The following is a 109,797-nucleotide window of genomic DNA, read 5'->3' on the forward strand; positions in this document are numbered from 1 at the left end:
CGCCGTCATCTGCTGCTCGCCGCCTGAAGTAAGTCCAGCCGCTGTACGACGCTTTTCCTTGAGCCGGGGGAAAATGGCATAGATGCGCTCGAGGTCGGCAGCGATCTCGCGCCTGGACGATGAACGCCCGAGGCCGCCGGAGATAAGATTTTCCTCAACCGACAGGCTTTTGAAGCAATGCCGCCCTTCGAGCACCTGCACCAGGCCCGATCGCACCAGATTGGCGGGCTTCTCGCTGAGCACATCGCGGCCTTCGAAACGGATCGTGCCCGACGTCACCTGGCCTCGTTCGGCCGGCAACAGGTTCGAGATAGCCTTCAGTGCCGTCGTCTTGCCCGCGCCATTCGACCCGAGAAGGGCAAGGATTTCTCCGCGCCGTAGCTGAAAGCTCACGCCGTTCAGGGCTTTGATCGTCTTGTTGTAGACGGCGTGCACGGAGTTGATATCAAGAAGGATCGTTTCGTCGGACATGTCGTTCGTTCCAAAGCCAATCAGCGAGAGAGGCCCGGCGCAGGCAAACCGATCTGCCGCACCGGGTTATGGAATGAGGGATGGCGGCTTGCGCCATCCCTCACATCGTCAGTTCGTGGTCACGGTGCCTTCGGCATCGGCCGCTGTGCGCAGCTTGATGCCCTTTTCCTTGGCGTAGGCTTCCGAGGATTTTTCGATGATCGGACGCAGCAGCTTCCAGTCCGGCGCGATCCAGTCGGAGACGACGTTCCACTTCTTGCCGTCCCATTGCTGGAAGGTCACATAGCCATCGCCTTCGTGGTTGTCCCAGGAGACGTTGATGGAGTGGAACAGGTCATTGGCGCCCAGTGCTGCGACCTTGGCCTCATCGAGCTTCAGGTGCTCGAAGCCCCAGCGCACTTCGTCGCCGGTCAGCGTACGCTTGCCGAATTTTTCCTGTGCGGTGCGGATCGCTTCGACATTCAGGATGCCATTGACGATGCCGAGGTTGTGGTAGACCGAGCCGATGCGCTTCTTATCTTCGAGATTACCCTTGCCTTGATCGTAGAGCGTCTTCACGATCTCCTGCAGGACAGGATACTGCTGGCCTGAAGCCTGGGTGGTGATCGCGGTATAGCCGACCGCCGCCTCGCCTGCGGGGATCACGTCTTCTTCCGAATTCGACCAGACATTGCCGACGATCTTGGAGGCGGGGAAGCCGACCTTGGCCGCGGTCTTCAACGCCACCGGGTTCATCACGCCCCAGCCGCGCAGGACGACGTAATCCGGCTTGGCACGACGGATCGTCAACCACTGCGACTGCTGCTCGTTGCCGGGATGCGGCACCTCGATTTGCTGAACCGTGAAGCCATACTTCTCGGCCAACAAGTCATAGATCGGAATGGTTTCCTTGCCATAGGGCGAGCCGTGATAGAGCACGACGATCTTCTTGCCCTTGAGCTTGTCGAGACCACCTTCCCTAGAGGCAAGGTAGTTCACGATACCCGACGTTTCCGAATAGGGGTTGAGAAGCAGCGGGAAGACGTAGGGGAAGACGCGCCCGTCGGTGGAGTCGGTACGGCCATGGTTCACGGTGATCAGCGGCACCTTGTCATTGGTGATGCGGTCGATCATGGCATAGGCGATGCCGACCGAAAGCGGGTTCCAGGCTGCCGCGTTCGGATGGCTTTTCTGGCGCTCGTAGCATTCGACGCCGCGCTCGACCTCATACTGGGTTTCGCATTCGTCCCAGGTGAGCTTGACGCCGTTCACGCCGCCGTCGCGGGTGTTGATCAGATTCAGGTAGTCGATGAAGCCACCAAAGAAACCGGTGCCGCCGGCGGCATAAGGCCCGACGCGATAGCTCTGCAGCGGGAAATATTGTTCATCGGCATGGGCCGGCGCCAAGCCGACCCCACCGATGATGGCGAGCGCTGCGACCGCCGCCTTGACTGTGGTTTTCAGATTTTTCATTGGACATACTCCCTCTGTTGACCGGCTATGCCGGTGTTCCAATGCGTTCAAAGATGATGATGTGGCAGCTCAGCCGAGGGGTTCTGGCGTGCTGGGCCTGAACCGTCCGGTCAGCCGCCTTCCGAGCGCCGCGAGCCCATCGGGTTCGAGGATCAGGAAGACGATGATGAGTGTGCCGATGACGATGCGCTGGCTCATGTCGAGCACGCCTGAATCGAACAGATCGCCGAGGAGGAACGATCCGACCCGCGACAGTACGACAGGAAAGACCACCATCAACGCCGCGCCCAGGAAGGCGCCGCGGATCGTCGCCAGCCCGCCGATGATGATGATGAACAGGATCTGGAACGAACGGTCGAGATTGAAGCCGGCCGGCTCCACTGTGCGCAGATAGGCAAAGGCCCAGAGCGCGCCAGCGATCCCGATGATGAAGGAGGAAAGCGCGAAGGCGAGCAGCTTGGTGCGCAGCACCGGCACGCCGATGATCCTGGCCGCCGTCTCATTGTCGCGAATGGCGATGAAGTTGCGTCCGGTCTGGGAGGATGCGATACGCCAGGCGAAGAAAGTCAGCACCGTGACGACGATCAGCGAGAAATAGTAGCGCCCAGTCGAACTGTCGAAATCGATGCCGGCGATAGTGAGTTTCGGCGCGTCGATCACGCCCGACGGATTGTCGTTTGAGAACCAGCCGAACTTGGTCAGTGCCCACTGCACGAAGAACTGTGCTGCAAGCGTGGAAACCGCGAGATAGAAGCCGCGCAGCCGCAGGCTTGGCAGGCCGAAGACGATGCCGACCGCAGCCGTAATACCGCCGGCGAGCGCGATGGAGACGAGAAGCGGCAGGCCTTCGACACGCAGATTGAAATTGAAGGAGGCAAAGGCGCCGACGGCCATGAAGGCAGCACTGCCGAGCGATACCTGCCCGGCATAGCCGGTGAGCAGGTTGAGGCCGACGCCGGCCAGCGACAATGCCAGGAACGGCAGCAGCAGCGCTTCGATGAGATAGCTCGAGCCGATGAAGGGCACGACGGCGAAGGCGATGATGAGGATGGCAAGCGGCGCGATCCAGCCTGGAAGTTTTGCCGAAACGACGGGTTGGGAGGTGATGGCAGCCATGGCTCAGACCCTTTCCACAAGCTTCTGGCCGAACAGGCCGGAGGGGCGGATGAGCAGGAAGACCAGCGCGATCGCATAGGCGAACCAGCCCTCTATGCCGCCGCCAAAATATTCGCCGATATAGACTTCGGCGAGCTTTTCCGAGGCGCCGATCAGCAGGCCGCCGATGATGGCGCCGGCGATAGAATCGAAACCGCCGAGCACCAGCACTGGCAGAGCCTTCAGCACCACGAGCGAGAGTGAGAATTGTACCCCGCTGCGCGCGCCCCAGAGAAGGCCTGCGACCAGTGCGACGAGGCCCGAGGTTGCCCAGACGGTGGCCCAGATGCGCGGCAGGCGAAGTCCGACGGCGAGTGCCGCAAACTGGTCGTCCGCCACCGCGCGGAAGGTCAGGCCGACCCGGGTATAGCGAAAGAAGAGCGTCAGTCCGATGACCATCAAGGCTGCGACGGCCGAGGCGAAGAGATCGAACTGCGAGATGAAGACTCCGTAAAATTCGAAAGGCACATCCTCGATACCAAGCTCCAGGGCATGGACCTGCGTGCCCCAGAGAAGCTGGGCAGCACCCTCGATGATGTAGGAAAGCCCGAGCGTCGCCATGAACAGCGTGATCGGCGGCTTGTTGACGAGCGGTCGGAGCACCGCGCGTTCGATGCCGATGCCCAGCAGCACCATGATGGCGAAGGTAAGGGCAAGCGCCAGATAGAAAGGCACTCCGCGCTCGACCAGCGAGACGAAGGTGAGGGCGGCAAACAGGAGCAGCGCCCCTTGCGCGAAATTCAAGACGCCCGAGGTCTTGTAGATCAGCACGAAACCGATCGCGACGAGCGAGTACATGACGCCGGAGAGCAGTCCGCCAGTCAGCACCTCGAGGAAGAAGAGATAGTCGAAGCTTTCCATTACGCGTCCGCCTCTTCCTGGTCCTCGCGGGTAACGCCAAGATAGGCGTCGATGACGGCTTGGTCGGCGCGCACTTCGGCCGGGGTGCCGTCGGCGATCTTGCGGCCGTAGTCGAGCACGGCGATCCGGTCTGAAAGCCCCATGACCACGCCGATATCGTGTTCGATGAGGATAATCGTCGTGCCGTAACCCTCCCGCGCGGCGCGGACGAAGCCTGCCATTTCCTGCTTTTCGGTGGCGGTCATGCCGGCCATCGGCTCGTCGAGCAGCAGGATCTGCGGATCGGGCACTAGCGCCCGGGCAAGTTCGACGCGCTTCTGCAGGCCATAGGGGAGCGAGCCGGCAAGCCGGTCATGCACATGGCCGAGATGCAGGAAGTCGATGACTTGCCGTGCCCGTTCACGCGCCTCGCGCTCCTCGCGGCGCGCGCGGGGCGAGCCGAGCGCCTGGCCGATGAAGGTCGAGCGGCGCTGGAATGTCAGGCCGGTCATGACGTTTTCGAGAACCGTCAGCCCTTTGAACAGTGCAAGATTCTGGAAGGTGCGGGCGATGCCGAGCCGCGCGGCTTTCTGCGCCGGCACCTGCGCATAGGTCTTGCCATTGAGGCTGACATGGCCGACATCCGGCCGGTATTGCCCTGAAATCACGTTGATCAGCGAACTCTTGCCGGCGCCGTTAGGGCCGATGATCGCGCGGATCTCGCCCGGCTGGACCGCAAGATCGACATTCGAGATCGCCGTGACGCCGCCGAAGGAGAGCGTGATGCCCGCGAGCGCCAATATGGGCGGGTGGCTCAGCGCATTGCTGTCGGCAGTCGCCACGCTACGGCTCGATTGACCGGACACCGGCAGCGGGGAATATTCCCTCACCGTAGAAGTCTCATCGAGTGCCGTGTAATGCGCATTCACCATCGTCTGCTCCGTTATGCGCAGAAATCCGCAGGCCCAGCCTGAAGACGCACGCCGCCATCCGGCTCCCCTGGAATGGGGAGCCGTTCGCTTTTTCAGTTTGTGAAGGAAGCCGTTATTCGGCGGCTTCCAGCCGCTGGTCTTCGATCGCTTCCAGTTCGCGGACGATCGGCAGGACGTGCTTGCCGAAATATTCCACCTCTTCCTGGAAATGCAGGAAGCCGAGCAGAATGAGGTCCGCGCCCGCCCGCTTGTGACCGATGATGCGTTCGGCCACCTGCTCCGGCGTGCCGATCAGGTTCGAACGGAAACCGTCGTTGTATTGCACCAGATCCTGGAAGGTTGATTTCGCCCAGTTGCCTTCGCGCTCCGGCGAGGAATTCCCGGCATTCTGAACCTCGTGGTGGAAACCCTTGACCGCCTCGGGAATGGCCTTGTCGAGGATCTCCTGGAGGACCTCCTGCGCTTCCTTCTCCGAGGAGCGGACGATGCCGAAAGCATTCATGCCGATCTTCGTGCGCCAGGTCTTGCCGAAAGCCTTTTCCTTGGTGCGGATGTCATCCACCTGGGCCTTCAGACCTTCCGGCGTGTTGCCGTTGGTGAAGTACCAGTCGGACACGCGGGCCGCCATGTCACGAGCCGCGCGCGAGGAACCGCCCTGGAATACCTGCGGAACGCCGCCGATCGGCTTCGGCTTCATCGAATAATCCGTGAAGCGATAGAAATCGCCGCGCAGGTTATAGACGTCTTCCGTCCAGATGCCGCGGATCGCACGGATGAACTCCTCGGAGCGACGATAGCGTTCGTCATGGTCCAGCCAGGGCTCGCCGATGGCGGCGAACTCGCCGCGGAACCAGCCGGAGACGATGTTGACGTCGACGCGGCCGTTGGTGAGGTGGCTGATGGTGGCGATCTGCTTGGCAAGCAGCGCCGGGTTCCACGGTCCGGGCAAGACGGCGGCAATGACGCGAAGCTTCTCGGTGGCTGCAAGAAGTGCGTGGGAAAAGGAGACCGACTCGTGCTGGTTGTCGGCGCCATATCCGGCCGTGAAGCGAATCTGGCTCAGGGCAAACTCAAAACCCGACTGTTCGGCGATCTGGGCGAGCTTGCGGTTGTAGTCGATACCCCAATCGGTGCGTTGTTCGACCGAACTGATAACCAGGCCGCCCGACACGTTCGGCACCCAGTAGGCAAATTTCAAGGGTTCTTTCTTCGATTGTGACATCGGTCTCTCCGTGCTTATTCGTAATTTGTCAGGCGCTTAGCCGCGATTGTTCTTCGGCGCGGGCTAAGGCGAGCGTCCTGGCGTGCGGAACGATCAGTTCCAGTTCCCGCACGGCCGCTCTGATCCGTTTCTGGATGTCTGAACTTGCAATGGCGTATGAGTCGAATTCGCTCTCAAGCGCGTAGACCGATGTTGGCAGCGGCAGCGCTTTGAAGAAGCTGAACAGGGGCCGGAGCTGATGGTCGATCATCAGGCCGTGCAACGGCGTTCCGCCCGTTGCGGCGAGGATCACCGGTTTGCCGACCAGCGCCTCATAGTGAACTAGGTCGAACAGGTGCTTGAACGCCCCGCTATATGAAGCGCGATAAACCGGGGAGCCGACGATGAGGACATCCGCGCGCTCAACCGTGCGCACGATCTCCGCGCCTTCCTCACCCAGTTGGTCAGCCCGCAAGGCTCGAAACAGCACCGGTGCAGACACAGCCAGGTCAATGTGCCGTCCAGGGATGCCAAGTTCAGACTCGATGCGCCGAAGGATGGACGCGACCAGCGCCGATGTGCGGGATGGCGCCTTTACATTTCCTGATATTCCGACGATGCGCAGTTCTTGCATGGGGATCCTCCAATGCATAAAACCTATAAATTAACTAGACTATTGGCAACGAGTGGGACATCCGATTTGACCGGCGATCGGAATATCAAATTCCAAAGAACATCCATTTTTAGAAATATTTTCATCTGCCTTCGCAGGCGCTGGCACGCGGAAAGCGGTCGCCGCAACACCCGCCGGGCGAATTCGGGCCTTCGGCCAGCTGTCCTTGCCTCGGTCCCTCACGAATCTCCCGTGGAGATTTTCGCGCGGAAGGAGTTAGTCGGAGAAGGTGCGCCTCAGAGCCTGATGGGCCGGTAATACATGCCGGTCATCAAAAATCCCACGCGAAAACAGGTTCTAAAACATGATGGAGGTCGCGCCTAGTGAGGATCTCGGCAATGATGGCATCTATTCGTCACTCCGATCCCACCAGGCCATGCTGTTCATTCCGCTTCCCTTCGTCGTTGCTCTTCTGCTGCTCGTCCTCTTCGTTACCGTGCTCAAGCGCGACGAGGAGGCGGCGCCGAACCGGCCATTTCTGGCACTGATCCTCCTGAGCGTCTTGCTGTCCATCCTCTCCGGCTTGCGCTGGGGCTACGGAGTGAAGGCGGTGGGTATGATCGCGCCTGTCATCGCGGCGATGGTGCCGCCGCTTGCCTATGCCGGAGTATCCAGGCTGGTGCGGACGAGCCGCCGGTCGCTGCCGCAGCGGATTGCGCTGCATGCCGCGCCGGCCGCCGTCATCCTCTTGTTGATCACCTTCCGGCGGGAGGCGATCGATATCGCGCTGGTGCTTGTTTTCATCGGGTATGCCTTGGCCATCCTGCTTCTGATGCGGCCGGGCGCGGATGCGCTTCGGCTTGCGCCCTTTGAGGGGGCGGTGCCGGCCTATCGGGCGATCATCTTCGCGGCGGTGGCGCTGTGCCTGTCGGCGGCAGTCGATATTTTCGTGTTTCTCGACTTCACTTGGGCACATGGCGAGCATGCGGTGACGCTAATCAGCGTCAGCAATCTCGCCGTCCTCGTCATCCTCGGCATTGCGGCGGCGGCGGCCAGCCGAAGCCGGGCGCCGGCCGAGACGGTGGAGACGGCATCGAAGTCCGAAACGACCGAGGACAAGGAGACCATCGCCACGGTCGATGCGCTGATGGAAGCAAGAAAACTCTATCGCGACGCCAATCTCAATCTCGACCGGCTGGCTCGCAAGGCGGGCATTCCCGCGCGCCAGATCTCGGCGGCGATCAACCGGGCGATGGACAAGAACGTTTCGCAATATGTCAATGATTACAGGATCGGCGATGCCTGCCGGCTGCTTGCCGGCACCGAGAAATCGGTGACCGAGGTGATGTTCGAGGTGGGCTTCCAGACGAAGTCCAACTTCAACCGCGAATTCCGCCGGGTTACGGATATGACACCGCTTGCCTGGCGGCAGAGGAAGGGTGGGGTGGGAGGCTCTCCGGCCTCGTCCTGAGATACGCCACGTACACAATCGCGATCGAGGACTGCCGGAAACGTGTTCGAGGTCGCGGTTTTGCAGCCGGCGACCATTCTGTCGGCATGAACACGACATCAGAACATGACCGAAACCTTGCCGCCAAGCTGAGATCGCTTTCGATCGAACCCGCGGCCTTCAAGACAGAGCCGCCGGAGCGTGAAGCCCGGCGGCGCGTGATGCCACTTGCTATGCTTGCGCTTGCCGCGACGGCATCGCTCGCGGTGGTTCTTTTCTCTCGGCCCGAGATGCTGCAGCGCATCGAAACGGTGCTTGCAGGCCTCGCGGTTCAGCGCGGGGCGACGACACCAATAGGCGGAACGCAAGGGCCTGCCGAGGGTGCCGCTGCCGAGCGGATGCGGGCTGTTGCTGATGCACCGGCGGTTCGGGCCTTGCCGGCCCGGGAGGTCACCGGCTCCGGCTATGTCGTGGCGCCCGATGCCGCGACCGTCTTTTCCAAATATGAAGGCCGGATCGTCACCGTCGAGGTCGAGGCGGGTGACAGGGTTGCCGCGGGGCAGGTGCTGGTGCGGCTCGACGATGCGGGCGCCCGCTTTGCGCTTCGGGGGGCCGAGATCGCCCGGCAGGCGGCGGCACTGGCGCTTGATGCAAAGAATATCGATCTCGCGCAGGCGCGGTCTTCCCTGACGCGCATCGAGCGGCTGGCCGGGCGCGATGCCATGTCGGCGCAGACGCTGGAGGAGGCGAGGACTGCTTTCGACACTGCCGAGAATGCTGCCCTGCAGGCACGGCAGAATGTGGCCAAGGCGGATCTCGATATCGACAGGGCGCGCGAGCAGGTGGAGGCGCTGACCGTCCGGGCGCCGATATCGGGCACCGTCACGCGGCTTACCGCGCATGCCGGCGACACCGTGCTGTCGCGCGAGGACAGCGTGCGGGAGAATGAAAGCCTGCTTGTGATTACCGACACGGCAAACATGGCCATTGATGCCGATGTGGCGGAGACCAACATCGCGCAGATGCGACCGGGCCTATCCGGTGAGGCGGTCCTCGACGGCTTTCCCGATCGGCCCTTTGCGGTCGTAGTGTCGAAGATCGCGCCCATGATTTCGCGGGAGAAGGGAACGGTGACGCTTCGCCTGTCGCTGTCTTCGTCGCCGCCGGGCATGCGCCCTGCGATGGCCGCGCGCATCCGCCTTGTGGTGGATGAGACAACAGCTTCCGGCTCACAGGCGGGCGGAGCTGCGACCGTTCGGCCACAGGCCGCGGATATCACAGATCATCAGCAAGGAGCAGAGCGATGAACAATACGCAAGAGCCCTATATCGCGCTTCGCGGCGTCCAGAAGGCATTCAGGATCGGTGCGGAGACGATCCCGATCTTTTCCGGGCTCGACCTTTCCATTGCGCGCGGCGATTTCGTCGCCGTCATGGGACCATCGGGCTCGGGGAAATCGACGCTGCTCAACATGTTGGGCGGCCTCGACAGCCCTGATGCCGGGGAGATCAGGATCGGCCGCAGTCATCTCGAACAGATGGGCGAGGGCGCCAGAGCCGCATGGCGGGCGCATGGCATGGGCATCGTCTTCCAGTTCTACAATCTGCTGCCGATGCTGAATGCGAGCGAGAATATCGAGCTGCCGCTGCTTTTGAAGCCGCTCGGGCGAAAGGAGCGGCGCGCCCGCGTCGAGACCGTCATGGATCTCGTCGGGCTTGCGGGCCGGCAGCGGCAGTTTCCGTCGAGCATGTCCGGCGGGCAGCAGCAGCGCGTCGGCATTGCGCGCGCCATCGTCGGTGATCCCGACCTTCTGCTCTGCGATGAACCGACCGGCGATCTCGACCGGAAATCGGCCAACGATATCCTGGAGATGCTGGGCTTTCTCAATCGTGAGCTTCAGAAGACGATCATCATGGTCACGCATGATCCCGAGGCCGCCGCCTTTGCCCGGCGCACGTTGCATCTCAACAAGGGCGAATTCGTCGAGCAGCAAGGGAGGGGCCAATGACTTTCTTCCAGCTCATGCGGCGCAATGCCTGGCGCAAGCGGCTGAGGGCGACACTGCTGATGTTCTCGGTCGGCGTCGCCTTCCTGATTTACGCCCTGACCGCCAGCTTCCTCGGCGGCAGCCAAGGGGCGGCGGGCGCCAGCGACAACCTGCTCGGCGTCTTCAACAAGTCGGGCCGCGGGTTGCCGCTGCCGCTCGCCTATCTCAACCGGATCGCTGCGGACGCTGATGTCGCCGCCGTTGCCTATACCGCGCGGATGCGCGGGTTCGTCGAGGTCGAGAAGAATATCGTGATGACCAGCGCGGTCGATCCGCGCGCGGTCGCCGCTGCCAATGGCGATGAGCTTGGACTGACGCCTGATCTGATCGAAGCACTCGAAGAGGGCCGTGACCGGGTGCTCGTCGGCAAAGCGTTGGCGGAGGCTCAGGGTTGGTCGGTCGGCCAGCGCATCGGCGTCACCAGCCAGCTGATGAGGGCCGACGGCAGCCGCGACTGGCGCTTCGTGATATCAGGCATCTTCGAGGGAGCTAATGCCAGCACCGACACCTATTTCATGCTGGCCCGTTACGACACGATCAATGAGGCCCGGGCGCGAGACAAGGATACGGTCGACACCTTCGTGGTGCGCCCGCGCGAGGGCGTATCATCCGGCGTGCTGGCGGCGCGGATCGATGCGCTGTTTGCCAATTCGGCGGCACAGACGCGGACGCAATCGGAAAAGCAGTTCCTCGAAGGCTTCCTGCGGCAGTTCGCCGATGTCGGCCTGATTGTCGGCCTCGTCGTCGGCGCGGCTTTCGTGACCATACTGATGATCACGGTGAACACCATGCTCTTTGCCGTGAGGGAACGCAGCTTCGAGATCGGCGTGATGAAGGTGCTGGGCTTTTCCCAAGGCCGGATCATGACGCTGGTGCTCGGCGAGACGCTGTTCATCTTTGCCGCCGGCGGCACGGGCGGGCTCCTTCTTGCCAAGCTTGCGACACTGTTGATCGGGCCTGAATTCGGCCTCGTCTTCAGTCTGTCGGTGCTGTCGAAATCCCTCGCCATCATTGCGGGTCTCGGCCTCCTGACTGGGCTGCTGCCCGCCTGGAACGCCATGCGCATGCCCATCGTCAATGCCTTCAGATCGAGATAGTCCAATGTCATCAGTGCTCAAGCAGACCTTTCTCATGATCAGAATCAACCTCGGCAGCCTGCCGCGGCGGCTCTGGATCTCGCTGTCGATGGTGCTCTCGGTCGCTCTCGTGGTGGCGGTGCTCGCAGGATTTCTCGCCATGGCGCGGGGATTTGAAGCCGCGCTTGCCGGCGCCGGCTCGCCTGGCATCGCCGTCATTCTCGGCGGCGGGACCAACCAGGAGATCGGCTCTGACGTACCTGCCGAGGCGATCCGCAGCCTTGCCGCCATGACCGGTGATATCGGCGTGGTGCGGGATGGCGCGGGCGGGCTGGCGCTGTCGCGCGAGATCGTCGTTCCCGTCGATGTCGTCAGGCAAGTCGACGGCGCGGAGCAGACGCTGTCGCTGAGAGGCATGGACCCGCTGGGTCCCGGCTTGCGCGATCGTGCGGCGCTTTCGCAGGGGCGGCTGTTTTCCCAGGGCGCCCGCGAAATCGTCGTCGGCGCCCGTATCGCCGACGAATTCTCCGGCTTTGCGGTCGGCGACAGGGTGCGGCTCGGCCCGGTCGAATGGACTGTCGTGGGGCATTTCACCTCCGGCGGCAGCGCCTTCGAATCCGAGATCTGGGCGGATCTGGAGGCTGTGCAATCGGCTTTCGACCGGCTGGGGCAGGTGCAGAGCCTGCGCGTGCGCCTCGACGGGCGGGGCGATCCCGCTCTTCCGCTGACGACGCTGCGCGCGCGCCTTTCTGCGGTTCCCGGCGCCCCACTTACCTCAGTCTCCGAAGCCGATCTCTATGCCGGGCAGGCGGAGCGCACCGAGAGCCTCATTCGCCTGTTCGGCTGGCCGATTGCGCTATTGATGGCGGTCGGTGCCACGGCTGGGGCGCTGAACACGATGATGAGTTCGGTTTCCGACCGCACCGTCGAGATCGCCACGCTGCGTATGATCGGCTTCGCCCGCGTGCCGGCCTTCGCTGCGACCTGGGTCGAGGCGGTGCTGCTGTCGTCGGTGGGCGCGGTCGTCGGCATCCTCGCCTCGCGGCTCGCCTTCGACGGCTGGCGGGCAAGCACGATGGGCGCCAACAATACCAAGATGGCCTTCCAGCTCGACGTTACCAGCGACGTCGTACTTACCGCGGGCCTGCTGGGACTTGCGATCGGGATTGTCGGCGGAGCCTTGCCGGCGCTGGCGGCGACGCGGCTGCCGTTGAGGGGGGCTTTGCAGGCGAGGGGGTGAGGAGCGAATACGCTGCGCGTAAGCGAAGCCACGAATCGCATGTTAAACAGCTTGAGCTAACATAAGTCCCGCGCAGCAGGTCCCCGATTTATTCGCCTCGAAGTCGTTGTTTTCCAGGCCGAAGTTGCAGCTTTCGGCCATCTATGCGGCGCCCAGGCCATTGCCTGTGGAATACGGCCCGTGAACCGGCCAGTTGCCCCATTGACAACATCTTATCGCCTTCTTGCCGTGGACGGTTGCCCCCGCCGCGCTCGATCGGCCGATCCCGGTCGATCTTCGTGGCGACTTAGCGATCCGACGAACAGGGCAACATTGGCGATATGACAATCTACTATGTGAACTCAGCGACTGGCTCCGACCGCAACAACGGAACGGGCCAGAACTCGGCTTTTGCGACTTTGTCCAAAGTGGAATCCTTGAAACTGAAACCGGGCGACAGCGTTCTTCTTGCCAAGGGGAGCGTGTTCAACGAGCAGTTTGATATCAAATATTCCGGCACCGAAAGCGCGCCGATCAAGATCGGCAGTTACGGGACGGGGGCAGCGCCCGTCATCCACAGCGGCGGCGACGGCATTCACAGTCTCTATGCCTCGAACATCGTCATCGAGAACCTCAAAATATCGAATACCGGGACCGCCGGCATTTATGGCGGCAGTGTCACGAACTGGACGGTCCGCAATGTCGAGATCGCCAAGACAGGCATGTCGGAAAATGCCGGCGCCGTCACCTTCCGGAGCAGCACGAACGTCACGGTCGAAGACAGCAAGATAACGGCCGTCAAGGGCGACGGCTTCTGGATCGAAAAGGTCGCCGGCGTCAAGCTTCTCGACAACACCGTGACCAGCGCGAACGGCTCGACCGCCGATGCCGTGCAGGTGAACGACAGCAGCAATATTCTGATCAAGGGCAACCATCTTGATCAGACGAACGCCGATAGCCCCAAGGGCGTGATCGCGCTGGTGCGGGCCACCGATGCCGTGGTCGAGGACAATGTGCTCACCGGCGGCGGCTTCGGCATCAGCGCGCCGGCCGGCAAGAATGTCGCAATTCGCGACAACGACATATCGGGATTTCACGGTTACAGTTGGTCCTTCGGCGTCGGCCTCGGCGATCAGGGCAATGCGCGGGATTATGATATTTCAGGCAACCACATTCATGACGGCGCATGGGGCGTTGCCATCAGCGACGCCAGCGGCACCAGCTATACCCGCACGAATATCAAGGTGCACGACAATGTCTTCGACGACCTCTCGCAGGCGGCGCTGAAGGTCGACAGGCCGGCTTCCGGCTCCTTCACCAACAATACGATCGAGACCGGCACCACGGCCACCGCCATATCGCCGTCCATCGTCGACGCGCACACCTTCACCGTCAGCAACAACCATACGGTCGCCAATGTCGAAACGGTGCTGGCGAGCCCGGTTGCCAAGACTGCCGCAGTCACGGAGGCGTCCGCGGATCCGGCGGTTGCCGCCGTCCATGACAATTTGAAGATCTTCAGCGATACGGGCGAGGCCCATCGCGGCAATCTTCTCGAAAACGACAGCTCTGACAACGACACCTTGGTTCTGCGCCGCTTCGGCGACGAAAGCGTCGGCAAACACGGCCTCACGCTGACCGGCGACTACGGCGTCATCCACGTGGACCGGGAAGGCAACTATGCCTACACGCTCGATGAAACGAAGCTTCCCGACCATGACGGCCATGTGAGCGAGTCCTTCAGCTACGGGATCAACGACGGAAACTCGCACCATACCGACGGCGATACGCTGACCGTCTACATCCATATGGATAACTTGCTGGGCTGAGGGTGCGAGGCTGCAATGACACAAGGAGAAATCCCGGAAAGTTTCCGGGATTTCATAAGCAGCCGTCAGCCCCCGTGCGGGGCGCGGACGCGTTTTTTCAAGCTCAACCGTAAGTTTTTGCCGGCTGTTCGTTGCCACGGGATCGGATTCAGGCAACGACGGAACGGGCACAACCTTCGCCGCAGCTGCAACCCGGTCGTGCATCGGCGGAGGCAGCGCCTTCCAGGATGCGGACCTCGTCCTTGCCCGCGGAACGTCGCGGTGTCTCATAATGAACCGCAGCTGCATTCAAATGCACCGGAAAGCCTGCAAAAGGGTGTTCACTGTCAGCGCCGGTGACCATTGGTCGCGAGCTGCGATACGGTTCATTCACCTTTCGGTCGTTGTTCTGTAGATTATTTTCTTATAAGTTGTAGTCTTTAATATACCGCCACCGCCAGGCGTTTCTCGGGACCAAGGCAGGCCGCCCACAGGGTCTGCCAACCGCCGTGAAGGCAATATGAAGGCCCTCTTGATGGCCTTTAACCCCGACCGCATCCGATCCACGCGTTGCAGCCGATGCAGACGGCTGCGCGGCAATTCGAGAACAAGGCGATATGGCAATCTATTATGTGAATCCAGCGATAGGCTCCAACGGCAACAATGGAACGAGCGTGGACACGCCGTTTGCATCGTTCTGGGCGGTGGAAAACTTGAAGCTGCAGCCGGGCGACAGCGTGCTGCTCGCCGCCGGAAGCGTGTTCAACGACCAACTCGACCTGAAATATTCCGGCACCGCTAGCGCCCCGATCACCATCGGCAGCTATGGGGTCGGCGACGCGCCGGTTATCCATAGCCCCGGCGACGGCATTCACAGCCTCTATGCGTCGAATATCGTCATCGAGAACCTCAAGATCTCCGAGACAGCAGGCGCGGCCATCTATGGCGGCTATGTTTCGAACTGGACCGTCCGCAATGTCGAGGTGGAAAATACCGGAAGCTCCACCAAGTCCGGCTCCGTCACGTTCAGGACCGGCTCGAACATCACCATCGAAAACAGCACGATCACCGGCGTGAACGGTGACGGCGTCTGGATCGAGAAGGTCAACGGCGTCAATTTTCTCAACAACACCGTCACCAACGCCCACGGCACCGCGGCAGATGCCGTACAGATGAACGACAGCAGCAATATCGTGATCAGCGGCAATTACCTCGACCAGACGGGCGCCGCGACGCCGAAGGGCGTCATTGCGCTCATCCGGCCGGTGAATGCCGTGGTCGAGGATAATACGCTGATTGGTGGCGGCTTCGGGATCAGCGCCCAAGCGGGCACGAATATCGCCATCCACGACAATGATATTTCAGGCTATGGCGGGTACAGCTGGTCCTATGCCATCGGTCTCGGGGACCAGGGCAATACGCGGGACTACGATATCTCAGGCAACTATATCCATGACGGCGTATGGGGCGTGGCGGTCAGCTCTGCCGGCACCACCAGTTACGTTCGCGAAGGTATCGAGATCTACGGCAATGTCTTCGACGACCTGTCGCAGGCGGCGCTGAAGGTCGACAGGCCTGCATCCGGCTCTTTTCATGACAATGTCATCGCCAGCGATGTCACGCCCTACAGCATATCCCCGGCCATCATCGCCGCGAACACCTTTCCGGTCAGCAACAACACGACGCTCGAAGAGGCCCAGCTTGCGATTCTTGATAGTCACGTTGCGGGAGATGCAACGCATGCGGACGCAACCCCGACGATCGTCGCAACCCATGACAGCCTGAAAATCTCGGCCGACGCGGACGCCCATCATGGCAATCTCCTCGAAAATGACAGCTCGGCCAATGGGATCCTGCTGCTTCGCCGCTTTGACGGCGAGTTGGTCAACAAGAACGGTCTGACGCTGACCGGCCAATACGGCACCATCCATGTCGACGATCATGGTGACTATAGCTACACGGTCGACGCGACGAAGCTTGCCGGGCTTAGCGGTGAGGTGAGCGAGACTTTTTACTATAAGATCTCCGACGGGGCCGCGCACCATTTCGACACGGATACGCTGAGCATCTCCGTCCATGTGGATGACTTGCTGAGCTGAGAGGAATGTGGGCAGCAAACGGCGCCTTGCCCGGTCCGAGGCGCGGCGATGGAGGAGGAGAGCGCATGTCTCAGCGGTCGCTGAACAGGATCCTGGTGACGTCGATTTCGATTTCCGCGCAGATGATCTCGTATTCGGTGACGATTGCGGGATCGGCGGAGATTTCCCTGCGCATGCGGTCAAGGACGGCGCAGGCCTCGCCATAGGCGCCGCACAATTCATAAAGATGGGGGCGGCTCGCCGCGGCTGCTCTGATGGTTGCCCGCGTCGCGGGCAGCCTCATCATCAGCCTGGCCAGCCCTTGTTCGGCGGCTTGCCGGGGAATGTGTGCTATGCCTTCTTTCCTGACCATGCCATCACCCCTCGCTGCCTTCGTTTGCCTGTCCTGAGGGGTAGTACGCAGGAATGCTGCATCTGGTTTCATGCCGGATGCAGGATTAGTGCGCGCCGCTCCGATTCCTTCACGGAAAAATTGGTTATTGCATCGTGGTATCGGGGCGCAAGAATCCGACAGCCGGTCCTACCAGCGCAGAAGGCGACGACTGAAGAGGGCGCCGATTGCGCCTGTTAACAGGATGCCGAGCGAATACCAGAGGACGACGAAGGGCAGGCCGTTTTCGGTGCAGAACCAGGAATAGACCCAGGCGCCGGATGCGCCTGCTGCAATGCCGGCGACGAAGCCTGTCATCCCAAGCTTGCTTGGTGCGGCGCCGCGTAGCACCCATGTATTGGCGATCAGGATGGGCATGGCAAAGGCAAGGATCAGCAGCGGGCAATGCAGGGCGGAGGAGCCGAGCACCAGCACGGGATAGCTTGATGCCGGCGACAAAGCGAGCTGGATGACCGCCATGGCGGCCAGAGCCAGCACGATTGCAGCGCCAATGCCGAAAAAGCGGCCTTCCGAGCCATCCGGCCGGGAGAGGCGGTAAACGGCGGCGAAGGCGGCGATTGCGAGCAGGGCATTATAGCCGGATTTGATCCAGAAAACCGGCAGCGTCAGCGCCTGCGTCATGTCTGTGCGAAGGCCGACGACAACAAGCATCAGCAGCAGCGAGACTGCCAAAGCAGGCAGGACGGCGAGCACGAAACGGCGTTCCAGCGCATGTCTCGGTACCGGCTTCAGATCTCTGACAAGGATGTCGATCACGTCCTCAGTTTCTCTCACGTCCCACCTCGCAATCTTGCCGCCAGCGCCTTGATGCCTCTGTGAACACCGACCTTGACCGCCGATTCCGACTGTCCGGTGCGGCTTGCCGTATCGGCCACCGACTGCCCTTCGAGCTTGACCTGACGGATCAGTTCCTGCTGGTGCTGCGGCAGGCCGTTCAACAGCCGCTCGACATCCATGCGCGCTGCAATCGCATCCTCCCTGAAGTCGCCTTCGATCTCCTCGTTAAGCTCCATTTCCGACTTGTAGCGACCGCCATGTTTTCGGTGATGGTCGATCAGCTTGTAGCGGGCAATCGAGAAGAACCACGCGGTAAACGGCCGCTCCCTGTCATAGGTCGCCCGGCGCGCATGCAGCGCCAGCAACGTCTCCTGCACGAGATCTTCCGTGTCGGACTTCGCCGCGGTGCCAATACGCCCGCCGTAGTAGCCGACGAGCAGGGGTCGCAACGTGCCGAGCAGACGCCGATAGGCAGCCTCGTCCCCGTCGAGGGACAGAAGCATCAGCATCTTCAGGGCTTGTTCCGAATGGGCGTTCGTCATGTCGTCTGCAATGTCATTCGCGTGGATGACGCTTTGGTTACAGGCGGATTCGAAAATCTCCTGACGGGCCAGCGCTATCACATAAGCGTGAGGCTGTAACTGCCTTCGCAAGAAGATCGAATTCAGCACTGTGAGCCGTCGGCGGGTGCCGCGGACACATCAATCGATCCGAGGAGACCCTCATGACCAAGATCCTTTCCACCCTTGCCGCCTGCACCTTCGTTATCGGCCTGTCGCTTGCCGGCGCCGCCAGCGCTCAAAGCAGCGATGCCATGAAGAAAGACAGCATGAAGACCGACGCGATGTCTAAGGACGCCATGTCGAAGGATACGATGTCGAAGGACGCGATGAAGCAGGACAACATGGCGACCGGCAGCACCAAGGCCGACTGCATGCACAATGCCGGCATGGAGAAGGACTCTATGAAGAAGGACACGATGATGAAGGCCTGCGACGCGATGAAGTAATAGTGGATCGCGGCCGCTGAAACTATTTTGCCCGCGGCCGCGTCTTTTCGAGAAGACCTTTCAAGTCGATCCGGAGGACCTACGATGGCCACGACCGATGCCGGCATGGCGAGCGGAGGAACGCTCTTCTACCGCCATGGCCTGCTGGTGCGCCTGTCGCACTGGGTAAACGTGCTGTGCATGACGGTGCTGCTGTTCAGCGGCCTGCAGATATTCAACGCCCACCCGGCGCTCTATTGGGGCCAGTATGGCGCTGATGACGATCCGTCCTTCATTTCCATGGAAGCGGAGCAGGAAGGCGATGCGTTGAAAGGGGTGACACGCCTGGGCGGATTGACCTTCGACACGACGGGCGTTCTCGGGGTTTCGAATGTCGACGGCGAGGCTTCTGTGCAAGGTTTTCCGAGCTGGCTGACCATGCCGAGCTACCGGGACCTGGCGACGGGCCGGCGCTGGCATTTCTTTTTTGCCTGGCTGTTCGTCATCAACGGCTTCATCTACCTCGCCTATGGCTTTATCAGCCGGCATTTCCGCCGCGATTTGTTGCCGGCGCCCCAGGAGCTGAAGCCTTCGCATCTCGGCCATGAGATCGTCAATCACGCCCGGCTGCGCTTTCCCAAGGGGCCTGAGGCACGCCACTACAACACGCTGCAGAAACTCGCCTATATCGCGGTGATCTTCGTGCTGCTGCCGCTGATGGTTGCAACCGGTCTAACCATGTCGCCGGGCTTCAATGCGGTCGCGCCCTGGCTGCTCGACCTGTTCGGTGGCCGGCAATCGGCGCGGACGCTGCATTTTCTGACTGCTTTCTCGCTTGTCGCCTTCGTCGCGGTGCATGTGGCGATGGTGCTGGTCTCGGGCGTGTTCAACAATCTGCGCTCGATGATCACCGGTTATTACGACATCGGCCAGGGAGGGAAATCATGAGCCGCATCATTACCAGACGCCGCTTCCTGATCGGCGCGACCATGACGGCGTCGGCGCTGGGGCTTGCCGGCTGCGATGCACTCGGCGAAAGCGATCGGACGAAATCGGTGCTCAAGATCGCCGAAGGCCTCAGCATGAAGACCCAGCGCTTCCTGCTTGGCGACGACGCGCTCGCCCGCGAGTTCACGGAAGCCGATATCTCGCCGACCTTTCGCGCCAACGGCACGAGCATGCCCGACAATGCTCGCTATATCGAGTGGATGAACCAGCGGTTTTCAAGCTGGCGGCTCGAGGTCGGCGGGCTGGTCGACAAGCCGATGCAACTGTCGCTGGCGGAGTTGAAAGCCCTGCCGGCCCGTACACAGATCACCCGGCACGACTGCGTCGAGGGTTGGAGCGCCATCGGCAAATGGACCGGCGTGCCGCTCGGCGCGCTGCTACAGGCAGCCGGTCTGAAACCCGAAGCCCGCTACATTGTGTTCCACTGCGCCGACGAATACGAAAAGACGCTCGACGGCAGCGGCTGGTATTACGAAAGCATCGATCTCGTCGACGCGTTTCATCCCCAGACCATCCTCGCCCACACCATGAACGGCCGCGATCTCGAAGTCGCCCACGGCGCGCCGCTCCGGCTCCGGGTCGAGCGCCAGCTCGGCTACAAGCAGGCAAAATACCTGACCGGCATCGAAGCCGTCGCCGATCTCGGCCAGCTTTACGGCGGCAATGGCGGCTTTTGGGAAGATCGCGGTTATGAATGGTATGCGGGTATATAGGTGGCGGTCATAACGCCCGTCCCAGTTCTATCAGATTAAGAGCGAAAGCGTCTGCCTCGCGCCGCCAGTGCTCGAAATGGCAGCCGACGCGCACGACGGCGGCATTGACGTTGCCGCCATCCAGGGGGATCTCGGGTTCCAGCAAGGTCGTCATCCCCTCAAAAGATTCATTTGGACCCTGAGTTCAATATCTGCCGAACAATATCTGCATCACTGTTGGTGCTTTCGAAAAAGAACGGAGCGGAACACGGCGCCCGCAGGACAGACAGGGAAGCCGGATCCGGGTCCGGAAGAATAGTGGCGGTGGCACCTCGAAGTGGCGGTAGCGGCGAGCCTGAACTGCGCAAGGCTATAAGGTAGGAGGTAGGCGGCATAGTCTCGCTGAATGCAGTGTTATCCCAGGTGACGGTGAGGGTATGAGGCGCCGTGCCACGCAGAACTTCCTCGACCGCTATCTCCAAGCGCGCATAGTCAGTCATAAAACTGTTCGCCTTCCCGAGAAGCTCCCGGACTTTGCCACTACTGTGGGCAAGGAATTCCTGATGTCGTTTCCTCGCCTCGGGGTCGAGAACCAACGTGTATTTCGTCACGCGACCAACGACCACGACGTCTGCATATGAAACATCGTGAAGGTCCATGGGGGCAATATCGATACAGGCACTGGTCGGCCCGGCTGCCAGCATGGCTCCGAGATTGAAGAGCGCAACAAACCCAAAGCCTCGCATCCTCATCCTCCATCGCTCAACACGCTGGTCTGAACCGGGGAAGCACAGATATCCCGATTGACGCGAAGATTTTGTATCTTGTCTTAGTGAAGTTGCAATACAGGCCCTCGCGGATGGCAATCTACAGCTCCGGCCATGCATTTCCGGCGTTACCTGCGTTCAGGCAGAGAGGCCGATCGTGATGGTGGCGGAGAGCACGCCGCCATCGAGCTTCTCGAAATCGAATATGTGATCGGCGGCGTCCTCAGGGATGATGCCGTCGTCGTCATTGCGCGTATCGCGGGCCGGGCGTCCAATATAGTCCGGATGCTCGCCATAGATGATGTCGCTCAGCGCATCGTCGAAATAGATCTGGCTGACGAGAAGCTCATTGCCGTCGACGAGGATTCGGCAATGAACATGGGGTGTGCGGCCCTGGTACCATCCGGGATAGGCCGTCAGGAAGCCTGCCTGCCCCTGTGCATCCGTCAGCTGGCGACCGCGAAAGGCGAGCCCGCTGATCGCCTCGGCATCGCCAAGTGTACACATCTTCGCAGCCTCGCGGCCGGAATAGATGCCGCGGTGATCCGTATGCCAGATTTCGATATCGGCATTCTCGACCGGCCGGCAATCGGCTGCATGGACGATCCGGACGGCCAACCGCAAGGGCAGTCCAGCCTTTCCTTCCGAGACGTCCTGACGGGCGGGAATATTGTTGACGTGGCAGGGGCCAAGAGTCTGAGCGACGGTGACGACGCAATTCGGACGGCTGCGGAAGAGCGGGACGGGCAGCTTTTCCAAGGCGACCGATTTGGTGCCGCCGCTCAGGAAATCCGTCCCCTTCCAGTCGAATGTCCTGGCGGCGACCGTGATATGCCGCCGGGGCCAGATCGCTACCGCCGCGACGGACGATGCAACGATCGCCGCACCTCCAAGCACAAGGGTCCGTCTCTTCATATATCGTCCTTTGCCTCAAGACTCAGGGTGTAAGGAGGATGCGCAGGAAATTCCAATTAAATCCCGGCAATGATCGACGGCAAGCGATCATCGACATCAAATGCCTGCCGTGCAGGGCAAACCTTGCCAATGTGGCCGTCAACTCCGGTGACGCCAGGGGTCACGTCTATGTCTCGATCGCGTGGTTGACCGGCTCGGGCTATGCCGACAAGCTTTATGGCAGTACCGACTCCAACCAGCTATGGCACAAGGTGGACATTATCGCCGGTCGCCTCTGGGGCGAAGCGGTTTTCCCGGTTCGGCGGCTTTACAGCGCGGTGCGTCTTTTCAGACGCGCGAGGTCGCTGTAACTCTTTGCGTCAGGCATCCGACATCCGTTGCTGAGCAGGGGCAGAGGCAGATGGAACCAACCCACTTATTCGAGCTCGTTATCGTGATGTTTCTCGCGATCATCGCGCTGCACTATGCCGCCCACAGGCTCGGGCTGCCGCCGTCCGTCGCGCTGTTGACCGGTGGCGCCTTGCTGGCCTTTGCGCCGGGACTGCCGGCGATATCAGTCGACCCCGGACTGGTTCTGGTCATCTTCCTGCCGCCGCTGTTGATGGACGGCGCCTGGTCGATCGCGCTCGCGCGGTTGCGGCGTCATGTGATCGGCATCGCTTCACTTGCCGTCGGTGCGGTGCTCTTCACCTGTGCCGTCGTCGCCGTTGTCGCCCATCTCCTCTTTCCCTCACTTCCCTGGGCTGCCTGCGCGGCACTCGGCGCGATCGTCGCGCCGCCGGACGCGGTTTCGGCGCGCGCCGTACTGGAGCGCGTCAGGCTGCCGCGGCGGCTTCAGATTCTGCTCGAAGGCGAGAGCTTGCTCAACGATGCGAGTGGCCTGGTTCTTTTCCGTTTTGCCGTTGCCGCCGCTGCAACCGGAGCCTTCAGCACGGGGGAGGTGATCGGCAATTTCTTCGTGCTGGCGCTCGGCGGCGCCATCGTCGGCATCGTTGTGGGAACGGCGTGGTTCAAACTCGTCCGGCGTCTCGGCGACGAATATCTCATCATTGCAGCCTCGGTGCTGCTCGGCTGGATTGCCTATCTGCTCGGAGAGCAGCTGCATGTTTCCGGCGTCATCGCCACCGTTACGGCGGGGCTGATCATGAGCTGGCACCAGCACACAGTGCTTTCAGCCGCAATGCGCATGCGCGGCACCTCGTTCTGGACGGTGATGATCTTCCTGATGGAAGCTGCGGTGTTCATCTTGATCGGGCTGTCGCTCAGGGATGTCGTCGAACGCGGCGGCGGTTTTACCACTGTGATCGCGACAATGGGACTGCCGATGCTGGCGATCCTCGTCACGCTCGTGATCGCGCGTTTTGCCTGGGTCTTCGCCTCCGATTTCGTTCTCAGGTTCTGTGCTGTCCTGGGGTTCACGCGCGCCCGACCGCTCGGCGCCGGTGGTGCGACGGTTCTGAGCTGGGCGGGCGTGCGCGGGGTGGTCACGCTTGCCCTGGCGCTGAGCCTGCCCGAAGGGTTCGCAGGTCGTGACTTCATCCTCGTCACATCGTTCGCCGTCATTCTCGGAACCGTGCTCATACAGGGCACGACATTGGGGCGAGTGATCGCCTGGGCGCGGCTGGTGGAGCCGGATTCGGAAAGAGCGCGCCTGACGATGAGCCAGGCCGAAGCCGCCATGGCCCAGGCGCAGTTCGGGACCGTCCAGAGCCTGGCATATGACGCCGAGGGGAAACTCATCCATCCGCAATTGCTGGAGCGCTACCAGCGCCGGGCGACGTCGATCGTCGACTATGCCGAGAGAACCGAGCATTACATACCGGTGCTGCATGCGCATTTCGACGTCATTCTCGAAGCGGTTGCAACGGGACGCCGGGAACTCATCCGCCTCCATCGCGCCGGCGAAATCGATGACGAGACGTTGCGGGAGCTGGAACGGGATCTCGATCTGGAGGAATTGAGCGCGATCTCGGCCAAGGCATGATTTCGCGCCTCATGCCGTGACGCTTGCGACGGGAGCCACTCTTGCCTCGCTTCCATCTCTCCTGTCCCAGTCGCGACTCCCCGGCCTTCGGCATCATGTTCTAAATGGCAATCTGCTCACCGAGTTCGACGACGCGGTTTGACGGCAGGTTGAAATAGTCGGAGGGGTCGATCGCCAAGCCCTCCAGCGCCATGAATATGCGCTCCTGCCAAGCGGGCAGCCCGGTGTTCGGCGTTCTGACGAGGTTCCTGCGGCCGAGATAGAAGGAGGTCTTCATGATTTCGAACTTGAAGCCGCCCTCGCGGCAGAGCGCCAGTGCCCGGGTAACGTCGGGGTCGTCCATGAAGCCGAAGGTGATATCGAGACGTACGAAGCGTGGCGAGAGCTGGCTGAGCTTGATGCGCCTGCTGTCGGGGACGTAAGGTTCGTCTTCGGTCCAGACGGTCAGGATAACGTTCTGTTCATGGAGCACGTGGTTGTGCTTGAGATTGTGGAGCAGAACATTCGGCGTGCGATCCGGGACGCTGGTCAGGAAGACGGCCGTTCCTGGAACGGTGACCGGCGAATGGTCCGACTTTCGCTCGATCGACCGGATGAAGGAATCGAGCGGGATCTCGTTGTTGGCCCGCAGTCGCTTCAGATAGGCCTGTCCTCGGGTCCATGTCCACATCAGGATCATGATCGCCAGCGCAAGGGCGACCGGAACCCAGCCGCCATCATGGATCTTCAGCAGGTTGGCCGCCAGGAACATGACTTCGATGAAGAAGAGCGGCAGCAGCAGGAGGGCGGCAACCACGAGGGAGTAGCCCCAGACGGCCCGAAGGAACTGGAAGACCAGCATGGTCGAGATGACCATGGTTCCGGTCACCGAGATGCCATAGGCCGTCGCCAGCGACTCGGAATCGCCGAAGGAAAAGATCAGCATCAAGACGCCGACCAGCAGGAGAAGATTGACGCTCGGCACGTAGATCTGGCCGGTGTTGGTCTCCGATGTGAACTTGATGCGCAGCCTCGGCAGGAAGCCGAGGTGAACCGCCGAGCGGGCCAGTGAAAATGCGCCCGTTATCACCGCTTGGCTGGCGATGATCGTTGCCATCGTTGCCAGCAGAACCACCGGCAGCAAGGCCCAATCGGGATACATCAGAAAGAACGGATTGGTGGCTGCGTGGGGATGGGAGAGAACCAGCGCGCCCTGGCCGAGATAGTTCAAGAGCAATGCCGGAAAGACGAGCACGAACCACGCCATCTGGATCGGGCGGCGCCCGAAATGCCCGAGATCAGCATAGAGCGCCTCGGCGCCCGTCACCGTCAGAAAGACGGCGCCAAGCACAATGAGGCCGACGGTGCCGGCATGGGCGAGGAACGACAGCGCGTTGATCGGATTGAGCGCTTCGAGAATCCTCCAGTCGTCGCCGATATGGATCAGGCCGCCCGCTGCCATGGCCAGAAACCACAAGACCGTGATCGGCCCGAAAAACATCGAGACGGCGGCCGTTCCCCGGGACTGGACGGCAAAGAGAACGATCATGATCGCAGCCGACGCGAGCGGGACGTATTCGGCAAAGGCCGGCGTGACCAGCTTCAGGCCTTCGAGCGCCGACATGACGGACAGGGCCGGCGTGATCATCGCATCGCCGATGAAGAGCGCCGCTCCGATCAGGCCTGCGAAGAAGAGCACCGGCACGTTTCGCCCCATCTTCTTCATCAGCAGGGCGAGAAGCGAAAGCGTGCCGCCTTCACCGTCATTGTCCGCCCTGAGAAGGAAGAGCACATATTTGAAGGTCACGATGACCGTCAGCGTCCAGATCATCAGCGAAATGAGACCGATGACCTCGGCCTCGTGTACGCCATCGGCGGCAAAAGGCCTCAGCGCCTCACGAAGGGCATAGAGCGGGCTGGTACCGATATCGCCATAGACGACGCCGATCGCGCCGACGACCAGTCCGGCAAAGCCCTTCCGGCCGGCACCTTCACCCGTATTGTCTATATGCGTCGACGCCATGGTTCCCCGCTTATGCCCCTTGCCTATGAACACAAACATATGCCGCATTGCAGAACGGCAAGTAAATTGATGCGTGTGCGAATTTTTTGTGAGGGGCGGCGGCGTGAGCGGGAGAGGGGTGGGGCGCACGATCGGCTTGGACTTCGGCGGTCGCCTCTTGCGATTGCGCAGTCGCATGGTAATAAGGATCCATGACCTGCACCCTGAACCTTTCGAGCTTCTATTATACGCTGCTCCCATAGAGAGCGGCGTAAGGTCATATTCCTGACACCCGAGACGCCGCATGGTCGGCGGCACGCGTGTCAACAGAAGGTCTCCGGCCTCATCGGCCCCAATGGAGACCCCCGTGACACGATCCTCTCAGCCCACCGGACCCCGATCCGACTTTCTCCGCACCCTGACCGAGCGCGGTTTCCTGCATCAATGTACCGACTTGGAAGCACTCGACAGCTGGCTTTGTTCGGGAGCCGGCACAGCCTATAACGGCTTCGATCTCACCGCCGACAGCCTGCATGTCGGGCATCTCATTCCGATCATGATGCTCCGCTGGTTCCAGAAGACTGGTAACAAACCCATCGCGTTGCTGGGTGGTGCGACAAGTCGGCTGGGCGATCCGAGTTTGCGCGACACGTCACGCCCCCTTCTCAGCGAAGAGCAGATCATGAAAAACCTGCTCGGCATCCGGCGTGTCTTCGAGCGGTTCCTCGCTTTCGGGGATGGCCCGGCCGATGCGGTGATGGTCAACAATGCCGATTGGTTGGGCAGGCTCAACTACCTCGACTTCCTGCGCGATGTTGGACCGCATTTTTCAGTCAACCGGATGCTGACATCGGAGAGCGTGCGCCAACGGTTGGAGCGGGAGCAATCGCTGTCATTGCTGGAATTCAACTACATGGTCATGCAGGCCTACGACTTTCATGTGCTCGCAGAAAGCCGCGGCTGCCTGCTTCAGCTTGGTGGTTCCGACCAATGGGGCAACATCGTCAGCGGCGTCGAATTTGGGCGGCGGATCGGTGGACGCGCCTTGTTTGGATTGACCGCTCCGCTGCTGACGACATCGTCGGGCGCGAAGATGGGCAAAAGCGTTTCGGGGGCGGTCTGGCTCAACGCCGACCGGTTGTCGCCCTATGAATTCTGGCAATTCTGGAGAAACACCGGAGATGCCGATGTGGGTCGTTTTCTCAGGCTGTTCACCGAGTTGCCGTTAAGTGAAATTGCCCGCCTTGACGTGCTTCGGGATTCCGAGATCAACGAAGCGAAAAAGATACTTGCCGACGAGATCACCAGCCTGTGCCACGGGACGGATGCGGCAGCGCAAGCTTCCGAAACCTCCCGGCGTACCTTCGAAGAAGGTGAGGTGCCGGTCGGCCTCCCGACCGTCAGGTTCCCGGATAGCCTTCGCAGCACCTTTCCGCTCGCTGATGCGATGGTCATTGCCGGGCTCGCCAAGTCGAAAAGCGAAGCACGTCGATTGATCGCCGGCGGCGGTGTGCGGGTGAACGGCGGCAGCGTAAACGACGAGGCAATGCAGCTTGGTCACTCCGATGTCCAGGACGGCGTCATCCGGCTGTCCGTCGGCAAGAAGCGACACGTCCTCCTTCAATCGGCGGTGGCGCCGCCATGCTGACAGGGGCTGTCAGCATGGTGGTCGACAATGCTGAAGCCGCGGGTTTCCGAGCCAGTCGCCATTTCGTCGGAATGTCCGGCTATCCCACGGGGGATAGTTGGACTTCAATCCCGCCAATCGGAGCAGAGCCCCGAGATGAAGCCGCACCATCGTATTTTCTTCATTCAGTTTGCCGTGGCCCTTTCCGTGGGGGCGTTTCTTTCGCGGCTGCCCGACATTCAGCTCAAGTTTAGCCTGAGCGAAGGAGAGCTGGGCCTTTTGCTCGCCATCATGTCCCTCGGGGTTCTCTGCGGGTTGACGTTCTCGGCGAGGCTCATCGAGAGGCTTGGTGCGCGCACAACGGCCTTCGTCACCGTCTTCGGTGTGACGTTGTTTTATGCGCTGATCCCCTGGATGCCTGCAGTTTCCCTGGCGATGCCATTATTCTTTGTTGCCGGCATTTTCGCCGGCGCATTCGAGATCAACGCCAATCTCGAAACCGATCGCCATGAGGCGCTGCTCGGCTACCGCATCATGAGCCGGGCTCACGGCATGTGGAGCCTCGGATTCTGCATCACCGCCCTTGTTGCAGCCGGTATGCGGCAGGCCGCAGTCTCCATCGAACTGCATAGCTTCATCGTCCTCGTGACGGTCTTGATTGCCGGGTCGATCGTTTTCTCCGGGATCGAGAATGCGCCCCGGCGGCATGACGCTCACCCCGGCGATGCTCCGCTCGTCGCTTTTCCCACGATCGGGCTGCTTCCCCTTTGCCTCATAGGCGCTGCTCCGCTTCTCGCCGAGGGCGCGAGCGTCGATTGGTCGGCGATCTATATGCGCGACGTATTTGCGGTCGAACCATTTGTCGGCGGGCTCAGCGTGGCCATTTTCTCCTCGTTCATCGCCATCGGACGGCTCGGCATGGACTCTGTGATTGACCGCTTCAATCCACGCCCCGTCGCAATAACCCTCCTCGGGATCGCGGCCATCGGCCTTGTCTTGGTTGCGACGGCGGCACAGCCTGTCGTCGCCCTCGCGGGCTTTGGCCTGACGGGGATCGGCTGCTCGTCGGTCTATCCGCTTGCCATCTCGGCCGCGGCCCGGCGCACGGACCGACCCGCATCGGTCAGCGTTGCAGCGCTCGGGCAGACGACCTTTCTCGTGTTTTTCGCTGGGCCGCCATTGCTCGGTTTCGTTGCCGAACACTTCGGTATCCGCTTTTCGTACTGGGTGGTCGTCCCTGTGATCGCCGCTGCGCTCCTCGTCACCAAGGCGCTCATCGCTGCTCCTGCCCCGATCACAGGGCAGCCCGAACCGGTACAACCACACGGTTGATACGCCGCGCCGCCGGTCCGTTATCCCAAGGTCGCGCATGTTCGCAATCGGCGGGGGCTGACCACCGATTTTCGCTGTTGAATAGGGCGGGCGCAATGTATTGCCGGTGACGTCTAAGTATTACTGATGGCCGTCTCAAATATAGCTCGTATAGGTGATGGCCCAAGGCCGTGCAGGATCGTCAACTCTTGGTGAATGGTCTTGCCGCTCAAGCACTTGCGGGCGCGGTCCACCTTCTCTGCATACACCTGGCCCGGACGGCCTATGTCAGCCTTTCGAGCCTGCAAAATAAGGGTTCTACGAGTTCTTCGATCGTCGCGTTCGGCCGCAACGAGAGGCTGGTCAGCGCCGATCCGTGCCTCTCTTCGGACAAATTCCCGCCGCCAAAATGCCAGTATTAGTTGTTTCTAATTCACGCCATAATTCGCATCTACGTTGCCGCGCCTGTTTTATTCTTCGCCACATTTTGGAATTTCAGCATAATACAAACAATGGTGGGTAACTATGAAGGTTATTCTCGTCATCGTCCTCACGGCGCTTGCCGTGCCCTGTGAGGCGGATATGCTCGGCACGGCGTCCAAGTACAAAAGCATGCATGAACGCTCCATCTCCTTCCTTAGCATCAATCCGCGCAGGGTATCGTGGTGCGGGGCGTTCCTGGCCTTTGTCGCCAAACGATCTTCAAGGGAGCCGCCGCCCAACCCCAACATGGCGGCGTCCTGGAAGAAGTTCGGCAAGCCGGTCGGCGTCCGCTCCGCCAGGCGTGGGGATGTCGTGGTGATCCGCACCGGCCGGCGCTTTCATGTCAGCCTGTTCGATCACATCGACCAGCGCCGGCAATATGTCTATCTCTTCGGCGGCAACCAATCCAACCGGGTGCAGCTGTCGCGCTATCGCGCCAGTTCGGTCGTTGCCGTGCGACGATAAGCCGGTTCCAAACCTCAATGCCGGCGGGAAAACAGGTCCTATGCCTTGCGTGCCCTGATATGCAGGAAGATCGGCGCGACGCGGGTGTCGGCGACGACGGGTTCGGCCTGCGCCACCACGGCTGAGGCCATCGGCTCGCCAAAGGCCTCGATCGTAAGCCCCGCTTCGACGATCATCGATACCCAGGTCGACAGCGTGCGGTGAAAGCGCGGAACGGAAAACGGCGTCAGCGCCGCCCGTTCCGCTTGCGGTATCGAGGAAAAGATCCAACGGTCGATCCGGCCGTCGCTCTCGTCGAAATAGTCGGCGATCTCTACCGCGACGGGCTCGCCGGCCTCATTGCGGATGTTACGGCGCGTCGGCGGCACGAAGCAGGGATGCAGGATCGAAAACTGCAGGAAGCCGCCGGGCTTCAGAATGCGGTGGATGCCCTTCAGCACCTCGCGCTGATCAGCCATGTCCATCATCGACATGAAGGCGGTGACGAAATCGAAGCTCGCTTCCGGGAAATCGATGCTCTGGCCGTCGCCGAGCACATAGTCGATGCCGAGCGGCGCGTCTGCCTCGCTCTCGCGGGCATAACGAATGAAGGTCGGGGCGATGTCGAGGCCGGTCACGCGGGCGCCGAGCCGGGCGACCGCGCGGGTATTGGAGCCTTCGCCGCAGCCGAGGTCGAGACCTCTCAGGCCGCCGACCGACGGCAGCATCTCCAGAAAGGTCGGCGTGTTCAGCGCATCGCGATACTTGTCGTAGCCCGCCCTGGAATAGATCGTCCACGTCTCGGCATTGCTCTCCCAATGGGCGGCGACATCATTGGCTTTCATGGCTCTTCCTCCTTGCGCGATCGGAACGGGCGGGGAGCTATAAGCGCAGCCTGTGACAATGAGAAGACGAGCTGTCGCGCCTCAATCTGGAAGAGAAGAAGTGTGCCAATAACTGATGCGTCGTAGCATCAGTGCGTCAGGGATTGGATCCTGTCGTAGCGGACCGTGTACTCGTCGGCCGTGCCCTCGTAATAGACCTTCGCCAACGTGGCCTGGAGGTCAGGCGAATAGAGCACGCTCAAGATGTCGACCTGCTCGTCGCCTCTCTTGGTCACTTGCTTGATCCTGAACACCTTGTATTTGCATTCGCCGAGACTGAAGCTCTCCTGTCCGGCGACGGTCAATTCCAGGCTCCAGCGCGTATCCGCCCGCTCGTCCGGGCCAAGCGCTAAGAAAGCAACGTTGGTTCGAGCGCCTTTCTTCAGCGGACCGATGCGGCTCAGATCGGAGAGCGGGTGGATCGCATATTGTTCGTTTTTGCTGAAGCGGGCCAGATCGAAGAGACCTGCAAAGGAAAACACCGTCTGCTGCTGTGAGCCGCCGAAATGATTGACAGTCTTGACGATCTGCCCTTCCGCCTTGTGGAATTCGCTCCGTGCGCCGGTATTTTCCAGCACAAAACCCTTGGCGGCGGTGTCAGCAGACGGACAATCGGCTGCATGAACCGAAACAGGCAGAAGGGCGGCAATGAATAATGAAGCAAGGCGATTCTTAAACATGGTTCTCGTTTCCGATAAGACTGGACCGATCTCGTTTGATCGCCTGGAAATACTGGAACCCGCGGGGGCTGTCATGAGCTTCATTCTTGCGACAGGAACTATTCCACATTTGCGTTAATGGCCGGGGCTTCTCGCGGAAAGTTTCATTTGGGATGCGCGGCCGGCGACAGCACCATTCTGTGCGCGGGCGAACCAGGGGAGCTGATGCATCATTCTCAGCTGACACTCTTGAAGGCGGCGATGATGCTTTCTGCGGCGAGTTGCGCCTGATCTGATGTCGTCTGGAAATTGGTGACGGAGAGACGCAGGATGTCGCGGCCGCGCCATTTGGCGCCGCCTGCGAAGATCATGCCGTCCGCCTTGATCTTTTCGATGGTCTTTCGCGTCAGCGCGTCGCCTTCTTCGGAGGGCAGGTCGGTACCGAAGCGGATGACGAGCTGGTTCAGGGCCACCTCGTTCAGAATGGCGATGCCGGGCTCGCGTGCGAGCCGATCGGCGATCAGCTGCGCCGAGGCGCAGCACTGGTCGATGAGGGCGGTTACACCCTCGCGGCCGAGATGTTTCAGCATCGCCCAAGTGGCAAAGCCGCGCGCCCTTCGCGAAAGCTCGGGCACGTAATGGGAAGGATCGCGCTCGCCTTCGCCAGCGAGCGGCAGATAGCTTGCGGCGATCGTCATGGCGCGGCGATGGGCGAGTTCGTCGCGGACGATCGCATAGCCGCAATCATAGGGCGTCTGCAGCCATTTGTGGCCGTCGGTCGCCCAGCTGTCGGCCGCTTCGATGCCGCGGCTGAGGTGGCTGGTTTTCACCGACGTCTGCGCCCAGAGGCCGAAGGCGCCGTCGACATGCACCCAGGCGCCTTTCGCCTTCAACAGCGGGATGATGGCGGCGAAATCGTCGAAGGCGCCAGTATTGATCTGCCCCGCCTGGAGGATGGCGATGAGGGGACCGGAGACGGTATCGAGTGTGCCGGTCAGCGCGACCGGGTCTATCCGGCCTACTGGATCGGTGCGCACGCGCAACACGCGATCGTGCCCGAGGCCGAGAAATTGCAGTGCGGAGAAGACCGTCGTATGGGCGTCGTCGCCGATCAGCACGGTGATCTCAGGCGCGCCGAACAGGCCACTCGCATCGGCATCCCAGCCCGCCCGGCGCAGCACTTCGCCGCGGGCGGCGGCAAGGCAGGTGAAGTTCGCCACTGTCGCCCCGGTGACGAAGCCGACCGAGCTTTCGGCCGGCAGCTTCAGGAGATCGAGGAGCCATCTCGCCGCGATGGTCTCGACTGCGGCTGCGGCCGGGGCGGCGGCATGGTTTCCGGCGTTCTGGCCCCAGGCGCTGGTGAGGAAATCGGCCGCGACGCCGACCGGATGGGAGCCGCCGATGACCCAGCCGAAGAAGCGCGGGCCCGTGGTTGCGTGCAGCCCGGGTTCGGCGTCACTCGCCAACTGCCTGATGACATTGAGCATATCGCAACCGGCTGCCGGCAGCGGTTCGTCGAAGCAGGCAAGCGAGGCTGCGTAATCGTGGGCAGGCACATGGCGGGCGGGCCCTGCCTGCCGGAACCCCGCAGCAAGCCGGGCGGCTTCCTGAAACAGAGATGCAATTGCCGACATAAGTTCCCCCTGCCGCCGCCGATCCTGGAGGGACCGCCCCCGAAGGCAGGCTGCCGGCGCTATGCAATTTAGCCCATATCGCCAGCTCTGTCTTCGCCCAGGAGACTCGGGCTTGGGATCCAGAGTACTTTCTCGTCCTTGCCGAGGCTCAAGATAAATTGAGCATCCAGAGAGGGCTTCCTAAATATCTACAATACTTACTCTATTCCGTTCTGTCCATTTTTGAAATTTCATGGCTATGCTTGAAAATGATTGCCTTCGTCTCAAGTATCGTTCAATAATGCGGAAATATCGTTTGCACCATTGTCAAGTTGGTGCTGCCAACTAGCGAGGGATATGCACTGAAATATTTCCTTCTCTACGCGCTGACATGCACGTTGGTCGGGATAGTTCTTCTCGTCATCATCCATGAAGTTGTATCGTTCAAGATCGACAAGCCAACTGATGAACCAGCGGGCGAACCAACCGAACAATCGGCCGCCGGGCCAACCGGGGAACCGGTGAACGGGCCGACAACCGATCAATCCGCCGTCCAGCCAGCCGATCCGTTGATCGTCCGGTCGACGAGGCAGCCTGTCGGCGGGCCAACCGATAAACCAGCGGTCGGCCCAACCGGCGAACAGGCCGCGCCCCCAACCGATCAAACAGGGGTCGACCCACCCCGTGAACCGGCCGTCCGGAAGGGCGGCCGGCTGAGGAGTCCGGCGCAGTGATCGGCGCTTGAGACGATCGCCATAGGCTGGGGCATGAAGCTTTCAACGCCGGTTGCATCGGCTGAGCCCATCTGTATTGACTGTACCTCTCATCTCGAAGGAGGTTCCGATGGATGGAAGCGGTACGGCGATCAGGCATATCAGGGCAGACGAGGTGGAGGCTTTCCGGCGCATCCGTCTGGAAGCGCTTCGCACCGAACCGTCCCTCTTTGCAAGCCGCTACGAAGACTGGGAGGTTCTTTCTCTCGAGGAGTGGCGCAATCGCCTGAACGAGCCGGTTTTCATCGCGTTTCAGGGCGATGAACCCGTCGGCATAACCGGCCTGCTTCGCCAGCGGTCGAGCAAGATGGCCCATCGCGCAACGATCATCATGGTCTATGTGAGAAGGAGCCTGCGCGGAACGGGCCTTGCCAGCAGGCTGCTCGGTGCGGTTGCCGATCACGCGCGCGATATCGGCATCCTGCAGCTGGAACTCTTCGTCAGCGCTGAGAACCCGGCGGCAATACGGTTCTATCAGCGGGAAGGCTTCTCCGAAATCGGCAGGATTCCCGGCGGGGTTCTGGAGGAGGGCAGGGAGATCGACGACGTCATGATGGCGCGCCGTCTGGTCGATTAAGTCTCCCGCGGATATCGGTTTGCTGACCTATTGACCTCAAGCGGGGTTGGGGTTGCAGGGTGCCGGCATGAACCGGAGGTTTGGGGATGGCGAAAGTCCTGAGAGACGAAGATCTGGTCGATGGCGCGTTGATGACGGTCGCGATCGATGCGCTCGAGACCGCTTTTCTCGCGAGAGCCGGCAATCGGCTGATCTCTCCGCCCCGGCATCATGTCTCGTTTGCCGATCGCGGCGATCTCGTCTTCACCGTCGGCGGCATCCTCGGCGACAAACCGCTCGCGGGCTTTCGGGCCTATGAAACATTCGAGGGGGTGGAGCATTCGCAGATCGTGGCGGTATGGTCGGCCGACGACGCCAGGCTCAAAGGTATCGTTCTCGGAGAGCGTCTCGGCAATCTCAGGACCGGTGCGATCGGAGGTCTCGCCATCCGTCACCTCAGCGCGCCGGATGCCAGGACCGTGGGGATACTCGGCAGCGGAGCGCAAGCGCGAACCCAGCTTGCCGCAGCCGACGCGGTTCGAAAACTGGATCGCGCCCGCGTCTATAGCCGCGACGAGGAAAAGCGTACGGCTTTCGCAAGCGAGATGCAGCACGCCTTGGATATTGAGGTGGAGGTTGCCGGCAGCGCCATCGAAGCCGTCGATGATGCCGATATCGTCATCTGCGCGACAACGAGCCAAACGCCTGTCGTTCATGCTGGGGATTTGAAGCCCGGTGCGCACGTCAACACCGTCGGCCCGAAAACGTATCGGGGATACGAACTCGGCCTGGATATCGCCGATGCGGCAGCCGTGATCGCGACGGATTCTCCGGAGCAGACGCGCGCCTATGCGTCGCCGTTTTTCCTTGCCGGCTCGGGCAACGACAGTCGCATGGTCGACCTTGCCGATATCATTGCCGGGAAAGCGACGGGGCGGAGATCACCTGAGGATACGACGCTGTTTTGCTCAGTGGGACTGGCCGGAACCGAAGTGGTCGTCGCTTCGGCAATCCTCGATATGCTGTGAGCTTGTTTCCCTTATTCACGCCAGCCCCAGCGCATCCCTCATGCCGTATTCGCCGGGTGCGCGTCCCGCGATCCAGCGGGCGGCGGCAAGCGCGCCGCGGGCGAACATGCCGCGATCGAGAGCCGAATGCGAGAGCGTCACGACTTCCTCGGCGGCGGCAAACATCACGCTGTGTTCTCCGACGATCCCGCCGGCGCGCAACACGGCGAAACCGATCTCGCCGGGCGGCCGCTCGCCGGTGATGCCGTCACGGCCGCGCCGCTCGACGGATGCGAGGGAAACGCCGCGGCCCTCGGCGGCTGCTTCACCAAGCATCAGCGCCGTGCCGGAGGGCGCGTCGATCTTCCTGTTGTGATGGGCTTCGAGGATTTCGATATCCCACTCATGCGCAGGAAGGGCGCGGGCGGTTTGGGCGACCAGACCGATCAGCATGTTGACGCCGATGGAGAAATTGCCGGAGCGCAGGATCGGAATCGTGCGGGCGGCCTCGGCGATCCGTTCCAGTTCATCTGGCTCGAAACCTGTCGCCCCGATTACCAAGGCCGGTCCACCGGCCGAAGCACACAAGCCGGCAAGTTCGGCCGCAGCGCTTCCCGTCGTGAAATCCAGGATCACGTCGGCCGCTCCGATCGCGGCCGAACGATCGATCAGCCCGGCACCCATAGAGCCCTCACGGCCAATGCCGCCGACGAACGCAAAAGCCGGATCGGCCGCCAGCAGTGGCAGGATGGCACGACCCATGCGGCCCCTCGCGCCGGCGACGGCTATTTTGATTGGTGAGATCACGGTCTTTCCTTGGCTCTCGATATTCCGGCCGAACGGCTATTTACAGCCAGCATTCGCGCCGGAGAAGGGGACCCGCAACTACCGCACTTGCGCTCGCGGCGCAAAGCCGGATCTCTGGCAGGTCATGTGATGCTTACCAATTGCCTGGGTCGGCGGTGTGATCGATGCTGGCGAATTCATCGGCCTTTTCGCGGTCCAGCTTCACCTCCTTCGTGGCGTTCGTCTCGTCGGTGACCGCGTAGCGATCGGGGACCGGTCCCCTCGACAGTTCCTGATAGAGGAGCAGGGCGGCCTCCTCGGCGGTGTCAGCCTCGATCTCCCGCGTAATAGTGACAGTGAACTTGTGCATGGCTTCGAGCCTTTCGATCGTCGTGCAGGCGTATGCGTAGATAGCCCAGTCTGACACGAGTTTTGTGTCGAAGACAGAAAAAGCGCGTCGTTTAGAATTTGATTCATGCGACGGTCGCAGGTCTTTGTTTTTATGAATGTCGTGGTGCTAAGTATCGGCCGACGCGCTTACCAGACTGAACTCACCGTCGCAAAGACGATAAAACCCATCTTGGGGAACGGGCAATTCCAGCATTTCCCGCTTCGAAAGGCCGGAATATACGCCACGTACCAATCGGCCAAACAGCCCGTGAGAAATCGCAATTGTCGGTTCATATATGCCTGAGATCCAGTTCTTTGCTCGCGCACAGGCGGCATCGAGCTCTCCCCGTCTGGAGATCTGAAATACCAATCAAAAGCGTCGGACCTGTCCAGCATTCCTGGAAACTCGTTGTCGATCTCGAACTTGGTCATGCCGTCCCAAGAACCGACGGTCACCTCCATGAGCCGCGATTCCGGACGAGCGGCCAGCGGCAATACCCGTTCGATGCGAGCCGCGGTCTCCTGCGTTCTGCCGAGAGGGCTGACGTGAAGCTGGAACGATCGCTCACTGCCTGCAATTTCCTTCTTCAAAAGCTTCGCCATTTGTTCGGCCTGTTCGATACCGCGCGCTGTAAGTGGTGAATCTTTTTGGCCCTGGAACCGACCCAAGGTGTTCCAAATGGTCTCGCCGTGGCGAAGCAGGTAAATCACTTGTGTTGTCCTAAAAGAATGCCAAAAGGCTGGTTCAGCGGCCAAGTGATGCGACAGATCAATAATGACCGCAACTGCTCCGATCCATATGTGCCACGTCTTCTGCTGTCGGCCGAAGCGGGTACTTCGACCATTTTAGCAGCGCTCGGCAGTTGCCCGCGGGAAATCGCTGCCGTGGGCTGGAGAAAGACGGCTTGCCTCTTATTTCAGTTGGAAATGCGAAACGAGGAGCGAGAGAGCACACAATGGCAAAGAACACGATCTGCGTATGGTACGACAAGGATGCTGAGGCTGCCGCCCGCTTCTATGCTGCGACTTTTCCCGACAGTACCGTGGACGCCGTTATTCGTGCACCGGGAGATTATCCCGAGGGTAAGCAGGGAGATGTGCTGGTTGTCGAGTTCACCGTTGCGGGGATTCCCTGCATCGGGTTGAACGGCGGTCCCGCGATCAAACACAACGAGGCCTTCTCCTTTCAGATCGCGACCGACGATCAGGAGGAAACCGATTGCTACTGGAACGCCATCGTCGGCAATGGCGGCCAGGAAAGTGCGTGCGGCTGGTGCAAAGACAAATGGGGGGTGTCCTGGCAGATCACGCCGCGCGTCCTCTCCGAAGCGCTCTCGGCAGGCGGTGGCCAGGCAAAGCGTGCTTTTGACGCGATGATGACCATGAGGAAGATCGACATCGCAGCGATCGAGGCGGCGCGGCGCGGCTGAGAAGCCTATCGCGGAACGATCTTTCGTCAGAGCGCTGCGTCTGGTGCGACCCGGCCGGGTAGCGATTTTCGCAATCGGCCGGTCGACACGAGACAGGCTGTCAGAACCAGAGGTCGCGCACGCAGCGCCCTTTGGAAGGAAGGTCTTCAAACGTATCAAGGCCGTCGAAATGATCGATCGGCAGGTCCTGAACGAGATCGGCCGGCGCAAGCCGCATGTTGACGGCCATGCGCCGGCGGCCATCCTTTCGAAGCCGCAGGCCGCGCCAGCTCAAGACACAGGCGCAGGATGGGCAGAATAATATTTCTAGAGACGGCTCGTCCCTGTCGGCGCGGGTGTAGGAGGCGGTCTCTCCAGTGAGAGCGATACGCTCTCCTTCGTAATCATAGGCCCACAACGTGCCGTAGCGCCGGCAGAGCGTACAGTTGCACGCGGTGATTGAGCCGGGATCACCTTCGAGTGTCCAGCTCGCCTTGCCGCAATGACATGAGCCCGTCAGCATGGTCGCCGGTTCAATCCTGCTCCCTGTTTACGGACGACATCCTGCCGCAATTACGCGATGACCGCAATTGGCGCTTTCAGGCGCCACGTGCTCCTGAAACGGCTTTCACGACACCTTTTGCATCGGGCGTTTTCTGAAATTTCTAATTGAGATCGCGGCCGGAAGATGATTTTCTGCGACCCAGCGTAGCTGAGTCCACGCCTCCTCCCGATTTTTTGATCCGAGTGGCCCATGTCGATTTCAGATGCGATCTATCGTCCCTTCGAAACCTTGATCCGGCCGCTCGATATCCCCTACCGGCCGCTGCCCACGAAGGGACCTGTGGCGGTTCTTTTGCACTTCATCGCGATGTTTCGAGGCGTCATCATCGCTATGGCGGCGAGCTCGATGGCCATCGAAGCAATCAATCTTACGATCATCTGGGGGCTTTCGGTCATTGTCGACGGAGTGACGACGCAGGGTGTCGAACTCTTCGTCGACAGCAAGTTCGGGCTGCTGGCAGTCCTTGCCTTTCTGCTTTTTCCGGTGATGCCCATTCTTTTCTATATCACCAATATTCTCAACTCGCACACCATCGGCATCAGCCTGCCCGTTGCAATTCAATGGCAGGGGCACAAGGCCGTCGAGCGGCAGGATCTCGCCTTCTTCCATGATCTTTTCACCGGTCAGGTCGCATCAAGGCTCGGTCAGGTCGCCAATGCCGTTCAGCAACAGATCGTGATCGCGTTCCAGACGGCCCCCCGCTTTCTGCTTCAGATCATCGGGTCGGTGGTTCTTCTGCTCGCGCTCTCCTGGCAGCTTGCGCTGCCGGTCGTCGTCTGGGTTGCCTTCAACGTGCTCTTCACGATCAAGGTCGTTCCGGATTTTACGGAGCGCGCCCGCCGCTCGGCAAAGCAGAACAGCCTCATCTCCGGTGCCCTGACGGACATCTACGGCAACATCCAGATGGTCAAGCAGTTCGCAGCAGAAGATAGCGAGGCGGGTGCGCTGAGAAAGACCATGTCCAAGGGGGTCGACACGCTTCACCACGAACAGCGCATCTACCGGACAACGGAACTCGTCGTCATCAGCCTCAACATGGTGCTCTGGCTCGTCATGCTCAGCATTGGTTTCTGGGGTCTGTTTGACCGATTCCTGACCGTGGGCGATTTCGTTGCAACGGTGTACATCCTCCAGCGCCTTTCGGCTGGGTCCTTCACCTTCCTGCAAATGGGACAGCAGATCTTCCGCGCGCTTGGCACGATCAAGGATGCCATGCCGGTCATGACGACACCACCCACCATCACCGACCGGCCGGATGCGACCGAATTGACGGTCAGCCGTGGGGAAATCTGTTTCGAGAATGTCCGTTTCGCCTACACCTCCGGCAAGCCTGTTATCGATGACCTGTCGCTGACGGTTCGTGCCGGCGAAAAGGTGGGGCTCGTCGGCCTCTCCGGGGCCGGCAAGACGACGCTGGTGAGCTTGCTCTTACGCTTCTACGACATCGCCGACGGCGCGATCCTGATCGACGGGCAGGACATCCGCACGGTCACGCAGGCAAGCCTTCGCCGCGCCATCGGCGTCATCGCGCAGGATGTCGCACTGCTGCATCGATCGGTCGGCGACAATATCCGTTACGGCCGGCCGGAGGCGACGACGGACGAGATCGAGAGGGTGGCGAAGATGGCCAGCGCCGATGCCTTCATAGCCGATCTTTCCGATGGCGAAGGCCGCAGGGGCTATGATGCCTTCGTCGGCGACCGCGGCATCAAACTTTCCGGCGGCCAGCGCCAGCGCGTGGCCATCGCCCGCGTTCTCCTGAAGGACGCGCCGATCCTGGTGCTCGACGAGGCGACTTCCGCCCTCGACAGCGAATCCGAAGCCGCCATCCAGGAAAGGCTGAACCTCGTCATGGAGGGAAAGACGGTGATCGCGATCGCCCATCGCCTGTCGACCATTGCCAGGATGGACCGGATCGTCGTGCTCGATCACGGGCGCATCGTGGAGGAGGGCAGGCCGGATGAACTGGTCGAACGGGACGGTCTGTTTGCCCGTCTATGGAAACGCCAGACCGACGGCTTCATTCCCGAAGAGATTGACGAACCCTTGCCGGCCTCGCCTGCTGCCTGACCGAGTGGCCGGCCCTCCCGCATGCCGGAATGAGGTCAGCGAGCCCAGAGCAGGCGGCCGCCGATGAGGATGAGGGCGGCGCCCATCACGCGCTCGATGCCGGCCTTGAACCGCAGGAAGCTGGCGGAAACGCGCGGGTTAGAGAAGAAAAAGGCCAGGCCGCAATACCAGAGAGCCGAGAGCAGGAAGCAGGTCAGGGCAATGACGCAATAGAGCCAGACAGGCGCATGTGCCGGGATGACAAGCGCAAAGATGCTTCCGAAGAAAGCCACTGATTTCGGATTGGTCATGCTGACGACGTAAGCACGGCGCATGGCGGAGCGCCATGTGACCTCAGTCGGTCCGGTCGTCTTCAAGGGCTTGGCCGCGCCGCGGATCATCTTCAGGCCCAGCCGGATCAGATACAGCGCGCCGACCACCTGCAACGTCATATGCAGCCAATCGAATTGGGTCAGCAGAAAGCCGAGGCCTGCCATCGCCATGACGGCCCAGGTCAGGGATGCGATCGCAAGTCCGAGACCCGCAAAGAGGCCGGCCGCGCGCGACACCGTCATGCTGGTGTTGGTGACGATGATGAAATTCGGTCCGGGGCTGACGAGGGAGACGACATAGACGCTGATGAGCAATGCGAGTGAATCGATATATTCCATCCGGCCCTTCCAATTTTGAAGTTCGGGAGCCTATGCGAAGCAGGCGGTTTTTGAAAGGCGCGTCATCCTGGACATCATGCAACAGGCATCGGACCGGCAGTGAAAGGTCGACTGACAGGATCGTCGGCCTGGTAGAAGCCGGCTTTTCCTTGCGCTACTCGACAAACCCGAAGATAGGGCCGTAGCCGCCGTGCCAGGACCAGTCGTTGTAGCCCATGTCCGGATTGTAAAGTCCGACCCCTCGTCCGCCATCGAGAAACAAGGCGTCCGGGCATTTCAGATGGTCGCGGAAGAGCCGTGCGAAATCGTGGAAATTCACCCCGTCTTTGCTGATCGCGAAACGAACCGTGCCGCGCTCGCAGGCTCCGACACCGCTGCGGCGGGTTCGGTCCGTCGAGCCGACGATGAAGATCGGGTTCAGCTTGTCGGCGATAACAAGCATCGGGCCGGACTGGGTGGCGAACCGCACCTTGGGCCGACGCTTCAGAAATTCAGCGGTCGGGAGTATCCCGGCGCCTGCTTCACTCAGAAAGAACACGCCGTTCGGCTTCTTGTAGAAATTCGGCACCTGGCCGGCGGAGCTTTCGGCTGGCGTCGTATTGGCGGAGTTCAATTCCCTGCTGTTCTCGACATAAAGTCCCATCGGCGAAAAATCGGCCCGATACATCCCGGCATTGACGGCGAAAACCAGGGTTCGCCCCTCGGCGCGAACAGCTTCGGCAAGGCTTGAAAAAGCGCGGTATGGCGCGCCATCGTCATTCTTCCAGAACAATCGCAGATCGGCTTTGCCCGGTTCCAGCGTGCAGACGACATATTTTGCTTCTTCGAAGGTTTGCTGCTCGCATGGTTGCGCATACGCCTGATGGAGGGATGTCATCGTTGCCGCCAGCGTCACGACCGCGGCGAGCACGCCATGTTTGAAGTAGGTCATCGGTGCTAACGTCCTCGAGCTGCTTACCATGTGCCTGAAAACGCCGTGCAGGCGAGCAGCACTCCCGTCAGGATATTAGCCAGGAACAAGCGATAATTCACGTCCGGGCGGGCAAGGTCGATCCGCCGGGTCTGCCAGCCAAGATGGACAGCGATCACCAGCATTCCGATCGCATAAGGCGGTGACATTTCCAACAGCCAGCCCCCGAGCGACCACGCGCCGACCGCCAAGGCATAGAACAGGCCGATCAAGATCTTGCCATGCCGGCCGAACAGGATTGCCGTTGATTTCAGGCCGAGACGGGTGTCGTCCTTCAGATCGACATAGGCATAGACGGTATCATAGCCGATCTGCCAGGCGATGGCGCCGGCCCACATGAGCATGGCACCAACCGGGATGTGGCCCGCAGCCTCGGCCCATGCCATCAGCATTCCCCAGTTGAACGCTGCACCCAGGACGGCCTGCGGCCAGTGGGTGAAACGTTTGCAGAGCGGATAGACGAAGACGAGCGGCAGCACACATATCGCAATGAGGCGTGTGTAAGGCGTCAGGAAGAACAGAAGCAAAGCCGCCAGTGCGAGTTCAACGGCCAGGAAAACAAAGGCCGGCAGCGTGGCAATCTCTCCGCTTGCCAAGGGCCGAAAGCGGGTCCGCTCGACATGGCCGTCAAACTTCCGATCGGCGATGTCGTTGATCGTGGAACCGGCGCTTCTCATCAGAAGAGCGCCGAGAGAAAAGACCGCCAATTGCCTGAGGTCGGGGAGGCCGCTCGATGCCTGAATGAGGGCGGCCCAGCATGGGAAAAGCGTCAGCCATATCCCGACCGGGCGATCCAGCCGCGCCAACCGCGTATAGGGCCGCCATGTGGCCGGCAAACGGCGATCCACCCAGTCGTCACGGTGGATATCGCTGAGATCACGGCGTTCCAAAGTCATCATGATGTGATCCAAATTTCCCGTCGCAGTCATGGGGGTACACCGAGGTTTCATCGCCATCGGCGAAGTGCAGAATAGGAGTTTTTGCGGACACGGCAATCACCGTCTGCCGCGATGATTTTTCGCAAGACTGCCCGTAGTTGTTCTTGTTATGTTCGTGTATGCGCGATATGAAACCTGCATGATCCTGCAACAGGGAAGGGAAGGTGATGAGCGTTTATGCAACCCTCGGCGCAATCGATTTCGACAAATCGAACGCCTTTTACGATGCCGCTCTGGCAACGATCGGATGGAGCAAACATAAGGAATTTCCCGGATGGCGAGCCTATTCCGAAGGCGGGAAAGGCGAAGGTTTTATTCTGTGGGTCTGCAAGCCCTTCAATGGGGAGCAGGCAAGCGCCGGAAACGGCTCGATGGTTGGTTTCATGGCCCAGTCCCGCGCCGAAGTAGACGCTTTCTACGAAGCTGCGATGAGCAATTCGGGAACGGATGAGGGCGCACCTGGTCTACGTCCGCATTACGGGCCGAACTGGTATTCCGCTTACATGCGTGACCCGGCTGGGAACAAGGTTGCTGTCGTCTACGACGGCTGAGGTCATCCCGATTTCCGCTCTCCGATGTCTCGGAGAATGTTCATATTTCCCCTAACATGGGGATCGGTACCGCAGGCGTCCGACAGGCAAGAAGCGGCGTTGCGTGTGTTCTTCGAGGCGATCCTACGGATCGCCCCTCAGGATGAGGGAGTTGGAGAATGCCGCCCCGATCCCTACCAGGCGGTACGGGCGGTGCCGAGCGCGGTCGTATGAGAGGATGAGACGTGGGCGACGTTGGCTTTGAGCGACACGACGCAATTTCCCGGAACGCTTAGCTTGTGCAACATCAAGTGTTTCAGCAATGTCTCCGGGTCGCGCTTTTCGGTCAGCGGAAATGTCACAGTCATGCGAGTTCTCCAACGAATAAACTGAGCATCCACAAAAATTAATGTCTAAATTCTTTTGCGATGCAACAAGAAAATTTTAACGATAAAATTAAAATCGATTAATTTTCGAGTTGCTGTTTTTAGATCGTTTGAAATTGGGTTCCTCGCTTCTCCGTGGTTTTGACTGCTTCGGCCCGCCGCGGGGGAAGGTGCCGTCAATGTGGGCATTGACCTATCGGCCCATCAGGCTGACGTAAGATCGAGCGGTCATCTGCCGTTGCGGGCTGCCCAGCTCTTGAGCCGCAAGCCATTGAGCCTGATGAAGCCTTCGGCATCATGGTGATCGTAAGCGACGGCGCTTTCCTCGAAGGTGACGAGGTCGGAGGAATAGAGTGAGCAAGGGGAGGTGCGAGAGATAACCGAGGCGCTTCCCTTGTAAAGCCTTACCGCCACTTCGCCGCTGACGAAGGCCTGGCTCCGGTCGATCAGGGCCTGCAGCATTTCCCGCTCGGGCGCGAACCAGAAGCCGTTATAGATCAGCTCGGCGTAGCGGGGCATGATCTCATCCTTCAGATGCGCGGCGGCGCGATCGAGCGTGATCGATTCAATGCCGCGATGCGCCGAAAGCAGGATCGTACCTCCCGGCGTCTCGTATATTCCTCTCGACTTCATGCCGATGAAGCGGTTTTCGACCAGATCGAGCCGCCCGACGCCATGCCGGCCGCCCAGTCCGTTGAGTTCGGTCAGCAATGCGGCCGGTGTCATCGCCGTGCCGTTCAGGGAAACCGGATCCCCTGCCTCGAAACCGATGGTGATGATCTCGGGGGCATCGGGAGCATCGACGGGGTCGACCGTGCGCTGATAGATATAATCGGGCGCGACTTGCGCCGGATCTTCGAGAATCTTGCCTTCGGTCGAGGTGTGCAGCAGATTGGCATCGGTCGAGAATGGCGCCTCGCCGCGTTTGTCGCTTGGCACCGGGATCTGATGATTCTCGGCATATTCGAGAAGCTGGGTGCGGGAGCGGATGTTCCATTGGCGCCAGGGAGCAATGACCTTAAGCGACGGATCGAGCGCATTGACGGCCAGTTCGAACCGGATCTGGTCGTTGCCCTTGCCTGTTGCACCGTGGGCAACGGCATCCGCGCCGACTTCCCCGGCTATGCCGACCAGATGCTTGGCGATCAGTGGCCGGGCGATGGAACTGCCGAGCAGATACTGCCCCTCATAGAGCGTGTTGGCCCGCAGCATCGGAAAGACGAAATCGCGGACGAACTCTTCACGCAGATCGAGGATGCGGATGTCCTTGACCCCCGACATCGCAGCCTTGGCTCGCGCCGGCTCGAGCTCCTCGCCCTGGCCGAGATCGGCCGTGAACGTCACGACCTCGCACTCATAGACCTCCTGCAACCATTTGAGAATGATCGATGTATCCAGCCCGCCCGAATAAGCGAGCACGATTTTCTCTATCTTTTTCACCATCAGTCCATCTCCGATTTAATGAGAAGAACGATAGGCCAGTTCGCACGCAATGAGCTTTCAAAGCTTCTTCAAAATTGCAAAAGTTTGGCATATTCTGCCATTCAGAGAATAGCTGGAGCTATGAAATGCCAGGAACGTTGGACCCGATCGATCGCCATATCCTGCGCGTGCTTCAGCGTGACGGGCGTATTTCGAACGTCGATCTGGCGAGGGAGGTCGGGCTGTCGCCTTCGCCGTGCCTGCGACGGGTGCGGCTGCTGGAAGAGGCCGGGATCATCGATCGCTACGTCGCCGTGCTGGACCCTGCCAAGATCGGGGCTGGGCTGACGGTTTTTGCCCGCGTGTGGTTCAAGACCCAGGACGCCGAGGTGACGCTCCGCTTCGGAGAAGCCGTGAGGCGCTTTCCCGAGGTGATGGAATGCTACCTGACCACAGGGGAATGCGATGCCGTGCTTCGGATCGTCACCGCCGATCTGCACAGCTACTGGCGTTTTCAGGCCGACCACCTGACTCGTATTCCGAGCGTGCTCAGCGTCAAGACCGACGTGCCGATGGAAACGCTGAAGCGGAGCTACGAACTGCCGTTGCGATAGGCGTCGTGGCTCGATCCTTATCCCGGGGCGTTCCGCTTCCTTGTCAGCCAGATGAGGCCTGTGACCAGGAGCAGGATCATTACGGCATGGGTGACGTAATCGAGCCTGGTTTGCGGGCCGACGCCGACGGCGATGGTGAAGGCGCCGACGAGAGTGCCGAGGAGGGCGAAGGACTGGGCCGAGATCGCAGCCGCGCGGCTCCACGGTCGGTCAAGGCTGAGCGCGGTCAGGCCGAGAAGGAGGACGGCTGATATCACTGCTTCGGCAATCATCGCCTGCCGGTGTTCATGGCCTTCGAGGACGAGCCCGGCGTGGGTGAGCGAGGCAACGGCATAAAGACAGGTTTCAACCAGGAAGAGGATCGCGATGGCTGGACGCATGGCATGGCTCCCTGGGGAATGTCGTCTGGGGCGGCTGCAGCGGCGATTGCCGGACTTCCTTTTATCATTGCATGGAGGGCAGACGGCGGACACCGCCGTCTGCGACTTTGTTTGCACTTATGCCTTCAGTGCCGCGGCATAATCTGCCGCGTAAGTCTTCAGCGAACGCGGCGCCTTGCCCGTCAGCGTCTCGACATCGCCGGTCACGGCGGCGGTCCAGCCCTGGCGAACCGGATAGAAGATCGAAGCGAGGAAGCTCGCATAGTCGGCCGGCACGCCAGCGCCGGTGAGAATGCCGACGAAGGCTTCGTCCGTGATGGCGTTGTAAGCAACGGGCTTGCCGATGACGTCGGAAAGGATGACGGCGGCCTCAGCGTAGGACAGGGCTTCCGGCCCAGTCAGGTTGAACGCCCTGTCGTCGAAGGCTGAGGAGGTGAGGGCGGCCACGGCGCTTGCCGCGATGTCGCGGGCGTCGATGAAGCTCGACTTGCCCTCGGCCGCCGGAAGCGCGATCTGGCCATGGTCGATGCCGGCCTTCCAGAAGGTATGAAAATTGTCGGCGAACCAGTTCGGACGCAGGATGACGTAGGGTGTTCCTGATTTCTCCAGGGCGATCTCGACTTGGCGATAGGGGATGGAGTCGTCGGCGTCGACGCCGAAAACGCTCTGGAACACGACCTTTACCTTGCGGCTGGCCGCCGCTTCGATGATGGGCAGCAGCAGACCCTTGGCATCGACATAGCCGGAAGGCAGAAGCACATGGGCGCGGTCGACGCCCTCGAAGGCCGGGCCATGGGTTTCCGGCTTGCCATGGTCGAAGACGACGCCCTCGGCGCCCGCCACGGGCTTGCCCGTGCGGGAAGCGGCCTTGACAGCCTCGCCCTTCGCCAGAAGCCCATCCACCACATGCTTGCCGACGGTACCCGTCGCGCCGAGAACGAGAATCTTGTTGCTCATGTCACTCTCCTTGGTATCTATTGGAAACTATCTTACTATTGGATAGATACAGGTAAATACGGATTGGAAAAGAGAGCACTTTTTTGTCACCTGGTTTCCTCCGGGAAACCGCTTCGGGAAGGGAAAAGCAGATGACGGCGATGCAACAGGCCTACAACGTCTATGAGGACCGCTGCCCGACGCGGCTGGTGCTGGACCGGCTGGCGGACAAATGGGCGCTGCTCATTCTCGACCGGCTGGAAGGCGGGCCGGTGCGTTTCAACCACATCCGCCGCGATATCAAGGGTATATCGCAGAAGGTTCTGGCCCAGACGCTGCGGAAGCTGGAGCGCAACGGGCTGATCTCTCGCACCATCTTTCCGACCGTGCCGGTGACCGTCGAATATGCGCTGACGCCGCTGGGGCGCACCCTGACGGATACCGTTTCCGCTCTTGCCCACTGGGCCGAGAAGAATATGGATGCCATTTTTGCGGCACAACGCGCCTATGACGAAACCCACCCCGTTTGATAGCCTGGCTGCCGCATAATTCAAAGGACGCTGTAGATGGAGTCCGCGATGGAAACGGTAAAGCTCGACCGTCGGTTTGGCCGCGAAGCGTTTGGGAATGATCCTGCCAATTATCACCGCGGGCGGCCGCCTTATCCGCAAGCGACATGGACGGCCTTGCGCGAGCGCGCCGGTCTCAAGGCCGGCATCGACATATTGGAGATCGGCGCCGGTTCAGGGTTGGCGACCAGGACGTTGCTCGGCCACCGGCCGCGCAGGCTCGTTGCCGTCGAGCCTGATGGCCGGCTTGCGGACTACCTTCGCGCCTCGATCGACGACGCGCGTCTTGATATCGTGACGGCTCCTTTCGAGACCGCGGATCTCGAGCCTGCCTCCTTCGATCTCGTCGCCGCTGCGACGGCCTTCCATTGGCTTGACCCGATCAATTCGCTGAAAAAGATCCATGATCTGCTCCGGCCGGGCGGAGCCATCGCCCTGTGGTGGAATGTCTTTGGCGATGCCGGCCGGATGCCTTCCACGACGAAACCCTTCATCTCTTCGCGAATAGCCCGTCCAGCCCGTCGAGCGGCGATGCCGAACGGCTGCCTCACGGGCTGGACGCCGAGGCCCGTGTCGGGGAACTGGCCGCCACTGGCTTCACTGCCGACGCACCGCAATTTCTCCCGTGGACGCTGACGCTCGATCCGCCAGCCGTTCGCAGGCTTTACGCGACTTTTTCCAACGTGACTGCACTGCCGTCGGTGGAGCGTGGCGCACTGCTCGATGCCCTGGAAGACATCGCCGCATCCAGGTTCGGCGGACACGTCGAACGCAATATGACGACGGCGATCTATACGGCGCGCCGGCATTCTTGACGGGTCGGCGAGAGGATCATTCGACCTGGATGTGAATATGGTCGTCGTGGCGGGCGGCGCGGCAGCCTTGAAAGCGGATATGGCTGTCGGTGAACCCAAGCGTGTTCTTGAGATGCGGCTCGATGAAGATCTTCTGCAGGCCGAAGCGCGCCACGCCTTCGCTGGTCAGCCAGGCGATCGCGGCCGATGTGCGCTGTTCCTCGATGCGATAGGCCGGAAACAGAGGCTGCAGCGCATTGAAGTCCCAACGGGTGGTGAGCCAGTCATGACGCCCTTCGCATGGCAGTTCGTCACCGGGATTCGGTTGCTCGAAGGCGAAATAGCCGATCGGCGAGCGGGTGACGCCATTCAGGAAGGCGCCGTCCGCATCCTTGTAATAATAGGCGAAGTCGAGTTTTTTCCCGTCGGAATGCGACAGATGCGGAAGCAGCGGAAAGCCATTCATGAAGGGAAAATTCGCATCTAGCGCGACGGTGACGGTGCCTGGGAATTGCTTGTCCATATGGACGGCAAGCGCCTTTGCCAGATCGCGCACGTCTGGGGTGACGTAGTTGCGGTTCAGCAGACAATAGATCGGAGAGCGGACCACGAGCCGGTCCGCGGCACTGGCGACACAGGAGAGGGGAACCCGTCCGAACATCGGTGCGGCAAGGTTCGCGGCGAATGTCGCGCCGGCATAACAAATCAGGAAAATCGCAAGCTTCGCCGGAAATCGCCGTATGTCGAAGATGCGCGATGCGGCGAGAGCGATAAGATAGGCGATGCCGCCGATCTCAGTCAGTAACGTCAGGATGAGGGCGATCAGGAGATGAAGGGCAAAACGGAACACTGAGAGGCCTTGCGGAATGTTGCATTTCCATAGGTGAGGCGATGGTGTTGCGCAAGGTGGCCGTCAGCCGGCGACCGGCCGGAAAATCTGCTCTTTGAGTGCGCAGAATTGACATGATCAATTACCTGACCTAAGTCAGATAATATGGCTTTCGATCCTGTCTCTCGTGTCCGTCGCTTCAACCGTGCCGTCACCTCGGAAGTCGGCGCTCTCGATACCTCTTTCCTCGGACGTGGCCGCCCTTTGGGCGCAGCTCGCGTTCTCAATGCGATCGGCAAGGGCCAATCGGACGTTGCGATGATCCGCGATTATCTCGGTCTCGACTCGGGTCTGATGAGCCGACTGCTGCGCAGTCTGGAAGAGGAGGGGCTCATCGAGACGGTCGCGAACTCGGAGGATGCGCGCCGCCGTATTGTCCGGCTGACCGAAAGCGGCCGTTCCGAGTTTCGGGCTTATGAAGCGCTTTCCAACACGCAGGCTCAATCTTTTCTGGCACGCCATCGCCGCCCGGAAGAGCTCCTGCGCGCCATGGATATCGTCGCTTCCTCGCTCAGGCGTGACCACATCATTCTCGAGGAGCAAGATCCTCGACACGAGGACGCCAGATATTGTCTGAGTGAATATTACGGCGAACTTGCACGCCGCTTCGAGAAGGGTTTCGATGTCTCGCTTTCTCGCGATCCCGACGCCAAGGATATGATCCGCCCGCACGGCGCGTTCCTAGTGGCCATCTCAGATGGCCTGCCGATCGGCTGTGTCGGATTGAAGGGCAGTGGCGGCGAAGTCGCGGAGATCAAAAGACTGTGGGTCGCCCCCTCCGCGCGTGGCCTCGGGCTGGCAAAACACCTGATGACGGCTGCCGAGACCATCGCCCGCGAGCTGTCCGTCAAGATCCTGCGTCTGGATACGAATAGTGCGCTGCCTGAGGCAACACAGCTTTATCGCGGAACCGGCTGGAACGAGATCGACCGTTTCAACGACGACCCGTACCCTGACACGTTCTTTGAAAAACGTCTTTAGCTAAGCAAATTCGATCGAGCTGTGCGCCTGCCTCGCGCTTCGAGACCCGTCGCAGCGTTGCTCCTTGCATCTCTCCGGGACGGGTTCGATGGATCGATAATCCTACCGGTGATCCAGCTGCTTCGACAGCTCGGTAAAAAGCCTGTTGCGGTCGCTGTTCATCTGGATGAGATCGACGGCGACGGTGATGGCGCGGTGTCCTTCGATGCTGTCGATGTCTAGTTTCCTCTCGCAGCACCATTGCCGAACAGCATCGGTGACAGTGATGATTTCATCATCGTTAAGGGAAATGAGTGACAGGAGCATTTCCGTGCCCTCCATGAAATGGCAAGAGCACGTATGATCTCTCAAGCGGTCTCGCCGATGTCCGATGGGCCGATGCCCTTTATTTTACGCTCATTCGGGAGCAATGCCACAGCTTTCTTAACACGGTTTGGTCTCGGACCTGGGAACGATTCAGGCAGGCGACCGTCAGAGCGGCGCCTGCCAGGATGGTTTCGGCTCGTTTATTTTGCCATCACGATATGGGTGGCGTGTTCGGTCGTCACATGCTCGACGACGCGGAAGCCCAGCGCCGGGAGGTCGATGCCGGTGAACATCGCTTCGCCCTTGCCGAGCACAACAGGCGAGATGGCGAAATGCAATTCGTCGATCAGGCCGGCCTGCAGATATTGGCGGACTGTGCTGACGCCGCCGCCGATTTTCACATCCTTGCCGCCAGCCGCGGCCTTCGCCTTGGCAAGCGCTTCCTCGATGCCGCCGGTGACGAAGTGAAACGTCGTCCCGCCTTCCATGACGATGGGTTCGCGGGGGTGATGTGTCAGGATAAAGGTCGGTGCGTGATAAGGCGGGTTCGGCCCCCACCAGCCTTTCCAGGCGTCATCCGGCCAATCGCCGCGGATGGGGCCGAACATGTTGCGCCCGAGAATGAAGGCGCCGAAATCGGCCATGCCGCGGGCGGCATAATTTTCATCGACGCCTTCAGAACCGCCGTCCTTTCCGATCATCGCGCGGAAGGTGCGGGTGCGGAAAAACCATTCAAACAGTTCCGTTCCCCGCTTGCCCAGCGGATCGCTCAGGCTCTGCTCCGGCCCGGCGCCGAAACCATCCACGGAAAGGGAAAACGCTGCGACACGCACTTTGGTCATGCTTTCCTCCATCTGATTGCTGTTTGAAACTGGTTGCTTTGTTGCATAAGTGATCCTATATTGCAACCAGTTTTTCGAAGGAGAGAATTGGTGGATATCGAACTGCGGTCGGGCTGCCCGATCAACCTGACGATGGAAGTGCTGGGCGATCGGTGGAGCCTCATCATCATCAGGGACATCATGTTTGGCAACCGCCGTCATTTCCGCGAGCTTCTGACCCATTCGGAGGAGGGGATCGCCTCCAACATACTGGCCGCCAGGTTGAAGCGTCTGCTCTCGCTAGGATTCATCAGCAAGCGGGACGATCCGAGCCACAGCCAGAAAGCAATCTACAGCCTGACGGAGCCGGCGATCCAGCTCGTGCCCGTCTTCGCGATGATCGGCGCCTGGGGACGCCGCCATCTGCCGGTGAGCGAGGAACTGAGCATCCGCGCGCAGCTTCTTGAAGAAGGCGGACCGCCGCTTTGGGACGCGTTCATGGAGGATCTCCGGCAGATCCATATCGTCGATCCGATCGGCGGCGCCAATGGCACCTGCACCTCACCGGTGCTGGCGAAGCTGACCGCGGCATTCCTCGAGGTCCGCGCGAGATCGTCGGCGCAGGCGTCCTGACGCCGGCTGGCCCGATCAGCCGCCGGCACCCTGATATTTGCCGGTGGCGTACCGCCAGTGAGCGATTGCCATCAAGACCCAGATCGGCCCGGCCACAAGCGACACCGGCTCGGCCCAGCCCCCGAGGATCGGGATGGGCTTGCCGAGCAGGGCGCCGACGGGAACGGAACTGGTGAGGGCCAGCGGGACTGCGGTTATGAGGATGAGCTGTATGCCGCCAGGAAAAATATTGAGCGGGTAGCGGGTCAACTCCCAAAAGCCGAAGAAGATCGAGAACAAATGGTTGGACCGCACCCAGATCAGCGCGGTGGCGCCGATCATGGTGATGAGCGCACCCGTCAGCAGCGTTGCGCTGACAAGCGCAGCAATGAAGAATGACGCGGACCAGACCGACCAAACGAAGTCGATCGACAGAACTGCCCAGGCCATCAGCGCCGCTGCGAGGATGATGTGACCGGCGTAGCCGATATTGAGGCCGGAAAAGACCAGATAGGCCCAAGGGCTGAAAGGTTTTACCAGCAGCGTGTCGTAAGTGCCGAGCCGCACCAGTTCTTCGAGCTCGCGCAACTGCACGAAGCTCATCGCAGCGCCGAGCGAATAGGCCAGCAGTTGGAAGCTGAACAACAGTGCAAGCTCCGGCCAGGTCCAGCCGCCGAGCGTGTCGAAGCGGGCAAGCAGGATTCCGATGGTGGCGAAGACGCTGCCATAGGAGAGTATCTGCGCAAGACGGTCGAGCCAGAAAGCGCCGCGATATTCCATCTTGGAGCGGACGTGCATCCGCACCAGCAGCGGCAGGACGCGCAGGTGATGCATCAGCATGATCAACCTCCCTGCACGGTGATACGGCTGGAGGCGCGGCGCCACAGCCAAAGGACGCCGGCGAGGAACAAGGCGGCCCAGCCGAGCCCCAGGCCGAGATGAAACCAGATCTCGGGCGTGGAAAGCCTGCCGAGATAGACGGCATTGGGGTAATAGACGATCCAGGCAAAGGGCAGGTGGCGGGCAATCATGGCCAGAGGTTCGGGGAAGAACCAGAAGGGCACCAGCACGCCTGAGAACAGTTGCAGCAGGGCGCCCAGGATCCAGTCCAGCGAGAAGCTGGTCATCAGCCAGAAAGCGACGAGGCCGAAAAGCGCTGATATCAGGAACAGCAGCGCAAAGGACAGCGCCCAGAAGGCGATGAACATCACGGCATGGAACGGGCTTACGGGCGGCAGCATGCCGTAAAACAAGGCGGTGAAGGCGACGGTCGGGATGACCTGCGTTGCCAGGCGGTAGAGAAAGCTGCCGCATTCGTTGGCGAAGAGGTAGAGAGGATAAGACAAGGGCTTGAGTAACCAGATCGCGACATCGCCTGTCTTGAGCGACCGGCCGATCTCGCCGATGATCCTTTCTGGGCGGGTTGCGCCCATCACGGCGCCGCCGAGCAGGGCATAGGTCACCATCTGCTGCAGGGAGACCCCCTCGACCACGATTGCGCCGACGCCGGCATAGGCCGCCTGCCAGATGGCGACACGCGCAAAGACCTGCACGAGTTTGCCGAAGATGTTGGCCCATACTTCGTTGCGGTAGGCGAGTTGCGAATGGAACGAACTGCGCGCAAAGGCGAAATAGGCGCTCATGATGCCCGGGCCTTGGCATTGCTACGCTGGTCGGCGTTGCGGCGCTGGTAGAAGGTGCGGATGACCTCTTCGATGTCGGGCTCATGCAGCGCCACGTCCTTGAGGCCGCGCCCGCTGCCGACCTCCGACAGGATTGCGACCAGCGAGATGTCTTCACGCTCGATGAGATAGTTCTTGCGCAGGCCCTCGTCGCTGACGAGGGCCGCGGTGCGCAACGGCAGCGGTCCAGGGTCGCTGGCAAATTCAAGCGTCAGCCGCCGGGCAGAGCCCAATGCCGCACGCAGGCTCCTCAACTCGCCGTCGAAGATGAGCCTGCTATGATCGACCATGATCAGCCGCGGGCAGATGGTTTCGATATCCTGAAGGTCATGGGTGGTGAGAATGATGGTGACGCCGCGCTCGCGGTTGATCTCGGCGAGGAAGCGCCGCACCGCATCCTTGGCGACCACATCAAGCCCGATTGTGGGTTCGTCGAGAAAGAGGATCTTGGGATCGTGCAGCAGCGACATGACGATCTCGGCGCGCATGCGCTGGCCGAGGCTGAGCTGGCGCACCGCGCGGTCGAGAAAGGGCGTGAGATCGAGCAATTCGCTGAATCGCCGGAGATTGTCCGCGTAGCGGGCGGCTGGGATATCATAGATGCGCTGGTGCAAGGTAAAACTGTCGACCAGCGGCAGATCCCACCACAGCTGGCTGCGCTGGCCAAAAACAACTCCGATCTCGCGCGCATTGTCCATCCGCTTGAGATGCGGCGTGCGTCCGAGCACCGAGAGCGTGCCGGCACTCGGCACCAGAATGCCGGTCATCATTTTGATCATCGTGGATTTGCCGGCACCATTGGGGCCGAGATAACCAACGGCCTCGCCTGCCGTGATGTCGAAACCAATGTCGGAAACGGCCAGAACTTCGGTATATTCGTTGGTCACCAACGTCTTCAGGGCGCCCAGCAGGCCCGGAAATCTCTTGTGCTGCCGGAAGCGTTTGCTGACGCCCCGTGCCTCGATCAAAGCCGTCATGTGTATTTCCTCGAGGGTAATTCCCGCCGATTCGGCAGCGGTACTCAGGCTAACGCGAGGCTTGGCTAGTTCAAGCAAAAGTCGCTTTTTTGGCGTTACTCAATCGATCCTAGCCTTTTGCGTTGACAGCCATGATCGATCGATTCCTGTTAGGGGCCATGAAGATTCTCGCCATATCCGGCAGCGCCCGGCGCAATTCCACCAATACATCAATGCTGCGGGCGGTGCGCGCCGTTGCGCCAGATGAGATCGAAATTGCGATCTTCGATGGCGTGGGAGGTTTGCCGGTATTTTCGCCCGATCTCGAGGGGGAATTTCTGCCGGTGGCGGTGCGGGATTTCATCGAGGCGATCGCTCAGAGCGACGGGGTGATCATTGCCAGCCCGGAATATGTGCGATCCATCCCCGGCGGGCTGAAGAATGCGATCGACTGGCTGGTATCGGGAGATGAGATCGTCCATAAGCCGATCGCGCTGCTGCACGCATCGCATCGCGGCGACGACATGCTGGCCGGTCTTCGCACGATCCTTGCGACCATCACCGACCGGTTCGCCGGCGATATTTTCCTCCGGCTTCCTCTGATGAAACTGGAGCCGGCCGATGTGCTCAGGACCGTCGAAACCGCGGAGAACCGTTCCAGGGTGCAAGCCTATCTTCAGGCGTTCTCGGCCTATTGCATGGCAGGCAGCGAGACCGCCTGAGGTTCGCTCGCTCGCACGCTCATCGCACCTCCATCAGGAGACCGCTCTCGAAGGCTGCCTTTTCGTGAAGCGTGTGCAGTATCACGAGGGGCGCTGCGAGCAGCGCGGCGAGGAGGAAGGCGGAAAGGAAGTGTCTCGTCAGGAGACGTAGGATAGGTCGGATCATCTTGATCTCCAGCTGCCGCGAATATTCTTTGTGCTGGACTTCAACAATTGCAGCAGCATGACCGGCTGCCTTGCAAGCTCCGCAATGCTGCCGCAACCCTTGTGGCGGAGAGAGGGGTGAGCGAGACAATGGACGAGCGATGCGGATACTGTTGATAGAAGACGAGAGGGAGCTGGCCGAGGCGCTGTCGGCGGCGCTCGGCAAACACGGGATCGTCACCGACCACACGATGCATCTGGCCGACGCGGTCGAGCTGACGCGGCAGAACCTCTACGATGCGATCCTGCTCGACCGGCGCCTGCCGGATGGCGAAGGGTTGCGCTTCATTCCGGAGTTGAGGCGGACGGGGAAGGAGACGCCGATCATCGTGCTGACGGCGCTGAACGAGCCGAAGGAACGGGTGGAAGGCCTCGATCTCGGTGCCGACGACTACCTCGGCAAGCCGTTTCTGGTCGAGGAGCTGATGGCGCGGCTGCGCGCCGTGCTGCGCCGGCCGCCGAACCTGTCCGATCTCAAGATCGCGGCTGGGCGCATGGTGATCGATCCGCTGCATCTGAGCGTCACGGTCGGCGATACGCCGCTCGATCTGCCCCGGCGAGAACTTCTGGTGCTGGCCGCACTCGCAAGGCGTAAGGAGAAGACCGTGCTCCGCTCGACGCTGGAGGCGGCGGTCTACAATTATGAAGAGGAAATTCAGTCGAACGCCCTCGATGCCCACATATCGCGGCTTCGCAAACGGCTTTCCGACGCAGGAGCCGAGGTTTCGATCCACAATATCCGCGGTGTCGGATATCTGATGAAGGAAGAATGATGGGAGGGGCGGGAAACACCAATCCGTCGCTCTGGTGGCGGCTCAGCTGGCAGCTCAGCCTCGTCTTCGTCGGCGTAGTGACGGCTGTGGTTATCGGGCTCTGCTTCTACGGCGCGACGATCCTTTCTCCGAACGTTGCGCTGGAGGACCATATCACCGCCGCGTTGGCCCCGGCCGTTGCGCTCGATGCCGAAGGGCGGCTTGAAATAAGAGATACACCGGAGTTGGACGCGCTCAAGCAGCAGTATGACGGGCTTTGGTATGTTGCGGCGACGACGAACGGTTCTTTCGTGTCCTACGGAACCATCCCTGCAGCCTACGGTGAGCTTGCGCACCTGACCTATCTGTTCGAAGGGGCTGATATCAGGGGGTCGGCCGGCACGGACGAGATCGCCTCGGTCGAAAGCGTGGGGACCGCGATCGGCGAGCTACGGGTGCTGTTTGGCGGCGTCGCCGACAAGGGCTGGCCCGTTCTTACCCTTATGGGCGCTGTTTATCCGATCTACGTGCCGCTATTCGCCGTCGCCTTGCCCGCGGTTTTTCTCGCCGTTCCCAGAATCGTCAGGCGCGGCCTGGCCAGTGTCAGCGAGGTTGCCCGCAAGGCGTCGGAGATCGAGCCTCGCCGCTACGATGCTCGCCTGCCTCTGGACGGCATTCCGAGGGAAGTCGCTCCGCTGGTGATCGCCTTCAACGAGGCGCTCGACCGACTGGAAAACGAGTTCCGCAAACGGCAACACTTCCTGATCGATGCGGCGCATGAACTGAGGACGCCGATCGCGATCATGCAGACCCGGATCGATGGAACGGCCGAGGGGCAGGACCGCAGGCGGTTGCTCGACGACGTCGCGCGTTTGGCCGAGACGGCGGAACAATTACTCGATTTCGAGCGCAACGACCAGGCGACCGATCTCCATGAGATCGTCGATCTGGTCGAAATCGGCCGCAGCGTCGTGGCCGATCTTGCGCCGCTGGCGATCGGCGCCGGCTATCAGATTTCGTTTCAGAGCGAGGTCGAGAGCCTGAAATGCAAAGGGAGCCCTTCGGCGCTGCCGCGGGCCGTCAGCAACCTCGTGCGCAACGCCATCGACCATGGCGGCGGGAGCGGCATGATCACCGTTTCGGTCTCGGCTGCCGGCCGTGGACGGATCAGCGTCGCCGACGAGGGGCCTGGCATCCCGGCCGAGCACCGCGAGCTGGTGTTCGAACCTTTCTACCGCGTCACCCCGAAGAGCAGGGGGGCAGGGCTCGGCCTCAGCCTCGTCAAGCAGATCTGTTTGAACCATGGCGGCGAGGTCAGCATCGAAAGCAGTTCCGCCGGCACCGAGGTGACGATCCAGCTCGGATAGACCGGCTCTTCCGGCAGCCCATGCTGCCGGAGACGATGTAATGTTGCGGCAATTCTTGGACGCCACTTTCGCCTGAGTTCATCGGCGACGGAGGCCAGACAGCGTGCGCAGCAATCCATTCCTATTTTTCTTCCCGCAGGCCTCGAGAGGCTTGTCCCTCGCTCTGCCGCTGGCGCTCGCCATGGCCGCGACCGGGTGCAGCTCGGTGCCACTGAAAGAGGCAGGCACGCTCTCCTCCTACGGCAATCTCGGCGCGCCGAAGGGGAAGCTGTCGAAATCGCGCGTCTATGTCGATGGGACGCGCCTTGCCCCGGCAAAGACGGTGAGCATCGTGCCGACGACCTTCGCCTTCAGCGCTGCGACCCGCGTCAAATCGGACGCCGACCGGACGATGGTGGCGAATGCGCTGGACCGGGCGCTCTGCATTTCGCTCAGCGACAAATATCAACTGGTCTCTGCCGGCCAGCCGGCGGATCTGACGGTCCGCTCCGTCGTCACCGACATCGTGCCGACCAACAAGGCGATGGCGGGTGTTTCGACGGTCGTGACCGTCGGCACCGGTTTCGTGCTGCCCGTCGGCGTGCCGCGGCTGCCGGCGGGCCTCGGCGGACTGGCGGTCGAGGCGGAAGCTGTCGACAGCGGTGGCGTGCAGCGGGCCGCGATCGTTTGGTCGCGCGGGGCAAACTCGCTGCAGAACAACCCTCGCGTTTCTGAGGTCGGCGACGCCTATAGCCTGGCTTCGAAATTCAGCGGCGAGTTTTCCCGGATGCTGATCAAAGGCAAGGAGCCGAAGGGATTGGATATCTCGCTGCCATCGGGGCAACGGATGAAATCCTGGCTCGGCGGCAAACCGAAATACGCCGCCTGCGACGCCTTCGGCCGGCCGCCCGGATTGATGGGGGCGGTCGCCGCCAAATACGGCGCCCCGCCGCAATGGACCGAGAAGAAGCCGAAACCGGCCGCGACCTACTGAGACAATGCGCGGCGGCGCCGACAGCCGCCGCGACCAGCACTCAGCCCGCCCCAGGCTGATGGGACGGACGGAGCATAGGCGGGCAAGGCTTGTGCTCCGTCCGTCTGGAAATCAGTTGCGCATGTCATGTCAGCTGGCGGTTCCGGGCTTCAGCCAGAAATACAGTTTGATCTGATCGGCCCTGTCGGAGGAATGGGGGCCGCGCGTGAACAATTCGCCGCCATTGCGCTCGATCACGCGCCGCGAGGCGTCATTGTCCTCGTTGCAGAGGATGGTGAGGCGGTCGAGGCCTTCCTTTGCTGCGACCGGCCAGCAGAAGGGTGAGGGCGGTCGTCGCGTGGCCGTTGCGCTGTTTCCACGGCACGACGGAATATCCGACATGGCCCGATACGTCGGGTGGCAGTTCCTCGGTGCCGGCTTGAAAGCGCAGGCTGATGCTGCCGCAGAATTCGCCATCCCAGATCCAGAACAGGCGGGTGATCAGCGGCCGCGGCGGCGAGCGCCGCTTCGAAACCCGACAGGTTTTCCAGATCCGGCGGTAGCAGGACGACGGCGTGCTTTGCTGTATCTCCAGATGGCATTTCGCACCTAAAGCGCGTCGCGATCTTTCAGATTCGCTCCTGACGCTTTAGCCTTTTAATCCGACGCATGTCGTTGTCGCAAAACCGCTGCACACTTTTGCGCGACATGCTTTAGGTTCCTATCGCCTAACCAATCAAGCTTGGCCGCGCAGGCAAGCACGACCGACCGGCAATTGGAAGCCGTACAACGGGATTTCGGCCATCAAAAAAGCCCCGCATCTTCATGCGAGGCTTGTACTGATGGATAGACCGGACTAGCGGCACTGGCGGCGCGGGCCGTAATTCGGCTGGTAGGTATTGTCATAGGCGCGGTAGGACCGGTAGCGGCTATAGCAATACTCGGCATGCGAACTATAGCCGCTCGTGCGCGGCTGCGAAGCGATGATGCCGCCGAGGAGGGCGCCGGCTGCCAGGCCGCCGATGATGGCGCCGCTGTTGTCGTGGCGGCGATACCGCCGATCATAGCGGCGATCCCAGCGATCATCGCGGCGATTCCAGCCATAACGGTCATCACGGTCGTAGCGGCGGTCGCGGTAGCTGCGCCGGTCCCGGTCGCCATCGTTATCGCGGTCACGGTTGCGGTAGGATCTGCGGTTATCGCCGTCGCCCGAGCAGACGATGGAGTATGGGTTGCAGGCGACGGTCATGATCCGGGCATCGGTATTTTGAGGCGCCGGCTGCGCCGATTGCACCAAGCTCGGCACAAAAGCCGGGCCTGCCGAGGCCGGCATTCCGGAGAAAGCCGTCGCTATCGACAGAGCAATGATGCCGAATTTGTTCATTTCACTCACCTTGGGTTAATGGATGTATCGAGGGGATAACGCAGGGGAAGGGATTAAGTTTCATTTTGGCGTGAGGAGGGATTAGGTATGTGCGTATCTGCTAACCTATGGCGCGCCTTTCACACATATAGAGTTGTGGGTGATAGGGAGCAAGGCGATTTGTGGCCGGGCGTGAGGTGAGAGTGGAGAGGGCCGCGAGGGATTCGGTTTTGGAGGACCGTTGCGCTGGACATTGCCATTAGACTGCGACGATTATCAGAACAGCCTAACGATGTCTCTGGCAAGCCGCGCAACGGGCTTTCGGCCATCAATAAAGCCCCGCATCTTCATTGCGAGGCTTGTTCTGATAGATGGACCGGACTAGCGGCACTGGCGGCGCGGGCCGTAATTCGGCTGGTAGGTGTTGTCATAGGCGCGGTAGGACCGGTAGCGGCTATAGCAATAGTCGGCATGCGAACTATAGCCACTCGTGCGCGGCTGCGAAGCGATGATGCCGCCGAGGAGGGCGCCGGCTGCCAGGCCGCCGATGATGGCGCCGGTATTGTCATATCGATTGTCATATCGGCGATACCGGCGATCGTAGCGGCGATCCCAGCCATAGCGGTCGTCGCGGTAGTAGCGCCCGTCGCGATAGTGGTGGCGGTTGCGATACCACTTGCGACCATTGTTGAACTGACCCGGGCAGTTCGTGAAGTTGTTACAGCCGATGGTCATGACGCGGGCGTCAGTGTTTTGAGGCGCCGACTGCGCCGACTGCACCGGGCTCGGCACGAAAACCGGACCTGCCGAGGCCGGCGTTCCGGAGAAGGCCGTCGCTATCGACAGGGCAATGATGGCGAATCTGTTCATTTCACTCACCTTGGGTCAACGGATGTATCGAAGGGATAACGTAGGGGAAGGGATTAAGTTTCATTTGGGGATGGACGGGAGGACATGTGTGCGTCGGCGCTAACGCAGCAGGGCTGTTCGGCCACATCGCGACGATCGAATGCCAGGAGAGTTCCGTGGGGTTTACTGGAGGGCTTCCCGTCACATGCCCTAGCGGATGCCGGACATAAGCAAGACGCAAAACGTCATAAAGACGGTAAATAGGTTTGTGTAAGGGACCCACGGAAATATGCGCTTTGGCTCGTGGTATTTTGGAATTCGCGATTTGGGCGGTGGCGGACCATAGGGCCCTTCGCCTTTCGCCGAGAAGTATAATTTACCAACGCCCATATGGATGAGAAGCGCGAGCGCTGGGGCGCCGACCAGTATAAAGAGCCATTTGGCGATCGGAGCCACTTCGAAAGGCTGAGTCAAAACGGCGATAGCTGCGGTTGAGAGCGCCCCGACCAGTATGCCAAATATTGTGAGCACACGAACTCGAAAATCCTCACCCACCGCGGACACCCTTCTATTCAACAAAATTACCTGAGCGTCATGGTGACGCTTCCCAAAGAGTGACACACTAGCCGCCGCGTCATTTCTCGAAGCTTCATCCCAAGCTGAGCAAAAACCGCGACTGCGTCCGCAGATCAAAACCAAGTCCGGGACGATCCAGGAAAACGCATCTTTCACCCCGCAGAGGGAAGGGGAGGTCGCGACTAGCTTGACGTCTGGCGCTGTCAGGCTCCCCTTCCGCCGGCCAGCAATCGAAGCTGGCTTTCGTCATGCACCCCCTGGCGATAGAGTTCGATGATGAGCGCGCCAAGACGGTCGGCTGCCTCGCCTGATCTGTCGATATTGAGCCCGCTACAGAGGGCTTCGTGGACACGCCTGCACACATCCAGATCTTCGGAGGCGAGCGGTTCGTCACGCGTGCTGAACAGCTTGTCTGACATCGCAATCTGCCCTTTTTGGATGCCGTGAATCGCTATCGAGTAAAAAAAAGATAATTTCGCGATCTTTGCTCCGCAAGATGGGCGAAGGTCCGAAATTCAAAACAATTCGGGGCGCACGCCGTAAGACGCAGGCGAGGGCGTCAGGGCATGGAGACGGACCGATCGGCGCGTCGGCTCAAGATGGTGCGAGCGCGAGATCTACTCGGTTGCGGGTGCCTTGCCGCTTTGCTGCGACAGGCGCAGCTCTTTCAGCCGCTTGGTTTTCTCCCGGCGAGCCCGCTGCTCCGCCTCGATGGTTTCCTTGGCGGCTCGCTCGGTGTTTTCGAAACGATCCTGCCGGTAAGCCTTTGATGAGGGTTCACGTTCTCTTTTCATGGCCGCTAAACGCAAATCGGCGAAAACGGTTTCATGGGAAAATGCGTAACTGGCCGTCAATCGATCGGCGTGGCCCGGCGTGAAAGCCATCATGGCAGCCGGGCGCCCTCATGGGCGCCCGGCACCATCAGGGATCAGCCTTTGATGAAGGCCAGGATGTCGGGATTGATGATGTCGGCATGGGTGGTGCACATGCCGTGCGGGAATTTCTCGTAGACCTTCAACGTGGCATTCTGCAGCAGCTTGGCCGAGAGCAGGGCGGAGTCGGCGATCGGCACGATCTGGTCGTCGTCGCCGTGCATGACGAAGGTCGGCACGGTGATGATCTTCAGGTCTTCGGTGAAGTCGGTTTCCGAAAAGGCCTTGATGCCGTCGTAATGCGCCTTGGCGCCGCCGATCATGCCCTGGCGCCACCAATTGTTGATGACCGGCTCCGACACTTTCGCACCCGGCCGGTTGAAGCTGTAGAACGGGCCGGCCGGCAGGTCGTGATAGAATTGCGAACGATTGGCGGCGAGCTGCCTGCGCAGATCGTCGAAGACCTCGATCGGCAAGCCGCCGGGATTGGCATCCGTTTTCACCATGATGGGCGGCACGGCGCCGATGATGACGAGCTTGGCGACGCGGCCCTGAGGCTGGCCATGGCGGGCGACATAATGGGTCGCTTCGCCGCCGCCGGTAGAGTGGCCGATATGGACGGCATTCCTGAGATCGAGATGTTCGACGACGGCTGCGGCATCGGCGGCGTAGTGATCCATGTCGTGACCGTCGCCGACCTGGGTGGAGCGGCCGTGGCCTCGACGGTCATGGGCAACGACGCGATAGCCCTTCTCAAGGAAGAACAGCATCTGGGCATCCCAATCGTCGGAGCACAGCGGCCAGCCATGATGGAACATGATCGGCTGGGCGGTCTTCGGCCCCCAATCCTTGTAGAAGATCTCGACGCCGTCCTTGGTGGTGACTGTGCTCATCTTTGGCTCCGTTGGTTGGGTTGGATTTGATGAATGCGGGCAGAAATTTGCGCCGTTGCCGGCGGAATTGACAAGGCCATAGGCAAGACTACCCGGGACCAGGTTGGAATATGTTGATCTCGTCATCAAGCTGTTCTTTGTATTCAATTGACATAACAGAATTTTATATTGGAGGAGGCTTCTTCGCGCCGCGGCCTGCGCGTCCCAGGATGAGGACCTTGGAGGATGCCGTAGCCCCCGACGATGAGGGCACACCGGTCGCCCGACGATAAGGGCACACCGGTCGCACGACGGCACGTCCCCCGACGCCCGCATGGCTGCCCCGCGGGCTGGGGCTCACTTGAACGCGGATCGAGGCCCAACCATCTAATCCTCATACAACAGCACAATGGCGAACCGTCGCAACCGCGACCGCATCGCCGGCGGCGGGACGATCGTTACCGCCGCTTGAGGATCACATCATGGGTTATATGGACAAGAACATAGCGCCTCAGAATGACGGGGCGCTGATCGATGCCTATTCGCAATCGATCGCAGCAGCAGTCGACATCGTCGGGCCAGCCGTCAGCCGGATCGAGAGGGTGGGTGGCCGGCAGGGGCACGGGTCGGGCTTCGCCGTCTCGCCCGACGGCCTGATCATCACCAACAGTCATGTCGTTGACGATGCCAAGGTCGTTCGCATCACCACGCCCGATGGCTTCGTCACCGAGGGCCGGGTGCTCGGCCGCGATGTCGATACGGATATCGCCCTCATTCGTGCCAATACGAGTACCGGCGCCTGGGCGAAGCTCGGAGATTCCCAGCGCCTGCGCCGGGGCCACATCGCCATCGCGATCGGAAACCCGCTCGGCTTCGAATGGACGGTTACTGCCGGTATCGTCTCGGCGCTCGGGCGGTCGATGCGGGCAGCCAGCGGCCGGCTGATGGAAGACGTCATCCAGACCGATGCGGCCCTCAATCCCGGCAACTCCGGCGGGCCGCTGGTGTCTTCGGGCGGGGAGGTCATCGGCGTCAATACCGCGGTGATCCAGGGCGCGCAGAGCATCGCCTTTGCCGTGGCATCGAATACGGCCAATTTCGTCGTTTCGGAGATTCTCCGCTACGGCCAGGTCAGGCGTGCCTTCATCGGCATTTCAGGTGACACGATCGTACTGCCGCGCCGGGTGGCGCTTGCGGCGGGCACGGTGCAGACGACCTCGGTTCGCATCCGCCGCGTCGAGCCGGAGGGCCCGGCGGCAAAAGGCGGACTGCAGGAGGGCGATTATATCCTCGCCATCGACGGCAGTCCGGTCGGCGGCGTCGACGATATCGTCCGGTTGATGGACGGCAGCAGGATCGGCAGGGAAACTTACATCCTGGTGTTTTCGGTGGCGGGACGGATCGAAAAGAAGATGCTGCTGCCGATGGCCCGATCGTGACACCACTGCGTCAGGCGCTGACCGCCTCCTGATCCGTTCCCGAAAAATCCACCGCCGCAAAGGCGGCCGCCAGCACCTCCGGCCCGGCGCCGCTTTTGGCCGCGTCGGTGGACAGGATCTGGCGGTAGCGCCTTGCGCCGGGCAGGCCGGTAAAGAGGCCGACCATGTGGCGGGCCACGTGCTGCAGCCGGCCGCCGCTGGCGATGTGGCGTTCGGCATAGGCCATCATCCGGCCGCAAAGCGCCTCCCAGTCCGGCTCGACCGCCGGCGCACCGAAGAAGCGCTGGTCGATATCGGCAAGGATCGCGGCATTCTGATAGGCGGCGCGGCCGAGCATGACGCCGTCGACATATTCGAGGTGGGCGACGGCTTCATCAAGCGTGCGGATGCCGCCATTGATGCCGATGAAGACATCGGGCCAGCGCTGTTTCATCCGGTAGACGATCTCATAATCGAGCGGCGGGATCTCGCGATTTTCCTTCGGGCTCAGGCCCTTCAGCCATGCCTTGCGGGCATGGATCCAGATCGCGTCGGCGCCGGCATCAAGGACGCGGGTGATCAACTCCGGCAGCGCCTGTTCCGGCTCCTGCTCGTCGACGCCGATCCGGCATTTCACCGTCACCGGCACGGTCGCAACCCTCTTCATCGCCGCGATGCATTCGGCCACCGTTTCCGGCGTCAGCATCAGGCAGGCGCCGAAGGTGCCGGACTGCACGCGGTCGGAGGGGCAGCCGACATTGAGGTTGATCTCGTCATAGCCATAGGGTTCGGCGATCTTCACCGCGTCGGCAAGCTTGACCGGGTCCGATCCGCCAAGCTGCAGCGCCAGCGGATGCTCGGCGGCGTCATGACCGAGCAGCCGGTCGCGCGGGCCGTGGATGATCGCATCGGCCACCACCATCTCGGTATAGAGCAGCGCTTCGCGACTGATCTGGCGGTGGAAATAACGGCAATGCCGATCCGTCCAGTCGATCATCGGGGCGACCGCAAAAATGGGCCTCTTCTGCGTCATCGACGTTCCATTGTTCGTTGTTCTCTGGGTGCCGCAATGCGGCATCGCACCGCCGCAGGGGCGGGATCATCCATAAGCGCGCATATAACACTTGCCGATGCGATCGACAAACGGCGGCCGCGCTGCAAACAAAAACGGCGCCCCCTGCGGAGCGCCGTTCATCCCGCGTGAGCGGAAGTCTGACTTACGAAGCCGAGATGTTGACAGCCTTCGGGCCCTTGCCCATGCGGTCCGGCTCGGTGTCGAAGGTAACCTGCTGGCCTTCGCGCAGCGACTGAATGCCAGAAGCCTGCAGCGCAGAGATATGGACGAAAACGTCCTTAGCGCCGCCGTCCGGCGTGATGAAACCAAAACCCTTGTCCTGGTTGAAGAATTTTACGGTGCCCTTGGTGGCCATTGGGATCGTCCTTTTCCCTTAGTCTGTGTAGTATCCGCGCCCCCGAGAGGAAGCGGACGGCTTTAGCTTTCGCCCCGATCGATTGGGACGAAGGGTCAGTCGGAGAAGTCACGTACGGGGAAAGAACGTCTACGTAGGCGGGTAGTCCCGCGCCGCCTTCCATAACGGAAGGGATTACCACATCAGTCCAGTCACCGGCATGCAAATGCCCGAGTAGGTGAATTGGTGCCAGCTTTTCGGGCAAAAAGCAAGCGGGATTATTGTGGCATGTCCCTTATCGTGACGGGAAATGCCGAAGATTCAGATACTTGACCGTGGGTTAACGGATCCTTGCACGGCTGTGCCATATCGGGATTCTGTGCCGAAACGGGATGAGCGGCGGATTCGATAGCCGGGCATGGATTTTGTCAGCAAATCGTTCTGGGCGGCTAGGCATGGCGGCGAACAGGATCTGGCGGATGCGAAGGTGATATGGTGGCCTGATGCTGGTGGCGGTGGAGCCGAATTTGGTGGAGCCGGCGGTCCCAACTCACCTTCACCATGAGGGCTCTCTTTGGCGTCTGCCGCCTTCCACTGCCGTTGGTGCCGTCGACCTCCCTCGTCTCCTTCATTCCTGTGCTCGTCACATGAATCCAGTGCGCCCACGTCCTTGGGCGCGGGCGAACGACTTCATCGCATGAGAGTCATTCACGGCGCCGACGCGCCGTGGCTGGATTCCTGTGACGAGCACAGGAATGAAGGAGAGGGTGGGATTGCCGGCGTGCGCCTCGTTGGCTTTATCCTGCCCGCCTACTGCGCCTCCCTCAGCAACGCACCGAGACTCCACGGATTATCCCCCTTCTGGTTGGCGATGTCGTCGACCTTCCAGCCGCCGTGTTCGCGTACCAGGGTGTAGAAAAGCGTCACCTCTTCGCCGTTTTCGAATTGCACCTCCACCTTGGCCTTATCATCCAGCAGGATCGGTTGGCCGATCCTGACGTCGCTGGCTGCGCCATCCTGACCTGATATGACGGGATCGAAGTCGACCGCGCCGACATCGCCTTCCGGCGTATTGTCGAGATCAGCCTGGAGGAGCTCGTTCAGATGGTCGGAGAAGAAGGCGGAATAGGGCGAGGGCGCTTCGGCGTCGCTCTTGTCGGTGTCATAGCTGTAAAGCGCCTTGAGCAGCGCCTTCGGCGTCTTGTAGGTCTGCGCTAACGCCGGCAAAGCTGCGAGCGCCGAGAAGGTGAGGGCGAGGATCAATGTGGGCAGACGCATGCGGCTCTCCTCGGATCGGCAGGAATTATAGCCGAATCGGGCGCGAAGGGGAGCGGCAATTTGGACCGGGCGGCCAACCCGAACTCGCTCTTCTTCCCAGCCGGGAGAAGAGATTGGGCGCGGCGCCCTGTTCCGCCTGATCGACACTGAGGGGCTTGCTGGCCGCAAGCCCCTCTATTTTGAAAACCATCGGCGACGCATCGCTGCGTCGCCTGCAATCCAGTCGCAACTAAATCAACGCCTCATGCGACAAGATCGAAAACGACGACTCGAAGACGTCCTTCACGGCCACCGTGAAATCGTGGCTGGTGACGTTTCCAGCCGCGTCGTAGGCTTCGGCGGTAAAGGTCAGGCTGTGTGTGCTTTCGTAGTCGATCGCCGCTTTCGTCTGGATCTTGTTGCCAACGAGCTTCAAGACGCCGTCGGCATCATCCGTCAGCCGCCACTTCACCGTGCCGCCCTCCGGATCGACCGCCGAGAGAAGGCCGACCGAAGTGCCAATCGCGACGTTCTCGGAGATCGAGCTGCGCGAGAAGGAAAGCTTGATCGGCGCCTGGTTAACCGGGGCTTCGTTGACGTCGAGGACGTTGATCGTGATGTCCTTTTCGACCGTGACCTTGCCGTCGGAGACCGCGACCTTGATCGTGTGCGACTTGGCCGTCTCGTAGTCCAGGGCCTTGGAGGTGACGATGCGGTTGCCGTTGATCCGGAAATGGTCGTTCGCCCCGTCGAGCAGCTTGTAGGTGAGGACGTCACCGTCGGCGTCCTTGGCGCTGAGCAGGCCAACCGTGGTCCAGATCGGGGTGTCCTCGGAGAGGGCGGTCTTGGAGAGCTGGATATTGGTCGGAGCGCTATTGCTGCCGTCACGCGTGAACTTTTCCGTGGCGAAATCGTAGACGCCATCGGCAAAGCGCGCGAATTCGACGTCATGCAGCGTATCCGACCCCTCCGCGGCGCTCGTCAGGATGTGATCGCCGTTGTTCAATGCGAAGGAATAATTGGCGAAATTACCTGAGAAGATCGCTGTATCGATGCCGTCGCCGCCATTGATAGTGTCGTTGCCGGCACCTCCGGTCAATTTGTCATTGCCGGCCTTGCCGTTGATGATGTCATTGCCGCCGCTGCCGTCGAAAATGTCGTTGCCGTTGGTGCCGGTAAACTCGTCGCTACCACCGCCGGTCTTGACGTCAACGCCGGAGACATAGCCGGTAATGAAAGCCCCGCGATCTCCGAGTTCGTCGGAAAGATCGAGGTGGGCGCTGTCCGTCACTGCCAATGAAGCGGGATAATTGTAGGCGGGGTTGTTCGAGTAGACGATCTTATCAAAGCTTTCGAACTGTGCGCTTGAACCCGAAACCAAATATCCCGCCGTTTCAAGGATTTCGATGTTCTTGATCGTCAAGCCCCTTAGTTCAAGGGCTTGCAGAGTATCGATCCCGGCGCCGCCGTCGATCGTTCCGGAGCCCTGACCGTTCACGCTTATGGCATCGTCACCGTCGCCTGCATTGATGTCGAAGATCTCAGGGTTACGGCCGCCGGCGTCACCATCGGAGATCATATCGTTGCCCGCGCCGCCTCTGATGACGTCATTTCCGACGTTATCTATAAGCTGGTCATTGCCGTCACCGCCATTCAGAATATCATTGCCATCTCTGCCCGCGAGCCAGTCATTGCCATCACCGCCGTTAAGCGTGTCATTGCCATCGCCGCCACGAAGCAGATCGTTTCCGGCGCCCCCATTCAGCGTGTCTGCGCCGTCGCCGCCATCGATGGTATCGTTGCCTGCGCCTGTCGTGATCACATTGTCGCCGCTCGAGCCAGTCACCTGCGCGGAGACCGAACCCAACTCGGCGGCCAGGTCGGCCATGCCGGAATCCGAGACAACCAGAGTGACAGGCGAGGAAGGATTTGCGGCGGAGTCCCGGATAACGTCGTAAGCTTCGAATGCGGCGCCTGTCTTGGTAATCGTTGCGCCGTTCGTGTCCAAAATATTCAAGGCCATATTGAAACTTTCCAAAAAGATGCGTTGCATTCTATGAAAATGAGACATCCTCAGTAGAACTGTTCTTGCAGCTTCAACGGACGACAACCCCCTGGGGATCTATGCCAATCCCCGATAAAGTTTTCAATGCAAAATTGTGTCTTTTCATTGCTTTTTAATGAAAAACTAAGGATAAAATACTGAGAGAACGAATTTTAATTTGAGAACTCAAAGCCATACTTTGGTTTTCATAATAGTATTATGTTTCATTTTCAGCCGGGATGCTCTCGGGAAAATTGTGTTTTCAGCGGGTTTTTCGGTGGTGTCGCGCCGTGCGACGGTCCTCCTGACTATCGCAGGTTGGTGCTGGCTTTGACTTGTTCCGGTTTCCCACGCGGGAGGCCTCACGCGAGCTTGATCAGTCCTGCCTTCGTCGACCTGAAACCGCAGGCGCGGTAGAAGCCGGTCAGGTGCGGTTCGAAATCGACATGCAGCCATTCGGCGCCGCGCTCGCGGGCGAGGCTCGTCGCTTGCCGAACCATGCGCGTCGCGATGCCCTGCCTTTGCATGTCGGGATGGACCGATGTGTCGAGGATGAAGGCATGGATGCCGCCGTCCCAGGCGACGTTGACGAAGCCGACGAGCCTGTCGTCGCGGTAGGCGCCGATATGGGCGAGGCTGCGGGACAGGATGGGAGTGAAGTCGCGGCTTTCAGAGGTGCCCCAGACGGCTGACCAGAGGGCGTTCAGTTCGGCGGCGGAGGGGAACGGGTCGATGCGCAGTTCTGGCATTGGCGGTTCCCTTCATTCAGCGGGCATGGAGGGTCTTCCCGATCAAAGGCAGGGGCGGGCCTGACTCATTTTGTGACGGCGAAGAGCACCTGTGGTGGCCACGTACCTAATTTCGCTTTCAAGACACGTAGAATTCGTTGATCACCGCCCCGGCCGCCCCGTCTTCCCCTTTGTCCGCCCCTTGCGCTTCTGCTCACCCGGGTCCTCATAACTCCCAACACCGGTCTTCCCGCGGACGACCGGCCGCACGTCATCGCGCTCCGGCTGGCCTTCCAGCAACGGCGAAAACCGCTTGGTGCCCTTGGCGGCTTCCGGCTTTTCCGGAACCTGGCCGATGACCGGCTTTTCCGTTCGGCCGACGGTCATTTCGTCGAGGTCGTTCTTGCGGAACAGGCTCTTCTTTGCGGGTTCGGCGATGTCCCGGCCCATCTCATCCAGATCCGGTTTCCGGAAGAGCGGGGTGCCCGGGCCCATGTCGTCGAGGCTGGGCCTGGTGAAGTAGGAGGCGGTGGCTGCCTCATCCGCTCTGCCGGGCACCGACCCGGGTCGAGCCGCTTGTCTCGACCCGTCCTCCGGACCCCCCGCGGGAAGAAGGGACTCGCGGGTCGCTTTGGCGTTCCGTCTGACGCCTTCCATCGCCTTTGACTCCTCGCGTGCCATCGGATCGTCCATGACGGCCAGTTCGGCAGCCTTGAGGCGTTTGATTTCGTCGCGGAGGCGGGCGGCTTTTTCGAAGTCGAGGTCGGCGGCGGCGTCGCGCATGCTCTTTTCGAGCGCGTTGAGATGGGTCTGCAGGTTGTTGCCGACGAGGTTGCCGCCATCGGCGAAGCCTTTGCCCGAGACGCCCGAGATATCGGCGCGGACGTGGTCGCGTTCGTAGACGCTGTCGAGGATGTCGGAGATCCTGGCCTTGACCGATTCCGGCGTGATGCCGTGTTCGGCGTTATAGGCCATCTGCTTTTCGCGGCGGCGACCGGTTTCTTCCATCGCCCGCTTCATCGAACCGGTGACCTGGTCGGCATAGAGGATGACCTTTCCGTCGACGTTACGCGCCGCACGGCCAATGGTCTGGATCAGCGATGTCTCCGAGCGCAGGAAGCCTTCCTTGTCGGCGTCGAGAATGGCGACGAAGCCGCATTCGGGAATGTCGAGGCCTTCGCGCAACAGGTTGATGCCGACGAGCACGTCGAAGGCGCCGAGGCGGAGATCGCGGAGAATCTCGATACGCTCCAGTGTGTCGATGTCGGAGTGCATGTAGCGCACGCGCACGCCCTGCTCATGCAGATATTCGGTCAGGTCCTCGGCCATGCGCTTGGTCAGCACGGTGCAGAGCGTGCGGTAACCCTTGGCGGATGTTTCGCGGATCTCGCCGAGCACGTCGTCGACCTGGCTGCGGGCCGAGCGGACCTCGACCGGCGGGTCGATCAGGCCGGTCGGGCGGATCACCTGTTCGGCGAAGACGCCGCCCGACTGCTCCATCTCCCAACTGCCCGGCGTGGCAGAGACGGCGATGGTGTCGGGGCGCATGGCGTCCCATTCCTCAAAACGTAGCGGTCGGTTGTCCATGCAGGAGGGCAGGCGGAAGCCGTATTCGGCCAGCGTCGCCTTGCGCCTGAAGTCGCCCCGATACATGCCGCCGATCTGCGGCACGGTAACATGGCTTTCGTCGATGAAGACGAGGGCGTTGTCGGGAATGTATTCGAAGAGGGTGGGCGGCGGATCGCCGGGGTTGCGGCCGGTGAGATAACGTGAATAGTTCTCGATGCCCTGGCAGGAGCCTGTGGCTTCGAGCATTTCGATATCGTAGCGCGTGCGCTGCTCCAGGCGCTGGGCTTCCAGCAGGCGGCCGGCCTTTTCCAGTTCGGCCAGGCGAAGCCTCAGCTCTTCCTTGATCGACTTAATGGCGCCGTTCAGCGTCGGGCGCGGGGTGACATAGTGCGAATTGGCGTAGATCTTCACCGATTTCAGGTCGCCGACCTTCTGGCCGGTGAGCGGGTCGAACTCGGTGATGGCGTCGATCTCGTCGCCGAACATCGAAATGCGCCAGGCGGCATCTTCCAAGTGGGCGGGGAAGAGTTCGATCGTATCGCCGCGCACCCGGAAGGAGCCACGGGTGAAATCCATGTCGCGGCGCTTATATTGCTGGGCGACGAGGTCGGCCAATAGCTGACGCTGGTCGAGCCGGTCGCCGACCGACATCTGGAAGGTCATCGCCGTATAGGTCTCGACCGAGCCGATACCGTAGATGCAGGAGACCGAGGCGACGATGATGCAGTCGTCGCGTTCGAGCAGCGAGCGCGTCGCCGAGTGGCGCATGCGGTCGATCTGCTCGTTGATCGAGGATTCCTTCTCGATATAGGTGTCGGAGCGCGGCACATAGGCTTCCGGCTGGTAATAATCATAGTAGGAAACGAAATATTCCACCGCATTGTCGGGGAAGAAGTTCTTGAATTCGGAATAGAGCTGGGCGGCCAGCGTCTTGTTCGGCGCCAGGATGACGGCCGGGCGCTGCGTCGCCTCGATCACCTTGGCCATGGTGAAGGTCTTGCCGGAGCCGGTGACGCCGAGCAGCACCTGGCTGCGGTCGCCATTCTCCAGGCCTTCGACGAGATCGCGGATGGCCGTGGGCTGGTCGCCGGCCGGCTCGTAATCCGACTGCATGCGGATGGCGATGCCGCCTTCGGATTTGTCGGGCCGGGCAGGGCGGTGCGGCGTCCAGATCTTGCCGTTCTTGTGCAGCGGATTGCCGCTCTCGATCAGCGCCGACAGCGCCTCTACGGTTGCGGTGACGGCGGTGCCGGCCTGCAGCGACGAAGCTTCCTCCAGCGTCGTATCCATACCGGAGACGGGATTGAGGCCGGCGGCCGCGCGCGTCTTCGGGTCGGTCGAGCCGCCCATGGAAGTGCCGCGCGCCGATTTCGAGGCGGCGATCTCGACCTTTTTGCGATGCTTGCCCGCCTTTGAGGCGATCTGACGCTGGGTCTCGACGCCCGAGGCCTCGGCATCAGCCTCGAGCTGCTTCACCCAGTCGGCGACAGAGCCGGAAAGCGGGGCTCCCTCAAAGGACGATTGGGCGGCTTCCTCGAAGCCATTCGGGGCGGGGGATTTCTTCGGAGATTTAGCCATGGCGCGAATATGGAGAGAGTCAGCGCGAAAGGGAAGAGGGAAAGAGTACAAAAGGGAAACGAACTGTGTGTTCGAAAGTGTGAATAGTTTGCAACGCAGGACCGCAACAGTGCTCCTTGCATTCTGTCTGCCGCCGGAGCACCCGCCTCGCCCTTCGAGGTGAGGCTCACTGCGTGTCGGCGCTCCGGCGCGGGGCACGACGGGTGCAATAAGCTCGGGCTAACAGCAGTTCACCATCGTTGTGCGGTAACCATTTGCTAACGTTAAGCATGTCCCAAGATCGTGTATTGCAAATAATATTCTCGCAATGTTTGTAGGAAATATATCGCGACTGCGCGTCGGCTTATTTGGAGATGAATTGAGTGAGAATTAAAGTCCTTGTTTGTGCCGCCCTGCTGGCGCTGGCCGGCTGCAATGCCCCGGTGTCGCAATCCGTTGCAGATTCCCAGCGTCCTCCCTCGACTGACGTCCGGCAGAACTTCGTCAACATCGTGTTCAAGAGAACCTACAGGCACGAAGCGGGAGAAGTCGTATGGGCTCGCATTTCCAGCGTGGTTCTGCTCGATCCTGAAAAAAAGATCTATGCTTACTGTGTGCGGGTGGTGCCCAAGCGCAGTTGGGGAGACTGGGCCTATCTCGGCGTCTCCTTCACGGACGGCAAAATATTAGGCGCGACGGTGAATGACGATCGCTGCCGCGACAAGCGGCTGCGCTACTACCCGTTTCCTGAGATGAACGGCATGAAAACCTGATGAAGGAGCGAGGGGCGCGCCACCGTTCGAGGCTTTGATGAGCGGCAGCGCGGCATGCCCGTCATGGGCGCGCGGCATCCTCCAACCTTCCTCATGCTGAGGTGCGTAGCCGCGCAGGCGGAGCCTCGAAGCACAGGGTGCGGCGCTGCTGCTTGCAGCCTCGGGAAACCCGATCCATCAATTTTGATTGAGAGAGCTTCAACGGAATGAAAATCAAGTTCCTTGCTTACGCTGCCCTGCTGGTATTGGCCGGCTGCCAAACCGCGGTGCCGCAATCCGTTACAGACTCCCAACGGCCGCCTTCCAGCGCAGTGCGACACGAGTACGTCGACGCTCTGCGGGGAACCATTAAACCGGGGAACTTCGTAAAGGCGGAGATTTCCAGCGTGGTTCTGCTTAATCCGGAAAAGCAGATATATGCTTATTGCACGCGCACGACGGAGCGCGGCAACCCAAACTGGTCCTATATCGGCCTGGGCTTGCAACACAACATGATATTGTACCTGAAAAGGAACGACTATCGCTGCCACGACGAACGGCTGCGTTACCATGATTTTCCGGAACTCCGGAACATGAAGTACTGAGCCAGAGGCGGGGTCTTTGCCAGCCTCGCCGGCACCCTTTCGGACGCCATCAAAACCAGAGATCTCGTCACTCAGCGCTTGACCAGCACGCTTGCCTGCACCGGCTGCTCGATACCCTTCAGGGCAAGCATGCGCGTTTCGGCGTCTGCGGTGAGAGCGGGCGCCTTCGCAGTCGTTTCGGCAGAGATCAGGATCTCGCCGGCGGCGGCCTGGGATTCGAGCCTTGCGGCCTGATTGACGACTCCGCCGATCGCGGTGAAATCGCTGCGGAAGCTTGAGAATTCGCCGATCTGGACCTCGCCGGAGTGGATGCCGACGCCGACGCCGAGGGTGCGGCCGGGTAATGCCTCGAGCGTCAGGCCGTTCAGCGCTGTGGCGCAATTTCGCTGTATTTCTAGGGCGGCCAGGATCGCAGCGCCGGCGTGATCATTCCGAACGATTGGGAAATTGAAGATCGCCATCAGTCCGTCGCCCATCTGTTTGTTGACGATGCCGTCATGCGCCCAGATCGCCTGCGCGCAGCGATCCTGGAACAGGCTGACGATCTCGCTCAGTTGCACCGCCTCGATACGCTCCGACAGATCCGTGAAACCACGGATATCGGCAAACAGGATGGTGGCGTCGACGGTGATCTGGCGCTGCTTCTTGACATATTGGAAGGAGCGCTCGCAGATCGTGCAGATATCGGGGTTCATCTTGCTGCGAGTGATGCCGAAGGCGCGGAAGGGCAAAGCGAGGGGGCCGCCGATCGGGATCGGCATATGCATCTGGTCCCAGCAGCCGCGGCAGATCCTGGCGCTGCCGTGCCTGGCCGGCTCCATGGAAGAGGTTGTCGTCATGTTTCCAAATCCGTCGCCTGATAGCCAAAAAAACAAGCTTCCAATACTTGGTTGCTTTTGACAACTCTCCCAATCATCGAAGACAATGATGGCTTGAAGTCTTTCGTCCGGCGCCATCCTGATCAGACACATCGCCGCCAAGTCGAATATCGTGTGGTGCGGCGATAGCATCGCGATAGGACCTCCTGTAGGATATTGTTCATAATACATTCGCTCTCCAGGAAAGACCGGGGATGGAGCGCCGTCTTGCAGCAATCCTGATCGCTGATGTCGTCGGTTACAGTCGATTGAGCCAGATCGACGAAGAGGGCACGCGTGCGCGTTTCCAGGCGGATCAGGACAATGTCTTCGAGCCGGCGATCGAGCGTCATCACGGCCGGCTTGTCAAAACCATGGGCGATGGTCTGCTGGTCGAATTCCAGAGTGTCGTCGATGCCTTGCGCTGCGCGGTGGAGGTTCAACAGCTGAAAGCCACGCATAATGCCGCTGTTGTCCCGGAGCATCGGCTCGAGTTCCGGATCGGCATCAATCTCGGCGATATTATCGTCGAGGGCGAGGACATCCAGGGCGACGGCGTCAATATCGCCGATCGAATGCAGGCGCTGGGGGAGCCGGGCGGCATCGCCATATCGGGCACGACATACGACCAGGTGAAATCGAAAGTCCCGGTCGGTTTCGCGTCGCTCGGCGAGCAGCGGCTGAAGAGCATCACCGAACCGGTCCGGGTCTATCGCGTCCTGCTCGATCCGACTGCTGCCGGCAAAACCGTCAAGACCCGCAGGCGCCCGCCGATGCGCCGCCTCATTGCGGGCATCGCAGCCGCCGTCATCCTCGCTCTTGCCGGTGCGGCGCTCTGGTGGTGGCAGCCGTGGATGCCGGCAAAACCCCCGGGGCTCGGCGAACGTTTTGCCTATCCGCTGCCGGACAGGCCCTCGGTTGCAGTTCTGCCCTTCATCAATGTCAGCGGCGATACCGAGCACGACCATCTCGCGGAGGGGTTGACCGACGACCTGATCACCGAACTGTCGAAAGTATCGGGTCTCTTCGTCATCGCCCGCCATTCGGTCTTCGCCATCCAGGACTCCGCCGGCAAGATCCAGGACGTGGCTGCCGAACTCGGTGTTCACTATGTGCTCGAAGGCACCTTGCAGCGCGCCGGGCCGCGGCTGCGGATCAATGTCAAACTGATCGACGCGGTCACCGGCCTGTCGCTCTGGGCCGAGCGCTACGACCGCCAGTATACCGATCTCTTCGCGGTTCAGGACGATGTGATCGGCAAGATCATTGCGGCCCTGTCGGTCAAGCTCAGCGCGCGCGAGCGCGACCAACTGGCCCGAATCCCGACCGAAAATCTCGAAGCCTATGATTATTACATGAGGGCCGAGCAGGAGGGCTTCATCTTCAGGGATGTCGATACCTATCGCCGGACGCTCTCCTTCTACCAGAAAGCGATCGATCTCGACCCGGGCTTTGCCAATGCCCATGCGGGCATTGCGCGCGTCGCCGTCGATGTCTGGCGCAACGACTACAATTATCTCTGGTCGGCGGCCGTTGCCCGCAAGATCGCCTATGACGCCGCCGGGCAGGCGCTCAAGCTCGATCCCAACAATGCCAGGGCGCACACCGTCCTTGCCCTGCTGCAATGGGTGGACGGGCGCGAGACGGAGGCCAGGAACTCCGCCAATATGGCCGTCGCGATGCAGCCGAACGATGCGGAGGCCGCCGCCAATCTCGCGCTCATCCTCGTTCACACCGGAAGCGCGGGCCAGGCCGTCGCCGAGATGGAGAAGGCCTTGCGGCTCGACCCATCGCCGGCGCCGAGCTTTCAACTGCTGGCGGGGATCGTTTTTTATACCGCCGGCGACGACCAGCGGGCGATCTCGCTGATAGAGCCGACGCTCCACAGCCTGCCGAAGGTCGAGCCGGCGCGCGAATATCTGGCGGCTGCCTATGCGGATCAGGGCAATCAAACCAGGGCCGCGGCGGAGACGGCAAAGCTGCTGGAGCTCTTCCCGGAGAGCAATCTGACCTATTACGGCTATCTCTATGATTATTGGCAGGACGGTGATCTGCAGCGCCATCTGGCCGGATTGCGAAAGGCCGGCATTCCCGAATGGCCCTTCGGTTTTACAGGCAATCAAGGCGACAGGCTCGGCGAGGCAGAGCTGCGCAATCTCGTCGACGGCAAAAGCTGGAGCGGCAAGCACAAGAACGGCACGGATTTCATGCAGTATTTCGACAAGGCCGGAAACACGGCCTATCGCAGCGCCAATACCAACATCACCGGCACGGTCGAGGTGCGAGGCGACAGAATCTGCGAAAAATTCGCCGGCTACTTCCTCGACCGGATGGTATGCGGATATGTCTACCGCAACACCACAGGCGAGCAGGGCGACCGGCCATATGTACACGTGACGCCGCGCGCCCTGACGTTCTTTTCACTTACGCCCTGACGTGCCGGCGATGGGCTTCATTTCGTCGCCGGTTGCTGCCAGACGGTGTGCATCTTCTCCGAAATCAGTGTCTGCTGAACTTCGGACCAATGCTTCTTGGAGTCGGTCACCTTGGTCGGATTCTTCTCCATGCCTTCCGCCGCCCCGGGATCATAGCTGAGATACAGTTTGCCGTCGATGATCCGCCAGGCTTTCGGATCGATATTGGTGGTCACCGTCCCCAAGGACACGCCATCGGCGCAATAGCCGCCATATTGCGGCGCATATCTGGACGGATCGCCCTTGAAGAGGTCGCGATTTCTAGCGCTGGAAAAATACCAGGTCGCGCCAAGCCAGTGATAGGAATATGTCTCGGATCCTTCGATGGCCTGATTTTCCGTGAAATAGGCGACCGGATCGTAGCCCTTGATCGCAACATTTCCGAAATAGCCGGTATTGACGAGTTCCTCGGCCCCCGCAGGCTGAAGGAAGGAGAGCAGCATGACCGTAGCGCCAACGGTTACGCCCACCCGCTTTCCGCATTTTTGCACATGATAAGACATAACAAGCTCCGTTCCCGGACGCGGTCTGTTACCTCAAGCGAAATGCTATTGCCGTTTGGTGCATTCCTTGTAGAGCGGTTCGCCTACAAGCTCGGCTTTCTGGCAAACAGCACCGGCTTCTATGAGTAATTTGGCCGTATCCCAATGCGCCCGCCACCCGGCTTGAGTGAGAGGCGTGTACCCATTTCTTTCCGTCGCTTCGACATCCGCATTCTTCGTCAACAGAAAAGCGACCACCTCAGTGCGGCCCTCTTCGGCGGCGCCGTGCAGCGGCGACATCTGATAGAAATTCTTCCTGTCGTTGACGACAGCTCCCTCTGCGACAAGCAGTTTCACCACCTCCAGATTTCCTCCATAGGCTGCCGCATGCAGTGCCGTCAGCCCACCCTTGTTGCGAATTTCGATGTCGGCGCCGCGATCCAGCAAAAGAGCGACGACATCGGCATGGCCCGCCAATGACGCGATAATCAGCGCCGGCTCGCCCGCCTCATCGACCTCCGACAGATCGGAGCCCTGATCCAGCAACTGTTTGACGCGTGCGACATCGCCATCCCCAGCCGCCTGGTGCAAAGGACCAGCCCATGATGGCAGCACGCCCATGGCAAGCGCAGCAACAGTCGCGATAAAAACATTCACGGGCACGATCTCGGCTTGATTGGGGTTCGCATGCGCCGTTTTGTCGCGTTTTAGCACGCGTGCCGGCCGTAAACAAGATTACGCTAATGGACGCGCTCGTGGTCAACACCACGCATGCGCTGCGGCTGCGACCAACGGTTCCGGGGAATACGGTCACACTTGTTACTCCCCCTGTCCGATTTCCGATGCGAAACTATCTCAGACCAATGCGCGATGAACCGGGCTTCCAAACCAGGGAATTCGCCCTGATGAGGAGATTGAACCATGACTGCTTCAGCCGAGAATGGAAAAAGCGGACAAGCCATGCACAAGCCGCCAGTCGTGTCGCCGCAGGCCTGGGAGGCGGCCCGCGAACAGCTGCTGGTCAAGGAAAAGGCCGAGACCCGGGCTCGCGATGCGCTCGCCGCCGAGCGCCGGCGCATGCCATGGGTGGCGGTCGAGAAGGCCTATGCGTTCGAAGGTCCCGGGGGCAAAGTCAGCTTGCTCGATCTGTTCGAAGGCAGACACCAACTCATCCTCTACCGCGCCTTTTACGAGCCCGGCGTGTTCGGCTGGCCCGAGCATGCCTGCCGCGGCTGCTCGATGGTGGCCGATCAGGTCGCCCATGTCGCCCATCTCAACGCCCGCGACACGACACTGGTCTTTGCCTCGCGGGCGCCGCAGGCCGACATCACCCGGCTGAAGGCGCGCATGGGCTGGACGATGCCGTGGGTTACCATCACCGACAGCTTCGACAAGGATTTCGGCGTCGACGAGTGGCACGGCACCAACGTGTTCTACCGCGACGGCGAGCGCATCTTCCGCACCTATTTCATCAACAACCGTGGCGACGAGCAGATGGGCGGCACCTGGAACTACCTCGACATCACCCCGCTCGGCCGCCAGGAAGTCTGGGAAGACTCGCCCAAGGGCTACCCCCAGACCCCGACCTACAAGTGGTGGAACTGGCACGACAGTTATGTGCCGGACGCCGAGCCCGACAAGAAGTGGGTCGAGGTGTCTGATGCAGGGGAGGCGGCGTTTCGGGCCGAGAGCGCAAACGAGAAACCGTGAGGGAGGCAGGCGGCTGCGGATCAGCGGCCTGCAGGCGCCGGTCCGTCGGGCCGCGCCGTCAAATCTTCGGCCGCCCGCCATAGAGCCGTTGCCTTGCCGGCCGCGGCCCGTGCTTTCCCGATGCCGGAGCGACCGCGCCATCGGTTGGTTTCTCCACAGGACCAGCAGCGGGGCCGGTAACGCTGCCCGCTGATCGCCAACTTATTCTTCTCAAAGTGGAAACTTTTCGGGGACGGTTGCGTTGTAGCCGCTACCGGCAGTGCGCCTGACAGGGCCGTCTATGGGGAGGCTTATGCATGAAGGTCATGATCGTTGAAGACGAGAATTTTATCGCTCTGGAACTCGAGCGCATCGCGCAAGAGGCCGGACACCAGACCATTGGGCCGGTCTCGACGGTGGAGCAGGCTCTCGCCCACGCTCAAAGAAGCGATGTCGCGCTCGTCGATCTCAGTCTCTCCGACGGGCTGAGCGGCGCCCAGCTCGCGCGCCGGCTGATCGATCGCCATAGAGTTGACGTCATCTTCGTGACTGGCAGTCCCGAGAGCGTCGGTCACGGTATCGACGGTGCGCTTGATGTGATCGCCAAGCCCTTTACCGACGAGAGGGTCGCCAGCGCGCTCTCGCGGGCGGCGGCGCGACGCAAAGACTTCGACAGCAGCAAGGCTGCGTTCTGAACAGCAAGGCTATGTTGTGATAAGAAGAAGATCGGCGTCATTCAGACCGTTGGCGCCCACCTGAGGAGACAGTCCGGATGAAGCACGCGCTCATTGCCGTTCTCTTCATTCTCAGCGCTTGCGCCAGCGCAGGGGATCCGCAGCCTCTTCCGGGCAGCCTCACCTATGGCGGAAAGGTCCTCCATTCGCCCTATCGTCCGGGAACGGTGGTCAAGAATACCTTTCTCGGCGATTTCGGTTACCGCGTCTTCGAAACCTATGTCGTTCAACCGGATGGGACGCTCAAGCTGACGTCCCAAAGCACAGGGCCGGACTTCCTTTGGCAGTGAAGGCTCCTCAATCCAGAGGGCGCAAGGTGCGCGCACCTCGAGCATTTGAGGCTGCTCGTTGACTTTTGCATTTTTCATTTCAGTGCAGTTGAATGTTGCGCTGCGGTAAAAATTTCGTCTATACCGCAGGCATTCACAACGGACCCGGTGAGACCCCGGGTGGCTCTTCTGGCCGCCGATCCGCCAGACAAAGCAAAACCTGCATGCCGTCACGCGACCGCTCGCCAGAGCGGGTCTGGCCATGCTTTGCGAGAATCTATCCCATGCTGCTTTCCTCCATCCGTCGTGATTGGTCCGCCAATCCTATGCGCGAAATGCTCGCCGGAGCGGTGGCGACCTTCGCCCTGATCCCCGAGGTGATCGCCTTTTCCTTCGTGGCGGGAGTCGATCCCGAAGTCGGTCTGTTTGCCTCTTTCGTGATCAGCATCGTCATTGCATTTACCGGTGGACGCCCGGCGATGATTTCGGCCGCCGCCGGGTCGGTGGCGCTGGTCGCAGCGCCGCTGGTGCATGCCCATGGTTTGCCCTATCTCTTTGCGGCCGGGCTGCTGGCGGGGTTAATCCAGATCGGCTTCGGCCTGCTGCGCCTTGGCGTGTTGATGCGCTTCGTGTCGAAATCCGTCCGCACCGGCTTCGTCAATGCGCTAGCTATTCTGATCTTTGCCGCGCAAATGCCGCATATTGTCGGTGCCGGCTGGATGGAATATGCCGTGCTGATCGCCGGGCTTGTTATCATTTACCTGACGCCGCGGATCACCACCGCGATCCCGTCGCCGCTGATCTGCATCCTGATCCTGACCGTCGCGTCGATGGTGCTCGGGCTTCCCGTGCTCACCGTCGCTGACCTCGGCAAGCTGCCGGAATCGCTTCCGGTGTTCGGCTGGCCGGCTGTGCCGCTGACGCTGGAAACGCTTAGCATAATCGCCGGACCCGCACTTGCCATCGCCATGGTCGGGCTGTTGGAATCGATGATGACGGCGAGTGTCGTCGACGATCTCACGGATACGCCGAGTTCGAAGAACCGCGAATGTACCGGTCTCGGTCTCGCCAATGCGGCCGCGAGCCTGTTCGGCGGCATTGCCGGCTGCGGCATGATCGGCCAGACAGTCAGCAACGTGAAATATGGCGGGCGCGGCCGGCTTTCCACGCTGTTTGCCGGCGCGTTCCTGCTGATCCTGATGGTGCTCCTGAAGCCGTGGGTGTCCGAGGTTCCCGTCGCCGCACTGGTGGCGATCATGGTCATGGTATCGATCGACACGTTCGACTGGTCGTCGCTCCGAGCCGTGGTGGTCCATCCCAGGATGTCGAGCGCCGTGATGGTGGCGACCGTCATCGTCACCGTCTTCACCGCGAACCTGGCGCTCGGGGTGACGGTCGGGGTGCTGCTCAGCGGCGTGTTCTTCACCTTCAAGGTTGCTAGCCTGCTGCGGGTGGACGTCGCGCCCGACGCAACGACCGGGCGGCTGACCTACCGCGTGTCCGGCCAGGTGTTTTTTGCCTCTGCCGATGTCTTCGTCGAGGCTTTCGACGTTCAGGACGCGATCGGCAAGACCGTGCTGATCGACGTGTCCGAAGCGCATTTCTGGGACATCACGGCCGTTGCTGCGCTCGACAAGGTCGTCCATCGTTTTAGGGCGCACGACATCGCCGTGGAGGTCGCGGGCCTTAACCAAGCCAGCGCGACTTTGATCGGAAGTCTCGACGGCAAGGTGGTGTTGAAGGAGGTCTAACGGCTAAGGTCGGATTTCATCCTAAGGCGATATGATGGCGAATTCCTCGCTCCCGCCAGTTCCTGTGGAGTTCAGCCGTGTGACGGCCAGTTCAATGAATGCTTTGACCAAAGGCGGCAGGTGTCGGCTGCTGGGATAGACGACATGGAAGCCGCCGGCCGGGGTCGTATAGCCGTCGAGAACGCGGCGAAGCCGCCCATCCTTGATGCAGGCTTCGGCAAATCGGTGTGGCAGTTGGGCGATGCCGTGGCCGGCGATTGCGGCGGCCATCACCGCCTGCATCTCGTTGGCGGCGAAGCGGCCCGAAACCGCGATCGTTTCCTGACCGCGCGGACCTTCCAGCAACCATTGCGCATGGACAGACTGGCCGGCGATGACGCAGTCGTGGCGGACGAGATCTTCAGGCGCGGCGGGCGGGCCGCAGCGGGCGAGATAATCCGGGCTTGCGCAGAGAAGGCGGTGCATCGAGCCGAGTTTGCGGGCGACCAAGGTAGAATCCTCGAGGACACCGGTGCGGAAGGCCAAGTCTATGCCGTTTTCGACGAGGTTCAGCCTGTCGTCGGTCAGGCGCAGTTCGACCCTCGTCTTCGGGTAGGTCGAAAGAAATCCAAAGATCGCATCCTGGAGGAAATGGCCACCGAAGCCGACCGGCGCCGATATGCGGATCGTGCCGGCAGGCTCCGCACGCGCTTCCGCAAGCTGCAGGTTGGCGCCTTCGATGGTGCGTAGCGCCTGGCTGCTTTCTTGGTAGTAGAGACGCCCTGAAGCCGTCAGGTTGAGGCTGCGGGTCGTGCGCTGCAGCAGCCGCACGCCGAGTTCGCGTTCCAGCTCGGCGATGCGGCGGCTGACCGTCGTCTTCGGCATGCCGAGCAAGCGCGCGGCGGCGGTGAAGCTGCCCGCTTCGACGACGCGGGCGAAGATCATGATATCGTTGAGATCGAGCATTGTAGCTCCACATGGTACGATGTTTCTCAATTATAGGCCATTATGGTTCAATGCGACAGACCCTAACTTTGCTGTATCCGTCACAACAAGGAGTAGACAGATGAGCAACACACGAAGCGTTCTGGTCACAGGCGCCACCGGCCAGCAGGGCGGCGCGGTCGTGCGCGCCCTGATCGCGCGGGGACATCGCGTCAAGGCGATTAGCCGCCGGCCGGACAGCGAAGGCGCAAAACGGCTGACCGCGGCGGGAGTCGAGGTCGTCGCCGGCGATCTTGACGACGCGGCATCCGTGGCGACGGCGGCAGAGGGCGTCGACACGATGTTTCTGATGGGCAACAGCTACGAGGCCGGAACGGACGCGGAAACCCGTCAGGGCATTGCCGTCGCCAATGCGGCAAAGGCCGCCGGCGTCGGCCACCTGATCTATTCCTCCGTCGCCGATGCCGACAAGAAGACCGGCATTCCGCATTTCGACAGCAAGTATCTGGTCGAGAAGCATATCGCCGGTCTCGGCATACCCTATACGATCAGCGCGCCCGTCGCCTTCATGGAAAACACCGTGGCACCCTGGGCGATCGACGGCCTGCGCCAGGGCGTCTACGCCGCCGCGCTGCCGCCGACGCGCGTGCTGCAACAGATCACCATTGATGACATTGGTGCTTTTGTCTCGGCATTGGCCGAGCGGCGCGAACAGGTGTTCGGCAAGCGTTTCGATATTGCCGGCGACGAGTTGTCGGGCGAGCAGCAGGTGAAGATCTTGTCCGAGGTGCTCGGCCGCCCGATTCGCTTCCAGGAATTGCCGATCGCGGCGATACGGCAGCAGAGCGAGGATACGGCGCTGATGTTCGAATGGTTCGACCGCACCGGCTACGACGCCGGTATCGCCGCCCTGCGCCGCGATTTTCCTGAGGTCGGCTGGCACAGCTACGCCGACTGGGCGCGGGGCTTCGATTGGAGTGTGCTCGGTAGGGCGGGCGGCTGAGTTGATGCGGTATCACCGGCCGGTGATATCGCCGGCTGATGACATCTGACGGAGGTGGATCGGCCGGCAATCGCCTTACGGCCACGTCGAAAGAGGGGCAACGATAGCCCAACTTCTCGGCATCCTCGGCCTCGAGCCGAGGATGCAGGCGATCGTGCCCGCTTGCACAGTCGCCGGTGAATCCTAGTATTCAATCGAAGACTTGTGTCCTTGAGAAGGAGGCTTCGATGCCGTCGAGTTTCAACGTCGAAAGTGCCGATGGTTATGAACGGCTGATGGGGCGCTGGAGCAGAAGGCTGGCGCCGATGCTGATCGATTTCACCGGTCTCGCGAATGGTAATCGCGTGCTCGATGTCGGTTGCGGGACCGGCAGCCTGGCGTTCACTTTGGCGGAAACGCCAGGCCTGCGGGAGATCGTCGCCGTCGACTATTCGCCGGTCTTCGTCGAGGCCGCAACCCGGCGGAACACCGATCCGCGAATAACGATCCAGCAGGCCGATGCCTGCGCTCTTCCTTTCGAGGACAACCGCTTCGACCGGGCGATGTCGCTGCTCGTCCTGCATTTCGTGCCGGAGGCGGGAAAGGCGGTGTCCGAGATGGTTCGCGTTGTGCGCCCGGGCGGCGTGGTCGCGGCGGCCGTCTGGGACCATTATGGCGGCATGTCCTGCATGCGAATGATGTGGGATACCGTGGTGATGCTCGACGAGAATGCGCTGCCCTTGCGCCGCAAATATTGTTTTCAGCCGATGATGCGGCCGGGGGAAATGAAGGAGAGCTTCATCGCGCAGGGCCTTGTCGATGTCGAGGAGACGTCGCTGCTGATCCGGATGGAGTATTCTTCCTTCGAGGACTACTGGGATCCAATCGCTGCCGGTGAGGGGCCGCTCGGTAAATATGTCGCAGGGCTGGATCCGGCGAAGCGAAGGGCCGTCGATGCCGCCGTCAGGGCGGCATACGAGGCGGGTGAGCCCGATGGGCCGCGGTCTTTCGCGTCGGTGGCGTGGGCGTGCCGGGGGCAGGTGCCAGCGGAAGGCTAGGCACAGCTTGCTGCGTATGGCGCAAGTCCAAGAGAGCCTCCTCCTGAGGCACCGCGCAGAGACCCCCAAGGATGGGGCGGATGCGGGGCGGCATCAAATGGACGCAGGGAGCGGCGTTGCGGCGTGTTCTTCGAGGCTTCGCCCTTCGGGCTCGGCGCATCAGGATGAGGGACGTTGGAGAATGTCGCGCCCAAAGGGCAGGGCGCTGGCCAGTCGCATTCCTGCGACAAGGAGCCGCGTGTGACCCGATCACGCCAATCGTGATGGAACAGCGGCAGGATTGATGACGTTATTGCCCGCTGTCGCCCACAGCGAACGCAATTGTCGACAGCATCACCCGCCCGTTTCGGGCACCCCTTCCGACGGCATCCGGAATTGCCCGCCTCGCCGCCGCTTTCGGACGGAGGAATTCATATGTCCGCTTTGGAAAGCCTGCGCCGGCTGACGCCGCAGCAGCGCAACACCGTCATCGCCAGTTATCTCGGCTGGACGCTCGACGCCTTCGATTTCTTCATTCTCGTCTTCGTTCTCAAATATATCGCCGAGGAATTCCACACAGACGTCCCCGCCGTCTCGGTGGCGATCTTCCTGACACTTGCCATGCGGGCGCTCGGCGCGCTGATCTTCGGGCTTGCGGCCGACCGCTACGGTCGGCGCATCACACTGATGGCCGACGTGCTGCTTTATTCGCTGTTTGAATTCCTGACCGGCTTCTCCACGGGGCTCACCATGTTTCTGGTCCTCAGGGCGCTCTATGGGATCGCCATGGGCGGCGAATGGGGCGTCGGCGCTTCGCTTGTCATGGAGACGGTGCCGGAGGAGAGCCGCGGCATCGTCTCGGGCATTCTGCAGGCGGGTTATCCCTCGGGCTATCTGATCGCCTCGATCGTATTCTTCCTGCTCTTTCCGGTCATCGGCTGGCGCGGCATGTTCTTCGTCGGCGCGGTGCCGGCGCTGCTGGTGCTCTACATCAGGCGCAATGTCGAAGAGAGCCCGGCCTTCCTGAAGCGGCAGGCCGAGGGGCGGCGGCCATTCCTGACGGTCTTGCGCGAAAACATTCCGCTGTTCATCTGGGCGGTGTTTTTGATGACGGCGTTCAACTTCTTCAGCCATGGCACGCAGGACATCTATCCGACCTTCCTTGAGACCCAACGCAACTATTCGAGCTACACGGTCGGCGCCATCGCCATCGTCTACAACATCGGGGCGATCTGCGGCGGGCTGTTCTTCGGGGCGCTGTCGCAGCGGATCGGGCGCAGGCGCGCAATCGTCATCGCCGCGCTGATCGCCGTGCCCGTGGCACCGCTCTGGGCCTATGCGCCGGGGCCGGTGCTGCTCGCCATCGGCGCCTTCCTGATGCAGTTCTTCGTCCAGGGCGCCTGGGGCATCGTGCCGGTGCATCTGAACGAGCTGTCGCCGGATGAGGTGCGCGGCACCTTTCCGGGCTTTGCCTACCAGCTCGGCAACCTGCTCGCCTCAGGCAATGCGACGCTGCAGGCGGGGTTGGCTGCCCGCTGGGACGGCGACTATGCGTACGCGCTATTAATCGTCGCCGCCGTAGTGGCGCTGGTCGTCGCGGCTCTCGCCGGCTTCGGCTACGAGAAGAAGGATGTCCGCTTCGGCACGGAGGAGGCCGAGGAGCCGCATGGCGCGATGCGAATCTAGCGCTGCCTGCGGTACGAGGGCCGGCGGCTGATGTCGCCGGCCTTTAACTCGGCGATCCGCATCGCCTCGATGGCGTGAGACGATCGGTCCATGCTCTGGGACTTGCGGCGGAACGCCAGCATGCTAGGTAAGGCCCGCCGGTATCTCGCCGGTCAACTTTCCCTTAACAGCCCCCCGAGTTTCTTCATGTCCTTTTCTCCCGCCGCCATCTGGCCCGTCGTCATGCTGTTTGCCTCGAATATCTTCATGACCTTTGCCTGGTACGGGCATCTCAAGCACAAGAGCAGCGCGATCTTCCTCGCCATTATCGTCAGCTGGGGGATCGCCTTCTTCGAATATTGCCTGGCGGTACCGGCGAACCGTATCGGCTCGGCGGTCTATACGACGGCGCAGTTGAAGACGATGCAGGAGGTGATCACGCTGATCGTCTTTTCCGGCTTCTCGATCTTCTGGCTCGGCGAGAACCTGACCTGGAACCATGCGATCGGCTTCGCCCTGATCGCAATTGGTGCATCCTTCATCTTCCGTGCATAAACTTTAGCCTTTTCAACAGATTACAAATCGTCCATGTCTCGATATCGCCGCATTTCCTACAGATTGCGGTCGCATTCGGCTGGCAGCCTGTCACCTCAAGCTTTTTGTTTTGCGCAATTCCGGGCGCAAACCGCTGTGCATTTTTGCTGGAATCGCTTCAGCATTGATCAGGAGGTGATCTGCCATGAGCCTGTCTTTCCCGACGATGGCGGCGATCCGGTTCGGCTATGGCTTGCGGCCGGGCGAGGCGCCACCTGACAGCAAGGACGAGCTCATCGGCCAGCTGCGCAATGGGGCGGCGGCGATGCCGGATTTTCCCATGGGCGGCCCGGACATGCGCCACCGGGCGATTCTCAGCCTGCAGTCGCAGCTGACGCAAATTCGGCAGGACGCCAAGACGGTGACTGACGATACGGTGCAGCGCGAGATGCGCAAGGGGGTGCAGCGCCAGGCGCAGCAGCAGTTCCAGCACGATTCGAACCTGCGGCTGATGCAGGCGGTGCTGTCGCCCTACGGTTTCTACGAGCGGCTGGCGACCTTCTGGACTGATCATTTCTCCACCAGCGCCAACAAGAGCCTGCCGATGCGCCTCATCGTGCCGCTCTACGAGGCCGAGGCGATCCGGCCGTTCATATCGGGCAGGTTCGGCGATCTGCTGCGCAGCGCCACTGCCCATCCGGCCATGCTGATCTATCTCGACCAGGCGGATTCGCTCGGGCCGGACTCGGCCGGCGGCATCAAGCGCAACAAGGGGCTGAACGAGAATCTCGGCCGCGAACTGCTGGAGCTGCACACACTCGGCGCCGGCAGCGGCTATAGTCAGGCGGATGTCACGGCGGCAGCCATGGTGCTGACGGGGCTCACCGTCGACCGCAAGGAGATGGATATCGTCTTCCGGCCGAATATATCGGAGCCCGGCGCGCATCAGGTGCTCGGCGTCAGCTATGGTGGTAACAGGCGCTCGCGCGACGATTATCTCGATTTGCTCGATGATCTCGCTGTCCATCCGAAGACGGCGGCGCATATCAGCCGCAAACTCGCAGTGCATTTCGTCTCCGACCAGCCCGACGAGGGCATGGTGTCCGACATGGTTGAAGCCTGGAAGAAGACGGATGGCGATCTGACGGCCGTCTATACCGCCATGCTCGACCATCCCGCCGCCTGGCGCGACGAGGGCACCAAGGCGCGCCAGCCCTTCGATTATGTCGTTGCGGGTCTCAGGGCGTTGAATGCGGGGCCGGTCAACGGCGTCGTCGGCAGCTTCCTGGCGGCCAACCAGCAGGGCACTGAAGAGGGCGACATGGCCGCCAATACGCCTGGCATGGCGGGATCACCGGTGACGACGGATCCCGCCGGCGAGGCAAGAGACAAGCGTCTCAAGGCCTTCCGGACGGCGCGGGCACTGGGGCAGGGCGCGTTGAAGCGCATGGGCCAGCCGATCTGGCTGCCGCCAAGCCCGGCCGGTTTCGAAGAAGGCTTCTCCGCCTGGATCACCGGCAGCCAGATTGCCGAACGGCTGGCCTGGGCAAGACGGGCCGCAGCGCAGTTCGGCCGAGACGAGGATCCGCGCGAATTCCTGAAATCGACGCTTGCCGATGCAGCCCGCGACGAGACGATCCGCGTAGTCTCCCAAGCGCCGAACAAGATCAGCGGGCTGACGTTGGTGCTGGCTTCCCCCGAATTCAATCGCCGATAGGAGCGTCTGCCCATGAGCCAGATCCTGCTTTCCCGCCGTGGCTTTCTGACGTCGGCCTGCTGTCTCGCCGCCGCCCCCGCCTTCATCCCGGTCACCTTCGCGGCGATGCCGGGTGACAACCGTTTCATCACCATCGTGCTGCGCGGCGCGATGGACGGCCTGGACCTGGTGCAGCCCTATGGCGATGCCGGTTTTGCGGCGCTCAGGCCGACCCTGGCGCTGACGCCCGACACCGGGCTTCTCGATCTCGATGGGCGTTTCGGCCTCCATCCTGCCGCCGCTGAACTGATGCCGCTCTGGAAGAGCCGGGAGCTCGCCTTCGTGCATGCGGTGTCGACGCCCTATCGCGACCAGCGCAGCCATTTCGACGGGCAGGATATGCTGGAATCCGGTGGCGAGCACGTCGCCGAGGAAAAGACCGGTTGGCTGAACCGGGCGCTCGCCATCATCCCGCGCTCGGATGCGCGCAGGGCGATCGACGTCAACACCTCGACGGAGCTGATCCTCTCCGGGCCGAACAATGTCGATGTCTGGGCGTCGGATTCCAATCTGTCGCCGGCGCGTGACGAGATGCAGTTTCTGGCGCGGCTCTATGCCGGCGATCCACCGTTTGCCGCAGCACTCGCCGAGGCGACGCGGGCTGACACCGCCGCGATGATGGTCGAGCCGGATGGCCAGCGCGGTGAAAAGACCGCCGATGTGGCCGCGCTCGCGGCCAATATGCTGAAGGGCGATTACCGCATCGCCAGCTTCTCCATCACCGGCTGGGACACGCATATCGGCCAGGCCGGCCAGTTCAAGCGGCCGGTGCAGGACCTTTCGCAGGCGATCAACACGCTGAAGACCACGCTCGGGCCTGAGATCTGGGCAAAGACGGTGGTGCTCGCCATGACCGAATTCGGCCGCACCGTCCGCCAGAACGGCTCGGCCGGCACCGACCACGGCACCGGCGGCTGCGCGGTGCTATCAGGCGGCGCCATCAACGGCGGCCGCATCCTCGGCCGCTGGCCCGGTGTCAGCGACGGCCAACTGCTCGACGACCGCGACTTGATGCCGACCGCGGACGTGCGCGAACTGGCCGCAGCGATGCTCTACCGGCAGTTCGATGTGAGTGCGGATGATCTGACGGGGAAGATCTTTCCGGGGCTGGGGTTTGATAAGGGGTCGCAGTTTCTCAAGGCGTAAGGCCTGGCCCACACCGACCAGCCTTATCCTGAGGTGCCCGCAGGGGTCTCGAAGCACGAGGCTGGAGAGAGGGCCCTTAGTGACCGGTCATCTTCAGCGCTGCCTCAGGCAGCCGCTCGCCTTGAACCTGGATTCCGGAGAGGGCCGCGTCGATTTCGGCGAGATCGTCGGCCAGAAGGTCGATGTCGACAGCCCCGAGATTCTCGTCCAGCCGATGCTGCTTCGTCGTTCCCGGGATCGGGACGATCCAGGGCTTTTGGGCCAGCAGCCAGGAGAGGGCGATCTGGGCGGGTGTTGCGCCCTTGCGGTCACCGATCCGCCTGATCAGGTCGACGAGCGCAAAATTGGCCTTGCGCGCCTCAGGTGAAAAGCGCGGCACGCTGTTGCGGAAATCACTCGCGTCGAATTTGGTGTTCTCGTCGATCTTGCCTGTGAGGAAACCGGCGCCGAGCGGGCTGAAGGGCACGAAACCGATGCCGAGCTCCTGAAGGGTGGGCAGCAGTTCCGCCTCGGGGCCGCGCCAGAAGAGCGAATATTCGCTCTGGACGGCAGTCACCTTCTGGACGGCATGGGCGCGGCGGATCGTCTGAACGCCGGCTTCGGAAAGGCCGAAATGTTTGACCTTGCCGGCTGCGATCAGCTCCTTGACGGCGCCGGCCACATCTTCGATCGGCACGGCGGGATCGACGCGGTGCTGGTAGAACAGGTCGATGCGGTCGGTCTTCAGACGGCGCAGACACGCGTCGGCAACCGCCTTGACATGTTCGGGGCGGCTGTTGGTGCCGCCGCGGCGCTCACCGGTTTGTGGGTCGATATCGAAGCCGAATTTGGTGGCGATGACCACCTGGTCGCGAATCGGCGCGAGCGCCTTGCCGACAAGCTCTTCATTGACGAAAGGGCCATAGGCTTCGGCCGTGTCGAACAAGGTTACGCCTTGCTGATGGGCGGTGCGCATCAATCTGATCATCTCGCCTTCGTCGGCGGGCGGGCCGTAAGCGGCGCTCATGCTCATGCAGCCGAGACCGAGTGCGGAGACTTCGAGATCGCCGATATTGCGTATTTTCATGGTCGTATCCGTTCGTGGCTTTGTATGGCTGGCTGCCGCCAGCATCCCAGGTGAGTTGACGTGAACTTAGTCCCCATGTCAGCTTTCGATTAGATGCTGTAATGCGCATGGACCTATAAGGCGGACTAATGAATGCCCCAGGACAACAACTTCAACGAACTCGTCGCCTTTCTCACCGTCGCCAGGGAACGCAGCTTCACCCGGGCGGCTGCCAAGCTCGGCGTGTCGCAATCGGCGTTGAGCCAGACGGTGCGCGGTCTCGAAGAGAAGCTCGGGCTTCGCCTTTTGACCCGCACGACCAGAAGCGTGTCGCCGACACAGGCAGGAGAACGCCTGCTGGAACGGGTCGGGCCGCGATTTGAAGAAATCCAGTTCGAGATCGCCGCCTTGAGCGAAATGCGCGAGCGGCCGGCCGGCACCATTCGCATCACGGCGGGCGAGCATCCGGCGATTTCCGTTCTCGCTCCTGTATTGGCGCGGTTTCTTCCTAATAATCCCGATATCAACGTCGAGGTAATCGTCGACTACGGCCTGACGGATATCGTCGCCGAGCGCTACGACGCCGGCATCCGGCTCGGCGAGCATTTGGCAAAGGACATGATCGCGGTTCGGATCGGCCCCGAGATGCGCATGGCGGTCGTTGGAGCGCCCTCCTATTTCGAGCATTATCCACGCCCTGATGTTCCTCAGGACCTGACGGCGCACAACTGCGTCAATATGCGGCTGCCGACGCATGGGACGATATATCCCTGGGAGTTCGAGAAGGACGGCCGCGAACTGCGCGTCCGTGTCGAGGGGCAGGCCGTGTTCAACAACATCGCCATGCGGATCGGCGCCGTACTGGACGGGCTGGGACTGGCCTACATGCCCGAGGACCAGGTTCAGTCCTATATCGAAGACGGGCGGCTGATCCGGGTTTTGGAGGACTGGTGCCAGCCTTTCCCAGGATACCATCTCTACTATCCGAACAGGCGTCATGCGTCTCCTGCGTTCACCCTGTTCGTCGATGCGCTCCGCTATAGAGGAAAGTAAATCCGATTTTATTCCATCACGGCTTATCAACAGCTTGTGATTAATTAGCGGTCCTAATAGACCCTAGCTGTCCGAGCCGTCTAATCCTTTCTCTGCAATGCCTCTACCTTCTCGCCATCTGAAACGGGAGAAGCCGACATGCGATATGGATTGCCCAACACTCTCGCGGCATTGCTGCTTGCCTCGGCGCAGTTTGCCGCGCCATTGGCGACGGCTACCGATGCGGCAAAGTCCGAGCCATTGGTCATCCAGGAGCAGGGCAGCTTTGCCGTCGGGGGAACCAGCACGACGGCGCCCGGACCCTTCGATCCGCTGAAACCTCTCGATCCCGCAGGCCAGACCTATCACGGCGATCATGCCTTTGCCTTTTACCAGGTGCCGGTGAACCCGCGTCAATACCCGATCGTGATGTGGCACGGTGCCGGACAATTCTCCAAGACCTGGGAGACGACGCCCGACGGCCGCGAAGGCTTCCAGAACATCTTCCTGCGTCGAGGCTTCTCCACCTATCTCGTCGACCAGCCACGCCGGGGCGGGGCCGGGCGGACCATGGTCGAGACAACAGTGAAGCCGACGCCGGATGAGCAGCTCTGGTTCAACCAGTTTCGCGTCGGCATCTGGCCGAACTATTTCGACGGCGTGCAATTCTCCCGTGATCCGGAAGCGCTGAACCAGTATTTTCGCGCGATGACGCCGAACACCGGCCCGTGCGACATGGAGGTCGTGTCGAATGCGGTGGCAAAGCTGTTCGAGAAAATCGGTCCTGGCGTTCTTTTTACTCACTCGCAGGGCGGTGGACCCGGCTGGCTGACGGCCATCAAGAGCGACAAGGTTAAAGCCATCGTCGCCTTCGAACCCGGCAGCAGCTTCGTGTTTCCGGCAGGCGAGGTCCCCGCTGATATGCCGAGCGCCTTCGACACGCTGAAGGGCGTGCCGGTGCCGATAGACGACTTTCTCAAGCTGACGAAGATCCCGATCGTCATCTGTTACGGCGACAATATTCCCGACCAGCCGACGACGATGCCGGCGCAGGATAGCTGGCGGGTGCGCCTGGCAATGGCTCGCCTGTGGCGGGACACGGTGAACAGGCATGGCGGCGATGTCACCGTCGTGCATCTTCCGGAGATCGGCATCCGCGGCAACACTCACTTTCCGTTCTCCGACCTGAACAATGTTGAGATCGCCGACCTAGTCTCGACATTCCTTCGCGAGAAAAAGCTCGACTGATCGTGCTCGCGGGGAAGTTGAGACATCTTCGCGCAGCTTCTCGCCTGATCCTGGAAACAGAAGTGAAACTCATGAAACAATTGTTGGGAAACCTGATGCTGTCGGCCAGCATGATGCTGGCCGTTCTGCCGGGCGTCGTCAGCGCTCAAACACCAACCGAAGGCGACGACAAGTCGCGGCGGTCGCGCGCCCAGCAACTGATGGGCGCGACCGCACCGAAGCTGGCTGAACTGACCGACGACGTCCTCTATGGCGACATATGGGAACGCCCGCAGCTGTCGAAGCGGGATCGCAGCCTCATCACCGTTGCGGCGCTGATCGCCATGAATCGGCCCGACCAGCTGAGATCCCATCTGGCCAGGGCCCGCCAGAACGGCGTGACCGAGGACGAACTGATCGAGACGATCACCCACCTTGCCTTCTATGCCGGCTGGCCGAGTGCTGTCTCGGCCGTTGCCATCGCGAAAGACGTCTTCGGGCGTGAATGAGGCGAGCTGCCTTCCGCTTTTGCCGGAGCCGGTCGCCCAAACGCCTTCCGCACAAAACCAGGAAAGACATCCATGCGTCATTTCATCAAACGCATTGCAATTCTCTTTGCCGTGGCCGGCGCCGTCACTCTCGTCGGCTGGAAGGTCGACGCTGAGCCGAACCGGACGACGATGCCCGAATTGGCCGGTCTCGTTCACTACACCACCGTCAGACGCGGCAACGTGACCGAGCACATCATGACGACGAAGGAAGCCATCCAGGCGGTGAAGAACGGGCAGCCTGTTCCGCCGGGCACGCATTTCGTGCTGGTCGATTACCGCGACGGGCAAGTCTATCGCACTTTCGTTATGGAAAAGGGCTCCGGCTGGGGCGGCGACTATGACGAAGACCGTCGCACCGGCGACTGGCAGTTCCAATGGTTCAAGCCTGACGGCAGCGTCAACATGGCCGAGAACACGGCGCGGTGCCAATCCTGCCATTCCTCCCGGGCCGACGAAGACTTCCTCTACACGCTTGATGATCTCAAGGCTTTCGAGGGAGCTGTCATTGACTAGAGGAGATCGAAGCCGCTGCGAGAGCGCCGCGTCATGAGCCCGCTATTCCTGATACGCTTGGTGTTGGACTTCACGGCCGCCGGGCTGCTTCTGGTCGCGCTAGCCTATTGGTGGCTCGACAACACGTCACATGAACTGATCGGAAGCGGTATGTTCGTCCTTCTCCTATCGCACAATGTCTTCAACAGGCGGTGGTGGGCGAGGCTTCCAAGGGCGGCGCGGGGCAGGCCTGGGCTCGTGACAATCGCCTCGAATATCTCGATTGCCCTGGTAATGGCCGCATTGCTGGTCACCAGTCTGCTGATGTCGCGCAGTGTGTTTGCTTTCCTTCCCGTCAGCGGTGGACCGACGGCGCGTGAAATTCACATCCTTGCTGCCTACTGGGCGTTCATCCTCGCAGCTGTCCATCTCGGCCTTCACTGGTCGATGATCACGGCGGTCGCGGGCAGGCTATTGCGGGCCGGGTCGCCAAACGCAATCCGGACTGCAGCCATTCGTGCCGTTGCGGGCGCAATTGCGGCTTACGGCATTCACAGCATGGTGGTCATGGGCATCGGAGACAGGCTCTTGGCCAGGCCATCGATCGATTTCTGGGACTTTCAGGAGTCGACCGCGGGCTTCTTTTTGCATCACGTCGCGATCCTGGGGGCGTGTGCTTGTGCTGCGCATTATGCAGCAGGATGGCTGCGATGGGCGGGTGGGGTGCGGCGGGTGACGGATGCCGGCGAGTGATGTTTGCGACGACTGTGGGGATGGAGTTTGCGGCTGCGCCTCTCCCGGCCCTTCGCTTGGGCTCAGGGCGTTCGACGTTGCAATCGATTCACTGGATCGATTGCTCCCGCTTCGCGGGACCACGTCTCACCCCAGCACATCATAGAGCCGGAAGATGAAGCTGATCTGGTAGAGCAGGTTGGCGGTGATGAAGGCGGTGTGGAAGCGGCGGTTGGGGGTCCAGGCGGCGATGGCGCAGAGGATGATGTAAATGATGTTGCGGGCGGGATATTCCCAGCCGAGCGAGAGGATGCGCTCGTGGCCTTTGATCGCCGTGTCGAGGATATCGATGGCGTAGGTGAGGCCGAGAATGCCGAAGAACCATTTCCGCCGGGAAATAAAATATTCCTCGTAGCCGCCATATTCGTCGAGTGAAGCAGGAAAGAGCAGGGCGCAAAGCAGGAAGAACAGGCTGCAGAAGCAGACGAGGAAGAGATAGATGCCGAAGCCGATCGCAGGCACGGCCTGCAGGCGATACTCCCACCACCAGATGTGGATGATGAACAGGAACATCGACAGCGCCCAGCCGAGATGGATGGGATAGACTTTGGCCTTACCAGGATGCTGGACGATGCCGGCAACGCCGGTCAGCACCCTGGCGAGCGACAGGCTGATGACCATGCCCATCACCACCTTGATGTGAAGGAAGACCTCCGGCGAGCTGACCGTTTCCATGCTTTCGATCCCGGCCTGTCACTCCACAGGGACTTGCTTCGGTTTGCCCTCTTCGTCGAGCGCGACCATGATGAAGGTGCCGGCCGTGACCTTTTCCTGCTGGTTGTAACGCGAACGATGCGCCCAGGCTTCGACGATCAGTGTGATCGAGGTACGCCCGACACGCTCGATATCGGTATAGACCGACAGCGTGTCGCCGATCTTGACCGGCAGTTCGAAGGCCATCTCCTTGACCGCGGCGGTAACGACGCGGCCTTTGGCGCGCTCGGCCGCACGGATGCCGGATGCAAGGTCCATCTGCGCCATGACCCAGCCGCCGAAGATATCGCCGGCCGGATTGGCATCGCCGGGCATGGCAAGCGTCCTGAGCGTCAGTTCGCCTCTCGGCTTGGCGGCATCGGTCATCACGTCTTCTCCATCTGGTATGGGCCATGGGCCGGCGATTCACTGCGGATCACCCTAGTGCAAAGGCCGTGGGCTGTAAAAGACGGCACGGCCGGGCGCTGAAGGCAGCCGACGGGAAAAATGTTGCAGCCTTCGCAGATCGAAATCTCATTCGATTTCAAATGGTTGATTTCGGGCGTTTCGGCCTGACCTTACGTTATTTAATCATCTTCTAATTAAGCTTTACGCTCCAGTAATTCCGGCAATTCAGAATGCGATCGATCTCACCTAAAAGAATCGCCGGGAACCTCATGCGCAACGTCAAGATTTCCACCCGCCTTTACTGCCTCGTCGGCTTCACGCTTGCCGTGCTTGCAGCGGCGATGATCTTCTTTCTGAACTACTCCTATTCCGAGCTGCAAGCGGAGCGGAAGGCGGGGCTGGAGAAGATGGAGGCGACGGCGCTCGGTATCTTCGACAAATATTACAAGATGGAACAGGCGGGCACGATGACCCGCGAACAGGCGCAAGCGGCGGCCAAGGAGGTGATCGGCGCGATGCGCTACGGCGCCGACGGTTATTTCTGGATCAACGACATGCGTCCCGCCATGGTGATGCACCCGATCAAGCCGCAGCTTGACGGTACCGATATCTCGCAGATGAAGGATCCCACGGGCAAGTTCCTCTTCGTTGAATTCGTCAACAAGGTGAAGAAGGACGGCAAGGGCTTCGTCGATTATTACTGGCCGAAGCCGGGCGCCGAAGAGCCGGTGCTGAAATATTCCTATGTCGCCGGTTTCGAGCCCTGGGGCTGGATCGTCGGCACTGGTGTTTATGCGGATGACCTTGCCGCGCTTTATCGCCAGAACGCGATCTGGGCGGCGGTGCTCTGCCTGCTCGGGGCTGCCGCCACGATGGCCATCGCCTATGCCATCGTGCGCAGCGTGACAGTGCCGATCGCCCGGCTGAAGGCGGCGATGAACGCGATCGCAGCCGAAGAGGCATCGGTGGAGATTGCCGGCAGCGACCGCCGCGACGAGATCGGCCAGATGGCCAAGGTGCTGCTGGTGCTGCGTGATTCCGTTGACGAGCGTAGCGCGCTGCGCGGCCGGGAAGACGAAAGGCAGCGGCAGATCGAGGAAGAGCGCCGCGGCAACGAGGCAAGCCTGCGTTCGGCCTCCGAACGACAGACCCAAGCGATGCAGGCGCTCGGCGTTGGCCTGGAGAAGCTCGCCGGCGGCGACCTGACGGTTTCGATCGGTGACATCGGCGAGGATTACGCCAAGCTCAGGAGCGATTTCAACGCTGCCGTCGATGCGCTGAACGGCGTCATCCATGCGATCGCCGAATCGAGCCGCGTCGTCAACGACAGCGCCTCCGACATCAGCGAGGCGACCGGCAACCTGTCGAAGCGTACCGAACAGCAGGCAGCCGCGCTCGAAGAGACGGCGGCAGCGCTCGACGAGATCACCGCGACCGTGAAGACGGCATCCGAGCGCGCGAACGAGGCGCGCGAGATGGTGGCCGAGACCAAGGCAAGCGCCGGACGCTCCGGCGATATCGTTCGCAATGCAGTGACGGCGATGGGCCGGATCGAGGAATCGTCGAGCCGTATCAACCAGATCATCTCGGTCATCGACGAAATCGCCTTCCAGACGAACCTTCTGGCATTGAATGCTGGTGTGGAGGCCGCGCGGGCAGGTGAGGCGGGTCGCGGCTTTGCCGTCGTCGCGCAGGAAGTGCGCGAGCTCGCCCAGCGTTCTGCCAATGCAGCCAAGGAAATCAAGGAACTGATCAGCCGGTCGGCAACGGAAGTCGAGGGCGGTGTGGCGCTGGTGCGCTCGACGGGCGAGGCGCTGCTGGAGATCGAGGCGTTGGTCAACCAAGTCAACGATCATGTCGCCTCGATCGCGACGGCGGCGCGCGAGCAGTCGACCGGGCTGAACGAGATCAACGGTTCCGTCAACCATATGGACCAGATGACCCAGCAAAATGCCGCGATGGTCGAGGAGACGACGGCGGCAAGCCGTACGCTCGCTGACGAGAGCACCCAGTTGAAGACGCTGCTCGCGAATTTCCGGCTGCGCGCGGAACCATCGGCGGTGGCCCGATACACACGGGCAGCGTGAGGAAGCGGAGAGATTAAAGGCCGGGAAACCGGCCTTTTTCAATTGCGTCGCGTTCAGATTGTGCCGGTAAGTTTTCATTCACCGTTTTTAACTAAAATTGAAGTGAGTTTTTTCGGTCACTGCCCAGCCAGCCTGCGGAAGCGATAAGAGTATGGCGTTTGTTTCCTTTCCTCGGCGAACCCTTTTGCCCGTTATCCTCTCGGCGGCGCTGACGACCTGTTCGATCAGTGACGGGCTGGTGCCGCCGGCCAATGTCGACAACGGCACCAGGGTCAGCTCAATCTCTCCGTCGAGAGGGGCAGCGCGCATGGCGCCTGCCGTGCGCATGGCGCCGGTGGAGAGCCAGTCCTCCTATCCGGTTTCCAGCGCGGCCGTCGGCAATACGCAAGGCTCCCTCGATTATCTTGATACGCCAAACCTCGCCGGCACCGGCCAAGCGGCACGAGCCGCACCGGCGCAGACCGCACCGGGGTCCCGGCGGCTGCCAATGATCGACAGCGACGAGGCGCTGGCGGCGGGCCAGCCGAGCGGCAATTGGGGCGGCACGCAGAACCTTGCGATCCCTTCCGGCGGCGTCAACATGGATGATGAGCTCGGCGCCCAGCCGGTCGTCGGGCTGGCGCAGGAACAACAGCAGCAGATCGCCGAAGGCAATGCTACCGAGCCGGTTGTCGACGGCATCGGCACCGACAATCCTACGCAGCTCAACCAGCCCATGCGCCAGCCCCCGCAGCAGCCAATGCCGCAGCCGGCGGCCGAGGCACAGATGAGCCGGGCGCCCGCTTGGAGCGACGGCAGCCCTGTCGTGGCGCCGACCCGCGTTCCCGAAGAGGACGAGAGCGAAGAGGTCGCGATGCTGCGGCCGAACAATCCGATGATGAGCGAACCGGCGGCACCCGTCGATCCCAGCGTCATGCCGTCCTCTGAGCTTGCCTGCCGGCGCGAGTTGAAGCGCATGGGCGTGCTCTTCGATGAAAAGCCGCCAATCTCGAACGGGCCGGCCTGTCAGGTGCCTTATCCGGTATCGCTGAAGGGGCTTTCCGGCAATATCGGCGTGAAGCCGGCCGTGACGTTGAACTGCCAGGTGACGCTCGCCTTCGCCAAATGGGTGAAGAACGAGCTGGCGCCGTCGGCGCGCTTCCGCTACTGGACCGGCATCAAGACGATCCAACCGCTCGGCGGCTATTCCTGCCGCCGCATGAACAACAGCCGGCAGAGATACAATCCGATGTCGGAACACGCCCGCGGCAATGCCATCGACGTCGGCAAGTTCGTGCTGAAGAACGGCCACGAGATCGACGTGCGCAAGAAGGGCCTGTTTTCGTTGCGCGAGGGCCGGCTGCTGAAGGCGGTGCGCACCGATAGCTGCCGCTATTTCAACACCGTGCTCGGGCCGGGCAGCAACCCGGAACACTGGAACCACTTCCACTTCGACCTGCGCTCCCGCAAGAGCGGCAAGGCCTATTGCGATTGATGTATGTCGCCGTAAGGCGTGCGGCGCGGGTGCAATTGATATCGTAGCAATCGGCCCGGCTGGCAGAAAATGGTTCATCCCCGCCGCGGCGCGCGCTATAGATCGGTCAGGCGGATTGCCTTTCGAGAGTTTGATCCATGAGCTATGATTTCCATGTCGGCCAGAAGGTCGTCTGCATCAACGATACTTTCAAGCATGTCAGCATCGACCAACTTATCCGCAAGGGCGAGATTTATACGATCCGCTGGGTGGGTGAATATACCCACTATGTCGACGGCACGTTCATCGGGGTGAAGCTCGCGGAAATCCATCGCGGCAATGATGACGGGCCGGAAGGTTACGGTGCGGCCGACATGCCTTACCGCGCAACGCGCTTCCGGCCGCTGGTCAAGGACAAGATCGCATCGCTGCGCAAGCTTCTGGCGCCGACACCGGATGCGCCGGTGGAACCGAAGGAAAAGATCAAGAAGAAAGAGAAGGTCTGAGCACCCCGGCGACACCAGCATTTTCCTGACTTCGTGCGCGGGACATCAACACCGTTATGACGCGCTTGTGCCTCTGGTCTAGTTTGCCTGTGCGACAGTCCGCGAGGGGCAGGTTTGAGGGTGCGCCATGAGACTGATTTCGAAAATCCTGGGGCTCTGCGCCGCCATCGCCATCATGATCGCGGCAACGGGAACGGCGGCCGCCGATCCGCTGGTTTTCACCTATCGCGGATGGCAGGTGGATCTCACCAATGCCAGGGACGCGGAGCCCGACCGGGAGATGGTCGCGGCCGTCAAACGGCAGCTCGATATTGTCGAGCATGTCGATCTAAAACCCGATGTCCTCACCTTTATGCGGTCGATCAGGATCTGGGCCAATCCGGCCGCCGCAAAGGCCGGGCCCGGCCACTACAGCAGCAAGACCGGCATCGACCTGCGCGTCAAGAGTCTTGCGTCCGACAAGCCGATCATCCTGCATGAACTTCTGCATGCCTATCACGACCGGATGCTTCCGGGCGGATTCGGCAATGCCGATGTCAAGCAATTCTTTGATATCGGCCGGCGGGTCTGGCCGGGCGATTCCTATATGATGAGCAATGATCACGAATTTTTCGCGGTCACGGCCAGCGTCTACCTGTTCGGCGACATCGACCGGCCGCCTTATTCACGCAGCCAGCTGCGGGAGAAACAGCCGCGATACTACCAGTGGCTGGCCACGCTGTTCGATGACGGCCGGCCGCCGCGGTCGTAGGGCCAGCAGCCCGCGATCCTGATCAGGCCGTCTTCCTGCTCAGGAACAGCGCGGTCTCTTTACGAACCTCAAGGACGCCGTCGGATTGCCTGAACGCATCGGCAATGGCTTGACGGAGCTTGGTGAGCTCGAGTTCGCCGGCGCTGTCGCCGGGCGGGTAGGAGGTCAGCGCCAGGAATACATCCTCGGGCTCGGTGATCCGCAGCTTTGCCGGATGCTGCGACATGGAGACGTTTCCAAACTGTGACCGCATCGATTGCTCGGCAGTGTCATATCCGAAGGCTTCGGCAGCCGGATCGGATGGCGCGCTGCCGAAGATGGTCGTCAGCGCGTAGATCTCGCCCATATTGCCGGCGCCGTTGGTTGTGACCGCAAGAGACCCGCCCGGCCTCAGCACTCTTGACATGTCGGCGATGCCGGCGTCCGGGTCGGGCAGGTGATAGAGCATATGCATCGCGACCACGGCATCGAAGGCGCCGTCTTCGAAGGGAAGCGCGGCGGCATCGGCTTGGCGGCCTCGAACGGAGCCAAATGGCAATGCGCTGCAGCGCGCCACCGCCTCGTCGACCATGCCAGGCGAAAGGTCGGCGAGCGTCAGGTCAAGATTCTCCGGCAGCAGACCTGCCGTTGCCGCCCAGAACCAGGCCGGCCCGCAGCCGATGTCGAGGATACGATCGCCCGGCTTCACCGGCAGCTGCGCCGCAACCCATGGAAACCATGCCGTCTCGGCGATGGTGTATTGGCTATGTAGTCGAGCCCGCGCGGCGAGCTTCCGGCTGTCGCCATATTGGTCCGCGTTGTCTTCTGTTATGGAGGACATCCCATCTCTCTGGCTCTTCATGGGGGCATCGGCTCGAGCTTGTGAGCAGAGCGTATAGAGGGCTCGGTCGCCCGACAAGACATGACTTGCAGGTCGGGCCTCTCGCATATCGCTGTTGAGGATTGTCCGGGTACGGCGAGTTTGGCTATCAAAATAAATCGTATCCGATTAAATCGGAATGGTGTTGACATCGATTTTGGTGGGGCGTATTAGAGCGTATCCGATTAAATCGGATGCGTATAAAACCCAAACCGAAAGGATATCATCATGACCGAGAAGCTTCTCTTTACCGGCAAGACCCACATCTCCGGCGGCCGCAACGGCTCTGCACGCAGTAGCGACGGCACGATCGACATCAAGCTGCCGCAACCGCATCCAGCTGCCGAAAACCTGTTCGGAATCGCCTGGTCGGCCTGCTATATCGGCGCCATCGAGCTTGCCGCATCCCAGCGGAGGATCACCCTGCCGGCCGGTCCCGAGGTCGATGCGGAGATCGATCTGAACGGCGATAACGGCTCCTTCTTCCTCAGGGCGCGCCTCAATGTCAGCCTGCCCGGCATCGATCGCGAGGTTGCGCAGGAATTGATCGAGGCAGCCCATGGCATCTGCCCTTATTCCAAGGCGACACACGGCAATATCGACGTCGAGACCACGCTTCTCTGAGCGGGGGAAGGGAGGACCTCACTGTCAGAGGATTTGATGCGAAGGGCCTGCCGATCGGCCGGCAGACCCCTTCCTGATGTAGCAGCACCGGAAATCTTGCCGATCTGGAGAACATGCCATGATCAATAGCCACGCCCAGCCGCACAAGGCCTATGACGAGTTTTCACGCGTGCTCGATCCTGATGTCTATGAGCCGTTGCCCGATGATTGGTTGATCGGCATCACCGACGTCGTCAACTCGACCTCGGCGATCCGCTCGGGGCGCTATGAAGACGTGAACTTCGCGGGCGCATCTGTGATCGCGGCGCTCGGCAATGCCTGGGGATCGTTCGATTTTCCCTTCGTGTTTCGCGGAGACGGGGCGGCTTTCGCTCTGCCGCCGCAGGGCATTATGGCCGCGACATCGGCATTGCGGCAGGTGGCGAGCTTTGCCGCAGCCGATCTCGGCCTTACTCTGCGCATCGGGCTCATCACCGTGCGGGAAATCCGTACCAGTGGACGCGACGTGCGCGTTGCGCGCTACGCGGCTTCGGAAAGTGCGACCTATGCGATGTTTGCAGGGGGCGGCCTCAAATGGGCGGAGCAGCAGATCAAGAACGGCCGGTATCTGGTCAAGCCGGGACGCTATGCGACGAAGCCTGATCTGACCGGCCTCAGCTGTGACTGGACCCCGTTTCCGAGTCGGCAGGGCGAGATCCTGTCGCTGCTGGTCGAGCCGAATGACCATACCAGTCCCGAGGCCTTTGCAGCGCTGGCAAAACGGGTGCTTGCGGTTTTCGATACCGCGCGGCGCCGGTCTCATCCGCTGTCGGGGGATATGGCTATTCCCAAGGACAGTGGGCGACAGGTCGATGCGAAAGGCTGGTCTGAGGTCGCCGCCAATTCGGATTTCCGCAAGTTCGACGACGGTTTGCGCCTGACGTTAGATTGTACGCCCGAACAGATCGACAGGGTCGAAGCCATGCTCGTTGCGGCGAGAACGCGCGGCGAGATCAACTTCGGACTGCATCGGCAGTCGCATGCGCTGATGACCTGTCTCGTGCCATCGGACAGGCCGGATTCCCATCTACATTTCCTCGACGGAATGGGCGGCGGTTATGCCAGGGCGGCCGAGATGATGGAGCAAGGAGCGCTTGGCGACGCTCAGCATCATGCTCGCTGAAGACCGGTTCAGCCGGCGAGACGTCGTGACCGCCAAGAAACCTAAGCGGGCGGGCGTGTTTCCCGGCCAGCCAGGTTCGCCAGCATTTCAGTGAGCTGAGGCAACGCCAATTCGGCTTCTGTTTCTATCGCAGCGGCGGTGAACCATCTGAGTTCGGTATGTTCATCACCGATCAGTCGCGGCTGGCCGTGCCATTTATCGACGTGATAGACATGGAAAGTGGTGAATGCTTCGGGCGGGCCTTCCGATGCGAACCGTCCTGCAAACCGCCAGCGCTCCGGCGCCACGCCTATTTCTTCGATCAATTCCCGGCACATTGCCGCCTCGGCGTCTTCGCCCTCTTCGATATGGCTGCCCGGAAGGCTCCAGCGATCCGGGTGCACCTTGCGCTTTGAACTGCGTCTTGCCAGAAGAACGGTTCCGTTCCGGCTCAAAACGCCCATCGCGATGTCGGGCATGCATTCTCCTCTCCCCAATCGATCTCGCACATGCTGCCCGCAGCTACGGCTTCTTGCAATGACCGGTCGTTCATCGAGACAGTCGAGACATAGCCTGACAGGGTAAGTTGACCCCTCTATTGCCCGGGAGCATAGTCCCCGGACAGACGCGAATGACCTGCTGCTGCGAACGAGGTCGGTCAGTCGATCTTCGTCCGTTTCCTGACAGACCAAACGGAGAGGAAAGCGTCATGCCACCCACATCTCTATCAACGCCCACGCGGCGCGAGCTGCTTGCCGCCACGGCCGCCGCCGGAGCCATGAGCATGCTTGCCGGGACGCGCAGCGCTGAGGCGAACGGCGACGGGCTTAGCCCCTTCAACGTCAACTTCCCCGAGGAGGCGCTGGATGATCTGCGCCGGCGCGTGGCAGCGACCCGCTGGCCTGATAAGGAGACCGTCACGGGCGATACGCAGGGCGTGCGGCTCGCGACGATCCAGAAACTCGCGAACCATTGGGCGACGGATTACGACTGGCGCAAGATGGAGGCGCGGCTCAATGCTTTGCCGCAGTTCATCACCGAGATCGACGGGTTGGATATCCACTTCATTCATGTCCGCTCCCAGCATAAAAATGCCTTGCCGTTGATCGTCACACATGGATGGCCTGGCTCCATCATTGAGCAGTTGAAGATTATCGAACCGCTCACCGATCCGACAGCGCATGGCGGGAGCGCAGAGGACGCATTTGATGTGGTGATCCCGTCTTTGCCGGGCTACGGCTTTTCCGGGAAACCGACGGGGTCGGGGAGCTGGAACCCGCCGCGCATCGCGCACGCCTGGGCGGCGCTGATGCAGCGTCTCGGCTACACCAAGTTCGTGGCGCAGGGCGGAGACTGGGGCAATGCGGTCACCGAACTGATGGCGATACAGGAACCGCCGGGATTGCTCGGCATCCACACCAACATGGCCGCCACGGTTCCGGCTGACATCGCTAAGGCTCTGGCTGCCGGCGGTCCGCCACCCGCCGACCTGCAGCCGGAGGAAAGACAGGCCTGGGGGCAGCTCGACGATTTCTACAAGAATGGGCTGGGCTATGCCATCGAGATGAACAACCGGCCGCAGACGCTCTACGCGATCGTCGACTCGCCGGTCGGCCTCGCGGCGTGGATGCTCGACCACGACATCCGCAGTTACCGGATGATCGCGCGCGTTTTCGACGGAGAGCCCGAGGGGCTGACGAAGGACGATATTCTCGACAACGTCACGCTCTACTGGCTGACGAATACCGCAATCTCCTCGGCACGCCTCTATTGGGAAAACGCGCACCATCCCACAGGAGGATTCTTCGACCCCAGGGGTATCAAGATCCCGGTTGCCGTGAGTGTGTTTCCCGACGAGATCTATGCCGCGCCGCGGAGCTGGGCAGAGCGGGCCTACCCGAAGCTGATCCACTACAACAGGCTGGAAAAGGGCGGCCACTTCGCCGCCTGGGAGCAGCCGACGGCTTTCACTGCCGAGCTCAGGACTGCGTTCCGGCCGCTGCGGCAGTAGACCCAGGCGGAATCAGGCGACTGATTCAAGATTTCCCCGGTTCGCCCTGCATCGATCGCAGCAGGTTGTCGCGCAGCGTCGTCACCGATTTCTGAACGACGGGAAAGTCGTCGCCGAGGCCGGTGGCGCCAAGCAGCGCGTTGGCGGGATCAGATTCGACGAGTTGGCGTCCCGCCGGCGTCAGGCTGACCCGCACCTGCCGTTCGTCGGCGGGATCGCGGTGACGGGTGATATAACCATTCGATTCCAGCTTCTTGAGGATGGGCGTCAACGTGTTGGATTCGAGGAACATCTTTTCCCCCAACACGCCGACGGTTTGGTCGTCCTGTTCGGAGAGAGCCACCATGGCGATATATTGGGTGTAGGTCAGGCCAAGCTCATCCAGGATCGGCTTATAGGCGCGGCCGAAGGCGAGATTTGCCGAATAGACCGCGAAACACAGGAAATTCGAAAGTTTCCTGCCATCTGCGCCTGCCTGAGGCGAGGTGGGCGCAAGCATATCCGGCCCCTTAGCTGCTTTAGACGTCGGCATCGGTTCATCCTGTCCAGGCTTTCTAACGATGAGACCTATATAAATCGTATCCGATTAAATCGCAATGGTGTTGAAGTCGGTTTTCAATCCTGCCGCTTGTGGTCACTCGACAAAGATCAGCGGAAACTCCTGGGAGGCTTCCCATACTTCTTGCGAAAAGCGGTCGCGAAATGGGCGGAGTCGGAGAATCCGATTTCAAAGGCGATGGCAGTCATCGGAAGCGTGCTATTTTCGACCAGAAAACGGCCATAGCGCAATCTCGTCTCGACGATAAAGCGCTTCGGGGCCATGCCGATATTGTCCTGGAAGAGACGCGCGAATTGGCGTGGTGACAGACCGACGAGAGAGGCCACCTGTTCCGGTGAGACGTCGCGGCCTTTCCGACTCTCGATGAGAACGACGGCTCGCTGTATGCGCGAATCTTCTGTGCGGCGAAATGTTGAGGCGCGGCCGTGATCGAAGGCGCTCATGTGCTTCTGCTCGGTGAGCGAAAGCTGGTGCACGGCCTTGGCCGCCCGATCCGGTCCGCAATGCGTTCGGATCAGCTCCGTCATCAGCGACAGGATCGATACGCCGCCAGGCACGGTAATGCGGCCGTTTTCGATCAGGAAGTCGTCGCGCGTGGAGAAGGCAAGACGCGGGAAGGCAGTCCGGAAATCCTCTGCGTGAAAGGGGTGGACGCACGCCTTGCGTCCGGTAAGCAGTCCCTCCTGAGCCAATACGAAGGCGCCCGTGCAAACACCAATTACCGGCACACCCGCCGATGCCGCCACCCTGAGATAGTCGCGATGCTTGCCGGGTGCGGCGCGCAGATGTGGCAGCAGGCCGCCGATGACCACGACGTAGTCGAAGTCGGTCGGGTTGATGTAGGGCGCGTCGGCGTGAACCCGGATGCCGCAGCTGGCCACCGCTGCATGGCCCGGAGCCCCCATGATCGACCAGCGACAATGTAATGGACGGGAATTGTCGGCAAAGTCCGCCGCATGCCTCAGAGGCTCGACGATACCCGTCAGCGACATCATCGGGAAGGTCGGCCAGAGGAGAATGCCGATGGAAAGATCGGCCTTTCGGTCGCGTGCGGCCAGAAGCCGCTCGGCCCAAAGATCGTCGAGCCAGCGCACATAGTCCGGCTCGTTGGCTGATACTTCGGAAGGTTTCTCGGATGTGATCATGGCGCATGGCAATGATAGAGAAGTCATGTCCTTTTTTCAAAGAAAATGTCCGATTTGTAAAATTCAAGGGCGACCTTCGGTGTCAAGTTTGCTCTCGTCGAACGCGACATCCGGGGAACTGAAACCACCGGACAGGGGAACCAACAAATCAAGGATCAGAACAATGGCACTTTCTCTTTCGAGAAGGATGGTGACGTGCGCTCTGCTGGCAGGGAGCTTCATGTCCCTTTCATCTATCGCCAGTGCTTTCGAGCTTGCCGAGCAGGGTAAGCTGACGGTTGCCTTTACCGGCGACATGCCCGGCTCCGGCTGGCAGGACGGGAAGCTGGTCGGCTATGACGGTGAAATCATGCAACGCATTGCCGACAAGCTCGGCCTCAAGATCCAGCCTGCGCTCATGGAATGGTCGGGTACGATCGCGTCGGTTCAGTCAGGCCGGGTCGACGTCATGCTCGGCACCATGGGCTGGACTGAAAAGCGTACGAAGATCATGACCCTGTCCGAACCGATCCACTACTTCAAGAACGGCATCATGCAATCGACGAAGACCAGCTGGGACAAGCTTTCCGATCTGGAAGGCAAGAAGATCGGCACGATCACCGGCTTTTCGTTCATTCCGGAATTGAAGAGCATCAAAGATCTCCAGCTCTCGCTCTACGACACTTCCGATGCGGCCGTCCGCGATCTTATCGCCGGGCGCATCGACGCTGTCATCGGCGATCCGCCGGTGATCTCCTACGCCATCAAGCAGAACCCTGATTGGAATATGCACTTCCTTGCCTTCACCGATAACAGTCCGGATTTCCCGCTGCTGACCGGTCTCGGTCAGGTCGTCTATGGCCTCAATCAGAAGAACGACGATCTGCGCCAGAAGATGGACGCCATCATCGCCGACATGTGGAAGACCTGCGAGATGAAGGAAATCGGCGCCCGCTACGGATTGTCGTCGGATGTCTGGTTCAAGCCTGTGGGCCAAAACTTCCGCGCCGGCGTCGATCGCCCCGCAGATTACAAGCTGCCGTCCTGCGCAGCTGGCGGCTGAACGGCCGTGCGGACGGAAGCTGCAATCGGCGGCTTTCGTCCCTCTCCGCCTACTGAATAATTCCTGAAATCGGAATCGATTTCAGGAGAAAATTATGCAGCAATTCAAAGTGCTACAGCGTCCTTGGCGTGTCTGAAAAGACGCGCGGCGCTGTCGATATGATCGCATAAGGAAACGGCGATGAATGCGCTTCTCAGCGTTGCAGGCCTGCGCAAGAGCTATGGTCCTATCGAAGTTCTCAAAGGCATCGATTTCGATGTCGCGCCAGGTGAGAAGATTGCCCTGATCGGTCCGTCCGGTTCCGGAAAATCCACCTGTCTGCGCTGCATGAA

General features: G+C 61.1%; 114 protein-coding genes, 3 pseudogenes and 1 other annotated feature (2 of these 118 running past the window's edge). Of the genes and pseudogenes, 58 read left to right on the top strand and 59 right to left on the bottom strand.

All coding sequences use genetic code 11. The annotated features are described in order from the left end of the window. The 7 genes from FHX10_RS04040 to msuE form a co-directional block, all read right to left on the bottom strand. A protein-coding gene (locus tag FHX10_RS04040; RefSeq protein ID WP_063475145.1) for an ABC transporter ATP-binding protein crosses the window boundary here: on the bottom strand, positions 1–471 show its 5' portion. It extends 309 nt beyond the left edge of the window; the window shows 471 of its 780 coding nt (coding positions 1–471); the start codon lies at positions 469–471; its stop codon lies off the left edge, out of view. 108 nt (positions 472–579) lie between these two features. Next, positions 580–1,923 (bottom strand): ABC transporter substrate-binding protein, encoded by a 1,344-nt coding sequence (locus tag FHX10_RS04045; RefSeq protein WP_063475144.1) that lies wholly within the window; start codon positions 1,921–1,923, stop codon positions 580–582. A 69-nt stretch (positions 1,924–1,992) separates the two neighbouring features. Then, positions 1,993–3,039 (bottom strand): branched-chain amino acid ABC transporter permease, encoded by a 1,047-nt coding sequence (locus FHX10_RS04050; protein WP_183844642.1) that lies wholly within the window; start codon positions 3,037–3,039, stop codon positions 1,993–1,995. Between the two features lie 3 nt (positions 3,040–3,042). Continuing rightward, complete coding sequence (locus FHX10_RS04055) at positions 3,043–3,939, bottom strand: branched-chain amino acid ABC transporter permease (RefSeq protein ID WP_063475142.1); 897 nt, start codon at positions 3,937–3,939, stop codon at positions 3,043–3,045. Further along, entirely contained in the window at positions 3,939–4,850 is a 912-nt protein-coding gene (locus FHX10_RS04060; RefSeq protein WP_063475141.1) for an ABC transporter ATP-binding protein, read from the bottom strand. The genes FHX10_RS04055 and FHX10_RS04060 overlap by 1 nt, the downstream gene beginning before the upstream one ends. Positions 4,851–4,962: 112 nt before the next feature. Then, positions 4,963–6,072 carry a dimethylsulfone monooxygenase SfnG gene (gene sfnG, locus FHX10_RS04065; RefSeq protein WP_063475140.1) on the bottom strand — a complete coding sequence of 370 codons (1,110 nt, stop codon included), beginning with the start codon at positions 6,070–6,072 and terminating at the stop codon, positions 4,963–4,965. A 28-nt stretch (positions 6,073–6,100) separates the two neighbouring features. Next, positions 6,101–6,685, bottom strand: coding sequence for an FMN reductase (gene msuE / locus FHX10_RS04070; RefSeq protein WP_097594250.1), 585 nt, complete (start codon positions 6,683–6,685; stop codon positions 6,101–6,103). Positions 6,686–7,028: 343 nt separating this feature from the next. Here msuE and FHX10_RS04075 point away from each other — a divergent pair, with 343 nt between their 5' ends. The 7 genes from FHX10_RS04075 (at position 7,029) to FHX10_RS04105 (ending at position 16,363) form a co-directional block, all read left to right on the top strand. Then, complete coding sequence (locus tag FHX10_RS04075) at positions 7,029–8,135, top strand: helix-turn-helix domain-containing protein (protein ID WP_063475139.1); 1,107 nt, start codon at positions 7,029–7,031, stop codon at positions 8,133–8,135. Between the two features lie 86 nt (positions 8,136–8,221). Beyond that, the gene (locus FHX10_RS04080; RefSeq protein WP_244604778.1) at positions 8,222–9,421 is read left to right on the top strand and encodes an efflux RND transporter periplasmic adaptor subunit; all 1,200 of its coding nucleotides are present in this window, start codon (positions 8,222–8,224) and stop codon (positions 9,419–9,421) included. Beyond that, positions 9,418–10,122 carry an ABC transporter ATP-binding protein gene (locus FHX10_RS04085; protein ID WP_184389102.1) on the top strand — a complete coding sequence of 235 codons (705 nt, stop codon included), beginning with the start codon at positions 9,418–9,420 and terminating at the stop codon, positions 10,120–10,122. Before FHX10_RS04080 ends, FHX10_RS04085 begins: the two co-directional genes overlap by 4 nt. Beyond that, positions 10,119–11,258 (top strand): ABC transporter permease, encoded by a 1,140-nt coding sequence (locus tag FHX10_RS04090; protein WP_063475137.1) that lies wholly within the window; start codon positions 10,119–10,121, stop codon positions 11,256–11,258. The genes FHX10_RS04085 and FHX10_RS04090 overlap by 4 nt, the downstream gene beginning before the upstream one ends. Before the next feature lie 4 nt (positions 11,259–11,262). Then, entirely contained in the window at positions 11,263–12,477 is a 1,215-nt protein-coding gene (locus tag FHX10_RS04095; protein ID WP_097594251.1) for an ABC transporter permease, read from the top strand. Between the two features lie 320 nt (positions 12,478–12,797). Next, a complete protein-coding gene (locus tag FHX10_RS04100) occupies positions 12,798–14,285 on the top strand; it encodes a right-handed parallel beta-helix repeat-containing protein (RefSeq protein ID WP_047610548.1) in 1,488 nt (495 codons plus the stop codon). 596 nt (positions 14,286–14,881) lie between these two features. Further along, positions 14,882–16,363: a right-handed parallel beta-helix repeat-containing protein gene (locus FHX10_RS04105; RefSeq protein WP_183844643.1), complete on the top strand. Its 1,482-nt coding sequence runs from the start codon at positions 14,882–14,884 to the stop codon at positions 16,361–16,363. Positions 16,364–16,433: 70 nt separating this feature from the next. On the opposite strand, the gene FHX10_RS04110 is transcribed toward FHX10_RS04105, so the two are convergent. The 3 genes from FHX10_RS04110 to FHX10_RS04120 form a co-directional block, all read right to left on the bottom strand. After that, positions 16,434–16,715, bottom strand: a complete 282-nt coding sequence (locus FHX10_RS04110; protein WP_047610543.1) for a hypothetical protein — start codon at positions 16,713–16,715, stop codon at positions 16,434–16,436. A 168-nt stretch (positions 16,716–16,883) separates the two neighbouring features. After that, complete coding sequence (locus FHX10_RS04115) at positions 16,884–17,528, bottom strand: NrsF family protein (RefSeq protein WP_047610542.1); 645 nt, start codon at positions 17,526–17,528, stop codon at positions 16,884–16,886. Then, the gene (locus FHX10_RS04120; RefSeq protein ID WP_047610540.1) at positions 17,525–18,073 is read right to left on the bottom strand and encodes a sigma-70 family RNA polymerase sigma factor; all 549 of its coding nucleotides are present in this window, start codon (positions 18,071–18,073) and stop codon (positions 17,525–17,527) included. Before FHX10_RS04120 ends, FHX10_RS04115 begins: the two co-directional genes overlap by 4 nt. Positions 18,074–18,255: 182 nt before the next feature. Between FHX10_RS04120 and FHX10_RS04125 the strand changes: the two genes are divergently transcribed. The 3 genes from FHX10_RS04125 (at position 18,256) to FHX10_RS04135 (ending at position 20,240) form a co-directional block, all read left to right on the top strand. Continuing rightward, positions 18,256–18,540, top strand: coding sequence for a pentapeptide MXKDX repeat protein (locus FHX10_RS04125; protein ID WP_047610538.1), 285 nt, complete (start codon positions 18,256–18,258; stop codon positions 18,538–18,540). Positions 18,541–18,624: 84 nt separating this feature from the next. Continuing rightward, positions 18,625–19,467, top strand: coding sequence for a cytochrome b/b6 domain-containing protein (locus FHX10_RS04130; protein WP_047614046.1), 843 nt, complete (start codon positions 18,625–18,627; stop codon positions 19,465–19,467). Next, positions 19,464–20,240 (top strand): molybdopterin-binding protein, encoded by a 777-nt coding sequence (locus FHX10_RS04135; RefSeq protein WP_028758922.1) that lies wholly within the window; start codon positions 19,464–19,466, stop codon positions 20,238–20,240. The genes FHX10_RS04130 and FHX10_RS04135 overlap by 4 nt, the downstream gene beginning before the upstream one ends. Positions 20,241–20,247: 7 nt before the next feature. On the opposite strand, the gene FHX10_RS04140 is transcribed toward FHX10_RS04135, so the two are convergent. The 3 genes from FHX10_RS04140 to FHX10_RS04150 form a co-directional block, all read right to left on the bottom strand. Further along, a complete protein-coding gene (locus FHX10_RS04140) occupies positions 20,248–20,385 on the bottom strand; it encodes a hypothetical protein (protein WP_155295699.1) in 138 nt (45 codons plus the stop codon). A gap of 22 nt (positions 20,386–20,407) precedes the next feature. After that, positions 20,408–20,965 (bottom strand): hypothetical protein, encoded by a 558-nt coding sequence (locus tag FHX10_RS04145; protein ID WP_063475134.1) that lies wholly within the window; start codon positions 20,963–20,965, stop codon positions 20,408–20,410. A 159-nt stretch (positions 20,966–21,124) separates the two neighbouring features. Beyond that, a complete protein-coding gene (locus tag FHX10_RS04150; protein WP_183844644.1) occupies positions 21,125–21,901 on the bottom strand; it encodes a protocatechuate 3,4-dioxygenase in 777 nt (258 codons plus the stop codon). A gap of 38 nt (positions 21,902–21,939) precedes the next feature. Between FHX10_RS04150 and FHX10_RS04155 the strand changes: the two genes are divergently transcribed. Further along, positions 21,940–22,251 (top strand): hypothetical protein, encoded by a 312-nt coding sequence (locus FHX10_RS04155; protein ID WP_132572277.1) that lies wholly within the window; start codon positions 21,940–21,942, stop codon positions 22,249–22,251. A 50-nt stretch (positions 22,252–22,301) separates the two neighbouring features. After that, on the top strand, positions 22,302–23,885 hold the full coding sequence (locus FHX10_RS04160; RefSeq protein WP_028827844.1) for a Na+/H+ antiporter: 1,584 nt from the start codon (positions 22,302–22,304) through the stop codon (positions 23,883–23,885). 100 nt (positions 23,886–23,985) lie between these two features. On the opposite strand, the gene FHX10_RS04165 is transcribed toward FHX10_RS04160, so the two are convergent. Further along, positions 23,986–25,887: a potassium transporter Kup gene (locus FHX10_RS04165; RefSeq protein ID WP_097542286.1), complete on the bottom strand. Its 1,902-nt coding sequence runs from the start codon at positions 25,885–25,887 to the stop codon at positions 23,986–23,988. A 334-nt stretch (positions 25,888–26,221) separates the two neighbouring features. Between FHX10_RS04165 and tyrS the strand changes: the two genes are divergently transcribed. From tyrS to FHX10_RS04180, 3 genes are all read left to right on the top strand, one after another. Beyond that, on the top strand, positions 26,222–27,514 hold the full coding sequence (gene tyrS / locus FHX10_RS04170) for a tyrosine--tRNA ligase (protein ID WP_047610531.1): 1,293 nt from the start codon (positions 26,222–26,224) through the stop codon (positions 27,512–27,514). A 135-nt stretch (positions 27,515–27,649) separates the two neighbouring features. Then, on the top strand, positions 27,650–28,825 hold the full coding sequence (locus FHX10_RS04175) for an MFS transporter (RefSeq protein ID WP_097542287.1): 1,176 nt from the start codon (positions 27,650–27,652) through the stop codon (positions 28,823–28,825). Between the two features lie 504 nt (positions 28,826–29,329). Continuing rightward, positions 29,330–29,752 (top strand): TIGR02594 family protein, encoded by a 423-nt coding sequence (locus FHX10_RS04180; RefSeq protein WP_028758913.1) that lies wholly within the window; start codon positions 29,330–29,332, stop codon positions 29,750–29,752. A 38-nt stretch (positions 29,753–29,790) separates the two neighbouring features. Here the strand turns inward: FHX10_RS04180 and FHX10_RS04185 are convergent, their stop codons facing one another. From FHX10_RS04185 to FHX10_RS04195, 3 genes are all read right to left on the bottom strand, one after another. Further along, positions 29,791–30,576 carry a class I SAM-dependent methyltransferase gene (locus FHX10_RS04185; RefSeq protein WP_047610527.1) on the bottom strand — a complete coding sequence of 262 codons (786 nt, stop codon included), beginning with the start codon at positions 30,574–30,576 and terminating at the stop codon, positions 29,791–29,793. A gap of 128 nt (positions 30,577–30,704) precedes the next feature. Beyond that, the gene (locus tag FHX10_RS04190) at positions 30,705–31,379 is read right to left on the bottom strand and encodes a hypothetical protein (protein ID WP_246712878.1); all 675 of its coding nucleotides are present in this window, start codon (positions 31,377–31,379) and stop codon (positions 30,705–30,707) included. 131 nt (positions 31,380–31,510) lie between these two features. Beyond that, positions 31,511–32,908 carry a pyridoxal phosphate-dependent decarboxylase family protein gene (locus tag FHX10_RS04195; RefSeq protein WP_047610523.1) on the bottom strand — a complete coding sequence of 466 codons (1,398 nt, stop codon included), beginning with the start codon at positions 32,906–32,908 and terminating at the stop codon, positions 31,511–31,513. A 311-nt stretch (positions 32,909–33,219) separates the two neighbouring features. On the opposite strand from FHX10_RS04195, the gene FHX10_RS34915 reads away from it, so the two are divergent. From FHX10_RS34915 to FHX10_RS04210, 3 genes are all read left to right on the top strand, one after another. Beyond that, on the top strand, positions 33,220–33,621 hold the full coding sequence (locus FHX10_RS34915) for a hypothetical protein (protein ID WP_246712879.1): 402 nt from the start codon (positions 33,220–33,222) through the stop codon (positions 33,619–33,621). Positions 33,622–33,730: 109 nt separating this feature from the next. Further along, entirely contained in the window at positions 33,731–34,237 is a 507-nt protein-coding gene (locus FHX10_RS04205; protein WP_063475128.1) for a GNAT family N-acetyltransferase, read from the top strand. An 86-nt stretch (positions 34,238–34,323) separates the two neighbouring features. After that, positions 34,324–35,244 carry an ornithine cyclodeaminase family protein gene (locus tag FHX10_RS04210; RefSeq protein ID WP_183844646.1) on the top strand — a complete coding sequence of 307 codons (921 nt, stop codon included), beginning with the start codon at positions 34,324–34,326 and terminating at the stop codon, positions 35,242–35,244. 15 nt (positions 35,245–35,259) lie between these two features. On the opposite strand, the gene dapB is transcribed toward FHX10_RS04210, so the two are convergent. From dapB to FHX10_RS04225, 3 genes and pseudogenes are all read right to left on the bottom strand, one after another. Beyond that, positions 35,260–36,030, bottom strand: coding sequence for a 4-hydroxy-tetrahydrodipicolinate reductase (gene dapB, locus FHX10_RS04215; RefSeq protein WP_028758920.1), 771 nt, complete (start codon positions 36,028–36,030; stop codon positions 35,260–35,262). Positions 36,031–36,163: 133 nt separating this feature from the next. Further along, entirely contained in the window at positions 36,164–36,379 is a 216-nt protein-coding gene (locus FHX10_RS04220; RefSeq protein ID WP_183844652.1) for a hypothetical protein, read from the bottom strand. A 147-nt stretch (positions 36,380–36,526) separates the two neighbouring features. Beyond that, a pseudogene (locus FHX10_RS04225) lies at positions 36,527–37,110 on the bottom strand (histidine phosphatase family protein). Between the two features lie 245 nt (positions 37,111–37,355). On the opposite strand from FHX10_RS04225, the gene FHX10_RS04230 reads away from it, so the two are divergent. Continuing rightward, positions 37,356–37,829, top strand: coding sequence for a VOC family protein (locus tag FHX10_RS04230; protein WP_183844647.1), 474 nt, complete (start codon positions 37,356–37,358; stop codon positions 37,827–37,829). 100 nt (positions 37,830–37,929) lie between these two features. On the opposite strand, the gene FHX10_RS04235 is transcribed toward FHX10_RS04230, so the two are convergent. Next, entirely contained in the window at positions 37,930–38,331 is a 402-nt protein-coding gene (locus FHX10_RS04235; RefSeq protein ID WP_028827839.1) for a GFA family protein, read from the bottom strand. Between the two features lie 231 nt (positions 38,332–38,562). Between FHX10_RS04235 and FHX10_RS04240 the strand changes: the two genes are divergently transcribed. Continuing rightward, positions 38,563–40,443 (top strand): ABC transporter ATP-binding protein, encoded by a 1,881-nt coding sequence (locus FHX10_RS04240; protein WP_183844648.1) that lies wholly within the window; start codon positions 38,563–38,565, stop codon positions 40,441–40,443. Positions 40,444–40,478: 35 nt separating this feature from the next. Here the strand turns inward: FHX10_RS04240 and FHX10_RS04245 are convergent, their stop codons facing one another. The 3 genes from FHX10_RS04245 to ubiA all read right to left on the bottom strand — a co-directional run bounded on the left by FHX10_RS04245 (position 40,479) and on the right by ubiA (position 42,962). Then, positions 40,479–41,093, bottom strand: a complete 615-nt coding sequence (locus FHX10_RS04245; RefSeq protein ID WP_047610507.1) for a LysE family translocator — start codon at positions 41,091–41,093, stop codon at positions 40,479–40,481. A gap of 154 nt (positions 41,094–41,247) precedes the next feature. Then, positions 41,248–42,024 (bottom strand): phosphodiester glycosidase family protein, encoded by a 777-nt coding sequence (locus FHX10_RS04250; protein ID WP_183844649.1) that lies wholly within the window; start codon positions 42,022–42,024, stop codon positions 41,248–41,250. Between the two features lie 23 nt (positions 42,025–42,047). Then, positions 42,048–42,962 (bottom strand): 4-hydroxybenzoate octaprenyltransferase, encoded by a 915-nt coding sequence (gene ubiA, locus FHX10_RS04255; RefSeq protein ID WP_028757504.1) that lies wholly within the window; start codon positions 42,960–42,962, stop codon positions 42,048–42,050. Positions 42,963–43,168: 206 nt separating this feature from the next. Here ubiA and FHX10_RS04260 point away from each other — a divergent pair, with 206 nt between their 5' ends. After that, the gene (locus tag FHX10_RS04260; protein WP_028757503.1) at positions 43,169–43,552 is read left to right on the top strand and encodes a VOC family protein; all 384 of its coding nucleotides are present in this window, start codon (positions 43,169–43,171) and stop codon (positions 43,550–43,552) included. 173 nt (positions 43,553–43,725) lie between these two features. Here FHX10_RS04260 and FHX10_RS04265 read toward each other — a convergent pair whose 3' ends face one another. After that, entirely contained in the window at positions 43,726–43,899 is a 174-nt protein-coding gene (locus FHX10_RS04265) for a hypothetical protein (RefSeq protein ID WP_168333141.1), read from the bottom strand. Between the two features lie 246 nt (positions 43,900–44,145). Continuing rightward, positions 44,146–45,357, bottom strand: a complete 1,212-nt coding sequence (locus tag FHX10_RS04270) for an argininosuccinate synthase (protein WP_183844653.1) — start codon at positions 45,355–45,357, stop codon at positions 44,146–44,148. A gap of 128 nt (positions 45,358–45,485) precedes the next feature. On the opposite strand from FHX10_RS04270, the gene FHX10_RS04275 reads away from it, so the two are divergent. Then, positions 45,486–45,953 (top strand): Lrp/AsnC family transcriptional regulator, encoded by a 468-nt coding sequence (locus tag FHX10_RS04275; RefSeq protein WP_028757501.1) that lies wholly within the window; start codon positions 45,486–45,488, stop codon positions 45,951–45,953. Between the two features lie 17 nt (positions 45,954–45,970). On the opposite strand, the gene FHX10_RS04280 is transcribed toward FHX10_RS04275, so the two are convergent. Continuing rightward, positions 45,971–46,333, bottom strand: coding sequence for a hypothetical protein (locus FHX10_RS04280; protein ID WP_028757500.1), 363 nt, complete (start codon positions 46,331–46,333; stop codon positions 45,971–45,973). Positions 46,334–46,450: 117 nt separating this feature from the next. Next, positions 46,451–47,290, bottom strand: a complete 840-nt coding sequence (locus FHX10_RS04285) for an SDR family oxidoreductase (RefSeq protein WP_028757499.1) — start codon at positions 47,288–47,290, stop codon at positions 46,451–46,453. 131 nt (positions 47,291–47,421) lie between these two features. Here FHX10_RS04285 and FHX10_RS04290 point away from each other — a divergent pair, with 131 nt between their 5' ends. Further along, entirely contained in the window at positions 47,422–47,799 is a 378-nt protein-coding gene (locus tag FHX10_RS04290) for a winged helix-turn-helix transcriptional regulator (RefSeq protein WP_028758907.1), read from the top strand. A gap of 36 nt (positions 47,800–47,835) precedes the next feature. Then, positions 47,836–48,653, top strand: a pseudogene (locus tag FHX10_RS04295) (class I SAM-dependent methyltransferase). A gap of 16 nt (positions 48,654–48,669) precedes the next feature. Here FHX10_RS04295 and FHX10_RS04300 read toward each other — a convergent pair. Further along, the gene (locus tag FHX10_RS04300) at positions 48,670–49,482 is read right to left on the bottom strand and encodes a hypothetical protein (RefSeq protein WP_029868411.1); all 813 of its coding nucleotides are present in this window, start codon (positions 49,480–49,482) and stop codon (positions 48,670–48,672) included. Positions 49,483–49,626: 144 nt separating this feature from the next. On the opposite strand from FHX10_RS04300, the gene FHX10_RS04305 reads away from it, so the two are divergent. Further along, positions 49,627–50,502 carry a helix-turn-helix domain-containing GNAT family N-acetyltransferase gene (locus FHX10_RS04305; protein ID WP_029868412.1) on the top strand — a complete coding sequence of 292 codons (876 nt, stop codon included), beginning with the start codon at positions 49,627–49,629 and terminating at the stop codon, positions 50,500–50,502. Positions 50,503–50,604: 102 nt separating this feature from the next. Here the strand turns inward: FHX10_RS04305 and FHX10_RS04310 are convergent, their stop codons facing one another. Beyond that, positions 50,605–50,808 (bottom strand): hypothetical protein, encoded by a 204-nt coding sequence (locus FHX10_RS04310; RefSeq protein ID WP_029868413.1) that lies wholly within the window; start codon positions 50,806–50,808, stop codon positions 50,605–50,607. A gap of 200 nt (positions 50,809–51,008) precedes the next feature. Then, positions 51,009–51,650 (bottom strand): dihydrofolate reductase family protein, encoded by a 642-nt coding sequence (locus FHX10_RS04315; protein WP_029868414.1) that lies wholly within the window; start codon positions 51,648–51,650, stop codon positions 51,009–51,011. A gap of 90 nt (positions 51,651–51,740) precedes the next feature. Between FHX10_RS04315 and FHX10_RS04320 the strand changes: the two genes are divergently transcribed. Then, positions 51,741–52,262, top strand: coding sequence for a winged helix-turn-helix transcriptional regulator (locus FHX10_RS04320; protein ID WP_028827836.1), 522 nt, complete (start codon positions 51,741–51,743; stop codon positions 52,260–52,262). 15 nt (positions 52,263–52,277) lie between these two features. Here FHX10_RS04320 and FHX10_RS04325 read toward each other — a convergent pair whose 3' ends face one another. Genes FHX10_RS04325 through FHX10_RS04335 form a run of 3 tightly spaced genes read right to left on the bottom strand, consistent with a single transcriptional unit; the run spans position 52,278 to position 54,900 of the window. After that, positions 52,278–53,081 (bottom strand): ABC transporter permease, encoded by an 804-nt coding sequence (locus FHX10_RS04325; RefSeq protein WP_029868232.1) that lies wholly within the window; start codon positions 53,079–53,081, stop codon positions 52,278–52,280. A gap of 2 nt (positions 53,082–53,083) precedes the next feature. Then, positions 53,084–53,884: an ABC transporter permease gene (locus tag FHX10_RS04330; protein WP_029868233.1), complete on the bottom strand. Its 801-nt coding sequence runs from the start codon at positions 53,882–53,884 to the stop codon at positions 53,084–53,086. Then, entirely contained in the window at positions 53,881–54,900 is a 1,020-nt protein-coding gene (locus FHX10_RS04335; protein ID WP_028756070.1) for an ATP-binding cassette domain-containing protein, read from the bottom strand. Before FHX10_RS04335 ends, FHX10_RS04330 begins: the two co-directional genes overlap by 4 nt. A gap of 158 nt (positions 54,901–55,058) precedes the next feature. Here FHX10_RS04335 and FHX10_RS04340 point away from each other — a divergent pair, with 158 nt between their 5' ends. Further along, complete coding sequence (locus FHX10_RS04340; RefSeq protein ID WP_029733203.1) at positions 55,059–55,601, top strand: NADPH-dependent FMN reductase; 543 nt, start codon at positions 55,059–55,061, stop codon at positions 55,599–55,601. A gap of 19 nt (positions 55,602–55,620) precedes the next feature. Here FHX10_RS04340 and FHX10_RS04345 read toward each other — a convergent pair whose 3' ends face one another. Beyond that, positions 55,621–55,767 carry a hypothetical protein gene (locus FHX10_RS04345; RefSeq protein ID WP_164735916.1) on the bottom strand — a complete coding sequence of 49 codons (147 nt, stop codon included), beginning with the start codon at positions 55,765–55,767 and terminating at the stop codon, positions 55,621–55,623. 139 nt (positions 55,768–55,906) lie between these two features. Between FHX10_RS04345 and FHX10_RS04350 the strand changes: the two genes are divergently transcribed. The 3 genes from FHX10_RS04350 (at position 55,907) to FHX10_RS04360 (ending at position 58,897) form a co-directional block, all read left to right on the top strand. Further along, positions 55,907–56,578: a response regulator transcription factor gene (locus tag FHX10_RS04350; protein WP_028756072.1), complete on the top strand. Its 672-nt coding sequence runs from the start codon at positions 55,907–55,909 to the stop codon at positions 56,576–56,578. After that, a complete protein-coding gene (locus FHX10_RS04355; protein ID WP_409527290.1) occupies positions 56,575–57,924 on the top strand; it encodes a sensor histidine kinase in 1,350 nt (449 codons plus the stop codon). Before FHX10_RS04350 ends, FHX10_RS04355 begins: the two co-directional genes overlap by 4 nt. 103 nt (positions 57,925–58,027) lie before the next feature. Next, positions 58,028–58,897 (top strand): DUF3313 domain-containing protein, encoded by an 870-nt coding sequence (locus tag FHX10_RS04360; protein ID WP_029733168.1) that lies wholly within the window; start codon positions 58,028–58,030, stop codon positions 58,895–58,897. Between the two features lie 129 nt (positions 58,898–59,026). Here the strand turns inward: FHX10_RS04360 and FHX10_RS04365 are convergent. The 6 genes and pseudogenes from FHX10_RS04365 to FHX10_RS04390 form a co-directional block, all read right to left on the bottom strand. Further along, positions 59,027–59,478: pseudogene (locus FHX10_RS04365) on the bottom strand (GNAT family N-acetyltransferase). A gap of 254 nt (positions 59,479–59,732) precedes the next feature. Further along, on the bottom strand, positions 59,733–60,260 hold the full coding sequence (locus tag FHX10_RS04370) for a BA14K family protein (protein ID WP_028756080.1): 528 nt from the start codon (positions 60,258–60,260) through the stop codon (positions 59,733–59,735). Between the two features lie 360 nt (positions 60,261–60,620). Then, entirely contained in the window at positions 60,621–61,109 is a 489-nt protein-coding gene (locus tag FHX10_RS04375; RefSeq protein WP_029733167.1) for a BA14K family protein, read from the bottom strand. 758 nt (positions 61,110–61,867) lie between these two features. Then, positions 61,868–62,083, bottom strand: coding sequence for a hypothetical protein (locus FHX10_RS04380; protein ID WP_029733165.1), 216 nt, complete (start codon positions 62,081–62,083; stop codon positions 61,868–61,870). Between the two features lie 198 nt (positions 62,084–62,281). Beyond that, positions 62,282–62,551 carry a hypothetical protein gene (locus tag FHX10_RS04385; protein WP_088930345.1) on the bottom strand — a complete coding sequence of 90 codons (270 nt, stop codon included), beginning with the start codon at positions 62,549–62,551 and terminating at the stop codon, positions 62,282–62,284. A gap of 41 nt (positions 62,552–62,592) precedes the next feature. Then, entirely contained in the window at positions 62,593–63,429 is an 837-nt protein-coding gene (locus tag FHX10_RS04390) for an alpha/beta fold hydrolase (RefSeq protein ID WP_029733163.1), read from the bottom strand. A gap of 461 nt (positions 63,430–63,890) precedes the next feature. On the opposite strand from FHX10_RS04390, the gene FHX10_RS04395 reads away from it, so the two are divergent. Continuing rightward, the gene (locus FHX10_RS04395) at positions 63,891–64,847 is read left to right on the top strand and encodes a S1C family serine protease (RefSeq protein WP_029733162.1); all 957 of its coding nucleotides are present in this window, start codon (positions 63,891–63,893) and stop codon (positions 64,845–64,847) included. A gap of 10 nt (positions 64,848–64,857) precedes the next feature. Here FHX10_RS04395 and dusA read toward each other — a convergent pair whose 3' ends face one another. The 6 genes from dusA to uvrB form a co-directional block, all read right to left on the bottom strand. After that, on the bottom strand, positions 64,858–65,859 hold the full coding sequence (dusA, locus tag FHX10_RS04400; protein WP_029868447.1) for a tRNA dihydrouridine(20/20a) synthase DusA: 1,002 nt from the start codon (positions 65,857–65,859) through the stop codon (positions 64,858–64,860). Positions 65,860–66,043: 184 nt separating this feature from the next. Further along, a complete protein-coding gene (locus FHX10_RS04405; protein ID WP_003540801.1) occupies positions 66,044–66,256 on the bottom strand; it encodes a cold-shock protein in 213 nt (70 codons plus the stop codon). Between the two features lie 789 nt (positions 66,257–67,045). Beyond that, positions 67,046–67,513 (bottom strand): DUF3828 domain-containing protein, encoded by a 468-nt coding sequence (locus tag FHX10_RS04410; RefSeq protein WP_029733183.1) that lies wholly within the window; start codon positions 67,511–67,513, stop codon positions 67,046–67,048. 229 nt (positions 67,514–67,742) lie between these two features. After that, on the bottom strand, positions 67,743–69,515 hold the full coding sequence (locus FHX10_RS04415; protein WP_029733182.1) for a cadherin domain-containing protein: 1,773 nt from the start codon (positions 69,513–69,515) through the stop codon (positions 67,743–67,745). A gap of 383 nt (positions 69,516–69,898) precedes the next feature. Next, a complete protein-coding gene (locus FHX10_RS04420) occupies positions 69,899–70,285 on the bottom strand; it encodes a GNAT family N-acetyltransferase (RefSeq protein ID WP_025554792.1) in 387 nt (128 codons plus the stop codon). Between the two features lie 141 nt (positions 70,286–70,426). Beyond that, positions 70,427–73,411, bottom strand: coding sequence for an excinuclease ABC subunit UvrB (uvrB, locus tag FHX10_RS04425; RefSeq protein WP_184389105.1), 2,985 nt, complete (start codon positions 73,409–73,411; stop codon positions 70,427–70,429). Between the two features lie 362 nt (positions 73,412–73,773). Between uvrB and FHX10_RS04430 the strand changes: the two genes are divergently transcribed. Further along, a complete protein-coding gene (locus FHX10_RS04430) occupies positions 73,774–74,163 on the top strand; it encodes a hypothetical protein (protein ID WP_025554509.1) in 390 nt (129 codons plus the stop codon). Positions 74,164–74,369: 206 nt separating this feature from the next. Next, positions 74,370–74,747: a hypothetical protein gene (locus FHX10_RS04435; RefSeq protein WP_025554511.1), complete on the top strand. Its 378-nt coding sequence runs from the start codon at positions 74,370–74,372 to the stop codon at positions 74,745–74,747. A 71-nt stretch (positions 74,748–74,818) separates the two neighbouring features. On the opposite strand, the gene FHX10_RS04440 is transcribed toward FHX10_RS04435, so the two are convergent. Beyond that, positions 74,819–75,586 carry an adenylate/guanylate cyclase domain-containing protein gene (locus FHX10_RS04440; protein WP_025554513.1) on the bottom strand — a complete coding sequence of 256 codons (768 nt, stop codon included), beginning with the start codon at positions 75,584–75,586 and terminating at the stop codon, positions 74,819–74,821. A 233-nt stretch (positions 75,587–75,819) separates the two neighbouring features. On the opposite strand from FHX10_RS04440, the gene FHX10_RS04445 reads away from it, so the two are divergent. Beyond that, positions 75,820–78,039 carry an adenylate/guanylate cyclase domain-containing protein gene (locus tag FHX10_RS04445; protein ID WP_025554514.1) on the top strand — a complete coding sequence of 740 codons (2,220 nt, stop codon included), beginning with the start codon at positions 75,820–75,822 and terminating at the stop codon, positions 78,037–78,039. A gap of 17 nt (positions 78,040–78,056) precedes the next feature. Here the strand turns inward: FHX10_RS04445 and FHX10_RS04450 are convergent, their stop codons facing one another. Continuing rightward, positions 78,057–78,581 (bottom strand): YHS domain-containing (seleno)protein, encoded by a 525-nt coding sequence (locus FHX10_RS04450; RefSeq protein WP_029723084.1) that lies wholly within the window; start codon positions 78,579–78,581, stop codon positions 78,057–78,059. Positions 78,582–78,626: 45 nt separating this feature from the next. Then, on the bottom strand, positions 78,627–79,274 hold the full coding sequence (locus tag FHX10_RS04455; RefSeq protein ID WP_025554517.1) for an ankyrin repeat domain-containing protein: 648 nt from the start codon (positions 79,272–79,274) through the stop codon (positions 78,627–78,629). A 207-nt stretch (positions 79,275–79,481) separates the two neighbouring features. Between FHX10_RS04455 and FHX10_RS04460 the strand changes: the two genes are divergently transcribed. From FHX10_RS04460 to FHX10_RS04475, 4 genes are all read left to right on the top strand, one after another. Continuing rightward, positions 79,482–80,270: a DUF899 domain-containing protein gene (locus FHX10_RS04460; protein WP_025554519.1), complete on the top strand. Its 789-nt coding sequence runs from the start codon at positions 79,482–79,484 to the stop codon at positions 80,268–80,270. A gap of 296 nt (positions 80,271–80,566) precedes the next feature. Beyond that, positions 80,567–80,944, top strand: coding sequence for a response regulator (locus tag FHX10_RS04465; protein ID WP_025554521.1), 378 nt, complete (start codon positions 80,567–80,569; stop codon positions 80,942–80,944). A 77-nt stretch (positions 80,945–81,021) separates the two neighbouring features. Next, the gene (locus FHX10_RS04470) at positions 81,022–81,273 is read left to right on the top strand and encodes a hypothetical protein (protein ID WP_025554522.1); all 252 of its coding nucleotides are present in this window, start codon (positions 81,022–81,024) and stop codon (positions 81,271–81,273) included. Between the two features lie 137 nt (positions 81,274–81,410). Then, positions 81,411–81,466 (top strand) — a sequence feature (sul1 is cis-regulatory element that is thought to sense ions involved in sulfur or methionine metabolism; They are found in Alphaproteobacteria). Between the two features lie 70 nt (positions 81,467–81,536). Further along, positions 81,537–83,003, top strand: a complete 1,467-nt coding sequence (locus tag FHX10_RS04475; RefSeq protein ID WP_029868238.1) for a SulP family inorganic anion transporter — start codon at positions 81,537–81,539, stop codon at positions 83,001–83,003. 21 nt (positions 83,004–83,024) lie between these two features. Here the strand turns inward: FHX10_RS04475 and FHX10_RS04480 are convergent, their stop codons facing one another. Continuing rightward, positions 83,025–83,948 (bottom strand): LysR family transcriptional regulator, encoded by a 924-nt coding sequence (locus tag FHX10_RS04480; protein ID WP_029733195.1) that lies wholly within the window; start codon positions 83,946–83,948, stop codon positions 83,025–83,027. Positions 83,949–84,048: 100 nt separating this feature from the next. On the opposite strand from FHX10_RS04480, the gene FHX10_RS04485 reads away from it, so the two are divergent. The 6 genes from FHX10_RS04485 to FHX10_RS04510 all read left to right on the top strand — a co-directional run bounded on the left by FHX10_RS04485 (position 84,049) and on the right by FHX10_RS04510 (position 91,047). Next, positions 84,049–84,930 carry an NmrA/HSCARG family protein gene (locus FHX10_RS04485; RefSeq protein ID WP_029733196.1) on the top strand — a complete coding sequence of 294 codons (882 nt, stop codon included), beginning with the start codon at positions 84,049–84,051 and terminating at the stop codon, positions 84,928–84,930. Positions 84,931–85,157: 227 nt separating this feature from the next. Then, positions 85,158–85,967 carry a class I SAM-dependent methyltransferase gene (locus tag FHX10_RS04490; RefSeq protein ID WP_028757582.1) on the top strand — a complete coding sequence of 270 codons (810 nt, stop codon included), beginning with the start codon at positions 85,158–85,160 and terminating at the stop codon, positions 85,965–85,967. A gap of 414 nt (positions 85,968–86,381) precedes the next feature. Next, a complete protein-coding gene (locus FHX10_RS04495; protein ID WP_029868239.1) occupies positions 86,382–87,632 on the top strand; it encodes an MFS transporter in 1,251 nt (416 codons plus the stop codon). A 186-nt stretch (positions 87,633–87,818) separates the two neighbouring features. After that, entirely contained in the window at positions 87,819–88,166 is a 348-nt protein-coding gene (locus FHX10_RS04500; RefSeq protein WP_029868240.1) for a DMT family protein, read from the top strand. A 184-nt stretch (positions 88,167–88,350) separates the two neighbouring features. Continuing rightward, positions 88,351–89,862: a DUF1800 family protein gene (locus tag FHX10_RS04505; RefSeq protein ID WP_029868406.1), complete on the top strand. Its 1,512-nt coding sequence runs from the start codon at positions 88,351–88,353 to the stop codon at positions 89,860–89,862. 12 nt (positions 89,863–89,874) lie between these two features. Beyond that, a complete protein-coding gene (locus tag FHX10_RS04510) occupies positions 89,875–91,047 on the top strand; it encodes a DUF1501 domain-containing protein (protein ID WP_029868407.1) in 1,173 nt (390 codons plus the stop codon). Between the two features lie 76 nt (positions 91,048–91,123). On the opposite strand, the gene FHX10_RS04515 is transcribed toward FHX10_RS04510, so the two are convergent. After that, a complete protein-coding gene (locus FHX10_RS04515; RefSeq protein ID WP_029868408.1) occupies positions 91,124–92,113 on the bottom strand; it encodes an aldo/keto reductase in 990 nt (329 codons plus the stop codon). 132 nt (positions 92,114–92,245) lie between these two features. Here FHX10_RS04515 and FHX10_RS04520 point away from each other — a divergent pair, with 132 nt between their 5' ends. From FHX10_RS04520 to FHX10_RS04540, 5 genes are all read left to right on the top strand, one after another. Next, the gene (locus tag FHX10_RS04520) at positions 92,246–93,145 is read left to right on the top strand and encodes a LysR family transcriptional regulator (RefSeq protein WP_063475123.1); all 900 of its coding nucleotides are present in this window, start codon (positions 92,246–92,248) and stop codon (positions 93,143–93,145) included. A gap of 138 nt (positions 93,146–93,283) precedes the next feature. Continuing rightward, positions 93,284–94,372 carry an alpha/beta fold hydrolase gene (locus FHX10_RS04525; RefSeq protein ID WP_184389107.1) on the top strand — a complete coding sequence of 363 codons (1,089 nt, stop codon included), beginning with the start codon at positions 93,284–93,286 and terminating at the stop codon, positions 94,370–94,372. A 71-nt stretch (positions 94,373–94,443) separates the two neighbouring features. After that, on the top strand, positions 94,444–94,860 hold the full coding sequence (locus tag FHX10_RS04530) for a carboxymuconolactone decarboxylase family protein (protein ID WP_029868459.1): 417 nt from the start codon (positions 94,444–94,446) through the stop codon (positions 94,858–94,860). A gap of 72 nt (positions 94,861–94,932) precedes the next feature. Further along, positions 94,933–95,415, top strand: a complete 483-nt coding sequence (locus FHX10_RS04535; RefSeq protein ID WP_029868458.1) for a cytochrome P460 family protein — start codon at positions 94,933–94,935, stop codon at positions 95,413–95,415. 33 nt (positions 95,416–95,448) lie between these two features. Continuing rightward, entirely contained in the window at positions 95,449–96,147 is a 699-nt protein-coding gene (locus FHX10_RS04540; RefSeq protein ID WP_063475122.1) for a DUF4405 domain-containing protein, read from the top strand. Positions 96,148–96,273: 126 nt separating this feature from the next. On the opposite strand, the gene FHX10_RS04545 is transcribed toward FHX10_RS04540, so the two are convergent. Both FHX10_RS04545 and FHX10_RS04550 read right to left on the bottom strand, forming a co-directional pair. Further along, positions 96,274–96,861 carry a hypothetical protein gene (locus FHX10_RS04545; protein WP_047610421.1) on the bottom strand — a complete coding sequence of 196 codons (588 nt, stop codon included), beginning with the start codon at positions 96,859–96,861 and terminating at the stop codon, positions 96,274–96,276. 18 nt (positions 96,862–96,879) lie between these two features. Further along, positions 96,880–97,266: an acyl-CoA thioesterase gene (locus tag FHX10_RS04550; RefSeq protein WP_049813453.1), complete on the bottom strand. Its 387-nt coding sequence runs from the start codon at positions 97,264–97,266 to the stop codon at positions 96,880–96,882. Between the two features lie 290 nt (positions 97,267–97,556). On the opposite strand from FHX10_RS04550, the gene FHX10_RS04555 reads away from it, so the two are divergent. The 4 genes from FHX10_RS04555 (at position 97,557) to FHX10_RS04570 (ending at position 102,084) form a co-directional block, all read left to right on the top strand. Continuing rightward, positions 97,557–99,374: a methyl-accepting chemotaxis protein gene (locus FHX10_RS04555; RefSeq protein WP_028757226.1), complete on the top strand. Its 1,818-nt coding sequence runs from the start codon at positions 97,557–97,559 to the stop codon at positions 99,372–99,374. 151 nt (positions 99,375–99,525) lie between these two features. Beyond that, positions 99,526–100,848: an extensin family protein gene (locus FHX10_RS04560; protein ID WP_028757225.1), complete on the top strand. Its 1,323-nt coding sequence runs from the start codon at positions 99,526–99,528 to the stop codon at positions 100,846–100,848. A 137-nt stretch (positions 100,849–100,985) separates the two neighbouring features. Further along, positions 100,986–101,333: a hypothetical protein gene (locus FHX10_RS04565; protein WP_028757224.1), complete on the top strand. Its 348-nt coding sequence runs from the start codon at positions 100,986–100,988 to the stop codon at positions 101,331–101,333. 127 nt (positions 101,334–101,460) lie between these two features. Next, entirely contained in the window at positions 101,461–102,084 is a 624-nt protein-coding gene (locus FHX10_RS04570) for a hypothetical protein (RefSeq protein WP_028757223.1), read from the top strand. Between the two features lie 22 nt (positions 102,085–102,106). On the opposite strand, the gene FHX10_RS04575 is transcribed toward FHX10_RS04570, so the two are convergent. Then, complete coding sequence (locus FHX10_RS04575) at positions 102,107–102,904, bottom strand: class I SAM-dependent methyltransferase (protein ID WP_063475121.1); 798 nt, start codon at positions 102,902–102,904, stop codon at positions 102,107–102,109. Positions 102,905–103,171: 267 nt separating this feature from the next. On the opposite strand from FHX10_RS04575, the gene FHX10_RS04580 reads away from it, so the two are divergent. Together FHX10_RS04580 and FHX10_RS04585 are read left to right on the top strand one after the other, a co-directional pair. Next, positions 103,172–103,567 carry an Ohr family peroxiredoxin gene (locus tag FHX10_RS04580; protein ID WP_028757221.1) on the top strand — a complete coding sequence of 132 codons (396 nt, stop codon included), beginning with the start codon at positions 103,172–103,174 and terminating at the stop codon, positions 103,565–103,567. Positions 103,568–103,685: 118 nt separating this feature from the next. Continuing rightward, positions 103,686–104,729, top strand: coding sequence for a DUF3095 family protein (locus FHX10_RS04585; protein WP_063475120.1), 1,044 nt, complete (start codon positions 103,686–103,688; stop codon positions 104,727–104,729). 41 nt (positions 104,730–104,770) lie between these two features. On the opposite strand, the gene FHX10_RS04590 is transcribed toward FHX10_RS04585, so the two are convergent. After that, positions 104,771–105,187, bottom strand: coding sequence for an NUDIX hydrolase (locus FHX10_RS04590; protein WP_063475119.1), 417 nt, complete (start codon positions 105,185–105,187; stop codon positions 104,771–104,773). Positions 105,188–105,417: 230 nt separating this feature from the next. Between FHX10_RS04590 and FHX10_RS04595 the strand changes: the two genes are divergently transcribed. Continuing rightward, the gene (locus FHX10_RS04595; protein ID WP_063475118.1) at positions 105,418–106,719 is read left to right on the top strand and encodes an epoxide hydrolase family protein; all 1,302 of its coding nucleotides are present in this window, start codon (positions 105,418–105,420) and stop codon (positions 106,717–106,719) included. Between the two features lie 25 nt (positions 106,720–106,744). Here the strand turns inward: FHX10_RS04595 and FHX10_RS04600 are convergent, their stop codons facing one another. The 3 genes from FHX10_RS04600 to FHX10_RS04610 form a co-directional block, all read right to left on the bottom strand. Continuing rightward, entirely contained in the window at positions 106,745–107,218 is a 474-nt protein-coding gene (locus FHX10_RS04600) for a MarR family winged helix-turn-helix transcriptional regulator (RefSeq protein ID WP_082849719.1), read from the bottom strand. A 149-nt stretch (positions 107,219–107,367) separates the two neighbouring features. Then, the gene (locus tag FHX10_RS04605; RefSeq protein ID WP_063475117.1) at positions 107,368–108,423 is read right to left on the bottom strand and encodes a GlxA family transcriptional regulator; all 1,056 of its coding nucleotides are present in this window, start codon (positions 108,421–108,423) and stop codon (positions 107,368–107,370) included. 63 nt (positions 108,424–108,486) lie between these two features. Beyond that, positions 108,487–108,645 carry a hypothetical protein gene (locus tag FHX10_RS04610; protein WP_176707367.1) on the bottom strand — a complete coding sequence of 53 codons (159 nt, stop codon included), beginning with the start codon at positions 108,643–108,645 and terminating at the stop codon, positions 108,487–108,489. On the opposite strand from FHX10_RS04610, the gene FHX10_RS04615 reads away from it, so the two are divergent. After that, positions 108,587–109,465, top strand: coding sequence for an ABC transporter substrate-binding protein (locus FHX10_RS04615; RefSeq protein WP_028757808.1), 879 nt, complete (start codon positions 108,587–108,589; stop codon positions 109,463–109,465). The two genes, FHX10_RS04610 and FHX10_RS04615, sit on opposite strands and share 59 nt — an antisense overlap. A 180-nt stretch (positions 109,466–109,645) precedes the next feature. Then, positions 109,646–109,797: the 5' portion of an amino acid ABC transporter ATP-binding protein gene (locus tag FHX10_RS04620; protein ID WP_183844920.1), read on the top strand. Its footprint extends 601 nt past the window's final position; only the first 152 of its 753 coding nucleotides appear in the window; its start codon is at positions 109,646–109,648; the stop codon falls past the right edge of the window.

This window comes from Rhizobium sp. BK591, from assembly GCF_014195045.1.
Lineage (GTDB): Bacteria > Pseudomonadota > Alphaproteobacteria > Rhizobiales > Rhizobiaceae > Rhizobium > Rhizobium anhuiense.

Excerpts from the sequence above, each read along its gene's own strand:
- FHX10_RS04045 (WP_063475144.1), bottom strand. The coding sequence starts at position 1,923 with ATGAAAAATCTGAAAACCACAGTCAAGGCGGCGGTCGCAGCGCTCGCC.
- FHX10_RS04050 (WP_183844642.1), bottom strand. The coding sequence starts at position 3,039 with ATGGCTGCCATCACCTCCCAACCCGTCGTTTCGGCAAAACTTCCAGGC.
- FHX10_RS04055 (WP_063475142.1), bottom strand. The coding sequence starts at position 3,939 with ATGGAAAGCTTCGACTATCTCTTCTTCCTCGAGGTGCTGACTGGCGGA.
- FHX10_RS04060 (WP_063475141.1), bottom strand. The coding sequence starts at position 4,850 with ATGGTGAATGCGCATTACACGGCACTCGATGAGACTTCTACGGTGAGG.
- sfnG (WP_063475140.1), bottom strand. The coding sequence starts at position 6,072 with ATGTCACAATCGAAGAAAGAACCCTTGAAATTTGCCTACTGGGTGCCG.
- msuE (WP_097594250.1), bottom strand. The coding sequence starts at position 6,685 with ATGCAAGAACTGCGCATCGTCGGAATATCAGGAAATGTAAAGGCGCCA.
- FHX10_RS04075 (WP_063475139.1), top strand. The coding sequence starts at position 7,029 with ATGATGGAGGTCGCGCCTAGTGAGGATCTCGGCAATGATGGCATCTAT.
- FHX10_RS04080 (WP_244604778.1), top strand. The coding sequence starts at position 8,222 with ATGAACACGACATCAGAACATGACCGAAACCTTGCCGCCAAGCTGAGA.
- FHX10_RS04085 (WP_184389102.1), top strand. The coding sequence starts at position 9,418 with ATGAACAATACGCAAGAGCCCTATATCGCGCTTCGCGGCGTCCAGAAG.
- FHX10_RS04090 (WP_063475137.1), top strand. The coding sequence starts at position 10,119 with ATGACTTTCTTCCAGCTCATGCGGCGCAATGCCTGGCGCAAGCGGCTG.
- FHX10_RS04095 (WP_097594251.1), top strand. The coding sequence starts at position 11,263 with ATGTCATCAGTGCTCAAGCAGACCTTTCTCATGATCAGAATCAACCTC.
- FHX10_RS04100 (WP_047610548.1), top strand. The coding sequence starts at position 12,798 with ATGACAATCTACTATGTGAACTCAGCGACTGGCTCCGACCGCAACAAC.
- FHX10_RS04105 (WP_183844643.1), top strand. The coding sequence starts at position 14,882 with ATGGCAATCTATTATGTGAATCCAGCGATAGGCTCCAACGGCAACAAT.
- FHX10_RS04110 (WP_047610543.1), bottom strand. The coding sequence starts at position 16,715 with ATGGTCAGGAAAGAAGGCATAGCACACATTCCCCGGCAAGCCGCCGAA.
- FHX10_RS04120 (WP_047610540.1), bottom strand. The coding sequence starts at position 18,073 with ATGACGAACGCCCATTCGGAACAAGCCCTGAAGATGCTGATGCTTCTG.
- FHX10_RS04125 (WP_047610538.1), top strand. The coding sequence starts at position 18,256 with ATGACCAAGATCCTTTCCACCCTTGCCGCCTGCACCTTCGTTATCGGC.
- FHX10_RS04130 (WP_047614046.1), top strand. The coding sequence starts at position 18,625 with ATGGCCACGACCGATGCCGGCATGGCGAGCGGAGGAACGCTCTTCTAC.
- FHX10_RS04135 (WP_028758922.1), top strand. The coding sequence starts at position 19,464 with ATGAGCCGCATCATTACCAGACGCCGCTTCCTGATCGGCGCGACCATG.
- FHX10_RS04145 (WP_063475134.1), bottom strand. The coding sequence starts at position 20,965 with ATGCGAGGCTTTGGGTTTGTTGCGCTCTTCAATCTCGGAGCCATGCTG.
- FHX10_RS04150 (WP_183844644.1), bottom strand. The coding sequence starts at position 21,901 with ATGAAGAGACGGACCCTTGTGCTTGGAGGTGCGGCGATCGTTGCATCG.
- FHX10_RS04155 (WP_132572277.1), top strand. The coding sequence starts at position 21,940 with ATGCGCAGGAAATTCCAATTAAATCCCGGCAATGATCGACGGCAAGCG.
- FHX10_RS04160 (WP_028827844.1), top strand. The coding sequence starts at position 22,302 with ATGGAACCAACCCACTTATTCGAGCTCGTTATCGTGATGTTTCTCGCG.
- FHX10_RS04165 (WP_097542286.1), bottom strand. The coding sequence starts at position 25,887 with ATGGCGTCGACGCATATAGACAATACGGGTGAAGGTGCCGGCCGGAAG.
- tyrS (WP_047610531.1), top strand. The coding sequence starts at position 26,222 with ATGGAGACCCCCGTGACACGATCCTCTCAGCCCACCGGACCCCGATCC.
- FHX10_RS04175 (WP_097542287.1), top strand. The coding sequence starts at position 27,650 with ATGAAGCCGCACCATCGTATTTTCTTCATTCAGTTTGCCGTGGCCCTT.
- FHX10_RS04180 (WP_028758913.1), top strand. The coding sequence starts at position 29,330 with ATGAAGGTTATTCTCGTCATCGTCCTCACGGCGCTTGCCGTGCCCTGT.
- FHX10_RS04185 (WP_047610527.1), bottom strand. The coding sequence starts at position 30,576 with ATGAAAGCCAATGATGTCGCCGCCCATTGGGAGAGCAATGCCGAGACG.
- FHX10_RS04190 (WP_246712878.1), bottom strand. The coding sequence starts at position 31,379 with ATGAAGCTCATGACAGCCCCCGCGGGTTCCAGTATTTCCAGGCGATCA.
- FHX10_RS04195 (WP_047610523.1), bottom strand. The coding sequence starts at position 32,908 with ATGTCGGCAATTGCATCTCTGTTTCAGGAAGCCGCCCGGCTTGCTGCG.
- FHX10_RS04205 (WP_063475128.1), top strand. The coding sequence starts at position 33,731 with ATGGATGGAAGCGGTACGGCGATCAGGCATATCAGGGCAGACGAGGTG.
- FHX10_RS04210 (WP_183844646.1), top strand. The coding sequence starts at position 34,324 with ATGGCGAAAGTCCTGAGAGACGAAGATCTGGTCGATGGCGCGTTGATG.
- FHX10_RS04220 (WP_183844652.1), bottom strand. The coding sequence starts at position 36,379 with ATGCACAAGTTCACTGTCACTATTACGCGGGAGATCGAGGCTGACACC.
- FHX10_RS04230 (WP_183844647.1), top strand. The coding sequence starts at position 37,356 with ATGGCAAAGAACACGATCTGCGTATGGTACGACAAGGATGCTGAGGCT.
- FHX10_RS04235 (WP_028827839.1), bottom strand. The coding sequence starts at position 38,331 with ATGCTGACGGGCTCATGTCATTGCGGCAAGGCGAGCTGGACACTCGAA.
- FHX10_RS04240 (WP_183844648.1), top strand. The coding sequence starts at position 38,563 with ATGTCGATTTCAGATGCGATCTATCGTCCCTTCGAAACCTTGATCCGG.
- FHX10_RS04245 (WP_047610507.1), bottom strand. The coding sequence starts at position 41,093 with ATGGAATATATCGATTCACTCGCATTGCTCATCAGCGTCTATGTCGTC.
- FHX10_RS04250 (WP_183844649.1), bottom strand. The coding sequence starts at position 42,024 with ATGACCTACTTCAAACATGGCGTGCTCGCCGCGGTCGTGACGCTGGCG.
- ubiA (WP_028757504.1), bottom strand. The coding sequence starts at position 42,962 with ATGATGACTTTGGAACGCCGTGATCTCAGCGATATCCACCGTGACGAC.
- FHX10_RS04260 (WP_028757503.1), top strand. The coding sequence starts at position 43,169 with ATGAGCGTTTATGCAACCCTCGGCGCAATCGATTTCGACAAATCGAAC.
- FHX10_RS04265 (WP_168333141.1), bottom strand. The coding sequence starts at position 43,899 with ATGACTGTGACATTTCCGCTGACCGAAAAGCGCGACCCGGAGACATTG.
- FHX10_RS04275 (WP_028757501.1), top strand. The coding sequence starts at position 45,486 with ATGCCAGGAACGTTGGACCCGATCGATCGCCATATCCTGCGCGTGCTT.
- FHX10_RS04280 (WP_028757500.1), bottom strand. The coding sequence starts at position 46,333 with ATGCGTCCAGCCATCGCGATCCTCTTCCTGGTTGAAACCTGTCTTTAT.
- FHX10_RS04285 (WP_028757499.1), bottom strand. The coding sequence starts at position 47,290 with ATGAGCAACAAGATTCTCGTTCTCGGCGCGACGGGTACCGTCGGCAAG.
- FHX10_RS04290 (WP_028758907.1), top strand. The coding sequence starts at position 47,422 with ATGACGGCGATGCAACAGGCCTACAACGTCTATGAGGACCGCTGCCCG.
- FHX10_RS04305 (WP_029868412.1), top strand. The coding sequence starts at position 49,627 with ATGGCTTTCGATCCTGTCTCTCGTGTCCGTCGCTTCAACCGTGCCGTC.
- FHX10_RS04310 (WP_029868413.1), bottom strand. The coding sequence starts at position 50,808 with ATGCTCCTGTCACTCATTTCCCTTAACGATGATGAAATCATCACTGTC.
- FHX10_RS04315 (WP_029868414.1), bottom strand. The coding sequence starts at position 51,650 with ATGACCAAAGTGCGTGTCGCAGCGTTTTCCCTTTCCGTGGATGGTTTC.
- FHX10_RS04325 (WP_029868232.1), bottom strand. The coding sequence starts at position 53,081 with ATGCTGATGCATCACCTGCGCGTCCTGCCGCTGCTGGTGCGGATGCAC.
- FHX10_RS04330 (WP_029868233.1), bottom strand. The coding sequence starts at position 53,884 with ATGAGCGCCTATTTCGCCTTTGCGCGCAGTTCGTTCCATTCGCAACTC.
- FHX10_RS04335 (WP_028756070.1), bottom strand. The coding sequence starts at position 54,900 with ATGACGGCTTTGATCGAGGCACGGGGCGTCAGCAAACGCTTCCGGCAG.
- FHX10_RS04340 (WP_029733203.1), top strand. The coding sequence starts at position 55,059 with ATGAAGATTCTCGCCATATCCGGCAGCGCCCGGCGCAATTCCACCAAT.
- FHX10_RS04345 (WP_164735916.1), bottom strand. The coding sequence starts at position 55,767 with ATGATCCGACCTATCCTACGTCTCCTGACGAGACACTTCCTTTCCGCC.
- FHX10_RS04350 (WP_028756072.1), top strand. The coding sequence starts at position 55,907 with ATGCGGATACTGTTGATAGAAGACGAGAGGGAGCTGGCCGAGGCGCTG.
- FHX10_RS04355 (WP_409527290.1), top strand. The coding sequence starts at position 56,575 with ATGATGGGAGGGGCGGGAAACACCAATCCGTCGCTCTGGTGGCGGCTC.
- FHX10_RS04370 (WP_028756080.1), bottom strand. The coding sequence starts at position 60,260 with ATGAACAAATTCGGCATCATTGCTCTGTCGATAGCGACGGCTTTCTCC.
- FHX10_RS04375 (WP_029733167.1), bottom strand. The coding sequence starts at position 61,109 with ATGAACAGATTCGCCATCATTGCCCTGTCGATAGCGACGGCCTTCTCC.
- FHX10_RS04380 (WP_029733165.1), bottom strand. The coding sequence starts at position 62,083 with ATGTCAGACAAGCTGTTCAGCACGCGTGACGAACCGCTCGCCTCCGAA.
- FHX10_RS04385 (WP_088930345.1), bottom strand. The coding sequence starts at position 62,551 with ATGATGGCTTTCACGCCGGGCCACGCCGATCGATTGACGGCCAGTTAC.
- FHX10_RS04390 (WP_029733163.1), bottom strand. The coding sequence starts at position 63,429 with ATGAGCACAGTCACCACCAAGGACGGCGTCGAGATCTTCTACAAGGAT.
- FHX10_RS04395 (WP_029733162.1), top strand. The coding sequence starts at position 63,891 with ATGGGTTATATGGACAAGAACATAGCGCCTCAGAATGACGGGGCGCTG.
- dusA (WP_029868447.1), bottom strand. The coding sequence starts at position 65,859 with ATGACGCAGAAGAGGCCCATTTTTGCGGTCGCCCCGATGATCGACTGG.
- FHX10_RS04405 (WP_003540801.1), bottom strand. The coding sequence starts at position 66,256 with ATGGCCACCAAGGGCACCGTAAAATTCTTCAACCAGGACAAGGGTTTT.
- FHX10_RS04410 (WP_029733183.1), bottom strand. The coding sequence starts at position 67,513 with ATGCGTCTGCCCACATTGATCCTCGCCCTCACCTTCTCGGCGCTCGCA.
- FHX10_RS04415 (WP_029733182.1), bottom strand. The coding sequence starts at position 69,515 with ATGGCCTTGAATATTTTGGACACGAACGGCGCAACGATTACCAAGACA.
- FHX10_RS04420 (WP_025554792.1), bottom strand. The coding sequence starts at position 70,285 with ATGCCAGAACTGCGCATCGACCCGTTCCCCTCCGCCGCCGAACTGAAC.
- uvrB (WP_184389105.1), bottom strand. The coding sequence starts at position 73,411 with ATGGCTAAATCTCCGAAGAAATCCCCCGCCCCGAATGGCTTCGAGGAA.
- FHX10_RS04435 (WP_025554511.1), top strand. The coding sequence starts at position 74,370 with ATGAAAATCAAGTTCCTTGCTTACGCTGCCCTGCTGGTATTGGCCGGC.
- FHX10_RS04440 (WP_025554513.1), bottom strand. The coding sequence starts at position 75,586 with ATGACGACAACCTCTTCCATGGAGCCGGCCAGGCACGGCAGCGCCAGG.
- FHX10_RS04445 (WP_025554514.1), top strand. The coding sequence starts at position 75,820 with ATGGAGCGCCGTCTTGCAGCAATCCTGATCGCTGATGTCGTCGGTTAC.
- FHX10_RS04450 (WP_029723084.1), bottom strand. The coding sequence starts at position 78,581 with ATGTCTTATCATGTGCAAAAATGCGGAAAGCGGGTGGGCGTAACCGTT.
- FHX10_RS04460 (WP_025554519.1), top strand. The coding sequence starts at position 79,482 with ATGACTGCTTCAGCCGAGAATGGAAAAAGCGGACAAGCCATGCACAAG.
- FHX10_RS04465 (WP_025554521.1), top strand. The coding sequence starts at position 80,567 with ATGAAGGTCATGATCGTTGAAGACGAGAATTTTATCGCTCTGGAACTC.
- FHX10_RS04470 (WP_025554522.1), top strand. The coding sequence starts at position 81,022 with ATGAAGCACGCGCTCATTGCCGTTCTCTTCATTCTCAGCGCTTGCGCC.
- FHX10_RS04475 (WP_029868238.1), top strand. The coding sequence starts at position 81,537 with ATGCTGCTTTCCTCCATCCGTCGTGATTGGTCCGCCAATCCTATGCGC.
- FHX10_RS04480 (WP_029733195.1), bottom strand. The coding sequence starts at position 83,948 with ATGCTCGATCTCAACGATATCATGATCTTCGCCCGCGTCGTCGAAGCG.
- FHX10_RS04485 (WP_029733196.1), top strand. The coding sequence starts at position 84,049 with ATGAGCAACACACGAAGCGTTCTGGTCACAGGCGCCACCGGCCAGCAG.
- FHX10_RS04490 (WP_028757582.1), top strand. The coding sequence starts at position 85,158 with ATGCCGTCGAGTTTCAACGTCGAAAGTGCCGATGGTTATGAACGGCTG.
- FHX10_RS04495 (WP_029868239.1), top strand. The coding sequence starts at position 86,382 with ATGTCCGCTTTGGAAAGCCTGCGCCGGCTGACGCCGCAGCAGCGCAAC.
- FHX10_RS04500 (WP_029868240.1), top strand. The coding sequence starts at position 87,819 with ATGTCCTTTTCTCCCGCCGCCATCTGGCCCGTCGTCATGCTGTTTGCC.
- FHX10_RS04505 (WP_029868406.1), top strand. The coding sequence starts at position 88,351 with ATGAGCCTGTCTTTCCCGACGATGGCGGCGATCCGGTTCGGCTATGGC.
- FHX10_RS04510 (WP_029868407.1), top strand. The coding sequence starts at position 89,875 with ATGAGCCAGATCCTGCTTTCCCGCCGTGGCTTTCTGACGTCGGCCTGC.
- FHX10_RS04515 (WP_029868408.1), bottom strand. The coding sequence starts at position 92,113 with ATGAAAATACGCAATATCGGCGATCTCGAAGTCTCCGCACTCGGTCTC.
- FHX10_RS04520 (WP_063475123.1), top strand. The coding sequence starts at position 92,246 with ATGCCCCAGGACAACAACTTCAACGAACTCGTCGCCTTTCTCACCGTC.
- FHX10_RS04525 (WP_184389107.1), top strand. The coding sequence starts at position 93,284 with ATGCGATATGGATTGCCCAACACTCTCGCGGCATTGCTGCTTGCCTCG.
- FHX10_RS04530 (WP_029868459.1), top strand. The coding sequence starts at position 94,444 with ATGAAACAATTGTTGGGAAACCTGATGCTGTCGGCCAGCATGATGCTG.
- FHX10_RS04535 (WP_029868458.1), top strand. The coding sequence starts at position 94,933 with ATGCGTCATTTCATCAAACGCATTGCAATTCTCTTTGCCGTGGCCGGC.
- FHX10_RS04540 (WP_063475122.1), top strand. The coding sequence starts at position 95,449 with ATGAGCCCGCTATTCCTGATACGCTTGGTGTTGGACTTCACGGCCGCC.
- FHX10_RS04545 (WP_047610421.1), bottom strand. The coding sequence starts at position 96,861 with ATGGAAACGGTCAGCTCGCCGGAGGTCTTCCTTCACATCAAGGTGGTG.
- FHX10_RS04550 (WP_049813453.1), bottom strand. The coding sequence starts at position 97,266 with ATGACCGATGCCGCCAAGCCGAGAGGCGAACTGACGCTCAGGACGCTT.
- FHX10_RS04555 (WP_028757226.1), top strand. The coding sequence starts at position 97,557 with ATGCGCAACGTCAAGATTTCCACCCGCCTTTACTGCCTCGTCGGCTTC.
- FHX10_RS04560 (WP_028757225.1), top strand. The coding sequence starts at position 99,526 with ATGGCGTTTGTTTCCTTTCCTCGGCGAACCCTTTTGCCCGTTATCCTC.
- FHX10_RS04565 (WP_028757224.1), top strand. The coding sequence starts at position 100,986 with ATGAGCTATGATTTCCATGTCGGCCAGAAGGTCGTCTGCATCAACGAT.
- FHX10_RS04570 (WP_028757223.1), top strand. The coding sequence starts at position 101,461 with ATGAGACTGATTTCGAAAATCCTGGGGCTCTGCGCCGCCATCGCCATC.
- FHX10_RS04575 (WP_063475121.1), bottom strand. The coding sequence starts at position 102,904 with ATGTCCTCCATAACAGAAGACAACGCGGACCAATATGGCGACAGCCGG.
- FHX10_RS04580 (WP_028757221.1), top strand. The coding sequence starts at position 103,172 with ATGACCGAGAAGCTTCTCTTTACCGGCAAGACCCACATCTCCGGCGGC.
- FHX10_RS04585 (WP_063475120.1), top strand. The coding sequence starts at position 103,686 with ATGATCAATAGCCACGCCCAGCCGCACAAGGCCTATGACGAGTTTTCA.
- FHX10_RS04590 (WP_063475119.1), bottom strand. The coding sequence starts at position 105,187 with ATGCCCGACATCGCGATGGGCGTTTTGAGCCGGAACGGAACCGTTCTT.
- FHX10_RS04595 (WP_063475118.1), top strand. The coding sequence starts at position 105,418 with ATGCCACCCACATCTCTATCAACGCCCACGCGGCGCGAGCTGCTTGCC.
- FHX10_RS04600 (WP_082849719.1), bottom strand. The coding sequence starts at position 107,218 with ATGCTTGCGCCCACCTCGCCTCAGGCAGGCGCAGATGGCAGGAAACTT.
- FHX10_RS04605 (WP_063475117.1), bottom strand. The coding sequence starts at position 108,423 with ATGATCACATCCGAGAAACCTTCCGAAGTATCAGCCAACGAGCCGGAC.
- FHX10_RS04615 (WP_028757808.1), top strand. The coding sequence starts at position 108,587 with ATGGCACTTTCTCTTTCGAGAAGGATGGTGACGTGCGCTCTGCTGGCA.
- FHX10_RS04610 (WP_176707367.1), bottom strand. The coding sequence starts at position 108,645 with ATGAAGCTCCCTGCCAGCAGAGCGCACGTCACCATCCTTCTCGAAAGA.